This is a genomic window from Amycolatopsis sp. cmx-8-4 (assembly GCF_046548675.1).
Lineage (GTDB): Bacteria > Actinomycetota > Actinomycetes > Mycobacteriales > Pseudonocardiaceae > Amycolatopsis.
In genome coordinates this window covers 1-112,160 of the sequence record NZ_JAEBDZ010000011.1, presented here as the reverse complement: position 1 = coordinate 112,160, position 112,160 = coordinate 1, and the positions used below count along the sequence as shown (strand labels likewise).

Annotated in this window: 101 protein-coding genes, 2 tRNA genes, 4 pseudogenes and 2 riboswitches (1 of these 109 running past the window's edge); of the genes and pseudogenes, 50 read left to right on the top strand and 57 right to left on the bottom strand. The window is 71.5% G+C overall.

Translation table 11 applies throughout. From position 1 onward, the window contains the following. Positions 1 to 153, bottom strand: the start of a protein-coding gene (locus ACLJQZ_RS24195; protein ID WP_410622156.1) for an FMN-dependent NADH-azoreductase. The gene continues 477 nt to the left of window position 1, outside the view; the window shows 153 of its 630 coding nt (coding positions 1-153); it begins with the start codon at positions 151 to 153; its stop codon lies off the left edge, out of view. Positions 154 to 215: 62 nt separating this feature from the next. On the opposite strand from ACLJQZ_RS24195, the gene ACLJQZ_RS24190 reads away from it, so the two are divergent. Both ACLJQZ_RS24190 and ACLJQZ_RS24185 read left to right on the top strand, forming a co-directional pair. Then, positions 216 to 851, top strand: a complete 636-nt coding sequence (locus tag ACLJQZ_RS24190) for a TetR/AcrR family transcriptional regulator (protein WP_410622155.1) — start codon at positions 216 to 218, stop codon at positions 849 to 851. 59 nt (positions 852 to 910) lie between these two features. Then, positions 911 to 1,990 (top strand): GDSL-type esterase/lipase family protein, encoded by a 1,080-nt coding sequence (locus ACLJQZ_RS24185; protein ID WP_410622154.1) that lies wholly within the window; start codon positions 911 to 913, stop codon positions 1,988 to 1,990. 96 nt (positions 1,991 to 2,086) lie between these two features. Here the strand turns inward: ACLJQZ_RS24185 and ACLJQZ_RS24180 are convergent, their stop codons facing one another. From ACLJQZ_RS24180 to ACLJQZ_RS24165, 4 genes are read right to left on the bottom strand one after another with little or no spacing between them, the layout of a single operon-like run. Continuing rightward, positions 2,087 to 2,386 carry a hypothetical protein gene (locus tag ACLJQZ_RS24180; RefSeq protein ID WP_247051866.1) on the bottom strand — a complete coding sequence of 100 codons (300 nt, stop codon included), beginning with the start codon at positions 2,384 to 2,386 and terminating at the stop codon, positions 2,087 to 2,089. Further along, positions 2,373 to 2,597, bottom strand: coding sequence for a hypothetical protein (locus ACLJQZ_RS24175; protein WP_410622153.1), 225 nt, complete (start codon positions 2,595 to 2,597; stop codon positions 2,373 to 2,375). The genes ACLJQZ_RS24180 and ACLJQZ_RS24175 overlap by 14 nt, the downstream gene beginning before the upstream one ends. Before the next feature lie 46 nt (positions 2,598 to 2,643). After that, complete coding sequence (locus ACLJQZ_RS24170) at positions 2,644 to 3,099, bottom strand: Lrp/AsnC family transcriptional regulator (protein ID WP_247051868.1); 456 nt, start codon at positions 3,097 to 3,099, stop codon at positions 2,644 to 2,646. Further along, positions 3,096 to 4,238 carry a M24 family metallopeptidase gene (locus ACLJQZ_RS24165; RefSeq protein ID WP_410622152.1) on the bottom strand — a complete coding sequence of 381 codons (1,143 nt, stop codon included), beginning with the start codon at positions 4,236 to 4,238 and terminating at the stop codon, positions 3,096 to 3,098. Before ACLJQZ_RS24165 ends, ACLJQZ_RS24170 begins: the two co-directional genes overlap by 4 nt. 131 nt (positions 4,239 to 4,369) lie before the next feature. On the opposite strand from ACLJQZ_RS24165, the gene ACLJQZ_RS24160 reads away from it, so the two are divergent. Continuing rightward, positions 4,370 to 5,317: a 5'-3' exonuclease H3TH domain-containing protein gene (locus ACLJQZ_RS24160; protein WP_410622151.1), complete on the top strand. Its 948-nt coding sequence runs from the start codon at positions 4,370 to 4,372 to the stop codon at positions 5,315 to 5,317. On the opposite strand, the gene ACLJQZ_RS24155 is transcribed toward ACLJQZ_RS24160, so the two are convergent. From ACLJQZ_RS24155 to ACLJQZ_RS24135, 5 genes and pseudogenes are all read right to left on the bottom strand, one after another. Beyond that, positions 5,314 to 6,531 carry a GNAT family N-acetyltransferase gene (locus ACLJQZ_RS24155; RefSeq protein ID WP_410622150.1) on the bottom strand — a complete coding sequence of 406 codons (1,218 nt, stop codon included), beginning with the start codon at positions 6,529 to 6,531 and terminating at the stop codon, positions 5,314 to 5,316. The two genes, ACLJQZ_RS24160 and ACLJQZ_RS24155, sit on opposite strands and share 4 nt — an antisense overlap. Positions 6,532 to 6,587: 56 nt before the next feature. After that, positions 6,588 to 6,926 carry a DUF4333 domain-containing protein gene (locus ACLJQZ_RS24150; RefSeq protein WP_410622149.1) on the bottom strand — a complete coding sequence of 113 codons (339 nt, stop codon included), beginning with the start codon at positions 6,924 to 6,926 and terminating at the stop codon, positions 6,588 to 6,590. A 25-nt stretch (positions 6,927 to 6,951) separates the two neighbouring features. Beyond that, a pseudogene (locus ACLJQZ_RS24145) lies at positions 6,952 to 8,154 on the bottom strand (GNAT family N-acetyltransferase). Between the two features lie 78 nt (positions 8,155 to 8,232). After that, positions 8,233 to 9,027 (bottom strand): DUF4333 domain-containing protein, encoded by a 795-nt coding sequence (locus tag ACLJQZ_RS24140; protein WP_410622148.1) that lies wholly within the window; start codon positions 9,025 to 9,027, stop codon positions 8,233 to 8,235. Positions 9,028 to 9,185: 158 nt separating this feature from the next. After that, a complete protein-coding gene (locus ACLJQZ_RS24135) occupies positions 9,186 to 11,963 on the bottom strand; it encodes a DEAD/DEAH box helicase (protein WP_410622147.1) in 2,778 nt (925 codons plus the stop codon). A 224-nt stretch (positions 11,964 to 12,187) separates the two neighbouring features. Here ACLJQZ_RS24135 and ACLJQZ_RS24130 point away from each other — a divergent pair, with 224 nt between their 5' ends. After that, entirely contained in the window at positions 12,188 to 12,754 is a 567-nt protein-coding gene (locus ACLJQZ_RS24130) for a hypothetical protein (protein WP_410622146.1), read from the top strand. Between the two features lie 9 nt (positions 12,755 to 12,763). Here ACLJQZ_RS24130 and ACLJQZ_RS24125 read toward each other — a convergent pair whose 3' ends face one another. The 7 genes from ACLJQZ_RS24125 to ACLJQZ_RS24095 all read right to left on the bottom strand — a co-directional run bounded on the left by ACLJQZ_RS24125 (position 12,764) and on the right by ACLJQZ_RS24095 (position 17,700). Further along, positions 12,764 to 13,645: a diacylglycerol/lipid kinase family protein gene (locus ACLJQZ_RS24125; protein ID WP_410622145.1), complete on the bottom strand. Its 882-nt coding sequence runs from the start codon at positions 13,643 to 13,645 to the stop codon at positions 12,764 to 12,766. After that, the gene (tatC, locus tag ACLJQZ_RS24120; protein WP_410622144.1) at positions 13,645 to 14,619 is read right to left on the bottom strand and encodes a twin-arginine translocase subunit TatC; all 975 of its coding nucleotides are present in this window, start codon (positions 14,617 to 14,619) and stop codon (positions 13,645 to 13,647) included. The genes ACLJQZ_RS24125 and tatC overlap by 1 nt, the downstream gene beginning before the upstream one ends. A gap of 86 nt (positions 14,620 to 14,705) precedes the next feature. Then, positions 14,706 to 15,035 carry a Sec-independent protein translocase subunit TatA gene (gene tatA / locus ACLJQZ_RS24115; RefSeq protein ID WP_410622143.1) on the bottom strand — a complete coding sequence of 110 codons (330 nt, stop codon included), beginning with the start codon at positions 15,033 to 15,035 and terminating at the stop codon, positions 14,706 to 14,708. A gap of 31 nt (positions 15,036 to 15,066) precedes the next feature. Continuing rightward, on the bottom strand, positions 15,067 to 15,279 hold the full coding sequence (locus ACLJQZ_RS24110) for a bacteriophage holin (RefSeq protein ID WP_247051880.1): 213 nt from the start codon (positions 15,277 to 15,279) through the stop codon (positions 15,067 to 15,069). Positions 15,280 to 15,288: 9 nt separating this feature from the next. Then, positions 15,289 to 16,269, bottom strand: coding sequence for a helix-turn-helix transcriptional regulator (locus ACLJQZ_RS24105; RefSeq protein WP_247051881.1), 981 nt, complete (start codon positions 16,267 to 16,269; stop codon positions 15,289 to 15,291). Beyond that, positions 16,266 to 17,258, bottom strand: a complete 993-nt coding sequence (locus tag ACLJQZ_RS24100; protein WP_247051882.1) for a helix-turn-helix transcriptional regulator — start codon at positions 17,256 to 17,258, stop codon at positions 16,266 to 16,268. Before ACLJQZ_RS24100 ends, ACLJQZ_RS24105 begins: the two co-directional genes overlap by 4 nt. A 10-nt stretch (positions 17,259 to 17,268) precedes the next feature. Then, on the bottom strand, positions 17,269 to 17,700 hold the full coding sequence (locus ACLJQZ_RS24095) for a winged helix-turn-helix transcriptional regulator (RefSeq protein ID WP_410622142.1): 432 nt from the start codon (positions 17,698 to 17,700) through the stop codon (positions 17,269 to 17,271). A gap of 105 nt (positions 17,701 to 17,805) precedes the next feature. Between ACLJQZ_RS24095 and ACLJQZ_RS24090 the strand changes: the two genes are divergently transcribed. Together ACLJQZ_RS24090 and ACLJQZ_RS24085 are read left to right on the top strand one after the other, a co-directional pair. After that, complete coding sequence (locus ACLJQZ_RS24090) at positions 17,806 to 18,732, top strand: NADP-dependent oxidoreductase (protein WP_410622141.1); 927 nt, start codon at positions 17,806 to 17,808, stop codon at positions 18,730 to 18,732. 20 nt (positions 18,733 to 18,752) lie between these two features. After that, entirely contained in the window at positions 18,753 to 19,451 is a 699-nt protein-coding gene (locus ACLJQZ_RS24085) for an SDR family oxidoreductase (RefSeq protein WP_410622140.1), read from the top strand. On the opposite strand, the gene ACLJQZ_RS24080 is transcribed toward ACLJQZ_RS24085, so the two are convergent. Together ACLJQZ_RS24080 and pafA are read right to left on the bottom strand one after the other, a co-directional pair. Continuing rightward, entirely contained in the window at positions 19,448 to 20,473 is a 1,026-nt protein-coding gene (locus tag ACLJQZ_RS24080; protein WP_410622283.1) for a WD40/YVTN/BNR-like repeat-containing protein, read from the bottom strand. The genes ACLJQZ_RS24085 and ACLJQZ_RS24080 overlap by 4 nt on opposite strands. Positions 20,474 to 20,587: 114 nt before the next feature. Next, positions 20,588 to 21,946: a Pup--protein ligase gene (gene pafA, locus ACLJQZ_RS24075; RefSeq protein WP_247051886.1), complete on the bottom strand. Its 1,359-nt coding sequence runs from the start codon at positions 21,944 to 21,946 to the stop codon at positions 20,588 to 20,590. Positions 21,947 to 22,089: 143 nt separating this feature from the next. On the opposite strand from pafA, the gene ACLJQZ_RS24070 reads away from it, so the two are divergent. From ACLJQZ_RS24070 to ACLJQZ_RS24060, 3 genes are all read left to right on the top strand, one after another. After that, a complete protein-coding gene (locus ACLJQZ_RS24070; protein WP_410622139.1) occupies positions 22,090 to 23,571 on the top strand; it encodes a bifunctional phosphatase PAP2/diacylglycerol kinase family protein in 1,482 nt (493 codons plus the stop codon). 129 nt (positions 23,572 to 23,700) lie between these two features. Continuing rightward, positions 23,701 to 24,885 carry an alpha/beta hydrolase gene (locus ACLJQZ_RS24065; RefSeq protein WP_410622282.1) on the top strand — a complete coding sequence of 395 codons (1,185 nt, stop codon included), beginning with the start codon at positions 23,701 to 23,703 and terminating at the stop codon, positions 24,883 to 24,885. Positions 24,886 to 24,917: 32 nt separating this feature from the next. Beyond that, positions 24,918 to 25,694, top strand: coding sequence for a class I SAM-dependent methyltransferase (locus ACLJQZ_RS24060; protein ID WP_410622138.1), 777 nt, complete (start codon positions 24,918 to 24,920; stop codon positions 25,692 to 25,694). A gap of 53 nt (positions 25,695 to 25,747) precedes the next feature. On the opposite strand, the gene prcA is transcribed toward ACLJQZ_RS24060, so the two are convergent. The 4 genes from prcA to dop all read right to left on the bottom strand — a co-directional run bounded on the left by prcA (position 25,748) and on the right by dop (position 29,406). Next, positions 25,748 to 26,563, bottom strand: coding sequence for a proteasome subunit alpha (gene prcA, locus ACLJQZ_RS24055; protein WP_410622137.1), 816 nt, complete (start codon positions 26,561 to 26,563; stop codon positions 25,748 to 25,750). 58 nt (positions 26,564 to 26,621) lie between these two features. Continuing rightward, positions 26,622 to 27,476, bottom strand: coding sequence for a proteasome subunit beta (gene prcB, locus ACLJQZ_RS24050; RefSeq protein WP_247051889.1), 855 nt, complete (start codon positions 27,474 to 27,476; stop codon positions 26,622 to 26,624). A gap of 146 nt (positions 27,477 to 27,622) precedes the next feature. After that, on the bottom strand, positions 27,623 to 27,817 hold the full coding sequence (locus ACLJQZ_RS24045) for a ubiquitin-like protein Pup (RefSeq protein WP_013226725.1): 195 nt from the start codon (positions 27,815 to 27,817) through the stop codon (positions 27,623 to 27,625). An 86-nt stretch (positions 27,818 to 27,903) separates the two neighbouring features. After that, a complete protein-coding gene (gene dop, locus ACLJQZ_RS24040) occupies positions 27,904 to 29,406 on the bottom strand; it encodes a depupylase/deamidase Dop (RefSeq protein WP_326949704.1) in 1,503 nt (500 codons plus the stop codon). Positions 29,407 to 29,448: 42 nt separating this feature from the next. Between dop and ACLJQZ_RS24035 the strand changes: the two genes are divergently transcribed. Then, complete coding sequence (locus ACLJQZ_RS24035) at positions 29,449 to 29,967, top strand: NUDIX domain-containing protein (RefSeq protein WP_410622136.1); 519 nt, start codon at positions 29,449 to 29,451, stop codon at positions 29,965 to 29,967. Here ACLJQZ_RS24035 and ACLJQZ_RS24030 read toward each other — a convergent pair. The 3 genes from ACLJQZ_RS24030 to ACLJQZ_RS24020 form a co-directional block, all read right to left on the bottom strand. Beyond that, positions 29,958 to 30,566: a hypothetical protein gene (locus ACLJQZ_RS24030; protein ID WP_410622135.1), complete on the bottom strand. Its 609-nt coding sequence runs from the start codon at positions 30,564 to 30,566 to the stop codon at positions 29,958 to 29,960. The genes ACLJQZ_RS24035 and ACLJQZ_RS24030 overlap by 10 nt on opposite strands. 68 nt (positions 30,567 to 30,634) lie before the next feature. After that, a complete protein-coding gene (locus ACLJQZ_RS24025) occupies positions 30,635 to 31,585 on the bottom strand; it encodes an aldo/keto reductase (RefSeq protein ID WP_410622134.1) in 951 nt (316 codons plus the stop codon). Then, positions 31,582 to 31,920 (bottom strand): hypothetical protein, encoded by a 339-nt coding sequence (locus ACLJQZ_RS24020; RefSeq protein WP_247051894.1) that lies wholly within the window; start codon positions 31,918 to 31,920, stop codon positions 31,582 to 31,584. Before ACLJQZ_RS24020 ends, ACLJQZ_RS24025 begins: the two co-directional genes overlap by 4 nt. A 92-nt stretch (positions 31,921 to 32,012) precedes the next feature. Here ACLJQZ_RS24020 and ACLJQZ_RS24015 point away from each other — a divergent pair, with 92 nt between their 5' ends. Then, a complete protein-coding gene (locus ACLJQZ_RS24015; protein ID WP_410622133.1) occupies positions 32,013 to 32,348 on the top strand; it encodes an ArsR/SmtB family transcription factor in 336 nt (111 codons plus the stop codon). Positions 32,349 to 32,414: 66 nt separating this feature from the next. After that, on the top strand, positions 32,415 to 33,311 hold the full coding sequence (locus ACLJQZ_RS24010) for a TIGR03620 family F420-dependent LLM class oxidoreductase (RefSeq protein WP_410622132.1): 897 nt from the start codon (positions 32,415 to 32,417) through the stop codon (positions 33,309 to 33,311). On the opposite strand, the gene ACLJQZ_RS24005 is transcribed toward ACLJQZ_RS24010, so the two are convergent. Then, positions 33,288 to 34,142, bottom strand: coding sequence for a DUF3626 domain-containing protein (locus ACLJQZ_RS24005; protein WP_410622131.1), 855 nt, complete (start codon positions 34,140 to 34,142; stop codon positions 33,288 to 33,290). The genes ACLJQZ_RS24010 and ACLJQZ_RS24005 overlap by 24 nt on opposite strands. Positions 34,143 to 34,238: 96 nt before the next feature. Between ACLJQZ_RS24005 and ACLJQZ_RS24000 the strand changes: the two genes are divergently transcribed. Beyond that, entirely contained in the window at positions 34,239 to 35,147 is a 909-nt protein-coding gene (locus tag ACLJQZ_RS24000) for a DMT family transporter (RefSeq protein ID WP_410622130.1), read from the top strand. A 128-nt stretch (positions 35,148 to 35,275) separates the two neighbouring features. Here the strand turns inward: ACLJQZ_RS24000 and arc are convergent, their stop codons facing one another. After that, a complete protein-coding gene (gene arc, locus ACLJQZ_RS23995; RefSeq protein WP_410622129.1) occupies positions 35,276 to 37,078 on the bottom strand; it encodes a proteasome ATPase in 1,803 nt (600 codons plus the stop codon). 361 nt (positions 37,079 to 37,439) lie between these two features. On the opposite strand from arc, the gene ACLJQZ_RS23990 reads away from it, so the two are divergent. Both ACLJQZ_RS23990 and ACLJQZ_RS23985 read left to right on the top strand, forming a co-directional pair. Beyond that, the gene (locus ACLJQZ_RS23990; protein WP_410622128.1) at positions 37,440 to 38,309 is read left to right on the top strand and encodes a hypothetical protein; all 870 of its coding nucleotides are present in this window, start codon (positions 37,440 to 37,442) and stop codon (positions 38,307 to 38,309) included. A gap of 13 nt (positions 38,310 to 38,322) precedes the next feature. After that, positions 38,323 to 38,772, top strand: a complete 450-nt coding sequence (locus ACLJQZ_RS23985) for a hypothetical protein (RefSeq protein ID WP_410622127.1) — start codon at positions 38,323 to 38,325, stop codon at positions 38,770 to 38,772. A gap of 1 nt (position 38,773) precedes the next feature. Here ACLJQZ_RS23985 and ACLJQZ_RS23980 read toward each other — a convergent pair whose 3' ends face one another. Then, entirely contained in the window at positions 38,774 to 39,604 is an 831-nt protein-coding gene (locus ACLJQZ_RS23980) for a tRNA (adenine-N1)-methyltransferase (protein ID WP_326949713.1), read from the bottom strand. A 77-nt stretch (positions 39,605 to 39,681) separates the two neighbouring features. Next, entirely contained in the window at positions 39,682 to 40,836 is a 1,155-nt protein-coding gene (locus tag ACLJQZ_RS23975; protein ID WP_410622126.1) for a site-2 protease family protein, read from the bottom strand. 191 nt (positions 40,837 to 41,027) lie between these two features. Between ACLJQZ_RS23975 and ACLJQZ_RS23970 the strand changes: the two genes are divergently transcribed. From ACLJQZ_RS23970 to ACLJQZ_RS23960, 3 genes are all read left to right on the top strand, one after another. Beyond that, positions 41,028 to 41,945, top strand: coding sequence for a RecB family exonuclease (locus ACLJQZ_RS23970; RefSeq protein ID WP_410622125.1), 918 nt, complete (start codon positions 41,028 to 41,030; stop codon positions 41,943 to 41,945). Further along, positions 41,945 to 42,736, top strand: a complete 792-nt coding sequence (locus tag ACLJQZ_RS23965; protein WP_410622124.1) for a thioesterase family protein — start codon at positions 41,945 to 41,947, stop codon at positions 42,734 to 42,736. The genes ACLJQZ_RS23970 and ACLJQZ_RS23965 overlap by 1 nt, the downstream gene beginning before the upstream one ends. Positions 42,737 to 42,800: 64 nt before the next feature. Then, positions 42,801 to 43,736, top strand: a complete 936-nt coding sequence (locus tag ACLJQZ_RS23960; RefSeq protein WP_328455011.1) for a ParA family protein — start codon at positions 42,801 to 42,803, stop codon at positions 43,734 to 43,736. A gap of 67 nt (positions 43,737 to 43,803) precedes the next feature. On the opposite strand, the gene ACLJQZ_RS23955 is transcribed toward ACLJQZ_RS23960, so the two are convergent. Together ACLJQZ_RS23955 and ACLJQZ_RS23950 are read right to left on the bottom strand one after the other, a co-directional pair. Continuing rightward, on the bottom strand, positions 43,804 to 46,524 hold the full coding sequence (locus ACLJQZ_RS23955) for a GH92 family glycosyl hydrolase (protein ID WP_410622123.1): 2,721 nt from the start codon (positions 46,522 to 46,524) through the stop codon (positions 43,804 to 43,806). A gap of 283 nt (positions 46,525 to 46,807) precedes the next feature. Next, positions 46,808 to 47,440 carry a YigZ family protein gene (locus ACLJQZ_RS23950; RefSeq protein WP_410622122.1) on the bottom strand — a complete coding sequence of 211 codons (633 nt, stop codon included), beginning with the start codon at positions 47,438 to 47,440 and terminating at the stop codon, positions 46,808 to 46,810. Positions 47,441 to 47,986: 546 nt separating this feature from the next. Here ACLJQZ_RS23950 and gltB point away from each other — a divergent pair. Further along, on the top strand, positions 47,987 to 52,558 hold the full coding sequence (gltB, locus tag ACLJQZ_RS23945; RefSeq protein WP_410622121.1) for a glutamate synthase large subunit: 4,572 nt from the start codon (positions 47,987 to 47,989) through the stop codon (positions 52,556 to 52,558). A gap of 65 nt (positions 52,559 to 52,623) precedes the next feature. After that, complete coding sequence (locus ACLJQZ_RS23940) at positions 52,624 to 54,075, top strand: glutamate synthase subunit beta (protein WP_410622120.1); 1,452 nt, start codon at positions 52,624 to 52,626, stop codon at positions 54,073 to 54,075. 81 nt (positions 54,076 to 54,156) lie between these two features. Here the strand turns inward: ACLJQZ_RS23940 and ACLJQZ_RS23935 are convergent, their stop codons facing one another. Together ACLJQZ_RS23935 and ACLJQZ_RS23930 are read right to left on the bottom strand one after the other, a co-directional pair. Continuing rightward, positions 54,157 to 55,035: a hypothetical protein gene (locus ACLJQZ_RS23935; protein ID WP_410622119.1), complete on the bottom strand. Its 879-nt coding sequence runs from the start codon at positions 55,033 to 55,035 to the stop codon at positions 54,157 to 54,159. Positions 55,036 to 55,160: 125 nt separating this feature from the next. After that, a complete protein-coding gene (locus ACLJQZ_RS23930; RefSeq protein WP_410622118.1) occupies positions 55,161 to 56,147 on the bottom strand; it encodes an ArsR/SmtB family transcription factor in 987 nt (328 codons plus the stop codon). 274 nt (positions 56,148 to 56,421) lie between these two features. On the opposite strand from ACLJQZ_RS23930, the gene ACLJQZ_RS23925 reads away from it, so the two are divergent. The 3 genes from ACLJQZ_RS23925 to ACLJQZ_RS23915 all read left to right on the top strand — a co-directional run bounded on the left by ACLJQZ_RS23925 (position 56,422) and on the right by ACLJQZ_RS23915 (position 59,516). Beyond that, positions 56,422 to 57,057 (top strand): RICIN domain-containing protein, encoded by a 636-nt coding sequence (locus tag ACLJQZ_RS23925; RefSeq protein WP_328644341.1) that lies wholly within the window; start codon positions 56,422 to 56,424, stop codon positions 57,055 to 57,057. A gap of 227 nt (positions 57,058 to 57,284) precedes the next feature. Beyond that, positions 57,285 to 58,682 carry a Dyp-type peroxidase gene (locus ACLJQZ_RS23920; protein ID WP_410622117.1) on the top strand — a complete coding sequence of 466 codons (1,398 nt, stop codon included), beginning with the start codon at positions 57,285 to 57,287 and terminating at the stop codon, positions 58,680 to 58,682. 48 nt (positions 58,683 to 58,730) lie between these two features. Continuing rightward, entirely contained in the window at positions 58,731 to 59,516 is a 786-nt protein-coding gene (locus ACLJQZ_RS23915; protein WP_410622116.1) for a DeoR/GlpR family DNA-binding transcription regulator, read from the top strand. Between the two features lie 301 nt (positions 59,517 to 59,817). On the opposite strand, the gene ACLJQZ_RS23910 is transcribed toward ACLJQZ_RS23915, so the two are convergent. Further along, a complete protein-coding gene (locus tag ACLJQZ_RS23910) occupies positions 59,818 to 60,717 on the bottom strand; it encodes an ROK family protein (RefSeq protein ID WP_410622281.1) in 900 nt (299 codons plus the stop codon). Between the two features lie 11 nt (positions 60,718 to 60,728). Further along, a riboswitch (cobalamin riboswitch) is annotated at positions 60,729 to 60,880 on the top strand. 30 nt (positions 60,881 to 60,910) lie between these two features. Between ACLJQZ_RS23910 and ACLJQZ_RS23905 the strand changes: the two genes are divergently transcribed. From ACLJQZ_RS23905 to ACLJQZ_RS23895, 3 genes are all read left to right on the top strand, one after another. Then, positions 60,911 to 61,120 carry a CbtB domain-containing protein gene (locus ACLJQZ_RS23905; RefSeq protein ID WP_247055886.1) on the top strand — a complete coding sequence of 70 codons (210 nt, stop codon included), beginning with the start codon at positions 60,911 to 60,913 and terminating at the stop codon, positions 61,118 to 61,120. An 18-nt stretch (positions 61,121 to 61,138) separates the two neighbouring features. Next, positions 61,139 to 61,909, top strand: a complete 771-nt coding sequence (locus ACLJQZ_RS23900) for a CbtA family protein (RefSeq protein WP_410622115.1) — start codon at positions 61,139 to 61,141, stop codon at positions 61,907 to 61,909. A gap of 66 nt (positions 61,910 to 61,975) precedes the next feature. Beyond that, a complete protein-coding gene (locus ACLJQZ_RS23895; protein ID WP_410622114.1) occupies positions 61,976 to 62,617 on the top strand; it encodes a septum formation family protein in 642 nt (213 codons plus the stop codon). A 3-nt stretch (positions 62,618 to 62,620) separates the two neighbouring features. On the opposite strand, the gene ACLJQZ_RS23890 is transcribed toward ACLJQZ_RS23895, so the two are convergent. Together ACLJQZ_RS23890 and ACLJQZ_RS23885 are read right to left on the bottom strand one after the other, a co-directional pair. After that, the gene (locus ACLJQZ_RS23890; protein ID WP_410622113.1) at positions 62,621 to 64,102 is read right to left on the bottom strand and encodes a cobyric acid synthase; all 1,482 of its coding nucleotides are present in this window, start codon (positions 64,100 to 64,102) and stop codon (positions 62,621 to 62,623) included. Between the two features lie 343 nt (positions 64,103 to 64,445). Beyond that, a pseudogene (locus tag ACLJQZ_RS23885) lies at positions 64,446 to 65,363 on the bottom strand (cobalamin biosynthesis protein); the annotation flags it as partial. A gap of 36 nt (positions 65,364 to 65,399) precedes the next feature. Here ACLJQZ_RS23885 and ACLJQZ_RS23880 point away from each other — a divergent pair. The 3 genes from ACLJQZ_RS23880 (at position 65,400) to ACLJQZ_RS23870 (ending at position 67,945) form a co-directional block, all read left to right on the top strand. Then, positions 65,400 to 66,002: a bifunctional adenosylcobinamide kinase/adenosylcobinamide-phosphate guanylyltransferase gene (locus tag ACLJQZ_RS23880; RefSeq protein ID WP_247055896.1), complete on the top strand. Its 603-nt coding sequence runs from the start codon at positions 65,400 to 65,402 to the stop codon at positions 66,000 to 66,002. Positions 66,003 to 66,024: 22 nt separating this feature from the next. Continuing rightward, positions 66,025 to 67,038, top strand: a complete 1,014-nt coding sequence (gene cobT / locus ACLJQZ_RS23875; protein ID WP_410622112.1) for a nicotinate-nucleotide--dimethylbenzimidazole phosphoribosyltransferase — start codon at positions 66,025 to 66,027, stop codon at positions 67,036 to 67,038. A 184-nt stretch (positions 67,039 to 67,222) separates the two neighbouring features. Next, positions 67,223 to 67,945 (top strand): adenosylcobinamide-GDP ribazoletransferase, encoded by a 723-nt coding sequence (locus ACLJQZ_RS23870; RefSeq protein WP_410622280.1) that lies wholly within the window; start codon positions 67,223 to 67,225, stop codon positions 67,943 to 67,945. A 255-nt stretch (positions 67,946 to 68,200) separates the two neighbouring features. On the opposite strand, the gene cobC is transcribed toward ACLJQZ_RS23870, so the two are convergent. Genes cobC through ACLJQZ_RS23850 form a run of 4 tightly spaced genes read right to left on the bottom strand, consistent with a single transcriptional unit; the run spans position 68,201 to position 73,116 of the window. After that, positions 68,201 to 69,217 (bottom strand): Rv2231c family pyridoxal phosphate-dependent protein CobC, encoded by a 1,017-nt coding sequence (gene cobC / locus ACLJQZ_RS23865; protein ID WP_410622111.1) that lies wholly within the window; start codon positions 69,215 to 69,217, stop codon positions 68,201 to 68,203. Further along, a complete protein-coding gene (locus ACLJQZ_RS23860) occupies positions 69,210 to 70,547 on the bottom strand; it encodes a cobyrinate a,c-diamide synthase (protein WP_410622110.1) in 1,338 nt (445 codons plus the stop codon). Before ACLJQZ_RS23860 ends, cobC begins: the two co-directional genes overlap by 8 nt. Beyond that, positions 70,541 to 71,155 carry a cob(I)yrinic acid a,c-diamide adenosyltransferase gene (gene cobO / locus ACLJQZ_RS23855; RefSeq protein ID WP_410622109.1) on the bottom strand — a complete coding sequence of 205 codons (615 nt, stop codon included), beginning with the start codon at positions 71,153 to 71,155 and terminating at the stop codon, positions 70,541 to 70,543. Before cobO ends, ACLJQZ_RS23860 begins: the two co-directional genes overlap by 7 nt. Further along, a complete protein-coding gene (locus ACLJQZ_RS23850; RefSeq protein WP_410622108.1) occupies positions 71,155 to 73,116 on the bottom strand; it encodes a putative cobaltochelatase in 1,962 nt (653 codons plus the stop codon). The genes cobO and ACLJQZ_RS23850 overlap by 1 nt, the downstream gene beginning before the upstream one ends. 76 nt (positions 73,117 to 73,192) lie before the next feature. On the opposite strand from ACLJQZ_RS23850, the gene cbiE reads away from it, so the two are divergent. From cbiE to ACLJQZ_RS23820, 6 genes and pseudogenes are all read left to right on the top strand, one after another. Continuing rightward, entirely contained in the window at positions 73,193 to 74,401 is a 1,209-nt protein-coding gene (gene cbiE, locus ACLJQZ_RS23845; protein ID WP_410622107.1) for a precorrin-6y C5,15-methyltransferase (decarboxylating) subunit CbiE, read from the top strand. 85 nt (positions 74,402 to 74,486) lie between these two features. Continuing rightward, the gene (gene cobM, locus ACLJQZ_RS23840; protein WP_410622106.1) at positions 74,487 to 75,248 is read left to right on the top strand and encodes a precorrin-4 C(11)-methyltransferase; all 762 of its coding nucleotides are present in this window, start codon (positions 74,487 to 74,489) and stop codon (positions 75,246 to 75,248) included. Beyond that, positions 75,245 to 76,261, top strand: coding sequence for a Gfo/Idh/MocA family protein (locus ACLJQZ_RS23835; protein WP_410622105.1), 1,017 nt, complete (start codon positions 75,245 to 75,247; stop codon positions 76,259 to 76,261). The genes cobM and ACLJQZ_RS23835 overlap by 4 nt, the downstream gene beginning before the upstream one ends. Further along, positions 76,258 to 76,977 (top strand): cobalt-precorrin-6A reductase, encoded by a 720-nt coding sequence (locus ACLJQZ_RS23830; RefSeq protein ID WP_410622104.1) that lies wholly within the window; start codon positions 76,258 to 76,260, stop codon positions 76,975 to 76,977. The genes ACLJQZ_RS23835 and ACLJQZ_RS23830 overlap by 4 nt, the downstream gene beginning before the upstream one ends. Then, positions 76,974 to 77,506 (top strand): annotated as a pseudogene (locus ACLJQZ_RS23825) (nitroreductase family protein). Before ACLJQZ_RS23830 ends, ACLJQZ_RS23825 begins: the two are co-directional and overlap by 4 nt. A 33-nt stretch (positions 77,507 to 77,539) precedes the next feature. Beyond that, positions 77,540 to 80,635 carry an arabinosyltransferase domain-containing protein gene (locus ACLJQZ_RS23820; protein ID WP_410622103.1) on the top strand — a complete coding sequence of 1,032 codons (3,096 nt, stop codon included), beginning with the start codon at positions 77,540 to 77,542 and terminating at the stop codon, positions 80,633 to 80,635. A 60-nt stretch (positions 80,636 to 80,695) separates the two neighbouring features. Here the strand turns inward: ACLJQZ_RS23820 and ACLJQZ_RS23815 are convergent, their stop codons facing one another. From ACLJQZ_RS23815 to ACLJQZ_RS23800, 4 genes are read right to left on the bottom strand one after another with little or no spacing between them, the layout of a single operon-like run. Continuing rightward, positions 80,696 to 82,183, bottom strand: coding sequence for a precorrin-2 C(20)-methyltransferase (locus ACLJQZ_RS23815; RefSeq protein ID WP_410622102.1), 1,488 nt, complete (start codon positions 82,181 to 82,183; stop codon positions 80,696 to 80,698). Then, positions 82,180 to 82,803 (bottom strand): precorrin-8X methylmutase, encoded by a 624-nt coding sequence (locus ACLJQZ_RS23810; RefSeq protein ID WP_326943649.1) that lies wholly within the window; start codon positions 82,801 to 82,803, stop codon positions 82,180 to 82,182. The genes ACLJQZ_RS23815 and ACLJQZ_RS23810 overlap by 4 nt, the downstream gene beginning before the upstream one ends. Then, on the bottom strand, positions 82,800 to 83,864 hold the full coding sequence (locus ACLJQZ_RS23805) for a precorrin-3B synthase (protein ID WP_410622101.1): 1,065 nt from the start codon (positions 83,862 to 83,864) through the stop codon (positions 82,800 to 82,802). The genes ACLJQZ_RS23810 and ACLJQZ_RS23805 overlap by 4 nt, the downstream gene beginning before the upstream one ends. A gap of 4 nt (positions 83,865 to 83,868) precedes the next feature. Then, positions 83,869 to 84,183: a DUF6191 domain-containing protein gene (locus tag ACLJQZ_RS23800; protein WP_326943651.1), complete on the bottom strand. Its 315-nt coding sequence runs from the start codon at positions 84,181 to 84,183 to the stop codon at positions 83,869 to 83,871. 108 nt (positions 84,184 to 84,291) lie between these two features. On the opposite strand from ACLJQZ_RS23800, the gene ACLJQZ_RS23795 reads away from it, so the two are divergent. The 3 genes from ACLJQZ_RS23795 to ACLJQZ_RS23785 are packed head-to-tail and all read left to right on the top strand — an operon-like array spanning position 84,292 to position 86,303. Next, positions 84,292 to 85,218: an ABC transporter ATP-binding protein gene (locus ACLJQZ_RS23795; protein ID WP_410622100.1), complete on the top strand. Its 927-nt coding sequence runs from the start codon at positions 84,292 to 84,294 to the stop codon at positions 85,216 to 85,218. Next, the gene (locus ACLJQZ_RS23790) at positions 85,215 to 86,066 is read left to right on the top strand and encodes an ABC transporter permease (RefSeq protein WP_410622099.1); all 852 of its coding nucleotides are present in this window, start codon (positions 85,215 to 85,217) and stop codon (positions 86,064 to 86,066) included. Before ACLJQZ_RS23795 ends, ACLJQZ_RS23790 begins: the two co-directional genes overlap by 4 nt. 3 nt (positions 86,067 to 86,069) lie before the next feature. Further along, a complete protein-coding gene (locus ACLJQZ_RS23785) occupies positions 86,070 to 86,303 on the top strand; it encodes a helix-turn-helix transcriptional regulator (protein WP_410622098.1) in 234 nt (77 codons plus the stop codon). A gap of 48 nt (positions 86,304 to 86,351) precedes the next feature. On the opposite strand, the gene ACLJQZ_RS23780 is transcribed toward ACLJQZ_RS23785, so the two are convergent. After that, positions 86,352 to 87,080 carry a hypothetical protein gene (locus tag ACLJQZ_RS23780; RefSeq protein ID WP_328644362.1) on the bottom strand — a complete coding sequence of 243 codons (729 nt, stop codon included), beginning with the start codon at positions 87,078 to 87,080 and terminating at the stop codon, positions 86,352 to 86,354. Between the two features lie 124 nt (positions 87,081 to 87,204). Then, a riboswitch (cobalamin riboswitch) is annotated at positions 87,205 to 87,279 on the top strand. Between the two features lie 49 nt (positions 87,280 to 87,328). On the opposite strand from ACLJQZ_RS23780, the gene cobN reads away from it, so the two are divergent. The 3 genes from cobN (at position 87,329) to ACLJQZ_RS23765 (ending at position 93,158) form a co-directional block, all read left to right on the top strand. After that, a complete protein-coding gene (cobN, locus tag ACLJQZ_RS23775) occupies positions 87,329 to 90,919 on the top strand; it encodes a cobaltochelatase subunit CobN (protein ID WP_410622097.1) in 3,591 nt (1,196 codons plus the stop codon). Positions 90,920 to 91,027: 108 nt separating this feature from the next. Then, the gene (locus ACLJQZ_RS23770; protein ID WP_410622096.1) at positions 91,028 to 91,528 is read left to right on the top strand and encodes a transposase family protein; all 501 of its coding nucleotides are present in this window, start codon (positions 91,028 to 91,030) and stop codon (positions 91,526 to 91,528) included. A 418-nt stretch (positions 91,529 to 91,946) separates the two neighbouring features. Beyond that, positions 91,947 to 93,158 carry a chitinase gene (locus tag ACLJQZ_RS23765; RefSeq protein WP_410622095.1) on the top strand — a complete coding sequence of 404 codons (1,212 nt, stop codon included), beginning with the start codon at positions 91,947 to 91,949 and terminating at the stop codon, positions 93,156 to 93,158. A 50-nt stretch (positions 93,159 to 93,208) separates the two neighbouring features. On the opposite strand, the gene ACLJQZ_RS23760 is transcribed toward ACLJQZ_RS23765, so the two are convergent. After that, positions 93,209 to 94,300 (bottom strand): dihydrofolate reductase family protein, encoded by a 1,092-nt coding sequence (locus tag ACLJQZ_RS23760; RefSeq protein ID WP_410622094.1) that lies wholly within the window; start codon positions 94,298 to 94,300, stop codon positions 93,209 to 93,211. A gap of 83 nt (positions 94,301 to 94,383) precedes the next feature. Here ACLJQZ_RS23760 and ACLJQZ_RS23755 point away from each other — a divergent pair, with 83 nt between their 5' ends. Beyond that, positions 94,384 to 94,653: a hypothetical protein gene (locus ACLJQZ_RS23755; protein ID WP_247055940.1), complete on the top strand. Its 270-nt coding sequence runs from the start codon at positions 94,384 to 94,386 to the stop codon at positions 94,651 to 94,653. 318 nt (positions 94,654 to 94,971) lie between these two features. Here ACLJQZ_RS23755 and ACLJQZ_RS23750 read toward each other — a convergent pair whose 3' ends face one another. The 3 genes from ACLJQZ_RS23750 to ACLJQZ_RS23740 form a co-directional block, all read right to left on the bottom strand. After that, positions 94,972 to 96,204, bottom strand: a complete 1,233-nt coding sequence (locus tag ACLJQZ_RS23750) for an aldehyde dehydrogenase family protein (RefSeq protein WP_410622093.1) — start codon at positions 96,202 to 96,204, stop codon at positions 94,972 to 94,974. 160 nt (positions 96,205 to 96,364) lie between these two features. Continuing rightward, entirely contained in the window at positions 96,365 to 97,138 is a 774-nt protein-coding gene (locus ACLJQZ_RS23745; protein ID WP_410622092.1) for a M50 family metallopeptidase, read from the bottom strand. Between the two features lie 165 nt (positions 97,139 to 97,303). Further along, positions 97,304 to 98,221 carry a DNA-3-methyladenine glycosylase family protein gene (locus tag ACLJQZ_RS23740; RefSeq protein ID WP_410622091.1) on the bottom strand — a complete coding sequence of 306 codons (918 nt, stop codon included), beginning with the start codon at positions 98,219 to 98,221 and terminating at the stop codon, positions 97,304 to 97,306. A gap of 166 nt (positions 98,222 to 98,387) precedes the next feature. On the opposite strand from ACLJQZ_RS23740, the gene ACLJQZ_RS23735 reads away from it, so the two are divergent. The 3 genes from ACLJQZ_RS23735 to ACLJQZ_RS23725 all read left to right on the top strand — a co-directional run bounded on the left by ACLJQZ_RS23735 (position 98,388) and on the right by ACLJQZ_RS23725 (position 101,622). Then, positions 98,388 to 99,137, top strand: a complete 750-nt coding sequence (locus tag ACLJQZ_RS23735) for a class I SAM-dependent methyltransferase (protein ID WP_410622090.1) — start codon at positions 98,388 to 98,390, stop codon at positions 99,135 to 99,137. A gap of 39 nt (positions 99,138 to 99,176) precedes the next feature. Continuing rightward, positions 99,177 to 100,499: a M20 family metallopeptidase gene (locus ACLJQZ_RS23730; RefSeq protein WP_410622089.1), complete on the top strand. Its 1,323-nt coding sequence runs from the start codon at positions 99,177 to 99,179 to the stop codon at positions 100,497 to 100,499. A 109-nt stretch (positions 100,500 to 100,608) separates the two neighbouring features. After that, positions 100,609 to 101,622 (top strand): trypsin-like peptidase domain-containing protein, encoded by a 1,014-nt coding sequence (locus tag ACLJQZ_RS23725; RefSeq protein WP_410622088.1) that lies wholly within the window; start codon positions 100,609 to 100,611, stop codon positions 101,620 to 101,622. A 117-nt stretch (positions 101,623 to 101,739) separates the two neighbouring features. Here the strand turns inward: ACLJQZ_RS23725 and ACLJQZ_RS23720 are convergent, their stop codons facing one another. After that, positions 101,740 to 102,117 (bottom strand): DUF3224 domain-containing protein, encoded by a 378-nt coding sequence (locus ACLJQZ_RS23720; protein WP_410622087.1) that lies wholly within the window; start codon positions 102,115 to 102,117, stop codon positions 101,740 to 101,742. 74 nt (positions 102,118 to 102,191) lie between these two features. Continuing rightward, positions 102,192 to 103,721 carry a helicase HerA-like domain-containing protein gene (locus tag ACLJQZ_RS23715; RefSeq protein WP_410622086.1) on the bottom strand — a complete coding sequence of 510 codons (1,530 nt, stop codon included), beginning with the start codon at positions 103,719 to 103,721 and terminating at the stop codon, positions 102,192 to 102,194. A 114-nt stretch (positions 103,722 to 103,835) separates the two neighbouring features. On the opposite strand from ACLJQZ_RS23715, the gene orn reads away from it, so the two are divergent. Both orn and ACLJQZ_RS23705 read left to right on the top strand, forming a co-directional pair. Beyond that, positions 103,836 to 104,444, top strand: coding sequence for an oligoribonuclease (gene orn / locus ACLJQZ_RS23710; protein ID WP_247055958.1), 609 nt, complete (start codon positions 103,836 to 103,838; stop codon positions 104,442 to 104,444). 74 nt (positions 104,445 to 104,518) lie between these two features. Beyond that, positions 104,519 to 104,594, top strand: a tRNA-His gene (locus ACLJQZ_RS23705). A gap of 132 nt (positions 104,595 to 104,726) precedes the next feature. Here ACLJQZ_RS23705 and ACLJQZ_RS23700 read toward each other — a convergent pair. Further along, positions 104,727 to 106,004, bottom strand: coding sequence for a glycosyltransferase 87 family protein (locus ACLJQZ_RS23700; protein ID WP_410622085.1), 1,278 nt, complete (start codon positions 106,002 to 106,004; stop codon positions 104,727 to 104,729). Positions 106,005 to 106,150: 146 nt separating this feature from the next. Here ACLJQZ_RS23700 and proP point away from each other — a divergent pair, with 146 nt between their 5' ends. Next, positions 106,151 to 107,596, top strand: a complete 1,446-nt coding sequence (gene proP / locus ACLJQZ_RS23695) for a glycine betaine/L-proline transporter ProP (protein ID WP_410622084.1) — start codon at positions 106,151 to 106,153, stop codon at positions 107,594 to 107,596. On the opposite strand, the gene ACLJQZ_RS23690 is transcribed toward proP, so the two are convergent. Continuing rightward, positions 107,593 to 108,291, bottom strand: coding sequence for an alpha/beta fold hydrolase (locus ACLJQZ_RS23690; protein WP_410622083.1), 699 nt, complete (start codon positions 108,289 to 108,291; stop codon positions 107,593 to 107,595). The two genes, proP and ACLJQZ_RS23690, sit on opposite strands and share 4 nt — an antisense overlap. A 118-nt stretch (positions 108,292 to 108,409) precedes the next feature. Here ACLJQZ_RS23690 and ACLJQZ_RS23685 point away from each other — a divergent pair, with 118 nt between their 5' ends. Then, on the top strand, positions 108,410 to 108,748 hold the full coding sequence (locus ACLJQZ_RS23685; RefSeq protein ID WP_247055967.1) for a winged helix-turn-helix transcriptional regulator: 339 nt from the start codon (positions 108,410 to 108,412) through the stop codon (positions 108,746 to 108,748). On the opposite strand, the gene ACLJQZ_RS23680 is transcribed toward ACLJQZ_RS23685, so the two are convergent. Continuing rightward, positions 108,745 to 109,938, bottom strand: coding sequence for a L,D-transpeptidase (locus ACLJQZ_RS23680; protein WP_410622082.1), 1,194 nt, complete (start codon positions 109,936 to 109,938; stop codon positions 108,745 to 108,747). The genes ACLJQZ_RS23685 and ACLJQZ_RS23680 overlap by 4 nt on opposite strands. Before the next feature lie 165 nt (positions 109,939 to 110,103). Here ACLJQZ_RS23680 and ACLJQZ_RS23675 point away from each other — a divergent pair. After that, positions 110,104 to 110,176: transfer RNA gene (locus ACLJQZ_RS23675), tRNA-Lys, on the top strand. Positions 110,177 to 110,427: 251 nt separating this feature from the next. Here the strand turns inward: ACLJQZ_RS23675 and ACLJQZ_RS23670 are convergent. Both ACLJQZ_RS23670 and ACLJQZ_RS23665 read right to left on the bottom strand, forming a co-directional pair. After that, positions 110,428 to 110,925: pseudogene (locus ACLJQZ_RS23670) on the bottom strand (site-specific integrase); the annotation flags it as partial. A 924-nt stretch (positions 110,926 to 111,849) separates the two neighbouring features. Next, entirely contained in the window at positions 111,850 to 111,999 is a 150-nt protein-coding gene (locus tag ACLJQZ_RS23665) for a helix-turn-helix domain-containing protein (protein WP_410622279.1), read from the bottom strand. Positions 112,000 to 112,160: the final 161 nt, after the last annotated feature.

The following is a 112,160-nucleotide window of genomic DNA, read 5'->3' as shown; positions in this document are numbered from 1 at the left end:
GAACTCGGGCAGCGAGCCGTCCCAGAGGTCCCATTCGTCGATCTCGGCGCCCGGGTGGACCTCGCGGTAGGTGTCCAGGAAAGTAGCTGCCAGGCGCAACGACTGGGACTCTTCTCCACGTGGGGACGCGGAAATGTGCAGCAGATCAGGCATGAGGATGCTCCTCGAAGAGGTGTCGGCTTCCGCCGGACCAGAATTCGGACTAGAGTCCGCTTATGTCTTCGAACGTTAGCGGACCAGAGTCCGCTTCGTCAACGCCGACCGAACTCCCCGTCCTCGGCACACCCGTACGCGAACGCGCCGACGCCGCCCGCAACCGCATCCGGGCCCTCACCGCCGCCGAAACCCTCTTCGCCGAACACGGCGTCGACGCCGTCACCATGGACGACGTCGCCGCCGCCGCAGGCGTCGGCAAAGGCACCCTCTACCGCCGCTTCGGCGACAAAGCCGGCCTCGCCATGGCCCTGCTCGACGAACGCGAACGCGAACTCCAGCACCAAATCCTCACCGGAGGACCCCCACTCGGCCCCGACGCACCCCCCACCGACCGCCTCGCCGCGTTCATCGAGGCCTACCTCCAGCTCCTGAACCGCCAGCTCGACCTCGTCCTCCTCTCGGAGACCGCGACCACCGGCGCCCGCTTCCGCACCGGCGCCCACACCCTCTGGCGCGCCCACTGCCGCCACCTGCTCCACACCGGCGGCGCCCCCGACCCGGAAATCGCCGCCGACGTCCTCCTGGCCGCCCTCTCGGCCGAACAGGTCCGGCACTGGCTGCGAGACCGCCAACTCAGCCCGGAAGCCCTGACGAAGTCACTCGTCGGGCTGGTGCGGACCTGGCTGCCCGTGTGACCGGTCACGCACGGTGTCCTGATCCGGATCCGATCACCTGATCCGTAGAATCAGCCGTGATGCGACGACTTCGGTGGTACTGGGGGGCACTGGTCCTCGTCAGCGTGGCCCTCCTGGTGGGTTTCTTCGCCTTCTTCGGCTCCGAAAGCCAACCCGGACAACCCCAACCCCGCCAAGGCCCGCCCGGCACCGGCCCGCTCACCGTCGTCGCCATGGGCGACAGCACCGCCTCCGGCGAAGGCGCCGGCCAGTACACCCCTGCCACCAACGGCCAGGGCGGCGACTGGTGCCACCGCTCCCCCAACGCCTTCGTCGAAAAGATCGCCGTCCCCGGCATCACCGCCCACGTCAACCTCGCCTGCTCCGGCGCCCCCGCCGAACAGGTCGCCCTCGGCGATATCAAGCAGTGGACCGAAGGCTCGCAGGCACAACAGCTCGCGGCCCTGGTCAAGGACCACCGCGTCGCCGCCGTCGTGATCGCCGTCGGCGCCAACGACGACCCCAAGTTCTCCAACCAGGTCACCGACTGCTTCAAAGCGTGGTTCGACCCCGGCGGCCCGCCGTGCAGCACAGCACTCAAGCAGAGCTGGCAGTCCAAAGTGGACGCAATGGTCCCGAAGGTCGCCGCCGCCGTCTCCGACGTCAAGAAAGTACTGGCCCAAGCCGGTTACGTACCCGCGGACTACCAGCTGATCCTGCAGTCCTACGCCGCCCCGATCGGCCCCGACGTCCCCGAAGACCTGCGCAGCCTCAACGGCTGCCCGTTCCGGGTCGAGGACCTGCGCTGGATCTCCCAGACCGGCATCGGCGTCCTGTCCTCCGGCATCAAAACGGCCGCCCGGCAGACCGGCGCCCGGTTCCTGGACCTCGCCAAGGCCGGCGTGCAGCACGAAGCGTGCAGCGGCGGCGCCAATCCGGCGACGGAATGGTTCACCCGCCTGACCCTCCAGCTCGCCGACCTCGGCCAAGCCGACCGGGCGGGCCACGCGCTGCAGGAGTCGTTCCACCCCAACGCCGCCGGCCACACCGCGATCGCCAACTGCCTCACGGAGTTCATGACCACCCGCGAGGGCAACGCCTCCTGCCTCGCGGGCGCGGACGGCAAGCTCCACGCGGCCCCGGAAGTGGTCGCCCGCTGACCTCTCCTGCTCTTGAGCAGGTTTGAGTCGCGCCGTGTGTGCTTACTGGACCGTGTGGTTTTTCAACATCGCCCCGCCGTATAGGGCGTTATACACTTAAAGATCGAGGGCGGCTCGCAGTGCGATGTCGATGCGCTCTTGGACCTCCTGGTCGATCTCCGCGAGGCGCTCGTCGAACCACGGGCGGTAGAGCCGCGTGAGGTTGAGCGTCGAGACCCAGTAGCGGGCGTCGATCGCCACGCCGAGGATGTCCTGGGGGTCGCGGTCGAGCAGTTCGGTGCCGAGCAGCCAGGGGCGCTCGGACTCGTTCACCCCGTCCGAGGACAGCAGCACGACCGTGCGCTGCCGGGCCGGATCGGTCGGGGGGTGGTACGTCCAGACTTCACCCCTGCGCACGCAGATCCTTTTCCGCCGCGGTGCGCTCGGCCTCGTCGAACTCCGCGACGGCCGGTTCCGGCTTCTGCGGGGTGTAGCCCGTGCGTACCGCCTCGCGCCTGGCCGCCTTCGACAGCCAGGACGAGACCGAGATCCCGTGTGCTTTCGCGGCGCGTTCGGCGAAGTCCAAGGCGCCGCTGTCCAGCGAAAGAGTCACCTTACGTGTTGCCATACCTTTTACCGTACCAGTCCCCCGGTACCCGGCCACCCCGCCGGTGTCAGAACGTAGGCGAACGTCCCTCGAACGGCGTAGAGAGGACCACCGTGGTGCGAGTGGACACCTTGGCGGCCTCCCGGATCCGGCGCAGCAGGTCCTCCAGCGCCAGCGGCGACTGGACGCGCACCAGCAGGATGTAGGACTCGTCGCCGGCCACCGAGTAGCAGGACTCGATCTCCTTGATGTGCTGGATCCGCTGCGGGTAGTCGTCGGGCGCACCGGGGTCGTTGGGCGTCAGCGAGATCAGGGCCGTCAGCGGCAGCCCGATCTGCTCGCCGTCGAGCCGCGCGGTGTACCCGAGGATGACCCCGCGCTGCTCGAGGCGGCGCACCCGCTGGTGCACCGCCGACACGGACAGCCCGACGCGTTCGGCGAGGTCGGTGAAGCTGCGCCGCCCGTCGGCCGCGAGTTCCTCGACGATCGACTGGTCGAGCGGCTCCAGGCCACCGGTGGTCATGCGTCCAGCACGACGAGTTCGTGCGGCTGGTTGTTGACGGACTCGACGCCGTCCGCGGTGACGATCACGATGTCCTCGATGCGGGCGCCCCAGCGGCCCGCCTGGTAGATGCCCGGCTCGACGCTGAAGGCCATGCCCGGCTCCAGCGGCAGCGTGTTGCCCGCGATGATGTAGGGCTCCTCGTGCACGTCCAGGCCGATGCCGTGCCCGGTACGGTGGATGAAGTACTCGCCGAACCCGGCCTCGGTGATGACGTCGCGCGCGGCGGCGTCGACCGCCTCGGCCGTGACCCCCGGCTTCACCGCGGCGACCGAAGCGGCCTGGGCGCGCTGCAGCACGGCGTAGGTCTCGGCTACGTCGGCGTCGCGCGGCGCGCCGACCGAGTAGGTGCGGGTGGAGTCGGAGTTGTAGCCGGCCGGCAGCGGGCCGCCGATGTCGACGACCACGACGTCACCCTTGTCGATGACGCGGTCGGAGACGTCGTGGTGCGGGCTGGCGCCGTTCGGGCCGGAGCCGACGATTACGAAGTCCGCCCGGACGTGCCCCTCCTCGACGATCGCCGCGGTGATGTCCGCGCCGACTTCGGCCTCGGTGCGTCCGGCCCGCAGCCACTCGTGAACGCGGGCGTGCACGCGGTCGATGGCCGCGCCGGCGTCCCGCAGCGACGCGATCTCGGCGGCGTCCTTGCGCATCCGCAGCTCGCGCACGACCGGGCCGGCGAGGGTCTGCTCGGCCTCGCCGAGCGCCGCGCGCAGGGCCAGCACGTGCAGGGCCGGGGTGAAGTCGCTGACCGCGACGCGGCCGGCCTTGCCGAGCCGGTCGGCCACCAGCTTGTACGGGTCGTCACCGTCCACCCAGGTCAGCAGCTCGACACCGAGCTCGTCGGTCGGCACGTCGGCGTAGCCGGGCGCCTCCAGCTTCGGCACGACCAGCGCGGGCGTGCCGTCGGCGGGGACGACGAGGGTGGTGAGGCGCTCGAACGAGCCGCCGGCCTGGCCGATCAGGTAGCGCAGGTCGGAACCGGGCGCGATCAGCAGGGCGTCGGTGTCCGCGGCGGCCGCGGCGGTGCGGGCGCGGTCCAGGCGGGCGCGCAGGGCTGCGGCGTCGGGGGCGGGCGTGTGGAGGGAACGGCGCGACATGGGGCGAGCCTAGCCGGGCCGCCCGGGTGATCCATCCGCCCGGTGGTGCGACATGCCGCGGCCACCTCCGACCGTGCTGGGTGGCGCGTGGCCTGCCGGTCGGCGGCGCCGGGGCGTGGCAGGCTGTACGGGTGACCGGACCCCTTGCGCTGCTCGACTCCGCGAGCCTCTACTTCCGCTCGTTCTTCGCCCTGCCCGACTCGATGCGCGCCGCCGACGGCACCCAGGTCAACGCCGTGCGCGGGTTCACCGACACGATCGCGCGGATCCTCACCGACCGGCGCCCCTCGCGGCTGGTGTGCTGCATGGACGCGGACTGGCGGCCGAAGTTCCGGACCGACCTGCTGCCCAGCTACAAAGCCCACCGGGTGGCCCAGGAGACCACGGGCCAGGCGCCCGACGTCGAAGTGGTGCCCGACACCCTGACCCCGCAGGTACCGATCATCCTCGAGGTCCTCGAGGCGTTCGGCTTCGCCACCGCCGAGGCGGCCGGCTACGAGGCCGACGACGTCATCGGCGCGCTGGCCCACCGGGAGAAGAAGGACGCGGTCGAGGTCATCACCGGCGACCGCGACCTGTTCCAGCTGGTGCGCGACGAGCCGACCCGCACGTCGGTCATCTACGTCGGCAAGGGCTGGGCGAAGGCCGAGGAGCTCGGGCCCGACGAGATCGCCGAGCGCTACAGCGTCCCCCGCGAGAGCGCCGGCCCCGCCTACGCGGACATGTCCATGATGCGCGGCGACCCGTCGGACGGGCTGCCCGGCGTCGCCGGGATCGGCGAGAAGACCGCGGCGAAGCTGATCACCGAGTTCGGCTCCCTCGACGCGCTCCTGAAGGCCTCGGCCGCGAGCGACTCCCGCGTCCCGCTGAAGACGCGCCTGCGGCTGGCCGACGCCGCCGACTACCTGGCCGTCGCGCCGACGGTGGTCCGGGTCGCGGTCGACGCGCCCGTCGAGCAGTCCCGCCCGGACAAGGTCCCGGCCAAGCCGGCCGACCCGGACCGCGTCGCCGAGCTGGCCGAGCGCTGGAACCTCGGCAGGTCCGTCGACAGGCTCATCGAAGCCCTCCCCGGCGCCTAGAAGTACGTGCCGCACCACGGCGCGGTGACCGTGGTGAACAGCTCGTCCGCCCGGGCCGTCGCCGCCGGGTCGTGGACCGTGATCCGGCCCGCTTCGGCCAGCGCGGACGCACTCCACTCCCCCAGGTAGAGCATGGCCAGGGTGTCGACGTCCAGGCTCAGGTGCGCGGCGGCCTCGGTGCGGCGGGCACCGTCCGGGCCGACCTCGTAGTGCCCGGTGTTCGCCGTCAGCTGCCGGTCGGTCACGGCGAGGACCACCGGGGCGGCGTCGCGGTAGGTGCGGGCGTCCAGTGCGGTGCCGACGTCGATCAGGCGCAGCCACAGGTCGTCCTCGACCTCGGCCGTGCGGGCGTGCCGGTGGTCGGCCATCATCGCCGCCAGCGGCTCGTCGACCGGGCGGAACCGGGCGCGGACCCCGGAAACCAGGTCCACCGACAGCAGGAAGCGCCAGAGCGCGACGCGCGCGGCGGGGTCGGCCGCGTGCAGTTCGCGCACCTTCAGCACCGCGCCCTCGTCCGGTGACTCGAGGGTGCGGCGGTTGACGGTGCCGTACACGGCGAAGCCGTCGTCCCCGTCCGGTCCACTGTGGACGACCACGACGTGGTCCCCGTCCGGACCGACGAGCCGGTCGTGCGAGAACGCCCACCACCCCTCCGGGCGGGCCATCATCCCGGCCCGGTGCAGCCCGATCCGCTGGTACAGCGACGGAATCTGCTTGACGGCCTCGTCCGGGGTGAGCATCCGGACCCGCCCGGCGGCCGGGAGGCGTTCGTGCAGGCGCGCGGCGGGCCGGGCGATCCACGCCGTCTTGCCCAGCGTCGCGGAGCCGTAGCCGAACCGGCCGTAGATGGTGGGTTCGCTCGCGTGCAGCGCCGCCAGCGGCAGCCCGCGCGCGGCGACGTCGGCCAGCTGCGTGGCCATCATCGCGCTGAGCACCCCACGCCGCGTCCAGTCGGCGCGCACGCCCACGCCGTCGACCGCCGCGACACCGAGCGTGCGCCCGCCCGGCACGGCGATCTCCGTGTCGTAGGAACTCGTGATGCCGATCGGGGTCTCGCCGTCGAACGCGGCGAACTTGTGCACGGCCGGCCAGGACTCGCCGTAGCGGGACCAGTCTTCGTCGCCGATCCGGTTGCTGTGCAGCGAGCGGCCCAGCAGGTCGAACGTGCTGCGGCGCTCGTCTTCGGTGATGGGGCGGACGTCGAAGGCGGTCATGCGCCCGATCATGCCGGGACACCTGCGACGCGGCATCCCCTTTTTGCGGCCGGCAGTCAGCCCGGCGGGTCGACGCGGTAGCGGCCGTCCGCGTCGAGGACGGTGATCGGGACCCGTTTCGCCGTCCTCCCGATCTCGGCCGTGCAGGCGAACGCGCGGCCGGTGCTGACGGGCTGGCCGACCGGGCAGGTCACCCCGCCGACGTCGGCGATGTGGAAGCTCTCGACGAGGATCTTCCGGACGCCGTCGCGGACCGCGGCCGGGTCGAGCACCTTCACCGGCGCACTCGTGGGAACCGGGGTGCCGCGGCTCGGCAGCACCGGCGCCGATACCGACGCGGTGCAGCCCGCGAGCACGCAGCACAGCCCGACGAACGCGAGGAAACGCCTGGTCACGGTGCTCACCCCCGGCGGTGCGGACTCAGAAGAAGCTACCGCACCACGACTGGACGCGCGTGCTGAACAGGACGTCGGCGGCCGCGGGGGCGGCCGGGTCGCGGACCTCGATCCGGCCGGCGTCGGCGAGCGCCGAGGCCCGCCAGGTGCCGAGGTAGAGCATCGCGAGCGTGGTGACGTCGAGAGCGAGCGCCGCCGGTCCCCCGGTGCGCTCGGCGCCGTCCGGCGTGATCCGGTAGGTGCCGGAGTTGGCCGGCAGCAACGGATCGGCGACCTCGACGACGACCGGCGCGGCGTGGCCGTACTCGCGAGCGGCCAGGGCCTTCGGCACGTCGACGAGCCGCAGCCAGTGCTCGTCCTCGACGCGGTCGACGTTGCCGCGGCGGTGATCGGCCAGGATCAGCTCGACCGGCTCGTCCAGCGGCCGTTGCTCGGCGACGATCCGGTCCACCAGGTCGATGCCGAGCAGGAACCGCCACAACCCGGCCAGCGCGGCCGGCGTACCGGCGAACATGTCGGACACTTCCAGGGTCTTGGTCCACGGGTGGGCGTGCAGGCCGCCGACGACGTAGAGGGCGTAACCATCGGGTCCGTCCGGGCCGTGGTGCACGAGGGCCTTCACCGGATCGGTGCTGCGGCGGGCGTGGTTCTCGTAGAGCCGCCACAGCACCTCCGGGCGGGTCATCATCCCGGGCCGGTGCTCGACGCGCTCGTAGACGCCGGGCAGGGCCGCGACGGCGTCATCCAGCTCCAGCAGTTCGACCTCCCCGGTGGCGGGCGCGTCCGGCCGCAACCGCGCGCGGTGCCGGTCGACGCTGTAGGTCCGGCTGCGCGTCGCCAAGCCGTAGCCGTACCGGCCGTAGATGAGCGCCTCGGAAGCGAGCAGGTTCGCGAACACCACCCCGCGCGCGGCGAAGTCCGCCAGCTGAGCGGACATCATGGCCCGCAGCACGCCGCGACGCGTCCGGTCGGCGCGGACACCGACGCCCGTCACGCCGGCCATGGGCAGCCGGGCGCCACCCGGCACCGTCAGCTCGGCGTCGAAAGCCCGGGCGGTGCCGATGAAATCCGGATCGAACACCCCGATCGTGCCGCCGGACTGGTAGGCCCGCGCGGCACGTTACCAGTCCTTGTCGTCGGACGGCGGCACGTGCAGGGTGGCGCGGAAGAGGGTGCTCGCGGCGCGGTGCTCGTCGTCGCGCAGCGTCCGGATCTCGAAGTCGGTCATCCCCGGATCATCTCCGGAGACGGCGAGGTCCGGCCACCGCAATTCGCGGCGACCGGACCTCGGCCGAACCGGGTGACGCTACTTGGTGGCGGGCGGGGACACCTCGTAGTTGCCGCCGTCGCCCTTCACCGTGATCGGGATCTGCTGCGGCTTGCCGGCGATCGTGGCGGTGCACTCGAACTTCGCACCGTCCTCGACCTTCTGCTCGGCCGGGCAGGTGACGCCGGTGACGCCGTCGATCTTGTAGGTGTCGGAGAGCAGCTTCTGCACGTCCGTCTGCATCTGGGTGTTGTTGAAGACCTGCGTCTTGAAGAACCCGGGCGCGACGAAACCGAGGATGCCGACCACCGCGACGACCACGACCAGCACCACGATGCCGATCAGCAGGCCCTTCTTCGACTTCGCCGGCTTCTCCCCCTCGGGAGCGGCGGACGCGCCGGGATACTGGCCCTGCTGGCCGTAGTCGTACTGGCCCTGCCCCCCGGGCGGCTGCTGCCCGTACTGCGGCTGGGCCTGCGGCCCGCTCGGCGGGTACTGCCCACCGGGTGGCTGCTGGCCGTACCCGGGCTGCGCCTGCGGGCCGCTCTGCGGATACCCGCCACCGGGCTGCTGCCCGTACGGCGGCGGCTGCTGACCCCACTGCGGCTGCTGCGGCGGGGTGTACCCACCGGGCTGCTGACCCCACTGCTGCGGCTGCTGGGGTTGCTGCGGCTGACCCCACGGCTGCTGCTGGTTGGGGTCGTACGGCGGCTGCTGCGGCTGCTGCTGGCCCCACTGGGGCTGTTCCTGCGGGCCGCTCGGCGGGTACGCGCCGCCCGGCTGCTGCCCGTACTGGGGCTGCTGTGGGTCGTTGCCGCCATACGGCGTGCTCATCGTCTGCCTCCGCCTGCTTCGTTCATCTCATGCCCAGCCCGATATCGCCGCCGAGCCGCGTACGCACGGTTCGTGGCCGATCCAACCACAGGTCCGGGCCCAGCACACGCGACCACGCTCTCCTGCCGCACCGAGGCGGACCACGCCTCACACCAAGCTCACGCCGCACCCGCGGCGACCACACCGCGCCGCAGCGCCTTGACCGCCTCGGCCGCCGTCGCCCCCACCGGATCCGCCCGGCCCAGCACGTCCCGGATCTGGTCGAGCAGATCGATCACCTGACGCGACCAGCGCACGAAGTCACCCGCCGACAGCTCCTGCCCGTTCGCCTCGGCCGCCGTGAGCACCTTCTCCAGCGACTCGCCGCGCGCCCACCGGTAGACCGGCCACGCGAACCCGGCGTCGGGCTCCCGCGTGCGGTCGAGCCGGTGCCGCCGCTCGTCCTCGGTCAGCTCCACCCACAGCCGCGCGGTCTCCTCCCACGCCTCGGGCACCGCGCCACCGGGCAGCCGCGGCTCCCCCGCCGTGTCACGCCGGGCCTCGAACACCAGCGTCGAGACGACGGCGGCGAGCTCGGCCGGGCCGAGCTTCTCCCACACGCCGTTGCGGATGCACTCCGCGGCCAGCAGATCCGACTCGCTGTAGAGCCGGGTCAGCCGGCGGCCGTGCTCGGTGACGCGGTCCTCGCCGTCACCGGCGGACTCCGGCCCCAGATAGCCGCGCTCCCCCAGCAGCGCGAGGATCCGGTCGAACGCGCGGGCCAGCGAGTGCGTCGTCGCCGCGACCTTCCGCTCCAGCTGCTCGGTTTCCCCGGTCAGCCGCTGGTACCGCTCCACCCAGCGCAGGTTCGCTTCCCGCTCGGCCAGCCCGTGGCACGGGTGCGCCCGCAACGCCCGCCGCAGCGCCGCCAGCTCACCGTCCTCATTGGCCCCCGCGCGCCGCTTCTGCCTGCCGGGCAAGGAAATCCCGGCACCTCGCAACGTCGTGGCGATGTCCCGGCGGGTCTTGGGCGAGCGCAGCTCGATGTGCTTGGGCAGCTTGATCCGGCCCAGCGCCTCGACCGGCGCCGGGAAATCCGCCACCGACAACGGCCCCGACCACCGGTCCTCGGTCACCACGACCGGCCGCGGCTCACGGATCGGGTCGAGCCCGGGATCCACGACCACGGCGAGCCCGGCACGCCGGCCCGCGGGCACCGCGATGACGTCACCCTTGCGCAGCTTCTCCAGCGAATCCGCCGTGTCGGCGCGCCGCACGGTCGTGTTCTGCCGCGACAGGGCCTTCTCCCGCGCCGACATCTTCGCGCGCAGCTCGACGTACTCGAGCATCTCGTCGAAGTCGCCGGTCACCGCGTTGGTGTAGCCCTTGAGGGCTTCCTTGTTCCGCTCGATCCGGCGGGCCAGGCCGACCACCGACCGGTCGGCCTGGAACTGCGCGAACGACTGCTCCAGCAGGTCACGCGCCTGCGCCGCACCGACCTGGGCGACCAGGTTCACCGCCATGTTGTAACCCGGCCGGAACGACGACCGCAGCGGGTAGGTCCGCGTCGACGCGAGCCCGGCGACCTGCTTCGGGTCGACCCCCGGCTGCCACGAGACCACGGCGTGGCCCTCGACGTCGATCCCCCGGCGCCCGGCCCGGCCGGTGAGCTGGGTGTACTCCCCCGGCGTCAGCTCGACGTGCGCCTCGCCGTTGTACTTCACCAGCCGTTCGAGCACGACAGTACGAGCGGGCATGTTGATGCCGAGCGCCAGCGTCTCGGTGGCGAACACCGCCTTCACCAGACCGCGGACGAACAACTCCTCCACCGTCTCCTTGAACGCCGGCAGCAACCCGGCATGGTGCCCGGCGATCCCCCGCTCGAGCGCCTCCCGCCACTCCCAGTAACCGAGCACCCCGAGATCTCCCTCGGGCAGCCCGGACGTGCGCTCGTCGATGATCCGGCGGATCTCCTCGACCTCGTCGGGCCCGTTGAGCCGCAACCCCGCCCGGACGCACTGCGTGACCGCGGCCTCGCAGCCCGCCCGGGAGAAGATGAACACGATCGCCGGCAGCAGCCCGGCCCGATCCAGCTGCTCCACGACCTCGACGCGCGACGGCGGCCGGAACCGCGGCATCCGCGGCCCACCCCGCCGCGCCCCCCGCGGACCGTGGAACCCCGCCGGCGCGTACTGACGGCCGATCTCCTCGGTGCGGCGCAGCAGGGTCGGGTTGATGCGCAGCTCGGCGTTCGGGCTGTGGACGTCTTCCCCGGCGAACAGGTCCAGCAGCCGGTTGCCGACCAGCATGTGCTGCCACAGCGGCACCGGCCGGTGCTCGTCCACCACGACGGTGGTGTCCCCGCGGACCTCGACCAGCCACTCGCCGAACTCCTCGGCGTTGCTCACGGTCGCCGACAACCCGACCACCCGGACGTGCTCGGGCAGGTGCAGGATCACCTCTTCCCACACCGCGCCCCGGAACCGGTCGGCGAGGTAGTGGACCTCGTCCATCACGACGTACCCGAGGTCGGTGATCGTCGAGGACCCGGCGTAGAGCATGTTCCGCAGCACCTCGGTGGTCATCACGACCACCTGCGCGTTGCCGTTGATCGAGGTGTCCCCGGTCAGCAGGCCCACCGCGTCCGACCCGTACCGGGCCACCAGATCGCCGTACTTCTGGTTCGACAACGCCTTGATCGGCGTGGTGTAGAAGCACTTGCGCCCCTCGGCCAGGGCCAGGTGCACGGCGAACTCGCCGACGACCGTCTTCCCGGCCCCGGTGGGCGCGCAGACGAGCACACCGTGGCCGCCCTCGAGGGCCTCGCACCCACGGATCTGGAAGTCGTCGAACTCGAAGGAGGATTCCGCCGCGAAGCGGGTCAGCTGAGGGTGCTTCCCCCGGCGCGCGGAGGCCGCATAGGCCTCGGCCGGGGAAGGAGAAGGGCTACTGGCCACTCCGTCAGGGTTCCACACACCACCGACAGTTTGCACGCGGCGTGACCAACGGCGTGGCGTGACGTGGTCATCGGGTCTTCCGTCGTCGCTGGTTTGGTTCTTCGTGCGCGAGCCGGAGGCTCGCAACTAGCCCGGCCGTATATGTCGTTATACACTCAAGTCTGCTGGTCCCGAGGGAACCGGTCCGGTGGTTTCGCCGTCGGAGCGGCGATGAGGAGGACGTCGTGACCGCACCCTGTCCGAGCTGTGGGCAGCTGGACCAGGTCCAGCACGTGCCCGCGGTCTACTACGGCGGGCACTCCTACTACCGCGGCCAAGGCCCCACGGTCGCCGTGCCGGCCGGTGATGGCGTGATCTACACCAGCAGCCAGGTCTCCGGGGTGACCGTCACCGGGGTCGCGCGGGCGCTTGATCCGTTCCCGCCCCGGCGTCGCGGTGGCGGGCTCGTCGCGGGCGTGGTGCTGCTCCTGATGGTCGGCAGCTGCTTCCTGTGGCTGCCGTTCTCCGCGGTCGACGACCCTCCCCCGGGCGGCACCGGCGGGCTGGTGCTGGGGTTCGCGCTGCTCGCGTTGCCGTCGGTGTGCGTGTTCGGGGGCGCCGGGACGCTGATCTGGCTCTACGTGCGGCGGGTGCGGGAGTACCGGCGACGGCGGGCCGGGATCCCGGCCGCGCAGGCGCTGTGGGAACAGGGGTGGTTCTGCCACCGCTGTGGCGGCGTCTACCTGGCGCAGGGGCCACTGATGGCGCCCGCGCGGTTCCGGGAGCTCGTCTGCGAGGCCGGGGGCTACTGAGTTAGTTCACTAAGCCAGGACCGTCAGCGCGCCGGGGACGCAGGTGACCGTCACCGGGACCGTGCCCTGGGGCTCACCGTCGGCGTAGGCGGGCCAGGTGTTGCCCGTCAGGGTCACCGAGCGGGCCCGGAGCGTGCGGACCGCCGGGTGGGTGACGTGGTTGCCCGTGCGCAGGCCGGGCAGCATCCGGATGAGGCCGCGGCGGGTCGCGTGACCGATGACCGTGACGTCGAAGACGCCGTCCTCGGGGTCGGCCGTCGGGCAGATCGGGACACCGCCGCCGTAGAAGCGGGTGTTGCCGATGGCCACCAGGGTCGCGTCGAGCTCCAGGCGTTCGGTGCCGGTGTCGACGACCACCGGGCGGGACCGGAACGCGGCCAGCTCGGCGAGGATCGCCACGTCGTAGCGGCGCGGGCCGGACGGCCAGCGCATCCGGTTGGCGCGTTCGTTGACGCTCGCGTCGAACCCCGCGCAGAGCACCGTCGCGAACCAGGTTTCGCCGACGCGGCCCAGGTCGATCCGCCGGCGCGCGCCGGACTTCAGGGCCGCCACCAGGGCGTCGACCGCGGCCATGGCCTCACCGGGGACGCCGAGGGCGCGGGCGAAGTCGTTGCCGGTGCCCGCCGGGACGAGGCCGAGCGCGACGTCGTGGCTCGCGCAGAACTGGACGCCCTGGTGGGCCGCGCCGTCACCGCCGAGGACGATCAGGACGTCGAGACCCGCGGCGTGGGACGTCCGCATCAGCTCACGGGACTCCTCGACGGAGTTGGCCACGAGGACGTCGAGGCGGTCGACGACGGTGCGGAGCCGTTGGGCGACCGTGTCCGCGATCCGGGCGGCGGCGCCGTGCCCCGAGGCCGGGTGCACGGCGAGCGCGGCGTGGATCCCCACTACGTGATGTCGTCGGTGCCGGAGGACCGGCCACCGGAGGCGGTCGGCGTGGAGGGCTCGTCGTCGACCTTGCTCGGCGTGTAGTCGAACGGCGCGGCTTCGTCGTCGGCCAGCTTGTCCCAGCCCTCTTCGGACCGGAGCTGATCCTTCTTGCGGTCGTGGAAGCGCGACATCTGGATCGAGATCTCGAACAGCACGGTCAGCGCGGCGGCCAGCCCGAGCATCGAGAACGGGTCCGAGCCGGGAGTGGCGAAGGCGGCGAAGACGAACAGCGCGAATACGATGCCGCGGCGCCACTTCTTGAGCTGGACGTACTTGACCACGCCGACGCGGTTGAGCATGACCACCAGCAGCGGCAGCTCGAAGCTGATGCCGAAGATGACCAGCAGCGACAGCATGAACGAGATGTACTTGTCCGCGGTCAGCGCCGTGATGAACTCGCCCTGGCCGAAGCCCATCAGCAGCTGCAGCGCGTGCGGGAACAGGATGTAGGCGAGCACCGCGCCGGAGGCGAACAGCACCGAAGCGAACGACACGAACGTCAGCGCGTACTTGCGTTCCTTGGAGTACAGGCCCGGCGCGATGAACGCCCAGATCTGGTAGAGCCAGGCCGGGGCCAGCACGACCGCACCGGCGGCGACGCCGACCTTGATCTGGATCATGAACGCTTCGAACGGCACCGTCTGCAGCAGCTGGCAGCCCTGGGCGCCGTTGAGCCGCCGGTCCGCCGGGATCGCGCAGTACGGCGCCTTCATGATCTCGCCGAGCGACGGGACCGGCCCCAGCCTGGTGCTGAACCAGATGAACCCGAAGATGCCGCCGATGACGACGGCGAGCAGGGCGAAGCCGAGCCGGCGGCGGAACTCGTAGATGTGCTCGATGAGCGTCATCGTGCCGTCGGGGTTGGCGCGGCGGCTGCGCTTGCGCCGCTTCGTGCCGCGGTTCTCCCCGTTCCCGGAGGCGGGTTCCGCCACTGGAGTTTCCGTTCTCGTCGGTGTCCTTCGGAGCGCGCCGGGCTCGGCGCGCTCCGTGGACCAGGGACCGGTGGTGGACTACCCGCTCAGCTGGCGTTCTTCTGCTCGGCGGCGGGCGCCTGCTGCTGCTTCTTCAGCTCGTCGAGCTGCCGCTGCAGGTCGGCGACCTGCTGGTCGGTGGCCGACGGGGCGGCGGGCACGACGGGCGTGACCGGGATCTGCCGGGTCTCGACCGGCTCGGCGTCTTCGTGCGCCGCCGCCTTGTGCTCGCCGGTGAGGTCCTTGGTCTCGGCCTTGAAGATCTTCATGGACTTGCCGATGGACCGGGCCGCGTCGGGAAGCCTCTTGGCCCCGAACAACAGCACGACGACGAGCACCAGGATGATCAAATGCCACGGCTGCAATCCGTTCAGCATGGTGGCCTCCTATCTGCGTCTGGTAGGGATGTTACTGGTTTTCCGGCTTGCGGCGGCGCTGCGCGAAAGCGACGCGCAGCGCCGCCGACCGAGCGCGGACGAGTCCGGCCCGGTCCTGGGTGTTCGTAGCCACCATGCTCGCGGTCTGCTTGAACCCACGCAAGACCCGCGCGGTGCGCACCAGCAGGAGCACGAGCAGCAGGAGGCCGACGGCGGCGAGCACGATGGTGGGCAGGTACGGCACGCGATCAGCCTAGTGGTCGCAGGTTGACGGAAGGTGACGGGCTCGGGCCACCGCGTCGGCGGCGCGGCGGCCAACATCGGAGGCCAGGTCGGCCGGGCTCTCGACCAGCGCTTCCCCGCTCAGGCCCAGCACCAGGCGCACCATCCAGGACTGGTCGGCGTAGCGCATCCGGATCCGCAGGCGGCCGCCGTCGAGCTCGTCGAGCTCTTCGCAGGGGTAGTACTCGGCTACCCAGCGTGCGTCCGGGTCGAGGACCAGGACGGCCTCCCGCTGATCGGGACGCTCGCGGAAGACACCGTCGGAGATGTCGGTCGGGTGGGCGTGCGCGGGCGGGCGCGACGGCTCGTCGAGCACGGTCAGCTCGTCGATCCGGTCCAGCCGGAACAGCCGGACGCCCTCGGCGCGGCGGCACCACGCCTCCAGGTACCCGACGGCCTGGACGATGAGCACCCGCATCGGGTCGACCGTGCGCTCGGTGACCTGGTCCTTCGACGCGGTGTAGTAGCGGATCCGCATCGCCTTGCCGGCCTGCAGCGCCCGGGCGACCTCCTCGCGGGTCCGCGCGGTCTTCTTGCCCTCGCGCACGCCGCCGCCGACGACCACCCCGGCCGGCTGGGCCTGCCCGGCGGCGGACTCGATCTTGGCGATGGCGCGGCGGACGGCGTCGCCGTCGACCACGCCCGGGGTCTCCCCCAGCGCCCGCAGCGCGACCAGCAGGGCGGTCGCCTCGCCGCCGGTGAGCCGCAGCGGGCGGTTCATCCCGGCGTCGTGGGTGACGACGATCGTGTCACCCTCGAACGACAGGTCGATCAGGTCGCCGGGGCCGTAGCCGGGCAGCCCGCACATCCAGAGCAGCTCGAGGTCCTTGCGCAGCTGCTTCGGCGTGACGTCGAAGTCCTGCGCCGCTTCGTCCACGCGGATGCCGGGCCGGGCCAGCAGGTAGGGCACGAGCGCCAGGAGCCGGGGCATCCGGTCGCCGGAGCCGCTCATCGGACACTCCCCTGCTGCTGCCGGGCGACGACGGCTTCCAGCCGGTCCTGGACGGTCTTGGCGAGGACGTCGGGCTCCAGCACGACGACGTCCGGGCCCTGCGCGGTGATCCAGTCGGCGGCCGACTCCGGGAAGTAGAGGCCGATCTCGACGAGGTCGCCCTCCTGGCCGTCGACGCTGGAGCGCCCGATGACGGTGCCGCGGCGGCGGACCCCGGCGGCGCGGCCGTCGGCGACCCACAGGCGCGCGGTGGTGACCGGGGCGGGCTCGGACGCGCCGCTGGTGGCCGACACCAGCTGCAGCAGGTTGACGCCTTCGGGCCGCTGCACGGCCCCGGGCTTCCCGACGGGCCGGACCTGGCCGGTGACGCGGGAGAGCCGGAAGCAGCGGGTGGCGCCGCGGTCGCGGTCGTGCCCGACGACGTACCAGCGGGCCTTCCACGACACCACGCCCCACGGTTCGAGGGTGCGCATGATGCGTTCGGGCGAGCCGCTGCGGCGGTATTCGAAGCGCACGGCCTGGCCGTTCTGGACCGCCGCGAGCAGCGGCCCGAACGCCGGTTCGGCGCGCACGCGGGGCTCGACGACGGTCGGGGCCTGGTCGTCGACCTCCAGGCCGGCGGCGCGCAGCTTCACCAGTGCGCCCTGGGCCTGCCCGGTGAGCTCCGGCGAGTCCCACAGCCGGGACGCCAGCGCGACCGCGGCGGCTTCGTCGGGGGCGAGGTCGATCTCGCCGAGCTCGTAGTCGCGGCGGGCGATGCGGTAGCCCTCGATGGCGTCGAAGGCGGAGTTGCGGCCGGTTTCCAGCGGGATGCCGAGCTCGCGCAGCTCGGTCTTGTCCCGCTCGAACATCCGGAAGTAGGCGTCGTCGCTGGCCGCGTCGCCGTATCCGGGCACGATGCCGCGAATCCGCTCGGCGGTGAGGAACTGCCGGGTGGACAGGAGGGCCAGCACCAGATTGACCAGCCGTTCGGCGCGTGCGGTGGACACCCGGTAGAGACTAGCCCGCGCCGCCCGGCCCGATCGTGAGGTCCGGTGTACGCGCGTCGTAACCGGCGCGGGCGGTGCTGACCTCGTCGAAGTTGGCCTCGGCCCAGTCCTTGAACGCCGACATCAGCGCGCGGAGGCTTTCGCCAAGCGGCGTAAGGGAATAGTCGACGCGGACGGGCACCGACGGGGTCACCTCGCGGTGCAGCAGGCCGTCGCGTTCGAGCACCCGCAGGGTCTGGGTGAGCATCTTCTGGCTCACCCCGGCGATGCGCCGCGAAAGGTCGCTGTAGCGCATCGGGCCGTCACCGAGCGCCACCAGGACGAGGCTGACCCACTTGCCGGCGATCTCGTCGAGCAGCTTCCGGGTCGGGCAGGCGGCGAGATAGGCGTCGTAGGCGGCCTTTTCGGCCTGCCGCTTCTGTTCCGCCGTGCGCGTGGGCACCGGGCGAACCTCCTGGTACGGGGGGAACCTGCGGGTACGTACTTCCCGATGGAGAGTAGCTCCCCATACGTTCGTGGGGAAGATCCGACCCGCGAAGGAGCGAAGATGCGTGCGATGGTGGTCCGCCGGTTCGGCGGTCCCGAAGTACTGGAGCCCGTCGACGTCCCGGCGCCGTTGCCGGGCCCCGGCCAGGTGCGGATCCGGGTGGCGGCGGCCGCGGTCAACCCGGTCGACGCCGCGACCCGGTCCGGGCTGCTCACCGAGGCCGGGATCATCCCGCCGCGGGACGTGCTCGGCCTGGGCTGGGACGTCGCCGGCGAGGTCGACGCCGTCGGCGCGGGCGCCGGCTTCCGGGTGGGCGAGGCGGTGATCGGGCTGCGCGACCGGCTCGCGACCCCGCTCGGCGCCTACGCCGAGCAGATCGTGCTCGACGCGGCCGCCGTCGCCCCCGCGCCGGCCGGCGTCTCCCCCGCCGAGGCGGCGACGCTGCCGCTCAACGCGCTGACCGCGGCGCAGGCCCTGGACCTCGTCGCCACCACCGGGACGCTGCTGGTCACCGGCGCGGCGGGCGCGGTCGGCGGCTACGCGGTCGCCCTGGCCCACGCCCGGAAGCTGCGGGTGGTCGCGGTGGCCGGAGCCGCCGACGAAGCACAGGTGAAGGCGTTCGGCGCGGACGAGTTCGTGCCGCGCGGGCCGGCGCTGGGCGACCGCGTGCGCGCGCTGGTGCCCGGCGGGGTGGACGCCGTCCTCGACACCGCGCTGCTCGGGCTGGACGCGCTGGACGCGGTCCGCGGCGGCGGCGAGTTCGTCGCCTTCGCCGCGGGCACCGCGCCGATCCCGCTGCGCGGTGTCCGGGTCCGCGGCGTCTGGATCCGGGCGGACGGCGCCCGCTTGGCCGAGCTGGCGCGGCTGGCCGCCGAGGGCGTCCTCCCCCTGCGCGTCGCGGACGTCCTGCCGCTGGCGGACGCGCGGTCCGCCCACGAACGGCTGGCCGCGGGCGGGCTGCACGGCCGTCTCGTGCTGACGCCGTGAATCCTCCCTAGCCTGGGGACATGGATGATCGTGTTCTCCTCGTCACCGGCGCTTCCCGCGGGCTGGGCGCCGCGACCGCGCGGCTGGCCGCCGCGGCCGGCTTCAAGGTCGCGCTCGTGGCGCGCGAGGCGGAGTCCGTCGCGGCCCTCGCGGCCGAGCTCGGCGAAGACCGGGCGCTGGCGCTGGGCGCCGACGTCGCGGACTGGCCGGCCATCTCCGGGGCCGTCGCCGAGACCGTGCGGAAGTTCGGCCGGCTCGACGCGGCCTTCGCCAACGCCGGGATCGGCGTCGGGACGTCGTTCTTCGGCACCGCCGACCCCGACCCGACGGCGTGGGAGGAGATGGTCCGCGTCAACGTGCTCGGCGCGGCCTACACCGCCCGCGCCGCGCTGCCCGCCCTGGCGGAATCGACCGGGCACCTGCTGATCACCGGCTCGGTCGCGGGCCGCTACATCCGCAACGCGAGCCTGTACTCGGTGACGAAGTGGGCGGTGACGGGGATGGCCGGGGCGATCCGCGAGGAGGCCGTCGGCACCGGCGTGCGCGTCACGCTGGTCCAGCCGGGCATCACCGACACCGGCATCCTCAGCGACGAGCAGCGCAAGAAGCCGAAGCTGGAGCCGGACGACATCGCCCGGGCCGTGCTCTACGCGCTGCAGCAGCCGCCGCACGTGGACGTCAACGAGATCATGGTCCGGCCGACCGGGCAGGTGCGCTAGCCGAGCCGGGCGACGCGGCCCTTGGTGCCGGACGCCCAGCAGCTGCCGAACGCGGTGCAGTCCACGCTGTCGAAGCTGCCGGTGTCGAACGACGTCCAGTGCCGCCCGCCGTCGGGGCTGAGGTCGCTGCCGCCGGGGCCGACGGCCAGGACCGTGCCGCCGCGCCAGGCCAGCCCGGAGCGGTACCCGGCGGGGTACTGCGCCGGGGTGCGCCAGGTGCGGCCGCGGTCGTTCGACAGCGCGACGGCGGGACCGGGTGCGGTCGGCGCGGCGAAGTCGCCGCCGATGGCGACGCCCTGCCACGGCGTGCGGAAAGCGAGGGCGAACACGCCGGCCGACGGGCTGCTCGGCAACGGCGTGTCCGACGCCGTCCAGTGGCGGCCGCCGTCACCGGAGTGCAGGACGCGGGCCGTGGCGCCGCCGCCGGTGGCCAGCCAGGCGTCGAACGGGCCCGCGGTGGTGACGCACTGGCCGCTGGCGGCGAACCCGGCCTCGCCGGGCAGCGCGGGCGGGAAGCCGCTGTCGGTGACCTGGCGCCAGCTGCGGCCGCCGTCGAAGGTGGCCTGCATCCGGAACCTGCCGTCCACCGGGTCGCTCATCGCGAGCCCGCGCCACGGGTCGAAGAACGCGAGGCAGTCGTAGAACGCGGCGGCGTCGGTGTTCTGGAACGTCTGACGCCAGTGCGCGCCGGCGTCGTCGGTCCGGTAGACGCGGGAGTCGGTGCCGGGGCCGATCGACAGGATCACGGCGTGGTCGGCGTCGAAGGCCTCGATGTCACGGAACTCGAGGGTGCCGGTGCCGGGCGGGCCGACGGACTTCCAGCTGCGGCCGCTGTCGACGGTGCGCAGGACCGTGCCCTGGGTGCCGCTGACCCACGCGACGCGGGCGCTGACCGCGGACAGACCGCGGAACTGGGCGGTGACGCCGGTGGCGCTCAGCTCCCACTTCGGCAGGTGCCCTGTGGCCGACGCGGGCACAGCCAACGCCACCAGGAGACCGAGGACGAGAAGCACCGCACGCAGCACACGCATGGGCAGATCCTGCCGCACCCGCCCGCCGACTTTCGTAGGGTCAAAAGCCGTGAAGGCCTCCTTACCGGCCATAAGAGCCGGTAAGGAGGCCTTCACGGCTTTGGGCTAGAGCGAGCTGATCAGGCGTTCGACGCGCTCGTCGACCGAGCGGAACGGGTCCTTGCACAGCACCGTGCGCTGGGCCTGGTCGTTCAGCTTCAGGTGCACCCAGTCGACGGTGAAGTCGCGCCCGGCGGCCTGGGCGGCGGCGATGAAGTCGCCGCGCAGCTTGGCCCGGGTGGTCTGCGGCGGGGTGTCCTTGGCGGCCTCGATCTCGCCGTCGTCGGTGACCCGGCGGACCAGGCCCTTGCGCTGGAGCAGGTCGAAGATGCCCCGGCCACGGCGAATGTCGTGGTAGGCCAGGTCGAGCTGGGCGATGCGCGGGCTGGACAGGTCCATGTCGTGCTTGTGCCGGTAGCGCTCGACCAGCCGGTGCTTGATCGCCCAGTCGATCTCGGTGTCGATCTTGCCGAAGTCCTGCTGCTCGACCGCGTCCAGCGCCCGGCCCCACAGCTCGATGACCCGGTCGTTCGCCGGGCTGGAGCCGTTGTCCTGGAGGTGCTGCACGGCGCGGGCGTAGTACTCGCGCTGGATGTCCAGCGCCGAGGCCTCACGACCGCCGGCGAGGCGCACCTGGCGGCGGCCGGTGAGGTCGTGGCTGATCTCGCGGATCGCCCGGATCGGGTTGTCCAGCGTGAAGTCGCGGAATTGGACGCCGGCCTCGATCATCTCGAGCACCAGGTTCGCCGACCCGACCTTGAGCATCGTCGTCGGCTCGGCCATGTTCGAGTCGCCCACGATGACGTGCAGGCGCCGGTAGCGCTCGGCGTCGGCGTGCGGCTCGTCGCGGGTGTTGATGATCGGGCGCGACCGGGTCGTCGCGCTCGAGACGCCTTCCCAGATGTGCTCCGCACGCTGGGAGAGGCAGTAGACCGCGCCGCGCGGGGTCTGCAGCACCTTGCCGGCGCCGCAGATGAGCTGCCGGGTCACCAGGAACGGGAGCAGGACGTCCGCGATCCGGGAGAACTCACCCGCGCGGGTCACCAGGTAGTTCTCGTGACAGCCGTACGAGTTGCCCGCCGAGTCGGTGTTGTTCTTGAACAGGAAGATGTCGCCGCCGATGCCCTCGTCCGCCAGCCGCCGTTCGGCGTCGACCAGCAGGTCCTCGAGGATCCGCTCGCCGGCCTTGTCGTGCGTGACGAGCTGGACCAGGTCGTCGCACTCCGCCGTCGCGTACTCGGGGTGCGAGCCGACGTCGAGGTAGAGCCGGGAGCCGTTCGACAGGAAAACGTTCGAAGAACGGCCCCACGAGACGACCCGCCGGAAGAGGTAGCGTGCCACCTCGTCGGGCGAGAGCCTGCGCTGGCCGTGGAATGTGCACGTGACCCCGAACTCGGTCTCGATGCCAAAGATCCGCCGCTGCATTCCACCAGAGTAAGCGCTGCACCCCCCTCGACGGTGGGCCGTTCGGGCGTCGACACGCCCCCAGTAGGCCACAGACGGTGAAAAGTCCCCGAATCAGGCACGATTGGAGCACATCCCTTGACGTCGCGCGGAAGGCGGACCTCTTGTCACACCAGCTCATCCGGGCGTTCCGGCGGGTCGGCCGGACCGACCGCGCCCTGATGCGCCGCAGCGCCCGCTTGCCGGCCACGAAGGCCGACGACGCGCTGATGGCGCTGACCCGGTCGGCGAACAAGTCCCGCCTCTGGTGGGTGGTCGCCGGGGGGCTGGCGGTCCGCGCGGGCGCGACCCGCCGCGGCGCGCTGCGCGGCGTGGTCGCCATCGCCGGCGCGAGCGCCGCCGCGAACCTGATCGGCAAGCCGCTCTTCCCCCGCCGCCGCCCGGCCGAAGAAGAGATGCCGATGCACCGCCGCCTGCGGAAACGCCCGACGTCGTCGTCGTTCCCCTCCGGCCACTCCGCCTCCGCGGCGGCCTTCGCGACGGCGGTGGCCATGGAGTCCCCGCGCGCCGGGCTCGTCGTCGCGCCGCTCGCGCTCGCGGTCGCCTACTCGCGCGTCCACACCGGCGTGCACTGGCCCTCCGACGTCGGCGTCGGCCTCGCCATCGGCACCGGCGTGGGCCTGGCGACCCGGCACTGGTGGCCGCTGCACGACGACATCCCTGGCCGCTCCGCCCACGACGCCCACGCCCCGGAGATGGTCGACGGCGACGACATGCTCGTGCTGGTCAACCCCCATTCCGGGGTGAACGGGCAGGATCCGACCGCCGACGTCCGCTTCGCCTGGCCGAAGGCCGAAATCCTCTACCCCGACTTCGAGCAGGACCTGCGGGGTCAGCTGGAGGCCGAGATCGACGCCCGCGGCACCATCCGCGCCCTCGGCGTCGCGGGTGGTGACGGGACCGTAGCGGCGGTCGCCTCGGTCGCCGCCGAGCGGGACCTGCCGCTCGCCCTGATCCCGGCCGGCACGCTGAACCACTTCGCCCGCGACATCGGCGTCCGCTCGATGCCCGACGCCGACGCGGCCACCGAGGTCGGCAACGCCGTCGGCATCGACCTCGGCGAGGTCGGGGTCGAAGGGCCCGACGGCCCGGCGCACCGCTGGTTCGTCAACACCGCGAGCCTCGGCGGTTACCCGGAGATGGTCCGGCTGCGCGAGAAGCTGCAGGAAAAGCACCCGAAGTGGCCCTCGGCCGCGATCGCGCTGACCCGGACGCTGCGCAACGCCAAGCCGCTGACCGTCCGGCTCAACGGCAAGCTCACCCAGGTCTGGCTGCTGTTCGTGGGCAACGGCACGTACGCGCCGAAGGGGTTCGCCCCCAGCAGGCGGCCCGCCCTCGACACCGGCCTGCTCGACGTCCGGTACCTGCGCGCCGACCTGCCGTACTCCCGCGCCCGGTTCCTGCTGGCCATGGTCACCCGCAGCCTCGCGGCCAGCCACGTCTACCAGGAGCTCGACGTCGCCGAGCTGGACGTCGAGCTGCTCGACGGCCACCGCCGCGTCGCCACCGACGGCGAGGTCGGCCCGCTCGGCAACCGGTTCCGCTTCAAGTCCCGCCCCAGCGCGCTCACCATCTACCGTCTTTAATCTTCGTTTACTTTCTCTCAACGAACCCACAGCGTCCCCTGGCTAGCGTCAAGATCGAGATGCGGGCCCTCCTGCCCGCAGCCAGGGGACGAGTGGGGTTTCGATGCGGTGGCACCCGGCGTGGCGCGGATGACGCCGCAGGTCGCCGTGGATCCGGTGCTGCCGGGCGACATCACCGCCCGCGCCCGCGACCTCGGGCCGTTCGAATCCCCGTTCATCTGGCTCGCCTTCGCCACCGCCGCGGTCGCGGTGCTCGCCGCCGTGATCGCGCTCGCGCACCGGCGCCGCGTCCGCCGCTGGGGGTTCACCGCGTTCGGCGTCCTCCTGCTGCTGGCGGCGGTCACGGCGGTGAACAGCTACGTCGGGTACGTGCGCACCTCCGACGACCTCGCCCGCCTGCTCCAGCGCGGCCCCGGCGTCGTCAACCTGGCCGGCCGCCTGCTCGACGACGACCGCGAAGCCCCGGAATCCGAATCCGAGTCGGCGCCCCACGGCGGCAGCGGCGTCGCGGCCGCCGGCCAGAAGATCGACGTCGTCCCGCTCCCCGACCCCGCGCACGGCGTTCCGTCGGGCAGCAACTACGTCATCCTGCCGGCCGGGTACGGCGACCCGGCCAACGCCGCCCGCCGCTACCCCGTCGTCTACCTGATCCACGGCTACCCGTTCGGCGGCCCGCGCGACTGGCTGACCTCCGGCGACGCTCCCGGCACCCTCCAGGCCCTGCAGCAGGCCAACGTCATCGCGCCGATGATCGTGGTCAGCGTGGACATGACCGCCGGCGTCCCCAGCACCGACTGGGAGTGCCTCGACGTCCCGGGCGGCCCGCAGCTGGAGACCTACCTCGCCCGCACCGTCGTCCCGGCGATCGACAGCCGCTACCGGACGCTGGCCGACCGCGCCCACCGCGCCCTGGGCGGCATGTCCGGCGGCGGCTTCGGCGCGCTCAACATCGGGCTGCACCACGTCGACGAGTTCGCCACCCTGATCATCGCCCTGCCCTACGACGACCTCAACGACTCCGTCGGCGTCCTCGGCGGCGACCAGGCCGCCATCGCCGCCAACACCCCGCGCCGCTACCTGCCGACGATGAAGTTCCCCGCCCCGATCTCGGTGATGCTGGCCGTCGGCACCGGCGCGCCCACCGACGTCACGACGGCCCGCCGCATCGCCGACGCCCTGCACGCCCGCGGCCAGGAGGCGGTCGTCCACGCCGAACGCGGCTTCAACCACACGTGGCACACCGCCCGGGCCACGCTGCCGTACCTGCTGGCCTTCGCCGACCAGACCTTCCGGCAGCCGTCCGCCGCGTCCTGAAACCCGCTTGCCCGCGGCTGGGACCATCGATCATGGACCTCGAGACGCACTACACGGCCGGCCCGGCCGAAACGTCCCGGCTCGCCCGCACGCCCCACGGCAGGCTCGAATACCTGCGCACCCAGGAACTGCTGCGGCGTTTCCTGCCCGGTCAAGCCCGGATCCTCGACGTCGGTGGCGGCACCGGCGTCCACGCGGCCTGGCTCGCCGGCGAAGGCCACACCGTGCACCTGATCGACGTCGTGCGGTCCCACGTGGACACCGCGGCGGCCCTTCCTGGTGTCACGGCCCGGATCGGCGATGCCCGGCACCTCCCGGCGGCCGACGGGACCTACGACGTGGTCCTGCTCCTCGGCCCGCTCTACCACCTGGTCGACGCCCCGGACCGCGCTCGCGCGCTCACCGAAGCCCGGCGGGTCATGCGCCCGGGCGGCCTGCTCGCGGCCGCGGGGATCAGCCGCTACCTGTCCCTGCTCGAAACCGGCGCCGCGGGCACCCTCTCCGCCGATCGGGTGGCACCGATCCACGACGTGGTCACCACCGGCGCCTACGACGGCCACGCCGGCTTCGTGCCGACCCACTGGCACACGGCCGCCGAACTCCACGACGAGCTCGCCGCGGCGGGATTCACCGGCACCGGCGTCTACGGCGTCGAAGGCCCGGCCTGGCCCGCGCTGGACGAAGCCGGGCTCGCCGCATTCGACGGCCGCTTCGAAGCCGCCTTGCGCGCCGCGCGGCTCGCCGAGCGGGATCCGCACCTCGTCCACGCCAGCGCGCACCTACTCGCGCTCGCCCACCGCCCGGCCTGACCGCGGACGCGAAAACGGGGCGTGGTCACCGACCACGCCCCGTTTCGCACGGACTATTCGCCTTCGGGCTTCTCCGGCTCGTCACGCTGGGGGTCCGGCACCGGCAGCAGCGCGTCCAGCGCCGTTCCCGTCAGGCGGCGGAACGCGCGCCGCGGGCGGTCGCGGTCCAGGACCGCGACCTCCAGCTTGATCGGCGGGTCCGTCTCGCCGTTGCCGTTGGCCGACGCACTCGCCGCCGCCGAGGACGAAGAGGACGAGGACGACGAACCGGCCGACGACGACGTCGCCGCGGCGGGCTGGATCGGCGTGCGCAACGCCGTCACCGCCACGCCGAGCGCCGCCTGCAGGTCCAGGCCGTCTTCGAACGTCTCCTTCAGCTTCGTGACGATCTTGTCGGCCTGGCCGCCCATCACGATGAACTGCGGCTCGTCGAAGATCGAGCCGTCGTAGGTCAGCCGGTACAGCTGGTCCTCCGCCGCGCTCGCGCCGACCTCCGCCACGCAGACCTCGACCTCGAACGGCTTGAGCTGCTCGGTGAAGATGCTGCCCAGCGTCGCCGCGTACGCGTTCGCCAGCGCCCGCGCGCTCACGTCACGCCGGTCGTACTGGTAGCCCTTGAGGTCCGCGTGCCGGATACCGGCGACCCGCAGGTTCTCGAACTCGCTGTAGCGCCCGACGGCGGCGAAGCCGATCCGGTCGTAGATCTCGGACACCTTGTGCAGCGTCGCCGACGGGTTCTCCGCCACGAACAGCACGCCGCCCGCGTACTTCAGCACCACCACGCTCCGGCCGCGCGCGATGCCCTTGCGCGCCAGCTCGGAACGCTCCCGCATCAGCTGCTCGGGAGAGGCATACAACGGCATCGTCACGGTGTGCGCTCCAGGTCTTTCGGTGTTCCATCGTTCACTGGTTCAGCTCCGGCCCGCGTCAGGACAGCCGACGCTGCTGGCGCTCGATCCGCCCGGCGATCACGGCCTCCGCCACGGCGGCGGTCTCCGACTCCGGCAGCTGCACGGCGCCGTGCTCGGCGGTGATCGTCACGACGGACGGGAAGATCCGGCGCACCAGGTCCGGCAGGCCCGAAGCGGTGTCGTCGTCCGCCGCGTCGTACAGCGCCTCGACAGCCACTCGCGTGGCGTTCTCGACGTCGGCGTCCGGGTCGTGCAGCTTCTTGAGCGCGGATTTCGCGAACAGCGAACCCGAGCCGATCCCGGCGTACCCGCCGTTCTCCTCGTAGCGCCCGCCCGCGGCGTCGTACGAGACGATCCGGCCGGCGTGCCGCGCGTCCTCGGCCTCCAGGTCGTACCCGACGAAGAGCGGGATCGCGGCCAGCCCGGCCATCGCCATCTCGAGGTTCGCCTTGACCATCCCGGCCAGCTTGTTCGTCTTGCCGTCCAGCGACAGCGAAACGCCCTCGATCTTCTCGTAGTGCGCGAGCTCCACGGCGTACAGCCGCACCATTTCGACGGCCAGCCCGGCCGTGCCCGCGATGCCCACCGCCGAGTACTCGTCGGTGACGTGCACCTTCTCCATGTCGCGGCTCGCGATCAGGTTCCCCGACGTCGCCCGCCGGTCACCCGCGATCAGCACTCCGCTCGCGAAGGTCAGCGCGACGATCGTCGTCCCGTGCGGCACGCCCAGGTCGCCCGCACCACCGGACATCCGGCGCTCCGGAAGCAGTTCCGGCGCCTGCACCCGCAGGAAGTCCGAAAACGACGACGTCGCCGACGAGAAGTACGCCCCCGGCAGAGCGGGACCCGAGATGCCCCTGGTGTTGTCCATACGTGCTCAAAAATCCCATCTGTGCGGGCCTTGGCGGCCGTGGCCCCGCGTTCGGATAACCCCGGCCCGCACGGACCACGGTCACCACCACGCGGAACCCCCGGCCGCCGGCTGAACGGTCGGCAAGGGCGCGAACGCCCGAGCGGCTACTCGCCGCCCTTCTGGACGTAGGCCCGGACGAAGTCCTCGGCGTTCTCCTCCAGCACGTCGTCGATCTCGTCGAGGATCGTGTCGACGTCCTCGCCGAGCTTCTCGCGCCGTTCCTGACCCGCCGCGCCGGTGTCGTCGAACTCCTCGTCGGAGTCGCCGCCGCCGTGCTTTTCGATCTTTTCCTGGGCCATCTCGCCTCCCGGTGTGGCTGATGTTTCCTAGCCTACCCAGCGGCCCCGACATTCGGGGTCACCGCCGCGATCCGCGTGCGTACCGCCTAGTCCGAACCGGTGAGTGCCTCCACCAGCTCCTCCGCCGTCGCCGCGTTGTCCAGCAGCTTGCCGACGTGCGCCTTGGTCCCGCGCAACGGCTCCAGCGTCGGGATCCGCACCAGCGACTCCTTGCCGACGTCGAAGATGACCGAGTCCCAGGACGCCGCCGCGATCGAGCTCGCGTACTTCTCCAGCGCCCGGCCACGGAAGTAGGCCCGCGTGTCCGACGGCGGCGTCGTGACGGCGGCCAGCACCTCTTCCTCGGTCACCAGCCGCTTCATCGAGCCCCGCGTGACCAGCCGGTTGTACAGGCCCTTCGCCAGCCGCACGTCCGAGTACTGCAGGTCCACCAGGCGCAGCCGCGGCGCGCCCCAGGCGAGACTGTCCCGCTGGCGGTACCCCTCCAGCAGCCGCAGCTTCGCCGGCCAGTCCAGCCGGTCCGCGCACTCCTGCGGGTCCCGGGCCAGCGCGTCCAGGATCTCGCCCCAGACCCGCAGCACCTCCTTGGCGGCCTCGTCCGCGCCCGTGCGCTCCAGGTTCTGCGAAGCGATCTCGTGGTAGGCGAACTGCAGGTCCAGGCCGGTGTACTTCTTGCCGTTGGCCAGCGACACCTGCGCCTTGAGCGTCGGGTCGTGGCTGATCTGGTGCACGGCCTTGACCGGCTCGTCCAGCTTCAGGTCGTCGAACCGGATGCCGGACTCGATCAGGTCGAGCACCAGGGCCGTCGTGCCGACCTTGAGGTAGGTCGAGTACTCGGACATGTTCGCGTCACCGATGATGACGTGCAGCCGCCGGTACTTGTCCGCGTCCGCGTGCGGCTCGTCCCGGGTGTTGATGATCCCGCGCTTCAGCGTCGTCTCCAGGCCGACCTCGACCTCGATGTAGTCCGCACGCTGGGAGAGCTGGAACCCGGCCTCTTCGCTCTGCTGCCCGATCCCGACCCGGCCCGACCCGGTGAAGACCTGCCGCGACACGAAGAACGGCGTCAGCCCGGCGATGATCGCGGTGAACGGCGTCGAGCGCGCGCACAGGTAGTTCTCGTGCGTGCCGTAGCTGGCGCCCTTGCCGTCGACGTTGTTCTTGTACAGCTGGAGCGGGGGCTGCCCGGGCACGGACGCCGCCTTCAGCGCCGCCTCCTCCATCACCCGTTCGCCGGCCTTGTCCCAGATGACCGCGTCACGCGCGTTCGTCACCTCGGGCGCCGAGTACTCCGGGTGCGCGTGGTCGACGTACAACCGCGCGCCGTTGGTCAGGATGACGTTCGCCGCACCCAGATCCTCGACGTCCGGGTCGTGCCCCGGCCCGCCCGGGCCGGTCAGGTCGAACCCGCGCGCGTCCCGCAACGGGGACTCCACCTCGTAGTCCCACCGGGCCCGCCGCGCTCGCGGGATGTCGGCCGCGGCCGCGTAGGCCAGCACGACCTGGGTCGAGGTGAGTACCGGGTTCGCCGTCGCGTCGCCCGGCACCGAGATGCCGTACTCGACTTCGGTTCCCATGATCCGCCGCATGTCCACCACCCTACGGGGTAGGCCTAGTGGAACGATGCACCCATGCCAGGCAGTGACGAACTCGTTGCGCTCTATGACCAGGCCGGCTCCGTCGTCGGCTCGACGCTCCGGAGCCGCCTCCGGAGCGAGGGCCTGTGGCACGCCGCCGGCGTCGTGCTGGTCCGTTCGAGTGACGGAGAGGCGGTCTACGTGCACCTCCGCACCCCCACGAAGGACGTGTTCCCGTCCACCTGGGACTGCTGGGCCGGCGGCGTCGTCGCCGCCGGCGAGTCACCGGCCGAGTGCGCCCGCCGTGAACTGGCCGAAGAGCTCGGCATCCAAGGGGTGGAACCCGTTCCGCTGTTCACGAAGGTGTACGACGACGGCCGCAACCGCTGCCACAACTTCGCCTTCGAGGTCCGCTGGGACGGCCCGATCCACCACCAGGCCGAAGAGATCGTCGTAGGCCGCTGGCTCCCCCTCGACGAGCTGCGCGCCTGGGTCGACGACCCGGCACCGGCACTCCCGTTCATCCCCGACGGCCGCGAAGGCGTCCAGGAGTGGTTCCGCCGCTACGGCTGAGCCGCCGGCGCCGTCAGCTTCGCCGCCATCGCGGGCAGCAGCCGCTTCGCCGCGTCGATCGCCCGCGACTCCGTGCTCGCCGAGACGGTCAGCCCGGACACGAGCGTGCCCCGAGCCAGCAGCACGGTGCACGTCTTGCCGTCGCACCAGGCCCGCTGACGCTCGACGCCCGCCTGGGCCGGGACGTCCACGGTGTGACCGGTGCACTGCGCGTTCGCCACGATGTCGCCGGCCGAGCCGTCCGGGTAGGCGGCCACCCGGTGCCGCAGCACCGAACCGCTCGGGTACCGCCAGCTCGCGGTCCGGCTGGTCGCCGACGCCTCGTCCGTCAGGCATCCGGAAGCCGCACCCGAGCCGGGCTGCACACCCTCTTCGGCGACGTCCTGATCGGACAGCAGCGCCCGCTCCGCGAGCAGTCCGGGGTCCGGCGCCGCCTGGGGGACCGGAGCCGCCTTCGGGGCCGGTACCCGGGCTTCCGGCGTGGGCGCCGTCAGCGTGGCCGACGGGACCGGATCGTCGTAGTACGTCTCGAGGTTGTTCGGGTCGGGGCCGTCGCAGCCCGTGAGGCCGACCAACGCGACCGCGGCCAACGCAACCACCTGGCGATGACGCACCTGCTCCGGCCCTCCCGTAGTCCGTCTGTGCTTGCGCAGAGTAGTGCAGCCGGTCAGTCCCAGCCCAAAGAGGACCGGTGTCGCCAGTAGTCCCCTGCATCCTCCGCCAGCCCGGCCAGCGCGGCTTCCTCGTGGGTGCTCAGGGAAAGCATGGTGGCGCGCAGGTTCGCCTCGAGCTGCGGCGCGCTCGCCGGGCCGATGACCGCCGCGCCGGCCCAGTCGTTCGCCAGCACCGCCGCCACGGCGACCGCGTCCGGGCCGGTCCCGTGCGCCGCGGCGATGTCGAGCAGCACCCGCGGCGCCTCGACCGCCAGCCGGCCGTTGGCCAGGGTTTCCTTGACCAGCACCCGCTTCCCGGCCGCGTGCGCCGCGGCCAGCGCGGGCCCCGCCGACGGCTCCAGGAGGTTCCACGTCGACTGCACCGCGGAGAACACCGGCCGCCCGGCCACTTCCAGCGCGAACGCCCGCTCGATCGCGGCCGCCTGCGCCGGCCCCGACGTCGAGAACCCGACCGCGACGTCGTTCGCCGCCAGCTCCGCCAGTGCCTCGATCAGCGGCTCGTCGGTGAACAGCGGACTGTCCACAGTGAGCGAATGGACCTGGTAGAGGCCGACCCGGTCTCCCAGCAGCGCCCGGGTTTCCGCCCACTGCGCGGCGAACCGCGTCGCCGAGTGCTCCTTCACCTCGTGCACCTCGGCGTCGAGCCGCCAGCCGCCGACGTAGGCGTAGCCCCACTTGCTGGAGACGACGACGTCGAGGTGCCCGCGCTCGTCGAGCCAGCCGGTGAGGAACTCCTCCGAGCGCCCGTAGGACCGGGCGACGTCGACGTTGCGGATCCCCGCGGCGTAGGCGTCGTCGAGCACCGTGAACGTCGCGGTCCGCATCGACGCGACGTCCCGCACGGCCGGCAGCGCCCCATCGCGCCCCAGGTTGATGTACGCGGGCCGGCCCAGCGCCGCCAGGCCGAGCGCGATGCGATCCACGCGATCCATGGGCGTACTCATCCGTTCTGCTTGTGCCGGAGGATGGCAAGCCACTGGCCGGCGGTCTGGGCCTGGCGGTGGAGCTTCTCGAGGCGGGCGGCCGGGGCCCGGACGTAGCCCTTGCCGAAGACCGGCGCGATCTGACGCAGGCTGGCGCCGCCTTCGCGGGCGGCGAGCAGGGCCCAGTCGGAGGCGTCGGCGCAGGCCGCGGAGGCGCGTCGCAGCTCGCCGAGGATGTCGATGAGCTCCTGGGGGCCCACCTCCCCCGCTTCGACGGTGGCGGCGGTCGTCTCCAGCCAGGCCATGACGTCGGCTTCGGTGATGGGCGCGCGCGGCCGCCCGGTTTCTTCGCTCACAGCCGTGAAGTATAGGTCGTTATACGCCAACGTCCGGGGACCACGCGCCGGAGTCGCATCGGAGTGTCGCGATGTGATCTACCATCGGAGAGGTGACGACGCGCGCCGAGGCCCCGCCGGAGGTCGAGCAGCTGCTCGACGTGTTCAAGGCGCTCGCGAACCCGGTGCGGCTGCGGATCCTCGGGTGGCTGCGGGATCCGGAGAAGAACTTCCTCGAGCAGCGCGGGGCGATGGTGGTCGAAGAAGGGGTGTGCGTGACGCACATCCAGGAGAAGGCCGGCCTGGCCCAGTCGACCGTCTCGGCCTACATGGCGTCGCTGCAGCGCGCCGGTCTCGTCCGCGCGACACGGCTCGGGAAGTGGACGCACTACCGGCGTGACGAAGAGCGGATCGCCCGGATCGTCGAGATCCTCGGCCACTCGCTCTGACCGCTCCCCTCCCCCGGTGAGTTCCCGGCGGTTGACTCATATCGAAGTTCTGCGATACTTCGATGCATGAGCGCGATCGACAACATGCCCTTGGGCCGCTACGGGATCTGGACGTTCGACTTCGAGGACCAGCCGGCGAGCCTGGCCCGCGACACCGCGCAGGAGCTGGAGGACCTCGGCTGGCGGGCGGTCTGGATCCCCGAGCGCGACGGCCGGGAAGCCCTCACCCACGCCGGTTTCCTGCTCGCCTCGACCCGGCGCCTGGCCGTCGTCAACGGGATCGCCCAGATCTGGTCCCGTGAACCGCGGTGGACGCGCGGCGCGGCCCTGCTGCTGGCCGACGCCTACCCGGACCGCCACCTGCTCGGCCTCGGCTTCGGCGCCGGGCGCCCCGGCACGACCAGCCCGCTGCGGGCGATGAACGACTACCTCGACGCCCTGGACGCGGCCACGAACGCCAATCCCGCGCCCGCCGCGCCGATGCGGCGCGTCCTGGCCGCGTACGGCCCGAAGATGCTCGAACTGGCCCGCGACCGCTCGGCCGGCGCGCACACCTACCACGTGACGCCGCGGCACACGGCGCAGGCGCGCGAGATCCTGGGCGAGCGCCCGTTCCTCGGCGTCGAGCACGCCGTCCTCTTCGAGACCGATCCGGCCCGGGCGCGCGAGATCGCCCGGGAGCACCTGCACCCGTACCTGACGCAGCGGTACAACGTGGCCAAGTTCCTGCGGCTCGGGTACACCGAAGCCGACATCGACGGCGGCCGCGGCAGTGACCGGATCGTCGACGACCTGGTGTTCTGGGGCGACCTCGACACGATCGCCGCCCGGCTCGAGGAACACCTCGACGCGGGCGCCGACCACGTCGGCGTCCAGGTCGTCGGGATCGAGCCCGGGCAGTCCGCGTTGCCGCACTGGCGGCGGCTGGCCGAGGCGCTGCTACCCGTCGGCGTCGTCGCGTAGCCCGAACCGCGCGGTGCAGTGCCAGACGCGCTTGAGGGTCTGCGGATCGTGCGTGCCGGCACGGACGGCGTCGCCGATGACGCGGGCGTCGAGCCACCCGTCCTCGGCGATTTCCTTGCCGGCCCGCACGACGTCCTCGCCGCGGAAGTCCGCGTGCTCGGCGAGCACCGCCACGGGGAGCCGGAAGCCGTGGTGCCACGACGTCGGGAACGGCAGCGCGGCGGCGGCCGCCTCGACGTCGCTCCCCCGGAACGCCGGGTCCAGCACCAAGGCTTCGACGTCGGTGTCCAGCCGGAGCGGGCCGTGCACGTGGGCCTCGACATAGTCGTCGAGGACGTCCGCCGGCGCCGCGTCGGCGAGGGCCACCAGTGACATGTGGGCGGCCGTGCCGAAGTCGGCGGGCTCGCTGAAGCTGTCCGGGTAACAGAAAGTCGTCCGCCGCAGCACGTCGCGCTTCAGCCGCAAGTGGGCCGAGCCGAACCGGACCGAGCCACCGGCCGGGCGGCGGCGGTGGTTCAACGCGCCGTACTTGGGTCGCCCCGACGGCGGCCCGTCATCGTAGGCGCCGCCGAAGATCCGGTGCTCCCAGCGCCAGCGGTCACCGCCCGGATGGGCGGTCAAGCCGCCGTTGCTCGTGCCGGTCTCGAACTGCGAGCGGTAGACGCCGTCGGCGGCCAGGTGCCGTAGCAACGGCACGTCCCCCACCAGCCGGTCCGGGTGGAAGTGCACGGTGACGTCCAGGTCCGCGGCCAGCGGCGGCCCCGACACCAGGCCGGCGACGTGCGCGATCGCCCGCTTCCACGGCGTTTCTTCGTCGTTTCCGGCCCCCATACGCCCGATTTTAACCCGGCGGTATAGGTCGTTATACGCACGACGAGTCCGAAAACCGCTGGCTCCGGCGGTAGTCTCCCGGCTTGACTGCGCGTCATGGGTTTCGGTGTCACGGTGCGGTTCGGCTTGCTCGCGGCCGTGTGGGGTGCGAGCTTCCTGTTCATCAAGGTGGGCCTCGACGGCCTCTCCCCCGCGCAGGTCGCGCTGGCCCGGGTTTCACTGGGCGCCCTGGCGCTCGCCGCGGTGCTGCTGGTCCGCCGCCGGGCACTCCCCCGCGATCTCGCGCTGTGGGGTCACCTCGTCGTCGTGTCGGTGCTGCTGTGCGTGGTGCCGTTCCTGCTGTTCTCATGGGCGGAACAGTACATTTCGTCCGGTTTGGCCAGCATCTTCAACGCGACGACGCCGTTGATCACGATGCTGCTGGCCGCGGCCGCCCTGCCCGAGGAGCGGTTCACGCCGCCGCGGGTGCTCGGGCTGCTGCTCGGGTTCCTGGGCGTGCTGACGATCGTCGGGGTGTGGCACGGCGTCGACGTGTCGCACCAGCTGACCGCGCAGCTCGCCTGTCTCGGCGCCACCACGTGTTACGGCGCGTGCTTCGTCTACGTGCGCCGGTTCGTCTCGCCGCGCGGGGCGGACCCGGTCGTCGTCGCGTTCGGGCAGACGGCGTCGGCGACGGTCATCCTCGGACTGCTGGCGCCGGCGATCGCGGTGACGCCGATCCATCCGACGTTGCCGGTCGTGCTCAGCATGGTGGCGCTCGGCGTCTTCGGCACGGGCCTGGCTTATGTCTGGAACGTCCGGATCATCGCGGCCTGGGGCGCGGCGAACGCGTCGGCGGTGACCTACCTCACACCGGTCGTCGGCGTGCTGCTGGGCGTGGCGGTGCTGGACGAACCGGTGAGCTGGAACCAGCCCGCCGGCGCGATCCTGGTGGTGCTGGGCATTCTCGCCGCGCACGGTCGGTTGCGCCGAGCAGCGACGCCGGAGATCGCCCGCACAAGGTGAGCGCAGCGGAAGTCCGGGGGCTCGCCCCCGGGCGGGGTTTGGGGGTTGCACCCCCAAAAAACACGTCGGGTGGGGTCTGCTTGCGCTTTCCGCAAGCAGACCCCACCCGCCGCAACCGACTTCGTTTCTTACAGGTACTGACCGGTGTTCGTGGCGGTGTCGATCGCCCGCCCCGAGTCCGTGTTCTTTCCGGTGACGAGCGTGCGGATGTACACGATCCGCTCGCCCTTCTTGCCGGAGATCCGGGCCCAGTCGTCCGGGTTGGTGGTGTTCGGCAGGTCCTCGTTCTCCGCGAACTCGTCGACGATCGCGTCCAGCAGGTGCTGCACGCGCAGGCCGGGCTGGTTGGTCTCCAGCACGGACTTGATCGCCGACTTCTTCGCCCGGTCCACGATGTTCTGGATCATCGCGCCCGAGTTGAAGTCGCGGAAGTACAGGACTTCCTTGTCCCCGTTGGCGTAGGTCACCTCGAGGAACCGGTTCTCGTCGCTCTCCTCGTACATCCGCTCGACGGTGTGCTGGATCATCGCGTCGAACGTCGCCTTGGCGTCGCCGCCGAATTCGGCGAGGTCGTCCGCGTGGATCGGCAGGCCTTCGGCCAGGTACTTGGAGAAGATGTCCTTCGCGCCTTCGGCGTCCGGACGCTCGATCTTGATCTTGACGTCGAGCCGGCCCGGCCGCAGGATCGCCGGGTCGATCATGTCCTCACGGTTCGAGGCACCGATGACGATGACGTTTTCCAAGCCTTCGACACCGTCGATCTCGGAGAGCAGCTGCGGGACGATCGTGGTCTCCACATCGGACGAAACGCCCGATCCACGGGTCCGGAAGATCGAGTCCATCTCGTCGAAGAACACGATCACCGGGGTGCCCTCGGAGGCCTTCTCCCGCGCCCGCTGGAAGATCAAGCGGATGTGCCGCTCGGTCTCCCCGACGAACTTGTTGAGCAGCTCGGGACCCTTGATGTTCAGGAAGTAGGACTTCCCGTCCTCGTTGTCGCCCCGCGCCGCCGCCACCTTCTTGGCCAGCGAGTTCGCGACCGCCTTGGCGATGAGCGTCTTGCCGCAGCCCGGCGGGCCGTAGAGCAGGACGCCCTTCGGCGGGCGCAGCTGGTACTCCTGGTAGAGGTCGGCGTGCAGGAACGGCAGTTCGACCGCGTCCCTGATCTGCTCGATCTGCCGGGTGAGGCCACCGATGTCCTCGTAGCGGACGTCGGGCACCTCCTCCAGCACCAGGTCTTCGACCTCCGCCTTCGGCACGCGCTCGTACGCGTAACCGGCCTTGGAGTCGACCAGAAGCGAGTCGCCGGGCTTCAGCGGCTGCTCCGCCAGCAGATCGGAGAGCAGGACAACCCGCTCCTCGTCCGCGTGCCCGACCACGAGCGCACGAGGGCTGGCGCCCTCGACGTCCGGTGCGAGCACCTCGCGCAACGCGCACACCTCGCCGGTGCGCTCGAAGTCGCCGCCCTCGACCACGGTCAGGGCTTCGTTGAGGCGCAGCGCCTGGCCGCGTCGCAACGACGAAATCTCCACCGCGGGCGAAACCGACACCCGCATCTTCCGGCCGGCCGTGAACACGTCCACCGTGTTGTCCTCGTACGCCGTGACGAACACGCCGTACCCGGACGGTGGCTGGGCCAGCCGGTCGACCTCTTCACGGAGAGCGAGGAGCTGTCCTCGCGCTTCGCGCAGGGTTTCGACCAGTTTGGTGTTCCGCTCGGTGAGCTGGCTCACCCTTTCCGACGCCTCGGCGAGCCGCTGTTCGAGAACGCGGTTCTGCCTCGGCGAGTCGGTCAGCTTGCGGCGCAGCAGCGCCACTTCCTCTTCGAGAAAGCGGATCTGCCTTGCCTGCTCGTCCGCCGTCGTCCCAGCTCCGGATGTTGCTGAAGGGTCGGCCTCCTCGCGCCGACCTCCGGGAAGGTCATGATGCATCGGGCACCTCCTCGGAGTGCTTTTCATTCCACGGTACCGGCGATCACCGACAAGAAAAGGCCTTTCCGCATCACAAGATCGGCGCGTCGCGGTTTCTTCACCTGGTCCAGCACGGACATTCCTGCAGCACAAGGGGCCATTTGTGTGCCGTGACACGGGGTCGGAACGAGGTTTTCCGGAGCTGGACGAACCAAGCACGCAGGGAGTACCCCGTCCACGGGAGGCCCAATCGTGCCGAAGCCGGGCATTTCCGGCCAGTTGCGCCCTAACCGCGCGGCGAGCACGCGCGGTGACTAGCATCGGGCCGACGCGGCCACCGGATGGCCGAATCTCGTCGTGGGAACGCTAGGGGGCATCACACATGACCTACCCGCCGCAGCAACCGGGCGGCTACGGCCAGCAGCCCGGCGGCTACGGGCAGCAGCCCGGGCCCTACGGTCAGCAGCCGGGCGGCTACCCCCAGAGCGGACCCCAGTCCCAGCCGGGCTACGGCGGCACGCAGCAGTTCGGCCAGCCGGATCCCTACGGCCAGCAGCCGCAGCAGGGCGGTTACCCGCCCCAGCCGGGCGCTCAGCCCCCGTACGGCGGGCAGCAGGACCAGTGGGGCCAGCAGCAGCCGGGCGGGTACGACCCGAACCAGCAGAACTACGGCGGCTACGACCCGTACGGCGGCGGTGGTGGCGGCTTCGGTGACGCGCCGCCGCCCAAGAAGAAGAAAACCGGGCTCATCATCGGCATCGCCGTGGGCGCGGTCATCGTCGTCGGCGGTGGCGTGACCGCGCTGGTGCTGGCCCTCAACGGGGACGACAGCACCACGGCCGCGCCGCCGGCGAGCAGCAGCTCCCCGGCGCCGACGTCGGCGCCGAAGACCACCCCGAAGAAGAGCACCACGCCGAGCAGCCCGTCGACGAAGACCACGAAGCCGGTCGGCGGCCCCGCCCCCGGCGGCAAGCCCAGCTCGCAGGAGCTGTTCGCCTCGACGATCGACGCGTACAACGCGGGTGACGAGAAGGCGCTCGGCGACGTCATCTGCCGCAGCGTCTACGAAGGCACGACCGGCCAGATCCCCAAGGTGACGGTGAAGCTCACCGAAGACCCGAAGGACGTCGGCGACAAGTCCACGGTCCGCTACTCGGCCACCGACGGCGCGGCGACCAAGGTCGGCACGATGTCGGCGGCCAAGGAGTCCGGTCTCTGGTGCCTGTCCAACGTCAAGGCGGACGGCTCGTGAGGCCGCGCCGGCGGTGAACCGCGCGCTCACCGCCGGGCTCGTCCTGGCCGGCGTGGCGGTCGTAGGCGTCGTGCTGGGACTGCTGCTCGTGGCGCCGTCCGGCAGCACGCCCCCGCCGTCGGTCACGCCGCCCCCGCCGGCCCGCACATCCGCGGCCGCGCCCCCGGACGCCGTCGACGCGGCGGCGGTGAAGGTGCTGGCCGACGCGATCGTCGCCGCGATCTCCCGGCACGACTCGGCGGCGTTCGGCGAGCTCACCTGCCGCCCGCAGACCAGCGCGGCCCTGGCCGGGCTGCAGCGGACGTGGGACGCGGCGGGCGAGGTGAAGGCGAGCCTGCCGAAGCCCCCGGAACTGCGCGGCGAGTCGGCGACGGCGGTGGTGCACGTCGAGGCCGCGGGCGGCACGAAGGACACCCCGTTCCCGCTGCACAAGGAGAGCGGGAAGTGGTGCGTGCCGGGCTAGCTCAGCCCTTGCCCTTGGCCGGTCGCCGCGACACGCGCGGGGAGACCGTGCCGTCCGCCAGCCGGCGTGCCGTCAGCAGGAACGCCGTGTGCGCCACCATGCGGTGGTCGGGGCGGACCGCCAGGCCGACCACGTGCCACGGGCGCATCAGCGTCTCCCACGACTCCGGCTCGGTCCAGCACTGCTGCTCGCGCAACGACTCCGTGACGCGCGAAAGCTGCGTGACCGTCGCGACGTAGACCGTCAGCACGCCGCCGGGGACGAGGTGCGCGGCGACGTTCGGGAGCTGGTCCCACGGGGCCAGCATGTCCAGCACGACCCGGTCGACCTCGCCCTCGTGCGTGGCCAGGTCCGCGACCGTCAGCGTCCAGTTCGCCGGCTTCTCGCCGAAGAACTTCACGACGTTGTGCTCGGCGTGCACCGCGTGGTCGTCGCGGATCTCGTACGAGCTCACCTGCCCGGCCGGACCGACCGCGCGCAGCAGCGAGCACGTCAGCGCGCCGGAACCGGCGCCCGCCTCGAGCACCCGCGCGCCCGGGAAGATGTCGCCCCACATGACGATCTGGGCGGCGTCCTTCGGGTAGATCACCTGCGCGCCGCGGGGCATCGAGAGCACGTAGTCCGGCAGCAGCGGGCGCAGCGCCAGGTACGTCGAGCCGCCCACCGAAGTCACGACCGAGCCTTCGGGACGGCCGATGAGGTCGTCGTGGGCGAGGCCGCCACGGTGGGTGTGGTACTCACCGCCGTCGGCCAGGGTCAGGGTGTAGTGCCGCCCCTTCGAGTCGGTCAACTGCACCCGATCACCCGCACGAAACGGTCCGCTGACCGACAACACTTCCTCCAGTACCCCGAATGGCCTCTTGCCGTTTGACCGACGACAGATCTTCGCAGGCCGCCCGGGCCGCGGGGTCAGCGGGTACGGCGGTTCAGCGCGGCGCGCAGGTCGTCCCGGCGCAACACACCCGCCGGCCGGCCTTCGTCGTCGACCACGAGGAACTGCCACGCCGGGGTCTCGCGGACCCGCTCGACGATCTCCTCCCCCGGCTCGGAGGCCAGCAGGACGGTCTCGGCGCGGATCGGCTCGGCCGCCAGCTCGGCCGGCGCGTGCGGCGACGTGCTCGCCAGCCGCTCCGCCGCGCCCTCGTCCAGCAGCCCGGCCGCGACGCCGTCCGCGCGGACCAGCACCACACCCCGGCCCGCCGACGCGGCCAGCGCGTCCGACACCGGGCTCTCCGCCGGCAGCTGCAGCACGGGCCGGACCAGCTCGCCCAGCACCAGGCCCTCGGGCCAGCCGCGCCGCCGTTCGGCGGCCAGCTCGGACCGCGCGCCGAGGATGACGAACCACGCCGTGACGACGCAGACACCGAGCCGCAGCCAGCGGTCGGGGCTGGCCGTCGCGAGGCCCCACAGGGCCCACACGAGCAGTCCCGCCGCCACGACCGCGCCGCCGCCCACCGCGGCGCGGGTGCCCTTGGCGCGGATGCCGGTGGCCGCCCAGACGCCGGCGCGGACCAGCCGCCCGCCGTCGAGCGGGAGGCCGGGCAGGAGGTTGAAGACGCCGACGGCGAGGTTCGCCACGGAGCATTCGGCGACCAGCAGCCAGACCGCGCCGCCGGGCGGCACGGCGAACATCAGCAGCCCGCAGAACCCGCCCAGCACCAGCGACACCGCCGGGCCGGCCGCGGCCACCAGGCCTTCGTCGCTCGGCCGTTTCGGCGTGCGGGCGACCTCGGACAGGCCGCCGAGGAGGAACAATCGCAGGCGGCGGACCGGGATGCCCAGCCGCAGCGCGACCAGGCAGTGGCCGAGCTCGTGGGCGAGCACCGACAACCCCAGCAGCAGCGCGAACGCCGCGGCCAGCAGCCACGACATCAGCGTCGAGACGTCCGGGAGCAGCCGCCCCACCAGCGGCGCGTACAGGACGACCACGATCAGCGAGCCGATCCACCAGGACGGCGCCAGCAGCACCGGGACACCGGCGACGCGGAACAGCACGAGGCCGCCGCCGTCCCCGAGGACGGCCTGCCGGGAGCCCCCGGTGCCCTGCTCACTGGTCGCGGCCATGCCGCAGAGCCTAGAGCCCCCGGTGTCAGGAGCGGGTGATCCGGCCCCGCCCGCGACCGGGTCGTGTAACCGGCGACCCGACCCTCCAGGTACGCGAACCGACCGTCCGGGTACGCGAGTTCGCCGTACGGGTACCGGTACCGGGCGTTGCGGTCGCCGGAACTGTCGGACCCCGGCGTTACGCTCTGCCCATGCCCGACGCCGACACTGTCACCACGGACCCGCTCACCCCCATGGACGCCGCGGACTCCGCCGTCGCCACGCGGGTGCGGCGGCGGCCCGCGTTGTCGCCGTCCCGGGCCAGTGACTTCAAGCAGTGCCCGTTGCTCTACCGGTTCCGCGCGGTCGACCGCCTGCCGGAGGTCCCGACGAAGGCCCAGCTGCGCGGCACGCTCGTCCACTCGGTACTGGAACGGCTCTTCGCGCTGCCCGCCGGCGAACGGGTGCCGCCGAAGGCCCGCGAACTGCTGGGCCCGGCGTGGACCGAGCTGTCCGAAGACCGTCCGGAGTGGACCGAGCTGTTCGACGCCGGGAAGCCGGACGACCACGCCGACTGGCTGCGGTCGGCCGAGAAGCTCCTGGACGCCTACTTCGGCCTCGAAGACCCGCGGCGGCTCGAACCCGAGGCCTGCGAGCTGCACGTCGAGATCGAGCTCGGCTCGGGTGTGCTGCTGCGCGGCTACATCGACCGCGTCGACGTCGCGCCCACCGGCGAGATCCGGGTCGTCGACTACAAGACCGGGGCCGCGCCGCGGGAAATCGGCGAAGCCAAGGCGATGTTCCAGATGAAGTTCTACGCCGTGGTGCTGTGGCGGTTGCGCGGGATCGTGCCGCGCCAGCTGAAGCTGATGTACCTGACCGACGGCCAGTCGCTGGCCTACACCCCGGACGAGGCCGAGCTGATCCGCTTCGAGCGGACCCTGGAAGCCATCTGGCAGGCCATCCTCAAGGCGGGCAAGACCGGCGACTTCCGGCCGAACAAGAGCAAGCTGTGCAACTGGTGCGACCACCAGGCGCACTGCCCCGAGTACGGCGGCACGCCACCGGCGTACCCCGGCTGGCCGGAACCTGACGCGGGCGAAGAGACGCCGCTGGACCGGGCCGACTGATGGCCGACGCGTTCTACGTCCCCCACGGCGAGGGCCGGTTCACCGCGACCGCGCACACAGCCGGGCCGTGGACCCCGGACTCGCAGCACTTCGGGCCGCCGTCGGCGCTGCTGGTCCGGGCGCTCGAAAACGTCGAACCGCACCACCCGGCGGAGCTCGCGCGGGTGACCGTCGAGATCCTCGGGCCGGCACCGGTGACCGAGCTGCTGGTGCGCGCCCGGGTGGAGCGGCCCGGCCGGTCGGTGGAACTGCTGCAGGCGGAGCTGGCGACGAGCGAGCGGGTCGTCGCGCGCGCGTCGGCGTGGCGCATCGCGACGTCCGACACCGCGGCGGTGAGCACCGACGGCGGCCCGCTGCTGCCGGCGCCGGACACCGTGACGGAGTCGGCCTGGCCGGAAGGCTGGAACGGCGGCTACCTCGACGCGCTGGAGTGGCGCGCGGTCCGCGGCGGCATGGACGTGCCCGGCTCGGCCGCGGTGTGGGCCCGCCAGCGCGTCCCGCTGGTCGACGGCGAGGAGCCGAGCGGGCTGCAGCGGCTGTTCGCGGTCGCCGACTCCGGCAACGGCGTGTCCAACTACCTCGACCCGCGGCAGTGGTGGTTCATCAACTCCGAGCTCACCGTGCACCTGCGCCGGCCGCCTGCGGGCGAGTGGATCGGCCTCGACGCCGTCACGCTGGTCGGCAAGCACGGCGTCGGCACGGCGACGAGCATCCTGCACGACGGTGACGGTCCGGTGGCCACCGGCGCGCAGGCGCTGATGGTGCGTCCGCGACAGGCCGGAGGCGGATAGCCAACCACAACGGGCCCGCATCCAATAACCTTCGCGGAACGACCGACATGAGGAGCGCTCCGGCATGCAGATCACCTCGGTGGTCAACCAGAAGGGCGGGGTCGGCAAGACCTCGCTGAGCGTCGGCACCGCGGCGGCCTTGGCCGAGCGCGGCCGGCGGGTGCTGCTGGTCGACCTCGACCCGCAGGGCCACGCGACGACCGAGATGCTCGGCCTGGCCGAGGTCCGCGGGGACGCGCCGACCCTGGCGAAAGCCCTGGCCAAGAAGTGGAAGGGGCCGATCGAAGACCTCGTCGTGCCGCATCCGCGCAGCAACCTCGGCCGCGGCGGCGCGCTCGACGTCATCCCGACGTCGCCGGGGATGTTCGACCTGATCCGGCGGCTCGACTCGTTCCGCGTGCCCGGCTGGCAGCTGGCCCGGGTCATCCAGTTCGCCAACTACGACCACTGCATCATCGACTGCCCGCCGGCGCTCGACGTGCTGACGAACAACGCGCTGGCGGCGTCGCACGGGATACTGGTCCCGGTGCAGCCGGACAAGACGAGCATCCGCGCCCTGCGGCTGCTGGCGGATCAGGTGCGCTACGTCGAGCAGACCGTCGGCCGGCAGCCGCTGTCGTGGTTCGGGCTGGTGCCGAGCCTCTACCGGCGGCCGATCTCGCACTACGCGGCCGCGGCGCTGCAGGAGATGTACGAGTTCGGCATCCCGATGCTGTCGCACCTGCCGCTGGGCGTGGTGATGAACGAGGCCGCCGCCCACGGCGTCCCGGTGACGACGTACGCCCCGGAAACGCTGCAGGCGCTGTCGTTCCGCGAGATCGCGGGCACGCTCGACACCTACCTGGAGCAGAACTCGGCGCCCGCGGTGATCCCGGCCGACGAGGAGTTCGTCTTCGAGGACTTCATCTCCGAGGTCTCGGTGGCGCGCAACGCCAACGACAACGGCGTCCGCAAGGGCCTCTACGACCTGCTGCCGAAGAAACCGCACCGCCCCCGCTGACCCCGTCGTGAGTGTTCAGGGCGGTTAGAACCGCCCTGAACACTCACGACGAGCTGCGGCAGAAGGCTCAGCCGTGGACCTCGAACTCGTAGATCCGCGCCGCGCCGTTGCCGTCGTTGGCCGCGGTGGTGATGTTCAGCTTCACGTACCGGGCCGACCTGGCGGTGATCGGGTGGTACGTGCGGCTGGCCCGGGAGCCGGTCACGGACGCGACCGTCGTCCAGTTCGCGCCGTCGGTCGACGTCTGGATCGTGAACGCCCCGGTGTTCCAGGCCGTGGTCTCACCGCCGAGGCCGGCGTGCTCGACCACGAACGACGACACGTTCTGCGCCGACCCCAGGTCCACCTGGAGGAACTTCGTGGCGGCCGTGGTGCAGAACTTGCTGTTGTTCATCAGGCTGCCGTCGACGGCGTTGCCCGCGCCCTCGGCCGAGTTGCACGCCGCCGAGCCCGTGGCGGCCTTGCCCTGCGCCAGGTTCGCGCCGAGGTTCGGCGCGGCGGCCGGCGGCGTGAAGCCGTCGTTGTACGACGGCGGGACGTCCGCCGCGTTCGTGCCCCACGCGCTCGGCGACGAGCCCATCGTGTAGTTCAGCGTCGACGCGCCCGCGATGTCGCCGTAGCGGATCCACGACTTCGTCGTCGCGGTCCCGTTGACGCTCAGGCTCTGCACGTACTGCGAGCCCTGGCCGGCGCCACTGCCGTTGATCTGGATCGTCCCGCTCGGGCGGATGATCGAGACCGCCGGGAACAGCGGGCCGTGCAGGGCCAGGACGTCCGCGCCCGGCGTCGCCGGGTACATCCCCAGCGCGGCGAAGACGTACCACGCCGAGGTCGCGCCGAGGTCGTCGTTGCCGGGCTCGCCGCCGGCGCCGGTGGTGAACGACTCGTTCATCACGCGCCGCACCGCCGAGCTGGTGCCCTGCGGGTGAGCGGCGTAGTTGTACGCCCACGGCACGCCGTGCTCGGGCTCGTTGCCGATGTAGAAGTACGGCTGGGTCAGGCCGCCGTTGAGCTGCGTGAAGTGGTGGTCCAGCCGCTGGACGGCGGTCTTCGCGCCGCCCATCAGGTTGATCAGGCCCTGGTAGTTGTAGGGCACCATCCAGGTGTACTGCGACGGGTTGCCTTCGGTGTAGCCGCTGTTGCTCGACGGCACGACCGGCCAGGCGAACGTGCCGGTGCTGCCCCGCGGCTGGATGTAGCCGGAGTCGGTGCCGTACACGTTCTGCCACCACTGGGCGCGCTGCATGTAGGTGGCGTACTTCGTGGTGTCACCGACGGCTTTCGCGAACTGCGCCACCGCGAAGTCCGACGCCGAGTACTCGAGCGAGTCCGACGGGTCCTCGGTGACGTAGTGCCGGCTGACGTACCCGGACTGGCGCCCGCGGATCGCCTGCCCCTGCGCGGTGCCGCCGTTGGAGCTCTTGTCCATCAGCGTCAGCGCCGCCGCCGTGTCGAAACCGCGGACGCCGAAGGCGTACATGCTGCCGACGACGATCGGCCCGGGGTCACCGGTCATCACGAAGTGCTCGTTGTTGTTGTGCGACCACTTGGGCAGCAGCCCGCCCTGCTGGCCGTCCAGCACCATCGACTTCGCGATGTCGCTGGCTTCGTTGGGCGCGACCAGCCCGATCAACGCCGCCCACGACCGGTAGATGTCCCAGCCCGAGTAGTTCTGGTACACGGTGTGCGTCGCGGTGTGGATCGCCTGGTCGAACCCGCGGTACTGGCCGTTGGTGTCGCTGGCGATGTTCGGGTTCTGGAACACGTGGTACAGCGCCGTGTAGAACTTCTGCAGGTCCGCGGCCGCGCCCCCGGTCACCTGGACGCGGTTGAGGACGGTGTTCCAGCTCGTGTCGGCCGCGGCGCGAACCCCGGCGAAGTCGAACCCGGGGTTCTCGGCCGCGAGGTTCGCCTGCGCGTTGGCCAGGCTGACGAACGAGATGCCGACCTTCGCCTGCACGGTCGTGTTGCTCGAGGTGTCGAAGGTGACGTAGCCGCCGGAGTTCGTGCCGCTGGTGCTCGCGGACCCGGCGCTCACCGTGCCACCGAGCCAGGTGCCGAAGCCGCTGGGCGCGCGGTCGAACTGGACCACGTAGAAGATCTGGTAGGTCTTCGACGACCCGCAGAAGCCGCCGCCGGTCACCGAGCCGGTGAGCTGGCTGCCGCTGATGGCGATCGACCCGGTGCGGTTGCCGGTCGCGCTGCGGCCGGTGTTGACGAGCAGCCGCGCGGTCGTCGTGTTCGGGTAGGTCAGCTTCATGGAGCCGGACCGCTGGGTGGCGGACAGCTCGACGGTGGTGTTGTAGTTGTCGAGCTTGTTCTTGTAGTAGCCGGGCGCGGCCGACTCGTTCGCCTTCGTGTAGCGCCCGGCGTACCCGGTCCAGCCGGTGCCCGGCGACGTCCCGATCGCGCCGGTGATCGGCAGCAGGCCGAGGTCCTCGTTGTTGGGGCAGCCGGCGCCGTTGAAGTGGGTGAGGCTGAACTCTTCGATGCTCGTGTCGCTGTAGCGGTAGCCGGACGGCGACCCGGTCGGGGTGTCCGGGCTGAACTGCGTCATCCCGAACGGCACGACGGCGCCCGGGTACGTGCTGCCGCCGGCGCCGCCGGGCACCGGGTTGGGCGAGTTGCTGTTGTCCGTGCCGATGAAGGGATTCACGTACTGCGTAAGGGCGAGCGTCGCGGCGCCGGCGGCCGGAGCGGGCAGCGCGGCGAGCCCCGCGCCCACGAGGACCGCGGCGAGCGCCGCTCCCCGGAGCCGTCTCCTGAACCTTGACAGTGGTCCGGACATGGAACCTTCCTTTCCTCGGCACGCAGTGGCTGACAACGTTGTCAATCGGCCCGAAAGCTGCACTTTCCCTAGGAAAGTGCAGCTTTTTGAGGCTCGTGAGGCTGATGTGGTGATCGAGGGTGGTGCGCGGCCCGGTTCGGGGCGGGCCGGGTGATCCGGTGGTCGGGGGAAGGACATGGTGCCACGGGCGAATACCTCCGCGGTAGCACCGAAAGTCCGAATCCCCCTTGTGCGCCAACCGAATGCGCGTGTTGTCAGCCCACTACCCGGTGGTGGTCCGCACTCACGCGCCCCCGGTGACCCACTGTTCGCCCGCTTCCGTCGCGGTCGCCTCGCCACCGGTGAGGTCGGCCAGCCAGCCCGCGAACACTTCGGACTCGCCGGGCGCCAGGCCGATCTCGAAGTGGGCCAGCTCGTCGAAGCGCGTCGCGCGCAGGACGTACCGCGACGCGCGCAGGTCGTTCTCCAGCCGGCCCGCGCGGTCGTAGCTCACGGCGACCTCAACCACTTGGAGTCGACGGTGTTCTAGTACGCCTACTACGTCGATCGCTTGTGCCACAGCCTGTCCGTACGCGCGGATGAGCCCGCCCGCGCCGAGCAGTACCCCGCCGAAGTAGCGCGTCACGACCGCGACCGTGTCCGTCAACTCCCGGCGGCGCAGCACTTCCAGCATCGGCGTGCCCGCGGTGCCCGACGGTTCCCCGTCGTCACTGAAACGCCGGGTCCGTCCATCCGGGCCGAGAACGAAGGCGTGACAGTGGTGCCGGGCGCCCGGTTCGGCTCGCCGCCGGCCCGCGATGAACGCGCGCGCGGCCTCCTCCGACACCACCGGAGCGAGCGCGCAGAGGAAGCGGGAGCGCTTGATCTCGACCTCGTGGCTGCCCTCCCGAGCCACGGAGAGATAACGATCAGTCATCGGCCGGGTTCACCATGTACCCAGCTTCTCACCCCGGAGCCGGGCACCGGCACTCGCATCGGACCACTTGAGACAGACGTTTCCGCAGGTCAAGGCGATATCTCGGCCAACAGCGGATGATGCGGCCTGGCATATGGGACGACCCCCGTGCCCGTCAACGCAAGCGTGGCATTTCCCACCCGGGGGCGACGACGTATGTCGATAACAGCGAATTCACACTATCGTCATAAGACCCGGCGAACCCGGGAGTAACACCGCGCGCTCCGACTGACCCCCACCACAGTGGTCTGCCTCTGCGCGCACGCAGTACCGACACGTTCGGCTGCCCAGTGTTGTGCGGCCTCCCAGATGACCCGCGTCCGGTTTCCGGGCTCCTTCGGTGACGCCGACCAGCCCGGCCGATACCTCGCGGCATCTTGCACCTCGACAACAGCAACTGTTCTCGACTGACCATCGCGGTACCGGACCACTTCGTTAACCGGTTCAGTTCGAACCACTCGATGAGGTGAGTACCGGTCACGCCAACGCCTTGGGAGGCGGCCAGCCGTGACCCACCGTGCCAGTGCCCTCCCCCCGTCGGGGGAGCAGTTCAGCAACGCCGAGGCCCATGGCCTCTACCGGAGCGAATACGAACACGACGCCTGCGGTGTCGCGTTCGTCGCCGATCTCACCGGACGCCGGGATCATGCCATCGTCGCGAAGGCCCTGGTCGCGTTGCGCAACCTGGAACACCGCGGGGCGCGGGGCGCCGAACCGGATACCGGGGACGGCGCCGGGCTCCTGATCCAGATCCCGGACGAGTTCTACCGCGAAGTCGCCGGCTTCGCCCTGCCCGAACCGGGCACCTACGCCGTGGGCACCGCTTTCCTGCCCCAGGACGAAAAACGCCGCGGCCGGGCCATGACGACCATCGAGCGCATCGCGGCCGAAGAGGACATGCGCGTGCTCGGCTGGCGCGAGCTGCCGGTCAACCCCGAGCACTGCGGGCCGACCGCGGCCGAGACGATGCCGCACTTCACGCAGCTGTTCCTGGCCGCGCGCCGCCCGAAGCCGGAGCACGCCGACCCGCTGTCGATCGAGCGCAGCGCATTCTGCGTCCGCAAGCGCGTGGAGCACGAGCTGGCCGCGGAAGACGTCTACTTCCCCAGCCTGTCCTCGCGCACGATCGTCTACAAAGGAATGCTCACCGAGCCCCAGGTCGAGCGGTTCTTCGCCGACCTGACCGACGAGCGCGTCACCAGCGCCATCGGCCTGGTGCACTCCCGCTTCTCCACCAACACGTTCCCGTCGTGGCCGCTGGCGCACCCGTACCGGTACGTCGCGCACAACGGCGAGATCAACACCCTGCGCGGCAACCGCAACTGGATGGACGCCCGCGAGGCGCTGCTCGAGACCGACCTGATCCCGGGCGACCTCAAGCGCATCTACCCGGTGATCACCCGCGGCGCCAGCGACTCGGCGAGCTTCGACGAGGTCCTGGAGCTGCTCCACCTCGGCGGCCGGTCGCTCCCGCACGCGGTGCTGATGATGATCCCCGAGGCCTGGGAGAACCACCAGGAGATGGACCCGGCGCGCCGCGCCTTCTACGAGTTCCACTCGACGCTGATGGAGCCGTGGGACGGCCCGGCGCTGGTCGCCTTCACCGACGGCAGCCAGATCGGCGCGGTGCTCGACCGCAACGGCCTGCGCCCCGGCCGCTACTGGGTGACCGACGACGGCCTCGTCGTGCTCGCCTCCGAGGTCGGCGTGCTCGACATCGACCCGGCGACGATCGTCCGCAAGGGACGGCTCGAGCCCGGCCGGATGTTCCTGGTGGACACCGAGGCCGGCCGGATCGTCGAGGACGAGGAGATCAAGGGCGAGCTGGCCACCGCGCACCCGTACGACGAGTGGGTCGAGGCTGGGCTGCTGCACCTCGACGAGCTGCCCGAGCGCGACCGCGAGGTCCCGCTGCACGCCACGCTCGTGCGCCGGCAGCAGGCGTTCGGCTACACCGAGGAAGACCTCGAAACCATCCTCGAACCGATGGCCCGCACCGCCGCGGAGCCGATCGGGTCGATGGGCAACGACTCGCCGCTGGCGTCACTCTCCAGCCGGTCGCGGCTCATCTTCGACTACTTCATCCAGCTGTTCGCCCAGGTCACGAACCCGCCGCTGGACGCGATCCGCGAAGAGCTGGTGACGGCGCTGGGCGCGCAGATCGGCGCCGAGCCGAACCTGCTCGTCGGCAACTCGGCGTCGTGCCGCCGGATCGCGCTGCCGTTCCCGGTGCTCGACAACGACCAGCTCGCCAAGCTGGTGCACGTCAACGACGACGGTGACCTGCCCGAGTTCCAGGCCGTCACGGTGCTCGGCCGGTACAACGTGCACGGCGGTGGCGAGGCCCTGGTCAAGCGGCTCGACGAGATCCGCACCGAGGTGTCGGAGGCGATCGAGGACGGCGCGCGGGTGATCGTGCTGTCCGACCGCGGGACCGACGAGGACCACGCGCCGATCCCGTCGCTGCTGCTGACCGGCGCGGTGCACCACCACCTCGTCCGCGAGAAGACGCGCACGCAGGTCGGCCTCGTCGTCGAGGCCGGGGACGCGCGCGAGGTGCACCACATCGCGCTGCTCGTCGGCTACGGCGTCGCCGCGGTCAACCCGTACCTCGCGATGGCGACCGTCGAGGAGATGGCCCACCAGGGCCTGATCCCGGGCGTGACGCCGAAGGAGGCGACCCGGAACCTGATCAAGGCGCTGGGCAAGGGCGTCCGCAAGACGATGTCCAAGATGGGCGTCTCGACCGTCGCGTCCTACACCGGCGCGCAGATCTTCGAGGCGATCGGGCTCGGCGAAGAGGTCATCGAGAACTGCTTCACCGGCACGACCTCGCGCCTCGGCGGCGTCGGCTTCGACACCCTGGCCGAAGAGGTCGCGAAGCGGCACCAGTACGCGTTCCCGGCCGACGGCGTCCGCGCCGCCCACCGCCAGCTGGAAACCGGCGCGGACTACCAGTGGCGCCGCGAGGGCGAACCGCACCTGTTCAACCCGCAGACCGTGTTCAAGCTCCAGCACTCCACCCGGTCCGGCAAGTACGACGTCTTCAAGGAGTACACGAAGGCCGTCGACGACCAGGCCGAGAAGCTGCTGACGCTGCGCGGGCTGTTCGGCTTCAAGTACGGCGAGCGGCCGCCGGTCCCGATCGACGAGGTCGAACCGGTCTCCTCGATCGTCAAGCGGTTCGCCACCGGCGCGATCTCCTACGGCTCGATCTCCATGGAGATGCACCAGACCCTCGCCATCGCGATGAACCGCCTCGGCGGGAAGTCCAACACCGGCGAAGGCGGCGAAGACGCGGAGCGGCTGTACGACCCGGAGCGGCGAAGCGCCGTGAAGCAGGTCGCCAGCGGCCGGTTCGGCGTCACGAGCGAGTACCTCGTCAACGCCGACGACATCCAGATCAAGATGGCGCAGGGCGCGAAGCCCGGTGAAGGCGGGCAGCTGCCCGGCGCGAAGGTGTACCCGTGGATCGCGAAGACGCGGTACTCGACGCCGGGTGTCGGGCTCATTTCGCCGCCGCCGCACCACGACATCTACTCGATCGAGGACCTCGCCCAGCTGATCCACGACCTCAAGAACGCCAACCCGGCCGCGCGCATCCACGTGAAGCTCGTGTCCGAGGTCGGCGTCGGCACGGTCGCGGCGGGCGTCTCGAAGGCGCACGCCGACGTCGTGCTCATCTCGGGCCACGACGGCGGGACCGGCGCGTCACCGCTGTCGTCGATCAAGCACGCCGGCGGCCCGTGGGAGCTGGGGCTGGCCGAGACGCAGCAGACGCTGCTGGCCAACCGGCTGCGCGACCGGATCGTCGTGCAGACCGACGGCCAGCTCAAGACCGGCCGTGACGTCGTCATCGCGGCGCTGCTCGGCGCCGAGGAGTTCGGCTTCGCGACCGCGCCGCTGGTGGTGTCGGGCTGCATCATGATGCGCGTCTGCCACCTCGACACCTGCCCGGTGGGCGTCGCGACGCAGAACCCGAAGCTGCGCGAGAAGTTCAGCGGCAAGGCCGAGTACGTCGTCAACTTCTTCGAGTTCATCGCCCAGGAGGTGCGGGAGTACCTGGCGGAGCTGGGCTTCCGGACGATCGCCGAGGCCGTCGGGCACGCGGAGTTCCTCGACAAGCGCAAGGCGGTCGACCACTGGAAGGCGGCCGGGCTGGACCTGTCGCCGATCTTCCACGTGCCGGACATGGCCCCGGCCGGCCTGCGGCTGCAGCAGACGCAGCAGGACCACGGGCTGGAGAAGGCGCTCGACAACACGCTGATCCAGCTCGCCGAAGGCGCCCTGAACTCGGGTGACAAGGTGCGGCTGGAACTGCCGGTGCGCAACGTGAACCGGACCGTCGGCACCATGCTCGGCTCGGAGCTGACCAAGCGGTGGGGCGGTGAGGGGCTGCCGGACGACACCATCGACGTCACCTTCACCGGGACCGCGGGCCAGTCGTTCGGCGCGTTCGTGCCGAAGGGCATCACGCTGCGGCTCTACGGCGACGGCAACGACTACGTCGGCAAGGGCCTCTCCGGCGGCCGGCTGATCGTGCGCCCGTCCAAGGAGGCGCGCTACGCCGCGGAAGAGCACATCATCGCCGGCAACGTGATCGGCTACGGCGCGACCAGCGGCGAGATCTTCATCCGCGGCAAGGTCGGCGAGCGGTTCTGCGTGCGCAACTCGGGCGCGCTGGCCGTCGTCGAAGGCGTCGGCGACCACGGCGCGGAGTACATGACCGGCGGCCGGGTGGTCGTGCTCGGGCCGATCGGCCGCAACTTCGCGGCCGGCATGTCCGGCGGCGTCGCGTACGTGCTGGACCTGCCCGCGCACCGCGTCAACCCGGAGATGGTCGACCTCGACCCGCTCGACTCCGACGACGCGGACTTCCTGCGCGAGGCCCTCGAAAAGCACTACGACGAAACGGAGTCCGCGGTCGCGCGCGCCCTGCTCGCCGACTGGGACGCCGGCGTCGACCGGTTCGGCAAGGTCATGCCGAAGGACTACAAGCGCGTGCTCGCCGCCCAGGTGCAGGCGGAGCGGGACGGGCGCGACGTGAACGAGGCGATCATGGAGGCAGCTCATGGCTGAAAATCGCGCAGCCAGCCATGAGTGCCGACCGGGTGCGGGTGTCCCGCAAGAAACGGAGGCCGCACATGGCTGACCCCAAGGGCTTTCTGACCACCACGCGCGAAGAGCCGACGCGCCGTCCGGTCGACCTGCGGCTGATGGACTGGCGCGAGGTGTACGAGGACTTCGCGTCCACGAAGCTGGAGAAGCAGGCCGGCCGCTGCATGGACTGCGGCATCCCGTTCTGCCACCAGGGCTGCCCGCTCGGGAACCTCATCCCGGAGTGGAACACGCTGGTGTGGCGGGAGGACTGGCAGCAGGCGGCCGACCGGCTGCACGCGACCAACAACTTCCCGGAGTTCACCGGCACACTGTGCCCGGCGCCCTGCGAAACCGCGTGCGTGCTGGGGATCAACGACGATCCGGTGACCATCAAGCGCGTCGAGATCTCGATCATCGACCGCGCCTTCGCCGAAGGCTGGGTGACGCCGGAGGTGCCGGCCGCGCGCACCGGCAAGAAGGTCGCGGTGGTCGGGTCCGGCCCGTCGGGTCTTGCCGCGGCGCAGCAGCTCACGCGCGCGGGCCACAGCGTCGTGGTCCTCGAGCGGGCCGACAAGATCGGCGGGCTGCTGCGCTACGGCATTCCCGAGTTCAAGATGGAGAAGCACCGCCTGGACCGCCGGCTCGCGCAGATGGAAGCCGAGGGCACGGAGTTCCGGACGTCGGTGAACGTCGGCGTGGACCTGTCCGTCGCCGAGCTGCAGTCGTCGTACGACGCGGTGGTGCTGGCCGGCGGCGCCACCGACTGGCGTGACCTGCCGATCCCCGGCCGCGAGCTCGACGGCATCCACCAGGCGATGGAGTTCCTCCCGCCGGCCAACCGGGTGGCGTCGGGTGATCTCGAGTCGTCGCCCTTCGACGCTTCGGGCCTCGACGTCGTCGTCATCGGCGGCGGCGACACGGGCGCGGACTGCGTCGGGACGTCCCACCGCCAGGGCGCGCGTTCGGTGACGCAGCTGGAGATCATGCCGCGGCCGCCGGAGGCCCGCTCGGACGCCCACCCGTGGCCGACCTACCCGATGATCTACCGGGTGTCCTCGGCGCACGAAGAGGGCGGCGAGCGGCTGTACTCGGTGAACACGCAGGAGTTCGCGGCCGACGCCGACGGCCGGGTGCGCGCGCTGAAGCTGGTCGAGGTGCGCAACGAGGGCGGCAGGTTCGTCCCGGTCCCCGGTTCCGAACGCGAACTGCCGGCGCAGCTGGTGCTGCTCGCGATGGGCTTCCTCGGGCCGCAGAAGAAGGGCCTGATCGAGGACCTGGGCGTCGAGCTGGACGCGCGCGGCAACGTCGCACGCGACAAGACGTTCAAGACGAGCCTGGACAACGTGTTCGTAGCGGGCGACATGGGCCGAGGCCAGTCGCTGATCGTCTGGGCGATCGCGGAAGGCCGATCCGCGGCGGCGGGCGTCGACGCGTTCCTGACGGGCCGCGGAATCCTGCCGGCCCCGATCGCCCCGACGGACCGCCCGCTGACGTAAGACCCGGCGCCGGCGGGGTGCCAGAGTCGTCACCCCGCCGGCGCTGTCCCACCCTTCGGCTCCCCCTTGCGCGTTCCGAAGTCAGCGGGGCAGGGTGCTGCCCTTCGGGCCGTGGGTGTGGGAGACGAGCTTGGCGAAGCAGTGGTCGGCGTCGAGGTTTTCCGCGGCGCACCAGGCGTTCGCCGCGGCACCGGTGGTGAACGGCGTGTTCACCACGGTGATCCAGAAGTCGCCCTTGGTGAAGCTGGTGTAGTCGCCGGACCAGAGCAGCAGCGCCGAGGGGTAGGTCTGGCGGGTCGTGGTGAAGTCGGCCCAGATCGCCCGCTGGTCGTACGTGGTGCCGTCCGCGACGAGGCCGTCGTTCTTCGACGACAGCTGCGGGACCCACCGGTCCGCCAGGGCTTCGGCCGACGTCCGGTCGGTGGCGACCTGCTGCTGAAGCGTGGTCTGCGCGGCCGCTTCGTCGGACGGCGCGTTGTCGGCCGCGGAGGTGGGCTCGGCCGAGGTGTACGGCTGGGTGTACGGCTGGGTGTACGGCGTCACCGAAGTCGTGGGCGCCGGGTAGCCACCGCCGTAACTCCCGGAACCGCCGTAGCCGCTGCCGGTGTCCGCGTAGCTCGTCGTCCCCAGGCCGAGCGGGTGGCCGCAGACCGTCGCGGTCTGCCTCGTGGCGCCCTGCAGTTCCATCCCCGACGTTTCGTCGGAATCGGCGATCTTTCCCAACGCGGCGGCGTCGGCGCTCAAATCGGTGCCGGAATACCGATCGGCCAGATCGGAAAGGTCGTCGGCGCTGGAGAAAACGGCGTTGTCGAAGATTCCGCCGACCGCGGTCATCAGGGTCCGGCCCAGCTCGTCGAACCCGGTGCACAGCGCCCGCCGGTCGACGGGACCGCTGGCACAGCCCGAAAGCCCGGCCAGCGCGATCGCCACGACGGCGGCCTGAGCAACGGCTCGTTTCATCTTCGCCTCCCGCGTTCGCAGTTCACGGACAGAGGTCGGCGGGCGCACGGAATCCGCTACGGAATCCGGGAGACTGTCGGGGAAATGACCGGTATCGAGATTCCTGGTGCCGGGCGGAGCCGTTATCAGCTGTCGAGCAGCGCGCTGCCCAGCGGGGTCAGCGAGTGCAGCACCGTGTTGCGCTCCCGGTGCGTGATGATCAGCCCCGCGCGGCGCAGGACCGTCGCGTGCTTGCTGACCGCCGACGGGGTGACGCCCAGCCGCGCCGCCAGTTCGGACGTGCTGCAGCCGACCGCCAGCACCGTCAGCGCCGCCGCGCGGGTCGGGCCGAGCAGGTCCGCCAGCGCGTTGCCGCGCACGGGCCGGGCCGCGCGGTCGGGCCCCGACCCGTAGAAGGCCTGGCGGACGCACGGGTAGAGCAGCCGCGGGATCCCGCCCGGGGCGGGCGTGACGAGCGCCGGACAGACCGCGAAGTACGTCGGCACCAGCAGCAGCCCGGTGCCCTCCGAAACGGGGCCGCCGGCGGTGCGGTCGTCGGTCTCCAGCACCGGGGGCGCCCAGCGGACCATCGGGCGCAGCCCCGTCAGCAACGCGTCGACGCCGCCGTGGAGCAGCACCTGCGTGCGCATCCCGAGGTCCGCGTCCACCTGGGCGCCGACGAAGTCCCAGCTCGGCGCGAGGGCCAGTTCGTGGTAGTCCTGCATGGCCTGGACCAATCGCGGCAGGCCCGCGGTGTCGCCGTCGGCGAGCGCCGTCGCCCAGCCCGGGAGCTCGTGGTCGGCCGGCGCGGTACGCAGCCCGATCTTCAGCGCCGTCGGGTCCGTCTTCAGCACCGCCGCGAGCCCCGACTCCAGGTCGTAGCGGCCCGCGGCCGGCAGCAGGAACTCCGGGAGCGGCGCGTCCGGGCGGCAGAGCCACATCAGCACGGCCGCCGAGTCCGGCAGGCCCTGCCACACCCGGTGCCGCCAGCGGTTGAACGCCGACGACGCAGCGTTGCGCCCGCCGTCACGCCGTTGCAGGACCTGCAGGCTCGCGGCGAGCTCCGCCATCGGGTCGGCCGCGGCGGCGAGCCCGACACGGATCAGGTCCTGCAACGTCAGCTCGATGCGCACCGATGGCCCCCCGGGTGTCTGTCACCCTCTATCGGCCGCCGTACCGTTCCGTTACACCGCTGACCAGCGTCTTTGCCGCTCCGGGAAATCTACTCGACGAGGCAGGAACTCCCCTGAATGATGGCTTTCAGAGGCCCGCTTTCGGGGGTTTGAGGGTCTCGACGAGGGGGATTCGCCGGTTTTGCTGTGCGCCGGGTCCGTTGTGGCCCGGGGCTGGGTGGCGCCTGCCTTCTCCCCGTCATCAGGTGCCATCCAGATGCCGAAAAGGGGAACGATGACGAAGATCAAGCGACTGATGGTGACGGTCGCCGCGGCGGCGGGCCTGCTGGGCCTGGTCGCCGTACCGCAGGCCGGCGCGGCGCCGGCCGACGGCAAGGGGGATGTGAAGGTCTCTTCGCTGGCCGGGGTCACGCTCCGGCACTCGAAGGTGGCCGACGCGGCGAAGCAGCAGCGGTCCACCAACCGCGCGGCGGCCGACGTCGACCCGGGGCCGTGGCTGATCGTCTCCGCTCAGTCCGGTCGTTGCTGGGACGCGGATCTGAACACGATCGGCGCGAACGGCACGAAGGTGCAGCTCTGGGACTGCAACGACACGGCGCCGAACCAGGCGTTCTGGCTGACCCAGAACCCGGAAGGCTTCTACCGCTTCCAGAACTACCAGAGCAACCGGTACCTCGACGCCGACCTGAACTCGATCGGCAAGAACGGCACCAAGGTCCAGCTCTGGGACTTCATCGCCGGTGGCAAGAACCAGTGGTGGGCGGGCACCGTCAACCCGGAGGGCTACCTGCGGCTGCAGAGCGGCGCGAGCACGCGCTACCTGACCGCCGAGGGGTCGGCCGGGACGAACGGCACGCGCCTGCAGCTGTGGGACTTCATCTCGGGCGGCACGTCCCAGTGGTGGTCCTGACCAGTTGACCGGTTAGCCGTCTGACGGAAACGCGGGTCCCGGCCGGGGCCCGCGTTTCCGTTTCCGCGGCGATTACGCGTTCAACTTAATCTTTCGTGTGAAACCGCCGAGCGGGTGGCGCGAAGCCGCCCGTTCGTTGCATTCTGTGTTCAGGGGACCCGGCCGGCCGCAGGGGAGGAGCCGGCCGGGTACCGCCGCTAGGCGGTTTACTTGGGGAGGGGACCCTGATGTCTGTCGATCTGTCCACCACACTGTCCTGGACCACGGCGAGCGGTGACGCCGCCACGATGCTCGGCGAGTTGCAGCCGAACATCCTCAAAGCGCACGTGCGCGACCACCTTTCCGCGCTGTTCCTGACGTTCGGCGAGCCGGCGGCGGCGCGGGCGTTCCTCGTCTCGGTCACCGGGAAGATGAAGTCCGCCAAGGAACACCTCACCGAGCTCGGCGGGTTCAAGGGCGGCGGCGCCCCCGGGACGCCGTACGTCGGCGCCGGGCTCACCGCGGCGGGCTACCGCGCGCTCGGCGTCGAGAACTTCCCGCGGGACGAGGCGTTCCTGCGGGGGATGGCGGCGCCGGACACGCGGCGGAAGCTGAGCGATCCGCCGCGCTCGACGTTCGATCCGGGCTACCACGGGGAAATCCACGCCGTCGTGCTCGTCGGGGACGCCACCGACAAGGCGATGACCGCGCGGCGCAACGAGATCCTCGACCTGCTGCCGGACTCCGTCGCCGTCGTGGCGGAGGAAACCGGGCTCGGCCGGGTCAACGCGCGCGGCGAAGGCATCGAGCACTTCGGCTACGTCGACGGCCGCAGCCAGCCGTTGTTCCTCACCGAAGACGTCGACGCGGAAAAGAACAACACCGACGGCATCAACGTCTGGAATCCGGCAGCGCCGCTTTCCCAGGTATTGGTGCCCGACACCGCGGCGCCGGATCCCGGCGTGCATTTCGGCAGTTACTTCGTTTTCCGCAAACTGGAGCAGAACGTGCGCCGGTTCAAGCAGGCGGAAGCGGACCTGGCCGACACGCTGGGCCTCACCGGCAACGACCGCGAGCGCGCCGGCGCGATGATCATCGGCCGGTTCGAGGACGGCACGCCGCTGACCACCCAGCGGGAGGACGGCGCCGAGAGCCCGGTGTCGAACAACTTCACCTTCGACAGCGACCGCGACGCGCTCAAGTGCCCGTTCCAGGCGCACATCCGCAAGACGAACCCGCGCGGTTCCGGCGGCGCGGAAGACCCCGCGGGCGAGCGGCTGCACCTGATGGCCCGCCGCGGCGTCACCTACGGCGAACGCCCGGACGACCCGAACGCGGACCTGCCGCCGGGGGCTCGCCCGAGCGGCGGGGTCGGGCTGCTGTTCATGGCCTTCAACTCCGTGCTGGGCAACCAGTTCGAGTTCACCCAGGCGATCTGGGCGGACAACCCGGGCTTCCCGATCGTCGACGGCGTCACGCCGGGCCTGGACCCGGTGATCGGCCAGGGCGCGCGCGGGCCGTCGGACTACACGGTCGGCTGGGGCGGCTCGGCGCAGCGCGCGGCGGAGCCGGTGCCGCAGTCGGTGACGCTCAAGGGCGGCGAATACTTCTTCATGCCGTCGCTCGCCTTCCTACGTTCACTCTGATTACCCGGTACCTTTACCGCTCCTGGCGAAGCGGCGAAAGGGACGGGCTTGGACCGGCACGAACGGCTCAGCGCACTGCTGGACATGGTGGGGCAGCGGGACAAGATCGACGTCGAGGCCTCCGCGGAGGAGCTCGACGTCTCCCCCGCCACGATCCGGCGGGATCTGGACCACCTGGCCGGTCGCCAGCTGCTGACCCGCACGCGGGGCGGCGCGGTGGCGAGCAACGTCGCGTACGACCTGCCGTTGCGGCACAAGGCCGCGCGCAATGCGCCGGAGAAGCAGCGCATCAGCGCGGCCGCCGCACGGCTGGTCGAGCGCGGCATGGTGCTCGGCCTCAACGGCGGCACGACGAGCACGGAGGTCGCCCGCGCGCTGGCGCTGCGCCCGGAGCTGGCCGAGCGCGACGGCTCGCCGGCGCTGACGGTGGTGACGAACGCGCTCAACATCGCCCACGAGCTGGCGGTCCGCCCCAACATCAAGATCGTCGTGACGGGCGGCGTGGCCCGCCAGCACTCGTTCGAGCTGACGGGCCCGCTGGCCAGCCTGTTCCTCGACCAGATCACCCTGGACCTGGTGTTCCTGGGCGTGGACGCGTTCGACCCCGAGCGCGGCGCGTACGCGCACCACGAAGGCGAGGCGAGCATCAACCGCCTGCTGGCCTCCCGAGCGCGTCAGGTGGTGGTGATAGCGGACAGCGGCAAACTGGGCGGCCACGCATTCGCCCGCATCTGCGACACCACGGCGGTCCACCAGCTGATCACGGACTCGGGAGCGGACCCGGAACAGATAGCGGCCTTCGTAGCGGCGGGAGTCGAGGTCGTCACGGCCTGACCGGCTGTTTGAGCGGGCTCGCGAAGAGGTGTCCGGGGTGACTCGGTGCCAGCCGGTGGGCCAACGCTCCGTTCGGCGTCGCACCCATTTCCAGCCGGTGCGGACACCCCCAGACCACCAGACCAGCCCCCACCACTCCCTGGGGGGCGTCCCACGTCCAGTCTACCGCCCCTGACCTGCAAAAACGGGTTCCGGCAAATCTGTGGACAACTGCCCGGCTGTGGACAAGCGACTTGACACAGCCGGGCAGATCCGTCAGAGACACAGCCGGGGCGGATCCGAAAGAGGCACAGCAGATCCGTCAGTGCGCCGCCAGCCGGTCCAAGGCCAGCAACCCCGCCCCCAGCCGCCCGGCCTCGTCGCCCAGTTTCGCGATCCGCAGCTCCGGCATCCGCTGGAAAGTCAGGTGCGACGCCAGCCAGTCGCGCACCGGCTCGAGCACGTAGTCCGCCGCCGTGAAGAGCCCGCCGCCCAGGACGATCACCTCCGGGCCCAGCAACGTCAGCAGCGTCCGGATGCCGTGGCCGAGGCCGTCCAACGCGTCCTGGACCACCGCCACCGCGACCTCGTCGCCGTGGCGGGCCAGGTCGACGACCTCCCGCGCGCCGTCGGCGGGGCGGCCGGTGCGTTCGGTGTAGCGGCGGGCGATCGCCGCCGCCGAGGAGATCGCCTCCAGACAGCCGGTCGCGCCGCAGCCGCACTTCAGCGAGTGGCCGACGTCGATGTGGCCGACCTCGCCCGCCTGTCCGCCCGCGCGGTGGATGCGGCCGTCGAGCAGCAGCGCGGCCGCGATCCCGGTGCCGACCGGGATGAACGCCGCGTTCCGCGCGCCCTGGCCGGCGCCGACGCGGAACTCGGCGACGCCGCCCGCGGTGACGTCGTGGCCGAACGCCACCGGCAGCCCCAGCCGGTCCTCCAGCAGCTCGCCGAAGTGGACCTCGCGCCAGTCGAGGTTGGCGGAGAAGTGGCAGATCCGGGTCTCCTCGTCGACGATCCCCGGCACCACCACGCCGACTGCGGCCGGTGTCACTGTGCCGGCCTGCCCGGCCAGCATGTCGACGATCTCCGCCACCTGCTCGGCCAGCGCCGTGCCGTCCGCGCTGCGCGCCGTCTCGGCCCGCAGCGTCGCCTTCGGCTGCAGCTGCTCGTCGAGCAGCGCCGCCTTGATCGTCGTACCGCCCACGTCGAGGGCCGCCACCATTCGAGTCACCGGCGCATTGTCACATTGACGGGCCCGGAAGTGCGGACCTACGCTCAACCGGCAAGACGACGGAATCCGGAACGCGGTGCAAGTCCGCGCGGTCGCGCCACTGTGACCCCCGCCAGGGGGAAGCCAGACCCGGACCGTCGTATGAACCCCGATGAGGCCGCGAAAGCCCGAGGAGGCCCCCACCATGTCGCAAGCGGCAGTTCCCGCCGTCCCGCTCCCGGTCCGGATCCCGATCCGTGAGATCGTCCCGTGGGCGGTGTTCGTGGTGCTCCTCGCCCTGATCGCGGTGTACTTCGTCAGCGCCGAGCAGGGCGCCACCTCGATCTTCGCGAACATGTACGTCCACGAGTTCGTGCACGACGGCCGGCACCTGCTGGCCTTCCCCTGCCACTGATCGGCGGCACGTACTCCCATGATGAAGTCCCTGCTGGTCCGCGGCATGCTCGCGGGCCTGATCGCCGGTGTGCTCGCGTTCGGTTTCGCCTACGCCTTCGGTGAGCCGCCGGTCGACACGTCCATCGGGCTCGAAGAGACCCTTTCCCACGACCATGCCCACGGAACGGACGCGGACGCCGGCGCAGGCCAGGCCGCCGAAGCGCCCGAAGAGGAGCTCGTCCCGCGCGACATCCAGAGCACCGTCGGGCTGCTGGCCGGCGTGCTGGTCTACGCCGTCGCGATCGGCGGGCTGCTTTCGCTCGCCTTCGCGTTCGCCCAGGGCCGCCTCGGCAGCCTCCGACCGCGGGTGACGGCGTTGCTGCTCACCGGTGGCGCGTTCGCCGTGGTGTTCCTGATCCCGTTCCTCAAGTACCCGGCCAACCCGCCCGCGGTGGGCCAGCCGGGCACGATCGGCTCGCGCACCGAGCTGTACTTCGGGTTCGTCGCCGTCTCCCTGCTCGCGGGCATCCTCGCGACGGTGTTCGGCCGCAAGCTCGCGGACCGTTTCGGCGCGCTGAACGGCTTCCTCCTCGCCGCGGCGGGCTACCTGGTGGTGGTCGCCCTGGTGGCGTGGCTGATGCCGGTGGTCGACGAGATCCCCGCGGCGTTCCCGGCGTCGACGCTCTGGCGTTTCCGGACGGCGTCGATCGGCACCCAGGCCACGCTCTGGCTCGCCCTGGGCCTGTCTTTCGGGGCCCTCGTGGAGAAGTCGCTGACCAAGAAGGCCCCGGCCGCCGCCATTTCGTGATCAAGAACAAGGCGTCGCTCCTCTAGGATTTCCTCCGCCGGGTCGGGGGATTCCGGAGGGGGACCCTTGTTCGACGAAACACGCTCCACGCTGTCCAGCCACGACCAGACGACCGTCCGCGGGCTCGTCGATCCCTCCGGGACCGACGGGTTCGCGATCGCGTCGCTCGTCTGCGGGCTGCTCGGCCTGGTTCCGCTCGGTGTCGGGCTCGGCATCCGCGCGCTCATCCGAACCGGCCGCAGTGGCCGGCCCGGGCGTGGGCTCGCGATCGCCGGGCTGACGCTCAGCGTGATCTGGCTGGGCTTGGGCATCGGCCTGGCGACGGCCGGGTCGAAGCTCCTCACACACTCCGCGTCCGGCCGGGACTACATCCACGTGATGGCGCCCGGTGACTGCTTCGACGCGGGTGCGGACGGCGAGCACGTCACCCGCATCTCGTGCGATGCGCCACACGACGAGCAGATCTTCGACCGGGTCGACGTGGGCTTGGGCTCGGACGCCTACCCGGGTGCCGCGGCGCTGCGCGACTCGGCGCTGGAGTCGTGCCGAGGCGAGGCGGTCGCGTACTTCGTCGAGGGCACCCCGCCGCCCAGCCTCCAGTTCCTCGTGCACTTCCCGTCCCAAGGGTCCTGGGTCGGCGGGATCCGCACCGCCACCTGCACCTTCGGGCAGATCGGCGGGAAGCTGACGGCGTTCGTGCAGCCCTGAGCGCTAGGGCGCACCCGGCGGCACGAACGGCAGGCCCGCCGGCGCGCCCAGCTCCAGCAGCGTCAGCAGTGCCGCCGTGTCCAGGTGCTCGTCGATGGCGTCGGCCAGCCGGTCCAGCATGTCTTCGCGCAGGTCGGCGAAGCCCGGCGCGTCCGGGGACGGCGTCCACGAAACGCCCGCCTGCGCCGCCGCCTCGGTGAGCCAGGCCCGGCGGAAGGCGTCGTTCTCGAAGGCGCCGTGCCACAGCGTGCCCCAGACCGCGCCGGCGCGGTGACCGTCCAGAAAGGACTCCAGGGGCGCGGACGCCGTCACCGAGCCGTGGTGGATCTCGTAGGCGTCCACGCGGGTGCCGCGCCACGCGCCCGACGGGCGGGCGAGCACCTTCGCCTCGGCGAACGTCACGCGTGCCGGCAGCAGGCCCAGGCCGGGCACCTCGCCGGCGCCGGACTCGACGTCGTCCACAATGGAGTCCGCGAGCATCTGGTAGCCGCCGCAGATGCCGAGGACCGGCTTCCCGGCCGCGGCGCGGGCCGCCAGCGCCGTGTCGAGACCACGGGCGCGCAGCCAGGCCAGGTCGTCGACCGTGGCGCGGGAACCGGGCAGCACGACGACGTCCGCCGCCGCGACCGTGTCCGGGTCGGCGGTCAGCGACACCGTGACGCCGGGTTCGGCGGCGAGGGCGTCGACGTCGGTGGCGTTGGACGCGCGCGGGAACCGGACCACCGCGACACTCAAGCCGCCGCGGTGGGCCTCCCGGCGCCAGCCGGCCGCGGCCAGGGCGTCCTCCGAGTCGATCCACACCCGGTGGAGCCAGGGCAGCACGCCCAGCACCGGCCGGCCGGTGACCTTCTCGATGCTGTCCAGGCCCGGGCGCAGCAGCCCGACGTCACCGCGGAACTTGTTGACGACCCAGCCCGCGACCAGCGCCTGGTCCTCGGCCGAGAGCAGCGCGAGGGTGCCGAACATCGCGGCGAGCACGCCACCGCGGTCGATGTCGCCGACGACGAGCACCGGCAGCCCGAACCGCCGCGCCAGCCCCAGGTTGACGTAGTCGCCGCCGCGCAGGTTGATCTCGGCGGGGCTGCCCGCGCCTTCGCAGACGACGACGTCATAGCGCGCGCTGAGGTCTTCATAGGCGGCGAAAGCGATCTCGGCGAGCCCGGCGCGGCCGGTCGCGTACTCCCCCGCTTCGAGGGTCCCGAACGGCTTCCCGAGCGCGACGACGTGACTGCGCCGGTCACTCCCGGGCTTGAGCAGCACGGGATTCATCGCGGCTTCGGGCTCGGCGCGCGCCGCCCGCGCCTGCAGCCACTGGGCGCGCCCGATCTCGGCGCCGTCGGCGCAGACCATCGAGTTGTTGGACATGTTCTGGGCCTTGAAGGGTGCGACGCGCACCCCGCGCCGGGCGAGCCACCGGCAGATCCCGGCGGTGACCAGGCTCTTCCCGGCATCGGACGTCGTCCCGGCGACGAGCAGGCCGCTCATAGTTGCTCCTTTCCACAGATCGCGCGGTAGCCACGGTTTTGTCCGCAGCTCGCGCACTAGTCGCGGAGTCGTCCACTTATCGCCCAGTATCCGCAGAGTTGCCAATGGATCGCGTGACACCCGCGGAGTTGTCCACAGATCGCGCGGCACCCACCGAGTTGTCCACAGATCGCCGAACGGGCCTTCGCCCCCACCGCCGGCCGATAGACTGGACAGGGGCCGCCCCCCAGGGAGTGGTGGGGGCTGCCATCGCGAGCCCGGTGCCGATCCCGGCGCCGATCCCGGGCGTGACAGCCGCCGCGCGGCGACCAGCGCGGCCACGGCCGATCCCGGCGCCGGCCACCACAGCCACGGTCAGCGCGGCCACACCCACCAGCCGGGACAACCGCACCGCCCGCCGCAGATCGACCGGCTCCGGGTCGCGGCCTTCTCCCAGCCGAGCCCGGCTCTCGACCTCGCCGCCGTAGCTGTTCGTGCCGCCCAGCCGGATGCCCAGCGCGCCCGCGAACGCCGCCTCCACCTGGCCCGCGTTGGGGCTCGGGTGGTGCCCGCCGTCGCGGCGCCAGATCCGCCAGGCCGCGCGCGCCCGGCCGCCGGCGAGGGGCGCGCACGCAACCGTCAGCGCGGCTCCGAGGCGGGACGGGGCCAGGTTCACCAGGTCGTCGGCGCGGGCCGCGGCCCAGCCGAACTCCTGGTAGCGCGGTGACCGGTAGCCGACCATCGCGTCGAGTGTGTTGAGCGCGCGGTAGCCGAGCAGGCCCGGCAGCCCGGCGACAGCGCCCCAGAACAGCGGCGCGACCACGGCGTCCGACGTGTTCTCGGCGATCGACTCGGTGGCCGCGCGGGTCAGTTCGGCGGAGTCGAGCGTCGTCGCGTCGCGCGCGCAGAGGTGCGAAAGCCGAACACGCGCCGAAGGGACTTCGCCCACTTCGAGCAGCTTCGCCATCTCCGTACCTTCGGCGGCGAGACCACGTCCGCCGAGCACCACCCACGTACAGACGGCAGTCGCCGCGAAGCGCGCGAAGGGACTTCGCCGCGTTGCAGTCTGAAGCGCGGCACCGAGGCCGACAGCCACGAAGGCGCACAACCCCGCGTACGCGGCTCCGCGCCGCTTCGAGTCGGCCCACACGCGGCGTTCGAGAGCCGCCGCGGCGGTACCGAAGATCGCTACCGGATGCCCCCGACGGGGGTCGCCGAACAGGGTGTCGGCGACATATCCGGTAACGAGTCCGGCCGCGGTTGTCCCTAGACGGAGTGGCACGTGGCGCACGTTAGCGCGTGCACCACAATGCCCGGTATGACCAAGCTGACGCACCGGCTAGCCGGGTATCTCGAAAACCTGGCCCGCGCCCTCCGCCGGTACGGACGCGACGAAGGAAAGGTGCTCGTCCTCGGCGGGGTCCGCTCGGGGAAGTCGCGGCACGCCGAGCGGCTCGTCGCCCGCCACCCGCACCTCGTCTACGTCGCGCCCGGCCTGCTCCCGAGCGACGACGACCCCGAATGGGCCGCGCGGGTGGCCGCGCACCAGGCGCGGCGGCCGTCGAACTGGAAGACCGTCGAGACCACGGACCTCGCGGGCACGCTCAGGAAGGCGACCGAGCCGCTCCTCATCGACTGCCTCGGCACCTGGCTCTCGCGGGTGCTCGACGAGGTCGGCGCGTGGGAGCAGGAGCGAGGCTGGGAGCACCGGCTCGACGACCGGCTCGAGGACTTCCTGGCCGCGTGGGCCGCGGCGCGGGTGCCGGTGGTCGCGGTCAGCAACGAGGTCGGCAGCGGTGTGGTGCCCGCAACGTCGTCCGGACGGCTGTTCCGTGATGTGCTGGGTGCACTCAACAACCGGGTGTCCGCCGACGCCGACCGGGTCCAGCTGGTCGTCGCGGGGCGGGTGCTCGACCTGTAGGACCCGTACCCCGGAGGCGCTCGTGTTCGACGTACCCGTGCCTGATGCCACTGCCCGCGCCGCCGCGCAGGAGCGGCTCGACGGCCTGGTCAAGCCGCTCGGCTCGCTCGGCAGGCTCGAGGAGATCGCCGCCTGGCTGGCCGCGGCGCACGGCAGCGTGCCGCCGCGCCCCCTGGACGACGTCCGCGTCGTCGTCTTCGCGGGCGACCACGGCGTGTCCGCGCTGTCGGCGTACCCGCGCGAGGTGACCGCGGCGATGGTGCGGGTGTTCCTGGCCGGCAAGAGCGGCGTGAACGTGCTGGCCGCGCAGGTCGGCGCGCGGGTCCGGGTCGCCGACCTCGGCGTCGACTGGGACGGTGCGAACGTCCCGGCGGACGTGACGGCCCACAAGATCCGCCGCGGCTCGGGCTCGATCGACGTCGAGGACGCCCTGGAGCCGGGCGAAGCGCGAGCGGCTTTCGAGGCGGGCCGCGCGATCGCGGACGAAGAGCGCGAAGCGGACGTGCTCATCCCGGGCGACATGGGCATCGGCAACACGGCGATGTGCGCGGCGCTGGTCGCGGCGTCGCTGGGGTTGCCGGCGTCCGAAGTCGTCGGCACCGGAACCGGCGTCGACGCGGCCGGCCTGGAGCGCAAGACGGCGGCGGTCTCGGCGGCGTTGACGCGGACCGCGGGCCGGGTGGATGACCCGTTCGAGCGGCTGACGGCCCTGGGCAGCGCCTGCGTCGCGGCGACGGCGGGCTTCCTGGTCCAGGCGGCGGTCCGCGGCATCCCGGTGGTCTTGGACGGCGTGTTCTCGGGCGCGGCGGCCCTGGTGGCGCGGGACATCGCGCCGGGGGCGGAGCAGTGGTGGCTGGCCGGGCACCGCTCGACGGAACCGTCGCAGGCCTTCGCGCTGAAGGCGCTGGGCTTGGAGCCGATCCTGGACTTCGGGCTACGCCTGGGCGAAGGCAGCGGCGCGGTGCAGGCGATCCCGACGCTGCGCGCGGCCCGCGCGATCATCGCGGACATGGGCCTGCTGGCGGACTTGGCGTGAACGCAGCCCCCACCACTCCCTGGGGGGCGTCCCCTGTCCAGTCTATCGGCGGGTGGCCGGTCGGAAGCCCCGCTCGGCGATCTGTGGACAACTCCACCGGCGCCGACGCGGCTGTGGACAACTCCACGGGCCGCGGCCGAACCGCGGGCGAGCCGACGTGAGCCGCTGGGGTGATGCCGCGCGGATGGCCGTCGGGACGCTGACCACCGTGCCCGTCCCGGCGCCGCGCGTCATCGACCGGCGCGTGGCCGGGGGCGCCATGGTGCTCGCGCCGCTGGCCGCCGTCCCGCTGGCCGCCGCCGCCGGGCTGATCGTGTGGGCCGGGCACGCGCTCCCCGCGGTCGCCGTCGCGGCTCTCGCGCTCGGGGCGGTCGCGCTCGGCAGCCGTGGCCTGCACCTGGACGGGCTCGCCGACACCGCCGACGGCCTCGGCGCCTCCTACGACCGCGCCAAGGCCCTCGACGTCATGCGCCGAGGCGACTCGGGGCCGACCGGGGTCGCGACGCTGGTCTTCGTCCTGCTGGTCCAGGTCGGCGCGCTGGCCGGGGCGATCGCGGCGAACCACGGCATCGCCGCCTGCGCCGCGATCGTGATCGGCCGTTGCACGCTGTCGATGTCCTGCGCGAAAGGCGTCCCGCCGGCGCGACCGGAGGGCTTGGGCGCGACGGTCGCGGGCTCGGTGCCGCGGTCGGCGGCGGCAGCCTTGGCCGCAGCAGCGGCCGCCGGCACCGCGTTCCTTCCCGGCTTGCCGTGGTGGCGCGGACCGCTGGCCGTCCTGCTGGCCTACGCCGTCGCCGCGGCACTGCTCCGGCGCTGCACCACCCGGCTCGGCGGCGTCACCGGCGACGTCCTCGGCGCGGGTGTCGAAGCCGGGGTCGCGGCCGCGTTGCTCGCGCTGTCAACCTGAGGCCTCCGCCCGGTGTGTACCAGGTGAACGCCAAGGCGGACGCCCTGAGCACCGACACCGCCGTGGACCTGGCGGACCTCTTCCATGCCCACCGCCCCGGCCTCGTCCGGTTCGCCGTGCTGCTGCTCGGCGAACCGCGGGCTCGACGACCCCGCCGGCGCCGGCGGCTACCTGCCGAACTTCGCGCTCCGGGGACACGATCTTCCGCGACGACCAGGGCCACGAGGTGCGGTTCCTGGTCCGGCGCGGCGGCGTTCAAGCACATCGGCGAACAGCCGTCAGGAACGCGTCCGTCGTGCCACGATCCCGCACCGCCAGGCGCAGATGATCCGGCCCCAGCCCGGGGAACGTGTCACCGCGGCGGACCGCGTAGCCCGCTTCGCGCAGCCGCAGGCGGACGTCGGCGCCGCCGGGGACGCGGATCAGCACGAACGGGCCACGCGGCTCGCCGAGCACGCGAACGCCCGCCGCGGTCAGGCCCGACACCAGGTACTCGCGGTCCGATTCTGCCGCCACCGCAAGCTTTTCGGCTTCCTCCACAGCGGACGGACGGCAGCACGCCACCGTCGCCACACCGGCCAAAGTGGACACCGACCACGGCACCTGGACCGCACGCAGCCGCTCGATCACGTCCGGCTCGGCGAGCACGTACCCGGCCCGCAACCCGGCCAGACCCCACGTCTTCGTCAGGCTGCGCAGCACCACCACGCCCGGAACACCCTCGGCCAAGCTCTCGGCCTCCCCCGGAACCGCGTCCAGGAAGGCCTCGTCGACGACCAGCAGCCGCCCGGGCCGGGCCAACGCACGCAGAGACGCGGCCGGGTGCAGGACCGACGTCGGATTCGTCGGGTTGCCGACGAACACCAGATCCGCGTCGCCGGGCACCGCGGCCGGATCGAGCACGAATCCGTCCACTTCGGACAGGATCACGCGCGAAACCCCGTGACCCGCCGCTCGCAGCGCGGCCTCCGGCTCGGTGAACTGCGGGTGCACGACCACCGCACGCCGCGGCCGCAGGGCCGACGCCAGGAGCGTGAACGCCTCCGCGGCGCCGGCCGTGACCAGCACTTCCGCAGGAGAACGGCCGTGCCGCGCCGCGACGGCAGCAGTTGCCTCAACGGCGGAAGGATAAGCCGCGAGAGTGTCCAAAGCGGACACCAGCTCGGCCCGCAGCCACGCCGGTGGTCGCGGCAACCGGACGTTCACCGCGAGGTCCATCAGCCCCGGCCCGACTTCGCGGTCGCCGTGGTGGTGCAGGTCGTACTCACCCATGGGCGAAGGCCCGGATGCGGCCGGCGAACCGCTGCGCCAGCTCGGGATACCCGGCCCAGTGGACGTGCAGGTAGGACGCGTGCAGCGTCGGCGACGCGAAGCCGTCCAGCTGCCGGTCCCAGCCCCAGGCCGCCGACGCGCCGTACGAGGGCGTGACCTCCGTGCGGTGGAACTCGTGCCCGGTGACGCGCTGACCGGCCGCGGCCAGCACGTTGTCCTCGACGGCGACCGCGCGCCGGTAGCCGAGCTTGCCCCGCGCGGTCATCTTGGCGTCCGCCGGCACCGCGCCGACCATCGGCACGCCGTCCAGCGACTGGCACAGGTACAGCAGCCCGGCGCATTCCGCGCTGACCGGCATCCCGCGGTCGACCGCCTTCGCCACTTCGGCGCGCAACGCCGTGTTCGCCGACAGCTCGGCCGCGTGCACCTCGGGGAACCCGCCGCCGAAGTACAACCCGGCGCACCCGTCGGGCAACGTCTTGTCCCGCAACGGATCGACGTCCACGACGTCGATCCCGCACGCCGCGAGCAGCTCGATGTTCTCGGTGTAGCGGAAGGTGAACGCCGGGCCGCCCGCCGCCGCGATCGTCGCACGTGGACCGTCCACACCGGACGGTGTCCACATCGGAGCCGAAAGCCGGGACGCCCCCGAAGCGATCCGGACGATCGCCTCCAGGTCGACGCCGTCGGTGACCCACGCGGCGAGCGAAGGCAGCACGCGCTCGGCTTCCGCGGACCGCTCCGCGGCGGGCACCAGGCCGAGGTGCCGGCTCGGCGCGTGGATCTCTTCGTTGCGGTACAACGCACCCAGCAGCGGAACGCCGGTCGCTTCCAGCGCGGACGCGATCTCGTCGAGGTGCCGTTGTGAGCCCAGCTTGTTCAGGATGACGCCGGCGAGCCGCACCCGCGTGTCGTAGGAAGCGAACCCGAGCACCGTCGCCGCGACGCTGCGCGAGGCCGCCGACGCGTCGACCACCAGGACCACCGGCGCGTCCAGCAGCCGGGCGACGTGCGCGGTCGAGGCGTAACCCTCGGTGCCCAACGCGCCGTCGAACAGGCCCATCACGCCCTCGATCACGGCGATGTCCGCATCGCGAGAACCGTGGCGCAGCAACGGGATCAGCGTGTCCTCACCCTGCAGGAACGGGTCGAGGTTGCGGGCCGGCCGGCCGGTCGCCAGCGCGTGGTAACTCGGGTCGATGAAGTCCGGGCCGATCTTGTGCCCCGACACCCGGTGCCCGGCCGTGCGCAGGGCCGCCATCAGCCCGGCGGCGATGGTCGTCTTGCCGTGCCCGGAGCCGGGCGCGGCGATGACCACGCGCGCTACCACTCGATCCCCCGCTGGCCCTTCTGGCCGGCGTCCATCGGGTGCTTGACCTTGGTCATCTCGGCGACGAGGTCGGCGGCTTCGAGCAGTTCCGGCGGCGCGTACCGGCCGGTGATGACGACGTGCTGGTGTCCCGGCCGGTCGACCAAAGCGGACACGACGTTGTCGACTTCGAGCCAGCCCCACTTGAGCAGGTAGGAGAACTCGTCGAGGACGTAGAAGTCGTGCGTCTCGGCGGCGAGCCGTCGCTTGATCTCCGCCCAGCCCTCACGGGCGTTCGACGCGTGGTCCTCATCGGTGCCGGACTTGCGCGCCCAGCTCCAGCCTTCGCCCATCTTGTGCCACTCGACGGGCCCGCCCTCGCCGGTGTCGTCGTGCAGCTTGCCCAGCGCGCGGAACGCGGCTTCCTCGCCGACGCGCCACTTCGCCGACTTGACGAACTGGAACACCCCGATCGACCAGCCCTGGTTCCAGGCGCGCAGCGCCATCCCGAAGGCCGCGGTCGACTTGCCCTTCATCTCGCCGGTGTGCACGGCGAGCAGCGGCCGGTTGCGGCGCTGGCGCGTGGTCAGCCCGTCCTTCGGGACGACTTCCGGTTTCCCCTGCGGCATCAGGCGGCCCTTCCCGCGGTGCGCGCGCGGACGGCGTCGGCGAGCGACTCCGCGGCGACGTCGGACAGCGGCACGTGCTCGCCGCCGAGGCGTCCGGCCAGATCCGCGGCGAGACCGAGCCGCATCCGGCCGCTCTCGCAGTCCATCACCACGGTCGTGACGCCGGTGAGCAGCCCGGCCGCGGCCTGGGCGCGCGCGACGGCGTTCGCGCCGCTGGTGGCGCGGCCGTCGGTGACGACGACCAGCAGCGGACGACGTCGCGGATCGCGGATCTCTTCGACGCGCAGGACTCGCGCGGCTTCCAGGAGGCCTTCGGCCAGCGGCGTCCGGCCACCGGTCGGCAGGCCTTCGAGGCGGGACGCGGCCGCGTCGACGCTGATCGTCGGCGGCAGCGCGAGTTCCGCGCTGTCACCGCGAAAAGTGACGAGCCCGACCTTGTCGCGGCGCTGGTAGGCGTCGAGCAGCAGCGACAGCACCGCGGACTTGACCTCGCGCATGCGGGCCTTCGCGCCCATCGAGCCCGACGCGTCGACGCAGAACAGCACGAGATTGCCCTCACGGCCTTCGCGCAGCGCGAACCGCAGGTCCTGGCGCCGCATCTTCAGCCCGGCGCCCTCGCGGCCGCGGGCTTTCTGGTGCGGCGCCGCGGCTTTGACGGTCGCGACCAGGTGCGGCCGCCCGTCCCGGACGCTCGGGGGCTGGACGCCGATGGTTCGTCCGCTGTCGGTGATCGCACGTGACCGGCGGCCCCGCTCGCCCTCACCCATCCCCTTGACGCGGAACACGCGGGCCTTGAACGTCTCGCCGGCGCCGACGGTCTTCTGCTGCCCGCCCTGCTGCTGGGACTGGCCCTGCGGCGCGTCTCCCCGCGGGACTTCCGGCGGAACGTCTTGCGGCGCGTCCTCCGGCGTCGCACCGCTGCCCGGGCCGTCGTCCTCGGGGCCCGGCTCCGGCGGCTGGGCGTCCTGAAGGGCCTGCTCCAGCTGCTCTTCCGAGATCCCCGGTGCATCGAACGGGTTGCGGCGGCGCCGGTGCGGCAACGCGAGCCGCGCGGCGACGCGGACGTCCTCGGTGGTCACCTCGTCGCGCCCGGCCCAGGCCGCGTGCGCGACCGCGGCGCGCGCGGTGACGATGTCCGCGCGCATGCCGTCGACCTCGAAGGACGCGCAGATCTCGGCGATCTGCCGCAGCGCGTCGTCGGGCAGCTTGACCGCGGGCAGAAGCCGTTGCGCCGACTCGATCTCCTCGGCGAGGCGGGTGTCTTCGTCGGCATACCCGGCGGCGAAGGCGTCGGGATCGGCTTCGTAGGCCAGGCGACGGCGGACGACCTCGACGCGCTGCTCGGGATCGCGGCTGGAGGCGACCTCGACGGTCAGGCCGAACCGGTCCAGCAGCTGCGGGCGCAGCTCGCCTTCCTCGGGGTTCATGGTGCCGATCAGCACGAACCGCGCCGCGTGCGACACGGAGACGCCCTCGCGCTCGACGGTCGCGCGGCCCATCGCGGCGGCGTCGAGCAGGGTGTCGACGAGGTGGTCGTGCAGCAGGTTGACCTCGTCGACGTACAGCAGCCCGCGGTGCGCGGCGGCGAGCAGGCCGGGCTGGTAGTCCGTGACGCCCTCGGCGAGCGCACGTTCCAGGTTCAGCGAGCCGACGACGCGGTCCTCGGCCGCGCCGACGGGCAGCTCGACCAGCCGCGCGGGCCGCCGGTGGCCGCTCGCGCCGGTGTGGGGGCCGTCCGGGCAAACCGGGTCGGGAGCCGCCGGATCGCACGAAAAGCGGCAGCCGTCGACGACGTCCACGCCGGGCAGCAGGCCCGCCAGCGCGCGGACCATGGTCGACTTCGCGGTGCCCTTCTCACCCCGCACCAGCACCCCGCCCACGGCGGGCGAGATCGAGGACAGGATCAGCGCCAGGCGCAGGTCCGGCATCCCGACGACGGCGGTGAACGGGTACGGCTTCAACAGCACTCCTTCAGCGGCGGAGGTCGGCGACCGGCCGATCATCGCACAGCGCCCGCCTCGCTTAGGGTGGGAAATCGTGCGCGAAAAATCACGTCGACCTGCAACGGGACCCGGGGATTCCGACGATGTCCCGCCGCGGAGCCCACGACGCCTGACGGTGGTCGGGATCGGTGCCGACGGCTGGCCCGGGCTCTCGGAACAAGCCCAGGCCCTCGTCCTCGGCTCCGACGTCGTCATCGGCGCGCCGCGGCAGCTGGGGTACCTGCCCACCGGCGTGCCCGCGGTGCCGTGGCCTTCGCCGTTGCTGCCCGGTCTGGACGCGCTGCTCGCCGAGCACGAAGGCCACCGCGTGTGCGTCCTGGCCAGCGGAGATCCGTTTTTGTCGGGGGTGGGTTCTACTCTGGTGGCTCATGGATACGAGGTCGAGGCGCTGCCCGCGCTCTCGTCGGTGACACTGGCCCGGGCCCGGCTGGGCTGGTCCGCCGAGGAGACCGAGGTGGTGACCCTCGTCGGCCGATCGTCGGCGCGCGCGGCCCGGGTGCTCGCGCCGCGCCGGCGGGTGCTCGTCCTGGGTGCCGACGCGGCGGCTCTGCGCTCCCTGCTCACCGTGCGGGGTTATGGCGAGAGCGAGCTGTTCGCGCTGGAGAACCTGGGCGGGCCCGAAGAGCGCATCTCCGACGGCTGGACCGGCGATCCCGGTCCGCTGACGGTGTTCGCGCTGGAGTGCACCGGCCCGGCGCTGCCCCTGATCGGCATCCCGGACGACGTGTACGCCCACGACGGCCAGCTGACGAAGCGCGACCTGCGGGTCTCGGCGCTGGCCCGCCTCGCCCCGAGCCCCGGCGACCTGCTGTGGGACGTCGGGGCGGGCGCGGGCAGCGTCGGCATCGAATGGTCGCGGATGCACGCGATGAACCGCTCGATCGCGATCGAGCGTGATCCCGAACGCGCCGAGCGGATCGGCCGCAACGCGGTCGACCTGGGAGTACCGGAACTGGAGGTGGTGACCGGAGAAGCACCCGACGCGCTGAGCGCGCTGCCCGCGCCGGACGCCGTCTTCATCGGAGGCGGCGTCACGGTGCCGGGTGTACTGGACGCGTGCCTGGCCACGGGCGCGCGAGTGGTGGCGCACGGAGTCACCCTGGAAGCCGAGCAGGTCCTGGCCCGGGCGTACGAGCAGCACGGTGGTGAGCTGCTGCGGATCGCGGTCGAGCGGGCCGCCCCGCTGGGCGGGTTCACCGGCTGGACGCCGGCGCGGACCGTGACGCAGTGGAGCAGCCGATGACCGGCCACGCCACCGCGGTCCGTTCCCATGGCGCACGGCCAACGTCCGGCCGCCCCACCGCGGCCCGCACCCTGGGGAGCAGCCGATGACCGTGTACTTCGTCGGTGCCGGCCCCGGGGCCGCGGACCTGATCACCGTGCGCGGGCGTGACCTGCTGGCTCGCTGCGGCGGCTGCCTCTACCCCGGCAGCATGACGCCCACCGACCTGCTCGCGTACTGCCCGCCGTCCGCGGAGCTGGTGGACACGGCGAACCTCAGCCTGGCGGAGATCGTCGAGAAGCTGGTCCAAGGGCACCGGGCCGGGCACGATGTCGTCCGGTTGTGCTCTGGCGACCCGTCGCTCTACAGCGCCGTCGCCGAGCAAGCACGGCGCCTCGACGCCGCCGGCGTGCCGTACGAGGTCGTGCCCGGCGTACCCGCCTTCGCGGCTTCGGCCGCGGTGCTCGGGCGGGAGCTGACCGTGCCGGAGGTCGGGCAAAGCCTGATCATCACGCGCGTGCAGGCCCGCTCGACCGCGATGCCGCCGGGCGAGACGCTGGCCGCGTTCGCCGCCACCGGAGCGACCCTCGCGCTGCACCTGGCGATCAACCACGTCGAACGGGTGGCCGGCGAACTCGCCCCGCATTACGGCGCGGACTGCCCGGTCGCCGTCGTGGCGCTCGCGAGCCAGCCCGGCGAAACCGTCGTGCGCGGGGTACTCGGCGAACTCCCGCAGCTGGTCCGCGAGGCCGGGATGACGCGGGCGGCGACCATCTTCGTCGGCCGGGTGCTCGCCGCGGCCGGGTTTCCGGACAGCTTCCTCTATTCCAGTGCCCGCGACCGGGCGAACCAACCGGAGTCGTTGTGACGCACCTGCGCTGGGGCCTGCTGGCCGCCGGGACCATCGCCGCCGAGTTCGCCGCGGGCGTCGACGAGAGCAAGCACGGCGTGCTGACCGCCGTCGCCGCGCGGTCCGCCGACCGGGCGCGCGAGTTCGCGACCCGCTTCGAGATCCCGAAGGCCTACGGCAGCTACCAAGACCTCCTCGCCGACCCGGAGGTCGACGCGGTGTACGTCTCGACGCCACATCCGATGCACCAGGAATGGGCGATCGCGGCGGCCGAAGCGGGCAAGCACGTGCTGTGCGAGAAGCCGCTGACCGTCACCGCCGCCGACGCCGAGGAGGTCATCGCCGCGGCCCGCAGGCAGGACGTCTTCCTGATGGAGGCGTTCATGTACCGGCTGCACCCGCAGACGCGGCGGCTGGCCGAGCTGATCTCGTCCGGCGCGATCGGCGAGGTGCGCGCGGTCGACGTCACCTTCAGCTATGCCAGTGAAGACGGCGAAGCAGCCCGGCTCGGCGACCTCGCGCTCGGCGGCGGCGGGATCCTCGACGTCGGCTGTTACTGCACGTCGCTGGCGCGGCTGGTCGCGCAAGCGGCGCTCGGCGTCGACGTCGTGGAACCGGAAGCGGTGACGGGGATGGCGAAGCTGTCCGCCTCCGGCGTCGACGAGTACGCGACCGGCCTGCTGCGGCTGCCCGGCGACATCCTCGCGCGGCTCTCGTGCGGGTTCCGGCTCGCGCAGGAGGACGGCATCCACGTCTACGGCAGCCGAGGACAGCTGCACGTGCCGCGGCCGGCGTGGATCCACGCGCTGCGCAAGCCCGTGACGTCGCAGATCGTCCTCACGCCGCTCGACGGGCAGGCCGAGGTCATCGAGATCGAAGCGAGCCAGGGACTCTTCGCGCGCGAAGCGGATCACGTCGCCGCGCACGTCGGCGACCGGCAGGCGCCCGAGCTGACCTGGGCGGAGACGCTGGCCAACATGCGGACGCTCGACCGCTGGCGGGAAGCCGTCGGCTACGGACGTCCTTCGTGATCCTCATCCTCGGCGGGACGGGCGAAGCGCGGAAGCTCGCTTCGGACCTGACAGACCGCGGAGTGCGCGTCGTGTCTTCCCTGGCGGGACGCGTCGCGCGGCCACGGCTCCCGGTCGGCGAAGTGCGCGTAGGCGGCTTCGGCGGCGCGGACGGCCTCGCGGCCTGGCTGCGCGAGAACGACGTACACGCTGTCGTGGACGCGACGCACCCTTTCGCCGAGCGCATCGGCGCCAACGCGGCGAAGGCGGCCGAACTCACGAAGATCCCGCTGCTGCGGCTCGCCCGGCCCGGCTGGGAAGCCGGTGAAAGCGACGTCTGGCACTGGGCGGACGACCTCCCCGACGCCGCCAGGAAACTCCCCGGCCTGGGGAAACGCGTCTTCCTCACCAGCGGCCGCCAAGGGCTGCCCGCCTTCGCGCACCTCGACGACCTCTGGTTCCTGATCCGTTGCGTCGACCCGCCCGAACCGCCGCTGCCCCGGCACCACGAACTGCTCCTCGCGCGCGGACCGTACGAAGTGGACAGCGAGCGCGAACTGCTCGCCCGGGTTGACGTCCTCGTCACGAAGGATTCCGGTGGCGACCTGACCAGTGCCAAACTCACAGCCGCCCGCGAGCTGGGCGTGCCCGTGCTGCTGGTCCGGCGACCGCCGAGGCCGGTGACCGAGACCGCCGAGACCGCGCCCGAGGCCGTCGAATGGGTGCTGAACCGATGATCGAAGAGTTCTACGAAGTCCTGCGCAAGCGCCGCGACGTCCGCGGCGAGTTCACCGGCGAGCCGATCCCCGAGGCGACGCTGACGAGGATCCTCGAAGCCGCGCACGCCGCGCCGAGCGTCGGGCTCAGCCAGCCGTGGGACTTCGTGCTGGTCGACGACCACGCGACCCGCGAGCGGTTCGCGAAGCACGTCCACGAGGAGCGGGACGTCTTCGCCGGACAGCTCAGCGAAGAGCGAGCCGGCACCTTCGCGAACATCAAGATCGAGGGCATCCTCAGAACCTCTGGCTGGCCGCGACCGCCGAAGGCCTCGGCGTCGGCTGGGTGAGCTTCTACCGTGAGCCGTTCCTGCGCGAACTGCTCGGCATCCCGGACGGCGTGCGGCCCGTCGCGTGGCTGTGCATCGGCCCGGTCAGCCGGCTCGAAACCGTGCCCGACCTGGAACGCCACGGGTGGCGCAGCCGCCGTCCCCTGGCCGGGGCGGTACACCACGGGCGGTTCACGCCGCGTGACCCGGGGTCTGGGTGAACCGCCTCGGTCTGACCCGTTAGCGTTGCGCCGATGCGTCTGATTGCCGTAGCGCTGGGGTTGCTCTCGGCCCTGTGCGCGCTGGCTTTCCCCTTCCTGCCGGTGGTGCAGGACACGGCGGAGGTCGTCTGGCCGACCGGCAGCGACACCCGCTCCGTCAACGCGCCCTTGACCGGGTACTGGGCCCAGGACCTGCGCGCCGAACTGCCGTGCGCGGCCGTCCGTTCGGTCGACGCCCGCACGAACGGCCCCGGCCTCCTGTTCGCCACCGTGCCCGACGGCCGCACCGACCCGAAGTCCGGCAAGGGCGTCGGGATGCAGCTGCGCGTCGACAACGGCGTGCTGATCGCCTCCAGCCAGGGCCAGCAGATCGCCCAGCAGCCGCTGCCGGCCGAGAAGTGCGACGTCGAGCTGGACGTCGACGCGAAGCAGATGACCCTGGCCGTGGCCGGGACGCCGGTGTTCCACGCCGACGGCGACGTCCGCCCGCGCGTGGTGGGCATCTACTCCTCGATCAACTCGAGCAAGGACCCGATCGCCGGGCTGCACGTCTCGGTCGTGCCGGACACCCGGTACCAGACGTCGCCGACCGCGCTGAAGATCACCGTCGGCGTGCTGGCCGTGCTGTCGCTGATCGGCTGCATGATCGCGGTCTGGCGCCGCGACTCCGGCTTCGCCCGCCGCGCCCCGCGCTGGGCGCCGGTCGGCTGGTGGCGGCTGACGATGCGGGACGCCACGGTGATCGCCGCGCTCGGCGCGTGGGTCTTCATCGGGCCGGTGACCTCGGACGACGGCTACATCCTGACCATGGCCCGGGTCACCGAGCAGACCGGGTTCCTGACGAACTACCACCGCTGGTTCGGCGTCGCCGAGGCGCCGTTCGGCTGGTTCTACCACGTGTTCGAGCTGATGGCGCACGTCAGCGTGGTGCCGCCGTGGATCCGGCTGCCGTCGTTCCTGCTCGGCGTCCTGTGCTGGCTGCTGATCAGCCGCGAGGTCATGCCGCGCCTGGGTGCCCAGGTCCGCACCAGCCGCCCGGCCAGCTGGGCCGCGGCGACGGTGTTCCTGGTCTGGTGGATGCCCTACAACAACGGCGTCCGGCCCGAACCGGTCGCCGCGCTCGGCTCGCTGCTGGCGATCTGCGCCGTCGAACGCACCCTGGTGACGCGGCGGCTGCTGCCGCTGTGCCTCGGCCTGACCGCGGCCGGGTTCACCCTGGCCGCGACGCCGACCGGGCTGATCGCGGTGGCGCCGTACCTGGTCGCGGCGCGGCCGCTGTTCAAGCTGATCCGCCAGCGCGCCAACGAGAACGGCTGGCTGCCGGTGCTCGCGCCGGTCGCCGCGGCCGGGCTGCTGGTGCTGGTCGTGGTGTTCGCCGACCAGACGTTCGCGACGGTCCAGGAGGCGACCCGGATCCGCACCCAGGTCGGCCCGAACCTGTCGTGGTTCCAGGAGCTCGCGCGCTACCAATTGCTGTTCGCCGACCTGCCGGACGGCTCGGCGCCACGCCGGTTCCCGGTGCTGCTGATCGTGCTGTGCACCGCCACCTGCCTGGTGATGCTGCTGCGCCGCGGCCGCATCCAGGGCGCGTCGCTCGGCCCCGCGCGCCGCCTGATCGGCACGACGGCGCTGTTCTTCCTGCTCCTGGCCCTGACGCCGACGAAGTGGACCCACCACTTCGGCGCGTTCGCGGCGGTCGGGGCGTCGATGGCGGCGTTGACGGCCCTCGCGACCAGTTCGACGGTGCTGCGGTCCAAACGCAACCGCGCCGCGTTCCTGGCCGGCCTGCTGGTCGTGGGCGCGCTGGCCGCGACCGGGCCGAACACGTACTGGTTCGTCTCACGCCTCGGCGTCCAGTGGACGAACGTGGCGCCGTCGATCGGCGGCATCCCGCTGTCCACGATCCTGCTGGTGGCGGCCGCGATCGCGGGGGTGTACGCGTTCGTCGAGAACGTCCGCGCGCACCGGCCCACCGCCGCGCCTCCGGTGCAGGAAGGCCGGCTGCGCGCGCTGCGGCTCGGCTCGCTGTCGCTGGTCGTGGTCTGCGGCCTGGTGGCGGGCGGCGAGTTCATCACGATGGCGTGGGCGATCCACAACCAGGCCGGCAGCTACAGCCTGGGCGCGGCGAACGTCGGGCACCTGTTCGGCAAGAGCTGCAACCTCTCCGACCACGTCATGGTGGAGCGCGACGCGGCGACGAGCATCCTGCACCCGCAGTCCGAGCAGCGGACGGTCCCCGACGAGACCAAGCCGCCGGAGAACTCGCCGCTGCCCAACCCCGACCGCGACAACGGCCGCGTCCAGACCGGCTTCCACACCCGCTCGGTCGACGACAAGGACCCCCTAGCGGAACCGCCGCACGGGTTCACGCCGGAGAACGTGCCGATGTGGTCGAGCTACCTCGACCCCGAGACGCGCGCGGGCCGCCTGCGCAGCGACTGGTACGCGCTGACGGAGAAGCCCGCGGACGGCCAGGTCGTGGTGGCGACGGCGGGCGCGTCCCGCCGGCCGACGTCGGTCAGCCTCGACTACGGCGTCGACACCCCCGAGGGCGTGAAGATCCTGCGCAGCCAGTTCGTGCTCCCGCCGGGCGGGGGCACGGGTGGCTGGAACGACACCCGCATCAACCTGCGCGACCTCCCCCCGGAGACGAACGCGCTGCGCATCAACATCGTCGACAACGACCTCACGGAGGACGGCTGGATCGCGGCGTCGGCCCCGCGCGTGCCGACGTTCACGACGTTGACGGACAAGATCGGCTCGAAGCCGGTGTACATCGACTGGCCGGCGTCGTTCGTGTACCCGTGCGCCCAGCCGGTGATGTCCCACGACGGGATCTCGCAGGTCCCGGAGTACCGCATCACCGCGGGCGGCCTGGCGGACGAGGCGGAGTGGGCGTCCTCGACCAACGGCGGCCCGATCGGCTGGCTCGAGGAGCTGGCCGAGGAGCCGGAGGTCCCGAGCTACCTGATCGGCCAGCCGAGCCAGTCGTGGGGCCAGCTGCTGCAGATCGAGCCGTTCACCGAAGGCATCGCCCCGACCGTGATCCACGGCGAGAAGACGGTCCCAGGCTGGTGGTCACCAGGCCCGGGCCCGAGCCAGCCGAACGGCAAGGACCCCACCCGCTGACGTTGTCCGTGAAGGCCTCCTTACCGGCTCTTATGGCCGGGAAGGAGGCCTTCACGGCTTTCAGTAGCTGCGGGGCGTCCAGACGATGCCGTTCTCCGCGCGGGTGCGGGAGGAGCCGACGATCAGCAGGCAGCGCATGTCCACAGTGGACGGGTCCAGGTCGCCCAGCGTCGTGATCCGGACGTCCTCCTCCGGGCCGCCGACGTCTCGCGCCACCACGACCGGAGTCGACGGCGAGCGGTGCCGCAGCAAGACAGAGCGGGCGTCCGCGAGCTGAGTCGTGCGGGTGCGCGAAGCCGGGTTGTACAGCGCCAGCACCAAGTCCGCCGCGCCGGCCGCGTCGAGACGGCGTTCGATGATCTCCCACGGCTTGAGCCGGTCGGACAGCGAGAGGACGCAGTAGTCGTGCCCCAGCGGTGCGCCGACCCGGGACGCCGCCGCCTGGGCCGCCGTCACACCCGGGACGATCCGGACCCGGACGCCCGCGCCGTGGCCCGCCGACACCTGCTCCAGCACCGCCGACGCCATCGCGAACACCCCCGGATCGCCCGAGGAAACCACGGCCACGCGCGCGCCGGAAGCGGCCAGCGACAACGCCTCGACCGCCCGGTCCGCCTCGACCCGATTGCCGGAAGCGTGACGCTGCTGCCCGGCCTTCTGCGGCACCCGCGCGACGTACGGGCCGTACCCGACGATGTGCTCCGCAGCTTCCAACTCCGCCAAGGCTTCCGGCGTCAGCCACTCCGGACCGGCGGGCCCCAGACCGACCACGACGACTTCACCGGTGGCCGTCGAAGGGACCGGCGAAACCGCAGGTGACTGCCGAGACGCGTAAGCCGGCGAAGGCAGCAACGCCAGCGAGAAGTACGGCACCGTCGAAGGATCAACGTCCGCCAACGGCGAAATCCGCTGCTCCCCCCACGTCGCGCGCTCGATGTAGAACGCGTCGTCGAGCTTCCCGGCCTCCGCCAGCGCCTCCCGCACCGAACCGAACGTGCGTCCCAGCTTCACCACCGCCGCCGCATCGGTGTCCGCGAGACGCCGCGCCAGTTCCGGCGCGGGTAGCGTGCCCGGCAGGATCGTCAGGACCTCGTCGCGCTGGACCAGCGGGCGGCCGAGCACCGCCGACGCCGCGCTCACCGACGTCACCCCCGGCACGACCACGGCGGCGAACCGGCCGGAAAGCCGTTCGTGCATGTACATGTACGAGCCGTAGAAGAACGGATCGCCTTCGCACAGCACCACGACGTCGCGGCCCGCGTCCAGGTGCTCGGCCAGCCGCTTCGCGCTCAGCTCGTAGAAGTCCGCGATCGCGCCTTCGTAACCGCCGGGGTGGTCCGTCGTCTCGGTCGTGACCGGGTAGACGAGCTTCTCCTCGATCTGCCCCGCACGCAGGTACGGCTCGGCCACCGACCGCGCGATGCTCCGGCCGTGCCGCGCGCTGTGGTAAGCGATGACCGGCGCTTCCGAGATCAGCCGCGCGGCCTTGACCGTCATCAGTTCCGGGTCGCCGGGACCGAGCCCGACGCCGTACAGCGTGCCGGTCATTCTTCGGTGCTCGCCAACGCGTTGATCGCGGCGACGGCCATCGCGCTGCCGCCACGACGTCCGTGCACCACCAGGTACGGCGCGGGTGCCCGCTTCGCCAGCTCCACTTTGGACTCCGCCGCGCCGACGAACCCGACCGGCACGCCGATGATCGCCGCCGGCGCACCGACGCCTTCGTCGAGGATCTCCAGCAGGCGGAACAGCGCGGTCGGCGCGTTGCCGATCGCCACGACCGAGCCGGGCAGCTTGTCGCGCCACAGTTCCAGCGCCGCGGCCGAACGCGTCGTGCCCATCCGCTCGGCGAGGCCGGGCACGCTGGGGTCCGACAGCGTGCAGACGACTTCGTTGCCCGCGGGCAGGCGACGCCGGGTGACGCCGCTGGCGATCATCTGCGCGTCGCACAGGATCGGCGCGCCCGCCTCCAGCGCGGCGCGGCCGGACTCGACGACGTCGAGGGTGTACCGCACGTCGTCGACCAGATCGACCATGCCGCAGGCGTGGATCATCCGGACCGCCAGGCCGGCCACGTCGTCGGGCAGGATCGCCAGGTCCGCTTCCTCGCGGATCGTGGCGAACGAGTGCCGGTAGATCTCGGCACCGTCCCGCAGGTAGTCGATCACAGCGTTCCTTTCAGCTCTTCGAACGGCACCCACCGGCCGTCGACCCGGTAGCCACCCGCTTCGGCGACAACGTCCACAGTGGACTGCGACGGCTTCCCGCACCGCCGCTCACAGCCCGAGAAGTGCGCGCGCAGCCCGGGCCGGAACACGGCGTCGGCGCGGACGTCGGCGCGCGACTTCGCGCAGCCCGGACGGCCGATGCACGCGCTGGTGCCGAGCGGCTCGCCGCCGAAGCCGAGCCGTTCGAAGACGTCGGCGGGCGCGTCCGGCAGCACCACCGACTTCCACGGCGTGACCAGTGCCGGCCCGCAGGAGGCCAGCACGCGGGCCTGCGCGGCCGAGAGCTGCCCGAACCGCGGGACCACCCCCGCGGCGGACCCGGAGATCAGCCCGGCCGGCACCGGGACGTCGACCCGCGGCACCGGCGTCCCGCGCCACGCCGGGTCGTCGAGCTCGGCGACCCGCCAGGCGGATCCGCGCACCCGGAGGAACTCCAGCGCGACGTCGATCAGCGCCGAGACGGCGTCGCCCAGAGCCACCCGACGGCCGGTGTCGCCGCCCGCGAGCAGCAGGGTTCCTTCGGCGGGGCCGGTCGCGCGCCAGCAGACGTCGGCGCCTTCGCCGGCGACGTCACCACGTCCGTCGTCGAAAGCGAAGAGGAACCGCCCGGGCAGCGACGCCAGCTCCGGCGTCGCGCACAGGACGGCGTCGAGCGCGGCCGCCAGCCCGCGGACGTCGGCGAGCCCGCCGGTCAGGCCGCTCAGCGGCGAGGCCAGGACGTTCCGGACCCGCTCGTGCGACGGCGACGGCAGCAGGCCCGCGCCGGCCAGCCGGCCCGCGAGGCCGGGCCGGGTCACCCCGCGCAGCTGGACATTGCCGCGCGAGGTGAGGTGGAGGTCGCCGTCGCCGCACGCTTCGGCACAGTCGGCCAGCGCCCGCAGCTGCACGGCGGAAACCGCACCCCCGGGCAGCCGGACCCGCGCCAACGGGCCGTCCGCGGCGTCGCGGGTGGCGAAAACACCGGGGCACGCGTCGGCTCGCACACGCGCGGGGGTCGGCATGGGGTCACTGTAACTCGCGGTTCCCGGGCTCCTTCGCGGCCGGACGCGGGCGCAGCACGGCCGTTCCGGCGTCCAGGTCCACGTCACGCCGGGGAGGCGCGCCGTCGGCGTCCTGCTCGACGAGCATGGACATCGTTTCCCGGTGTTCCAGCTCACGCCGCTTGGTGCCGTAGAGGAACGCGGTGGTCTCTTCGACGTAGGTCGCGGACAGCCGCGCCTTGAACCGCGAGCCGTTCTTGCGCGGCCGCAGCTCGATCGCGGCCATGACCAGCAGGATCACCACGCCGCCCGGAAGGGCCAGCCCCAGCCAAGTTCCCATGCACCGCGAACCGGATGACCGCCGGTCAAGTTCCGGGTGCACCACAAGTCCGATCGAATGTAGCAGGTGTGCTACATTCGATCGCATCAGTCGGATGGGGGTCAGGTCATGAGAGATCCAGCGGATCCCGTGGTCCGCGTGAGCGGGCTGCGGATGCGTTACGGCGCGAACGACGTCCTGCACGGCGTCGGGTTCGAGGCGTACCGGGGCGAGGTCGTGTGCCTGCTCGGGCCGAACGGCGCGGGCAAGACCACGACGATCGAGATCCTCGAGGGCTTCCGGATGCGGTCGGCCGGCGAGGTGAGCGTGCTGGGCGTCGACCCGGCCCACGGCGGCGAGGACTGGCGGGCACGCCTGGGGGTCGTGCTCCAATCCTGGCGCGACCACGGGAAGTGGCGCGTCCGCGAACTGCTCGCCCACCTCGGCCGGTACTACGCGCCGTACTCGACACCGGCGAGCACGCGGCCGTGGGACGCCGACGAGCTGATCGCGGCGGTCGGGCTCACCGACCACGCGCACAAGAAGATCAAGAGCCTCTCCGGTGGCCAGCGGCGGCGGCTCGACGTCGCGATCGGCATCGTCGGCCGTCCGGAGCTGCTGTTCCTCGACGAGCCCACCGCGGGCTTCGACCCGGAGGCCCGGCGCGAGTTCCACGACCTGGTGCACCGCCTGTCCGACGAGCTCGACACCACGATCCTGCTGACCACGCACGACCTCGACGAAGCCGAGAAGCTGGCCGACCGGATTCTCATCCTCAACGGCGGCCGGATCATCGCCGACGGCTCGGCCGACGCGCTGAGCCGGCAGATCGCCGGCGAGGCCGAGGTCCGCTGGACGATCGACGGCCGGCACTTCGTCCACTCGACGACCGAGGCCACGAAGTACGTCCACGACCTGTTCAAGCAGCACGGCGAGGCGGTGGCGGACCTCGAAGTCCGCCGCGCGTCGCTGGAGGACACCTACATGACACTCGTCCACCGCGCCGAAACCGACGGCGAGACGGAACTCGGCCTCCAGGAAGCGGGTGCGCGATGACCGCCAAGACCGCCGCGCTGCGCTCCGGGCTCGCGCGCGGCCTCATCGAGTTCAAGCAGACCTGGACCAACCGCGAGGACCTGGTCGGCCAGATCGTCTTCGCCGCGCTCTTCCTCGGCGTGGTGTTCTTCATGCGCGACGCGACGGTGCCCGGCACCGGGTTCTCCCTCGGCGCGGCGACCGTGCCCGGCGTGCTCGGCGCCGGGATCGTGTTCACCGGGCTCACCGGCGCGGCGAGCTACCTGGTCATCGACCGCGAGGACGGCACGCTGCTGCGGGCGAAGGCGACGCCGAACGGCATGCTCGGCTACCTCATCGGGAAGACCACGACGCTGTCGCTCGGGCAGGTGGCGTCACTGCTGGTGGTCCTGATCCCGTGTCTGTTCCTGTACCCCTCGCTCGCGCCCGACGGCCTCTGGTCCTACCTGCACCTGCTGGGCGTGCTGGTGCTCGGGCTGTTCGCGACCTTGCCGATCGGGGCCGCGCTGGGTTCGCTGATCAGCAGCCCGCGGTCGACGGGGCTGATCGTGCTGCCGGTCATGGGGCTGGGTGCGATCTCCGGGATCTTCTACCCGGTGATCGCGCTGCCGGCGTGGGTACAGGGCATCGCGCAGGTGTTCCCGATGTACTGGCTGGGCCTCGGTATGCGCTCGGCGTTGCTGCCGGACAGCGCGGTCGTCGCCGAGATCGGCCATTCGTGGCGGCCGCTGCCGACCCTCGCCGTGCTCGTCGCGTGGTCCGTGATCGGATTGGCCCTGGCCCCGGTCCTGCTCCGCCGCATGGCGCGGCGCGAGTCGGGTTCGTCGGTGGCCGAACGGCGGGAGAAGGCCATGCAGCGTGTGGGGTGAGTCATGAGCGAGGTCGTCTACAACCGGATCGCCATGCTGCGCGCGGAGCGGTCGATCTCGCGCCGCCAGCTCGCGGACGCACTGGGCGTGCACTACCAGACGATCGGCTACCTCGAGCGCGGCGAGTACAGCCCAAGCCTCTACCTGGCCCTGCGGATCGCGGACTTCTTCGAGGTCACGGTGGAGGTCCTGTTCTCGACGAAGCCGTTCCCGCGGCTGGGAGAGCGGTCGGCCTAAGCGCTGCCGGCGTGAGTCTGCTCGACCGCGTGACTGCTCCGGCAGGGCCTACGGCTTGCGGAGGTCGGCGTCCACCAGCGCGCGGACGACGTCGGCGCGGCGGGTCTCGCGGACCGTGCGGCTGAGCTCGACGTGCAGGAACGGCGTGCCCGCGGCGGCCTGGCTCTGCACGTTCGTGGTGCCGGCCAGGCCCCGGCAGGGCTCGGCCCAGGCCCGGCAGACACGGAAGCCGTCGGCGGTGAGCCGGTCCGCCGCCCGGCGGGCCGCGTCTCCGGCCTCGGCCGCGCCGGCCGAGAGCACGACGTCGGCCGAGGTCAGGGTGGCGTCGCCGAAGCCGTGGAGCTGCACCTGCGGCAGGCCGCGCCGGGCGAGCAACGTCGTCACGACGTGGAAGACGCTGCGGGTCTCGTGTGCGGGGTCCTCCCGCCGGCGGTGCGCGCCCCCGACCACGAGGACGGCCCCGGGCGTCTCGCGGAAGAGGGCCAGGCCGAGCCGTTCGGTCCGCAGGTCGGAGGAGGCGTGCGGCACCTCGACGACCAGCGAGGGCGGCGCGGAACGGTCGACGACGTAGAGCCCCCAGGCGCGTTCGGTGCCGGGCTCCTGCACGACCAGGGTGTCGTCCTCGACGGAAAACCCCAGCTCGGCGAGGTTGTGCGGCCGCCGATCGAGAAACGCGGCGAACCCCGTTTCGGCGGTCCGGAGTTCCGCCGCGGTCGGCACGCGGTACGGGTGGCGGCTCGACTGCGCGTCGGTGAAGTCGTGGAGGAAGGAATCCACCCTGGCCCTACCCCGATCCTGTAGCCCGGCCACCAGGCTACCGACCCGGAAGCCGTGCACGTCACCTTGACGCCACGCCCGGGCGCACCGGAGAGTGAGTCCGATACCCACGCGTCGGCAGGTGGAGGAACCCGGTGAGAGTCCGGGGCGGTCCCGCCACTGTCACCGGAGAGCCCGCTCTCCGGGAAGCCAGGAACTCCGGCCGGCGCGCCCGTCTACCCGGGGCGCGGACCCCGAGGAGGAACCTCGTGATCCTGCTTCTGTCCACTTCGGACACCGACCTGCTCAGCGCGCGTTCGTGCGACGGCGAGTTCCGGCTGGCGAACCCCTCACGGCTCGACGTCGCCGAGCTGCCGGGCCTGCTCGACGGCGTGCGCATCGTGGTCGTCCGCATCCTCGGCACCCCGCGGAGCTGGCAGGAGGGCCTCGACACGCTGCTCGCGTCGGGCGCGCACGTCGTCGTCCTGGGCGGCGAGCAGACGCCGGACGCCGAGCTGATGAAGCTCTCGACCGTCCCGGCGGGCATCGCCGCCGAGGCCCACGCCTACCTCGCGCAGGGCGGCCCGGCGAACCTCACGCAGCTGCACCGGTTCCTCTCCGACACGCTCCTGCTGACCGGCGACGGCTTCGAGCCGCCCGCCGTGCAGCCCGGCTGGGGCATCCTCGAGCGGCCTCCTTCGCACACGGACGGCCCGGTCATCGGGATCCTCTACTACCGCGCGCACCACCTGTCCGGGAACACGGCGTTCGTGCACACCCTCGCCGACCGGATCGAGGCCGCGGGCGGGCGCGCGCTGCCGGTCTACACGGCGTCGCTGCGGACGCGCGAGCCGGAGATGATGGCCGAGCTGGGCAAGGTCGACGCGCTGCTGGTCACGGTGCTCGCGGCGGGCGGCACGAAGCCGTCCGAGGTGGGCGCAGGGGGCGACGACGAGGCGTGGGACGTCGCCGAGATGGCCGCGCTGGACGTCCCGATCCTGCAGGCGCTGTGCCTGACCAGCGACCGCGAGACGTGGGCGGCGAGCGACGAAGGCCTCTCCCCGCTGGACGCGGGCAACCAGATGGCCGTCCCGGAGTTCGACGGGCGGCTCATCACCGTGCCGTTCTCGTTCAAGGAGCTCGACCAAGACGGGCTGCCGCGGTACATCCCGGACGCCGAGCGCGCGTCCCGCGTCGCGAAGATCGCCCTGGCGCACGCGCGTCTCCGGCACACACCCGCTTCGGAGCGGCGCGTCGCGCTGATGCTGTCCGCGTACCCGACGAAGCACTCCCGCGTCGGCAACGCGGTCGGGCTGGACACGCCCGCGTCGGTGATCGAGCTGCTGCGGCGGATGCGGGATCTGGGCTACGACCTGGGTGCGGACGCGTTCCCCGGCGTCGAGCCGACCGGCACCGACCAGCCCGACGGTGACGTCCTGATCCACGCGCTGATCGCCGCCGGCGGCCAGGACCCGGAGTGGCTCACCGAGGAGCAGCTGGCCGGCAACCCGATCCGGGTGCCCGCCGCGCGCTACCAGGAGTGGTTCGACGCGCTGCCCGCGGAGCTGCGCAAAGGTGTCGAAGGGCACTGGGGTCCGGCGCCGGGCGAGCTGTACGTCGACAACGGCGACATCGTGCTGGCGTCGCTGCAGAGCGGCAACGTCATCATCATGATCCAGCCGCCGCGCGGGTTCGGTGAGAACCCCGTCGCGATCTACCACAACCCGGACCTGCCGCCGAGCCACCACTACCTGGCCGCCTACCGCTGGCTGGAGGAGGAGTTCGGCGCGCACGCCGTCGTCCACCTGGGCAAGCACGGGTCCCTCGAATGGCTGCCGGGCAAGACGGCCGGGCTTTCGGCGTCGTGCGCGCCCGACGCCGTGCTCGGGAACCTGCCGCTGATCTACCCGTTCCTGATCAACGACCCGGGCGAGGGCGCGCAGGCGAAACGGCGGGCGCACGCGACGATCGTCGACCACCTGATCCCGCCGATGGCGCGCGCCGAGTCGTACGGCGACATGGCGCGGCTGGAGCAGCTGCTCGACGAGCACGCGAACATCGCGGCGATGGACCCGGCCAAGCTGCCCGCCGTGCGCGCGCAGATCTGGACGCTCATCCAGGCCGCGAAGCTGGACCACGACCTCGGCGTCGAGCAGCGCCCGCACGACGCGGAGTTCGACGACTTCCTGCTGCACATCGACGGCTGGCTGTGCGAGGTGAAGGACGCCCAGATCCGCGACGGCCTGCACATCCTCGGCGCGGCGCCCATCGGTGAGGCGCGCGTCAACCTGGTGCTGGCGATGCTGCGTGCCCAGCAGATCTGGGGCGGCAAGCAGGGCGCGATCCCCGGGCTGCGGTCGGCGTTGGGGCTCAAGGAGAACTCCGACGCGCCGACGTCCGAAGTGGACAAGATCGAGAAGACGGCGCGCTCGCTGATCGAGGCGATGGAATGGCGCTCCTGGGACGTCACGGCGGTGCGCGGCATCATCGACGACAAGCTGGGCGGCCCGGACGAGCAGGTCCAGCTGATCCTGGAGTTCGCGGCGAACGAGATCGTCCCGCGGCTGGCCGCGACCGCGGGCGAGCTGGACGCGATCCTGCACGCGCTGGACGGCGGCTACATCCCGGCCGGGCCGAGCGGATCGCCGTTGCGCGGGCTGGTCAACGTGCTGCCGACCGGCCGGAACTTCTACACGGTCGACCCGAAGGCCATCCCGAGCCGGCTGGCCTGGGAGACCGGCCAGGCGCTGGCCGACTCGCTGCTGCGCCGCTACCGCGAGGACACCGGCGACTGGCCGCGTTCGGTCGGGCTGTCGGTGTGGGGCACGTCGGCGATGCGGACGTCCGGCGACGACGCCGCGGAGGTCCTGGCGCTGCTGGGCGTCCAGCCGGTGTGGGACGAGGCGTCACGGCGCGTCACCGGCATCGAGGCGATTCCGCTGGCCGAGCTGGGCCGCCCGCGCATCGACGTCACGATCCGCATCAGCGGCTTCTTCCGCGACGCGTTCCCGCACGTCATCACGATGATGGACGACGCGGTACGGCTAGTGGCCGGCCTGGACGAACCGTCGTCCGAGAACTTCGTGCGGGCGCACGTCGACGCCGACGTGGCTACGCACGGCGATACGCGGCGCGCGACGACCCGGATCTTCGGCTCGAAGCCGGGCGCGTACGGCGCCGGGCTGCTGCCGCTGATGGAGTCCGGCAACTGGCGCGACGACAAGGACCTGGCCGAGGTGTACGCGGTGTGGGGCGGCTTCGCGTACGGCCGCGACCTGGACGGCCGGCCGGCACGCGAGGACATGGAGAGCTCGTACAAGCGGATCGTGGTGGCGGCCAAGAACACCGACACCCGCGAGCACGACATCGCCGACTCGGACGACTACTTCCAGTACCACGGCGGCATGATCGCCACGGTCCGGGCGCTGACGGGCACCGCCCCGGCGTCGTACGTGGGCGACAGCACCACGCCGGACGCGGTCCGCACCCGCACCCTGGGCGAGGAGACCGCGCGCGTGTTCCGCGCCCGCGTGGTGAACCCCCGCTGGCTCACGGCGATGAGGCGTCATGGCTACAAGGGCGCATTCGAGCTGGCGGCCACGGTCGACTACCTCTTCGGCTTCGACGCGACGGCGGGCGTGGTCGGCGACTGGATGTACGAGAAGCTGACCGAGACGTACGTCCTGGACGAAACGAACCAGGAGTTCCTGCGCAAGGCGAACCCGTGGGCGCTGCGCGGAATCGTGGAGCGCTTGAACGAAGCGGCGGACCGCGGCCTGTGGGAGGAGCCGGACCCCGAGCTGCTGGCCCAAATGCGCGAGGTCTACCTGTCCTTGGAGGGCGACCTCGAGTCGGAGTGACGCAGTTGTCCCCACCCGATCAGGGTGTGGACAACCCTCGTGTTCCCGCCTGGATCACGGCTTCCCGTCGACCACCGTCGATAGACTGGAGCAGGGCACGCCCCAGGGATGGGCGTGGTCCCGGCAAAACCTTTGGCCTGGTTGCAAGGCGGGCACGACCCTCTTCGAGCATGGATTGTCCAGGTCCCAGGCTGGGCCACTGACCTGCGCAAACATCTCGCCGACATACCTGACCCGCGAAACCGACGAGGTATACGACATCCGGTCGAGTCGATCTTGGCGCTCGCCGCCGCAGCCGTAGTCGCAGGAGCCCAGTCGTTCACCTCGATCGGCGAATGGGCCTTCGACGCGCCACAGTCGGGGCCGGCCGCGCTGGGCACCCGATTCGATCCCCGCCAAGCCCGGTATGCGGCACCCGATGAGGCGACCGCGCGGCGTGAGGCCGCCCAGGTCGACGGCGACATCCTCGACGACGTGATCACCAGCCGGCTCACCGAACACGACACCGGCAACACCGACCGAACCGAGACCGCGCCGGCAGCGATCGCGGTAGACGGCAATCCCTGCGCGGCACCTTTACCAGCTCCGGAGGCGCCGGAGTGCACCTGAGAGGACAAACGGTGCTTGGCCACGCTGGTTCCCACCTGGGAGAGACGAAATCACCTGGTTCCCACCGTTGCCGGACACGATCGACTTGGCCGGGGCGGGTGGTCACCGCCGGTACCCTCCACATCGCCAAGGCACTGCGCCACACCGCCCGCAACGCCACCCGAGCCCTCACCCTGCTCGGAAGACCCACCTAAACCACAAAGACTTTGCCGGAACCCGGCCGTGGAAGCCCGCCTTCTGGCGCCCGGCGCTGAGCGACTTTGGCCGGAGGCGGTTGCGTCGGCGGCGCAACCGCCTTTCGTCGTCTTCGGAATGCGACATTTCTCGGGTTTCGCCCGTAACCCCGCCTTCGTCTTGACTTTGAAATGGTCTAGTCCAATGATCTGACCACCCTCGAACCCCACCGGGAGGACAGATCATGCGCAGAAGCAGACTGGCCGCCGTCGGGCTCGCCGCCGCCACCTTCATCGGTACAGCAGTGAGTCTCGTGATCGGCGCGCCCTCCGCGACAGCGGCGCTGGGCAACAACTGGTACGCCGCGGCGCCGTATCTGATGCCCGTGAGCAACAATCCTCCCGACCCGGTCACCGTGATGAACGCGACCGGGCTCAAGGCGTTCCAGCTGGCGTTCATCCTGGCGCCCAACGGCGGCGGCTGCAGCCCGACCTGGGACGGCACGGCCGCGGTCTCCTCGGACACGAACGTCGCCGGCGTGATCTCCCGGATCCGCGGCGCGGGCGGTGACGTCTCGGTGTCCGTCGGCGGTTACGGCGGCACGAAGCTCGGCCAGACCTGCGGGACCGTGGCCGCCACCGCCGCCGCGTACCAGCAGGTCATCTCGAAGTACTCGCTCAAGGCGATCGACTTCGACCTCGAAGAGCCGGAGTACGAGAACACCGCGGCCATCGCGAACGAGCTCGGCGCGGCGAAGACGTTGCAGGCCAACAACCCCGGCCTGTTCGTGTCGGTGACCATGCCGGGCACCGCGGCCGGCACCGGCTGGTTCGGCACGCAGCTGCTCGACCAGGCGAAGTCGATCGGCTTCTCCCCCAACAACTTCTCGATCATGCCGTTCGACGGCGGCTTCAACGGCGGCTCGTCGCAGGTGTCCGCGCTCGAGGCCCTGCACGGCCTGCTGATGTCGCACATGGGCTGGGACAGCGCGACGGCGTACTCGCACGAAGGCTTCTCCGGCATGAACGGCAAGTCGGACGCGGCGGAGATGTTCTACACCGCGGACTTCCAGACCGTGTACGACTACGCGACCAGCCACGGCCTGGGCCGCTTCACGTTCTGGTCGGTCAACCGCGACCGCGCCTGCGTCGGCACGACCGACAACGGCGTCTGCAGCAACGTGCCGCAGAACGACTGGGACTTCACGAAGTTCAGCGTCCGCTTCGCCGGCGCGACCCCGCCCCAGACGACGCCGACCCCGCCGACGACCACCACCCCGACCACCCCGGGCGGCGGCTCCTGCACCGCGGCGGCGTGGGACAAGGCGAAGGTCTACGTCAAGGACGACACCGTCTCGCACAACAGCCACAAGTTCACCGCGAAGTGGTGGACGCAGGGCGAAGAGCCGGGCACGACCGGCGAATGGGGCGTCTGGACCGACAACGGCGCCTGCTGATCTGTTCCGCCGAAGGCCGTCCCGGGTTCGCCCGGGGCGGCCTTCGCTCGTCAGAAGGCCAGGTGGGTGTTCTCGCGCTGGACCTCCGGGGTCAGCGCGGGCACCTCGACGACGTGCCGCCCGGCCTGCCGCAGCAGCTCGGTGCCCTGGGCGTCGACGAAGACCGGCGGCTCGCGCCAGGCGAACACGACCCGCGGGATCCCGGCGTCGAGGATCAGCTGGGTGCAGCTGCGCGGGTGCGAGCTGCGGTTGCTGCAGGGTTCGAGCGAGCTGTACACGGTCGCGCCGGCCAGCCGTGGGTCGCCTTCGCACTTGGCGAGGGCCGCTTCCTCGGCGTGGTTGAGCGGATCGCCCTCCCCGGAGTGCCCGGTCGCGATGACCTCCCCGTCGGCGTCGGTGACGACGGCCCCGACCCGGAAGGTGTGGCTCGGCGGGCATTCGGCGGCGAGCGCGATGGCCTCCCGGAGCCGCTGGACGTCCCGGCCGGTCGGCTCGTCGGCCGCGCGGTACTCGAGGATCGCCATGCCGGTCAGCTCGCGGGCGGCGGTGAGACGCAGCGGCCGGGGGTAGAGCCCGGGCCCGACGAACGGGGGAGCGTCCGGCTGCCCGACGAAGAACGGCGCGATCGCCAGCCGCAGCTCGTCGGCGAGCCCTTCGGCGAGGAACCGCGTGTGGATCCCGCCACCGCCCTCGACCAGCAGGTTCTTGATGCCGCGCGCGCCGAGGTCGTCGAGGACGCGGCCGAAGTCGGGCGGATCGCCGGCGTCGACGACGGTGGCGACGTGCTTGAGCCGGTCCGCGGCACCGGGCGGCGCGTAGACGATCTTCTCGGTGTCCCCGACGGTGAAGAACTGCGCGCCGGGATCGAGGCCGCGGGTGGTCAGGGTGACCTTGACCGGCTGTTCGGGCTTCCCCTGCTCCAGCCGTCGCCGCCGCAGGTCGGGCGACCGGACGAGCAGCCGCGGGTTGTCGGCCCGCACGGTCCCGGCCCCCACGAGGATGGCGTCGGCCTCGGCTCGCAACCGGTCGACGACGGCGAGGTCGTCCTCAGTGGACAGCACGAGCCGTTCGGGCGAGGTGTCGTCGAGGAAGCCGTCGAGGGACTGCGCGGCGGAAAGCAGGACGTGCGGCCGGTCGATCACCCGATCCAGTATGCCGGGCCGTAACACCGCGGGCGATCGGGACGTCTACGACGTGTCACCACCCGAACTCGGAGCAGGGGAACATGACCACGCGAGGCTGGCAGAAAGAGCGGACGCTCACCACGCTCGACACGGTCGGCCGCGAGATAGCGGTGACGACCGGCCTCACCCGCGACCCGGAGGGCCGCCTGGTGGCGGTCATCGCGGTCGGCGACGGCCCCACGGCGATCTTCCGCCACCTGCACGACCTGGAAGACCGCCCGGAGCTGGTGGCCAACGCGGCCGACACAGCGGACGACCTGCACACGCTGACCGGCATAGCCCCGGTGCGGCAGCTGCGCCGCCGCCGCTAGCGCGACAGGTTCCGCACCGCGGGGGTCGATGCGCGAGCCGCGCCGCAGGTGTCGGCACGCGGGTGCCCAGCCGCGCGGAATCATCCCCGCGGGCTTCGGCGCCGAAGGATTCCGGCTCCGGGAGCTGCCTCGGCGCGGACAGCCCGACGCGCTGCGCGACGGCCGCGAAATCTTGGCTGCGGTCAAGGGCACGGCGATCAGCCTGCGGTCCCAGAGACCTGCCAGTTCCGCTCCGCGTGCCGTCCCCCGGCGAGATTCGGACGAGATCCTGCTCGGCCGTCCATGGCGGCCGAGCAGGTCCTTCGCCGCGGGTCGTGGTCAGGCGGGCAGCACGGCGTACTGGCGGACGTAGAGGTCCGTGTACGTCACCGGGCCCCGGGGGCCGGGGACCTTGTCCAGGTTGATGCCCGTTTCCGGGACCGCGAGGAGCTTGAAGCCGTCCAGGAGGCGGGTCGGCGCGTTCCAGAACACGCCCGTGCCGGTGTAGCCGTCGAAGAACGCGTCGGCGGCGGCCTCGTCCTCGGTCGCGATGCCCGCGGCCAGGCCCGACGTCTGCTCGTTCGCGATCTCGACGGCGTCGGCGAGAGCGCCGACCGTGGCGACCGTGACCGTCGCCTCGCGGTCGGAGTCCAGGGCCCACTCGTAGCCGATCGCGTGCTCGTGCGGGGCCAGCGAAGGCGTCACTCCGCGCTCGGCCAGCGCGTCGGCGATGCCCGGCCAGACGTCGTCGTGGATGTTCTCGTGGATCAGCAGCAGGTTGAGCCGGTTGCAGACGCCCAGCCGGTCGAGGCTGGCGAAGACCAGGTCGCGCGCCTTGGTGACGTCCGCGCCGCGGTCGACGTACAGGACGCCGCCGCCGTCGGCGTGGGCGAGCGTGCGCACGCCGTGGACCGCGGCCTCGGTGGCGAGGGCACGGGTGCTGTCCCCGCTGCCGCGCAGGATGACCAGCGGCACCAGGTTCGGCAGCCGCACCAGCGCGGACGCGGCTTCGCGCTCCACGCGCGGCACCAGCTGGACGCAGTCGGCGTCGATGCCGGCCTCCGTCAACGCCGGCGCGATGACCACCTCACGCAGCCGCTGCGCCGAGCCGAGCGCGGCCGAACCCGTGCGCAGCACACCGGCGTTGCGCGACTTGACCAGCTGCGACGCCACGTCGACGGTGACGTTCGGGCGCGCTTCGTAGTTCGCGCCGATCACGCCCACCGGACGGCGCCGTTCGACCAGCCGCAGCCCGCCGTCCAGCGTGGACACCTCGACCGAGCGTTCCTGGTGCGGCGCGCCGGCGAGCAGCCGCAGCTGCTCCGCCATGCCGGTCAGCCGCTCCGGGGTGATGGTGAGCCGGTCGAGCAGACCGGCGCTCATCCCCTCGGCCTTCGAGCGCTCGACGTCGGCCCGGTTCGCCTCGAGGATCTCGTCGCGGTGCGTGAGCAGGCGTTCGGCCATCCCGGCGAGGGCGGCGTCGACGGCCTCCGCACTGGCGGCGGCAAGCGACGGCGCGGCCAGCTTCGCAGCCCGTGCGCATTCCTCCACGGCCTTGGCGACCTCGTCCATCGTTCGGCTCCCTCCGGCTGACCAGCGAGAGTCCAGTTTGCCGCATGGGCCAGGCCCGGCGGCCAGGGGGCGCCACGGGTCGAGTGCACCACGGCTCGCGCGGTGCCGGAGCACGGCAGAACCGGCCACAGCCGTACCGCCGCACCGTGCCGGGCCGTGGTTACTTGGCCACGGGCTCCAGCAGCCACAGACCGCCGGCGATGAGGCAGCTGACCGTGGCCACCGCGAACACCAGGACCCAGAGGATCGGCGGGACCGCCGTGAGGCGGCCGAGCTGGTCGGCGTCGGAGTCGCGAGCCTGGCCCCGGCGGCGCTTGGTCTGCAGCTCGATCACCGGCCGCACGCCGCCGAAGAGCAGGAACCACGTCAGCAGGTAGCCGAACGGGGCCTGGACCTCGACCGGCGCGACGAAGGCGACCAGCGCCAGCACCACCGCGCTGGCCACGACCGTGAACACCCCGTAGGCGTTGCGCACCATCACCAGCACGCCGAGCAGCAGCAGCGCGATCAGCACGAGGACCGTGCCGACCAGGTCGTTGCCCAGCAGGCTGGCGAACAGCAGCCCCAGCACCGACGGCGCCAGGTACCCGGCCATCGCGGTGAACGCCATCCCCGGCCCCTCGGGCTTGCCGCGCGAGACGGTGACGCCCGAGGTGTCCGAGTGCAGCTTGATGCCCTGCAGGCGCCGGCCGACCAGCACGGCGGCCAGCCCGTGGCCGGCCTCGTGCACGATGGTGACGACGTTGCGCGCCCGCCGCCACGGCGTGCCGCCGACGAGCACCACCAGCAGCGCCACACCCCCGGCGACCAGGGTGATCACGGCGGGCGTCTGGGCCTGTTCCAGCAGGGTCGCGGCCGGGTCGGCGGCGGCCTGGAGGGCTGCCGGGACGTCACGGGCCGTGCTGTCGAGCGCGAGTTGTACGGGCGAGCTCACCCGAACACCTCACCACAGGCGACATCTGGCTACGGTGAGTCCCCACCGGACCGGGGTCCACGGCTTCCGGTATGGGAGTTCGGCTCGTTGGGGTACCTCCTTTTCCTCGGCTTGGGCAGGAAGGGTGCCGCGGCCGGGCGGAGCGCCCGGCGGCCGCGGCTCGGCTCAGCGCGACTCCCGCATCCGGGCCTCGCCTTCCACCCGGAACAGGAACGACGCCCAGCTGCGGAACGGCGCCCAGCCCTCGGCGATCTCCGCCAGCTCCGCCACTCCCGCGTCCGGGAGGTGGTACGCCTCGCGCATGATCTCGTGCAGGCGGCTCTCCCCACGCGGGAAGACGTCCGGGTGCCCGGCGCCGCGGATCAGGATCAGCTCGGCGCTGAACCGGCCCACTCCCGGCAGCAGCTGCAGGTGTTTGAGGGCCTCGTCGGCCGGCATCGCCCGCAACGTCGCCGCGTCGAGCATGCCTTCGGAGGCGGCACCGGCGATCGCTCGCAGGCGGTGCAGCTTCTGCCCCGGTGCGCCCGGCAGGTACTCCAGCTTCGCCAGTTCTCCGGGCGCGGGGAACGACCAGAGCTTCGCCCCGCCGACCTCGACTTGGACGCCGTGGCGCTCGGTGAGGCCACGGCGCAGGCGCACCGCCTGCGACATCCAGATCCGGTGGCTCAGCACCGCCCAGCACGCGGCCTCGTACGGCGAGGCGAACAGGACCGGCCGCAGCCCCGGGTGCAGGCCCTGCAGCATCGAGACGACCGGATCGCGGTCGCCGGCTTCCGGGAACCCCGTGGCGTCGACGTCCAGCGAACACATCCGCGTGACCTGCGCCAGGACGGCTTCCGTGTGCTCCTCGGGGGCGTGGACCTCCACTTCGACGACGCCCGGCGATCTCTGTCTCAGTACCGCTCCCACCGGCGTCCACGCGCCGTCGACCGGGAACGCCACACGGAGCGCTCCGGGCTCCGTGTCCGCTTCCGGCCGCCCGGCGGGTGCGAACCCGGTCAGGAACTTCGCCGCCGCGGCCAGGTCGAACGGGCCGCGGACCGGGATCTCCCCGCTCAGCGCGGAAATCTTGGAAACCGCCATGGCTCCTCCTCGGAGTCGGTGATCGGTGGATCGTTACCTCGCCGACGACGTTAGGAAGGGGCACCGACAATTTCCGGGCCTCGAACGCCTGAGCCCGGAGTTGTTCACTCGGTCGAGTGACCTCGACTTGGGCATACTGCCGGTATCCGAAACGACGGGAGCGCTTGTGCCGACCACCGCCCTCGACCGGCTCGAGAAGCTGCTGGAAACCCCGGCGGAAACCCGCGCGGGCTTCCTCGACCTGCTGGGCACGGCGGACCAGGCCGGCCCGTCCACCGGCATCACGCAGCGCCTGATGCGCACCACCCTGCTCCCGCGGGTCTACGAGCGGTACTGGCGCCCCGCGCTCGGCCGTGCGCTCAAGGGCCCGGCCGGGCCCAGCATGGCGGGCGAGGTCCGGCTCGCCGCGAAGCTCCTCGACCTGAAGCCGGGCCTGACCGCACTGGACGTCGCCTGCGGCACCGGCCGGTTCACCCGCGCCTTCGGCGACGCCGTCGGCCCGGACGGGCTCGCGATCGGCCTCGACGGCGCGCGCACGATGCTCACCAAGGCCGTGGCCGAAGGCGGCCCGGACAGCGTCGCCTACCTGCGCGCGGACGCGGTGCGCGTCCCCCTGCGAGAGTCCACTGTGGACGCCGTCTGCTGCTTCGCCGCGCTCCACATGTTCGCCGAGCCGGAGACCGCGTTGGACTCCTTCACGCGCGTGCTCAAGCCCGGCGGCCGGATCGTGCTGCTCACCAGCGCGCGCCGCGGCCGGCAACCCGCGCGGCTGCTGGAGTCCGTCGGCGGGATCGTCAGCGGGCAGAAGATGTTCGACCGCGGCGAAATCGCGGCGAGCCTGCGCGCCCGCGGCTTCACGGAGGTCACCGAGCGGTACGCCGGGGTCACGCAGATCGTGGCGGCCCGGCTGGGCTGAGCGCCGCGGACTGTCGGGGGTGGCGGTTAGCATCGCCCCATGACCCACGCCGAACCTGTCCCGCCCGACGACAGCTACCTCCGTTCCCTGGTCGAAGCCACGGCCGGCGCGGTGGCGGCGGCCGAGCCGCTGTTCTCGCCACACACCGGCGCGGACGAGGCGACCCGGGCCGAGGTGACCTCAGCGGTCGAGCGCAGTTCACCCGATCTGGTGGCGTTGAGCCAAGATCTGCACGCCCACCCCGAAGAAGGGTTCGGGGAACACCGCTCGGTCGGCGCGCTGGCGGACCTCCTGGCGCGCCATGGCCACGACGCGACCGTCGGCGTGGGCGGCCTCGACACCGCGCTGCGCGTGAGCACGCCCGAGCGGGACGGCCCGCACATCGCCGTCCTCGCCGAGTACGACGCGCTGCCCGGTCTCGGCCACGCGTGCGGCCACAACGTCATCTGCACCACCGCCGCGGGCGGCTTCCTCGGCGCCGCGACGGTCGCCGAGCGGCTCGGCGGGCGCGTCAGCCTCATCGGCACGCCGGCCGAGGAAGGCGGTGGCGGCAAGGAGATCCTGGCGCGCACGGGTGTCTTCGACGACGTCGACGCGGTGATCATGCTGCACCCGTTCAGCCACGACGTCGCGCTGCACCCGTTCCTGGGCCGCCGTCAGCTGGAGATGGTCTTCCACGGCGTCGGTGCGCACGCCTCGGCCCAGCCGTTCATGGGCCGCAACGCGCTGGACGCGGCGGTCGCGGCCTACCAGGGCGTCTCGGCGCTGCGGCAGCAGCTTCCGCAGAGCGACCGCGTGCACGGCGTGTTCAGCGACGGCGGTGCGCGGCCGAACGTCATCCCGGCCCGCGCCGCACTGCTGTTCTACCTGCGCTCCCAGAACCCCGAGACCCTGCGGGACCTGGCCACCCGCATGACGTCGATCGCGGAGGGCGCGGCGGCGATGACCGGCTGCGGCGTCGAGCTGATCTGGGACGCCCAGGCCGCATACCTGCCGATCCGGTTCAACACCACGCTCGCCGGGCGCTGGTCGGTCAACCAGGCCGGCACCGGCCGCAAGCCGCTGCCGCCCGGCATCGTCCCGGAGTCGCTCACCGGGTCCACCGACCTCGGCAACCTCTCCTACCGGATGCCGGCGCTGCACCCGATGCTCGGGATCGCGGGGTCGACGGTCGCGTTGCACACCAAGGAGTTCGCGATCGCCGCCGGTTCGGAGACGGGTGACGCGGGCGTCCGCGACGGCGCGCTCGGGCTGGCCCTGACCGCCGCGGACTACCTCGGCGACGCCGAGCTGCGGAAAGCCGTCCACGACGAGTTCGAAGCGGCGGGAGGCGCACTGGACGTTCCGGCGTTCTTCGACTGAGGCGCGCGGAAAGCCTGAGAACCGCCTGAGTTTTCTCAGCTGATTCTTCTCAGCAAAGCCTGAGGGATTTCCACAGGTTGTTCACAAGCACAGGCGCGAATCTTGGTTCATGACCGAGAACGAGAGTCGGCCCGGCCCCGCCTCACCCGGTGGGCACCAGCCGCACCAGCACACCCAGCAGTACGGGCCGTACGCGCAGTACGCCTACCCCCAGCAGGCCGCGCCGAATCCGCTCTTCACCCCGCAGCCGCCGCCGGCACCGCAGTCCCTCAAGAAGCCGCGCCGGGGCGGCCGGGTCGCGATGCTGGTCGGCGCGACCGCGCTCGGCGCCGCGCTGGTCGGGGGCGTCGGCGGCGCCGCGATCGTCGGGCTGACCGCGACCTCGGCGGACGGCACGACGTCGGTGAGCGCACCGGCGGCGACGGGGCAGACGGTCGCCAACAGCACTTCCGGCGACGTCAGCGGCGTCGCGGCGAAGGTGACGCCGAGCGTCGTCCAGATCAACGTCACCACCGACCAGGGCGAGGCGATCGGCTCCGGCGTCATCCTCACCGCAGACGGCCGGATCCTGACCAACGCGCACGTCGTCGACGGTGCCCAGAGCGTCGTCATCACGACGTCCGACGGCACGAAGTACCAGGCCGGCGTGGTCGGCGCGGACACCAAGGCGGACATCGCGGTGGTCCAGGCGAAGAACGCCAGTGGCCTGACCGCGGCCGGCCTCGGGGACTCGAGCAAGCTCGCCGTCGGCCAGGAGGTCATCGCGATCGGCTCGCCGGGCGGGCTGCAGAACACCGTCACGACCGGCATCGTCAGCGCGCTGAACCGGAACCTGTCCGACATCGGCCAGGGCGAACAACAGCAGCAGCAGTCGCCGTTCAACCGCACCTCGAACCAGACCAGCGACTCGCCCAGCTACACCGCGATCCAGACGGACGCCTCGATCAACCAGGGCAACTCCGGCGGCGCGCTGGTCGACGCGAGCGGCAACGTGATCGGGATCAACTCGGCGCTCTACAGCCCGACGGCGTCGGCGAACGGCTCCGCGGGCAGCGTCGGGATCGGCTTCGCCATCCCGATCAACGACGCCAAGAAGATCGTCGACCAGATCGTGAACAACTGAAAGACGTGGACGGGCCGTATTCGGGGCGGCCCGTCCCTCCCGCTTCGGGGAGCGGGGAACACGGCGAAGGCCGTTTCGAGAGTCAATCGGGGGCTCTCGAAACGGCCTTCGCGCTGTCTACAGCTCGTAGGTGAGCGTGAAGGTGTGGTTCTTCTCCTCGTCGATCTCGATGCTCGCCGTGCCGGAGATCCCGGCCAGCTCACCCGAGCCGGAGCCGGTGAGGATCGTCAGCGTCAGGCCGGTGTCGTCGGCCGTGTGGTGCAGGACGAACGCACCCTTGCGGCCGTCGACCGAGACGGCGAGACGCTCGAAGGCGACGTACGCGCGCGAAGTCGCGTTGGACGCCGTCAGCATCTCGACCGTGCTGGTCCCCTCGACCGCGCCGGTGAACGTCTTGGCGATCGCCACCCGGGCGAACTCCGTGCCCGCGGCCTCGTCGGTCGCCTGCGGCTCCCACTTGTCTAGGACGAACGACGCGGTGGCGGTGCTGGTCATGGCTGGTTTCCCCTGTTCGTCGGTGATGGGCGCCAGCTTGGCAGCGATACCTGACAGGTCGCGTCAGGTTTTTCTCAGCGCTTCCGGTTGCCGAACAGCCCGCGGGTGATCTCCCGGCCCAGCGCACTGGCGGCGGACCGCATGAACGACTTCACGGCCGGGTTCTTCATCGCCGACTCGATCATTCCCGGCTCTTCCTTCTCCTTCTTGGGAGCGGGCGCAGGCGCGGGGGCATCGGGAGCGGGCGCAGGCGCGGCCACCTTCGCGGCCAGCTTCTCGTAGGCCGACTCCCGGTCGATCGTCTCCGCGTACTTCGCGTGCAGATCCGACGAAGCGACCGAAGCGGCGACGGCCTCCGCGCCGATCGAGCCCATCTTCGACCGCGGCGCCCGCAGCCGCGTCCACGCCACCGGCGTCGGCGCGCCCCGCTCCGACAGCACCGTGACGATCGCCTCGCCGATGCCCAGCGACGTCAACGCCGTGTCGAGCTCGTAGAACTTCGTCTTCGGGTAGGTCTTGACCGTCTTGGCCAGCGCTGCCTGGTCGTCCGGCGTGAACGCCCGCAGCGCGTGCTGGATCCGCGCGCCCAGCTGGGAGAGGACGTTGTTCGGGATGTCCGTGGGCAGCTGCGTGCAGAAGAACACGCCGACGCCCTTCGACCGGATCAGCTTCACGGTCTGCTCGATGCGCTCCAGGAACGCCTTCGACGCGTCGTTGAACAGCAGGTGCGCCTCGTCGAAGAAGAACACCAGCTTCGGCTGGTCCAGATCGCCCTCCTCCGGCAGCTCCTCGAACAACTCGGCCAGCAGCCACATCAGGAACGTCGAGAACAACGCCGGCTTCGCCTGCAGGTTGTCCAGCTCCAGCAGCGTGACGACGCCCTTGCCGTCGCGTGCGCGCATCAGGTCGTGGACGTCCAGCTCCGGCTCGCCGAAGAAGTCCTCCCCGCCTTGGGCCTCCAGGTTGGACAGCGCCCGCAGGATCACCCCGGCCGTCGCGGCCGACACCCCGCCGATGCCCTTGAGGTCCGCCTTGCCCTCGTCGCTGGTCAGGTGCGTGATCACCGACCGGAGGTCCTTCGTGTCCAGCAACGCCAGCCCACGCTGGTCGGCCCAGTGGAAGATCAGGCCGAGCGTCGACTCCTGCGTCTCGTTCAGCCCCAGCACCTTCGACAGCAGCACCGGCCCGAAACTCGTGATCGTCGCCCGGATCGGCGCGCCCTTCCCGCCCGTCCCCAGCGACAGGAACTGCACCGGGAACGCCGTCCCCGCCCAGTCGTCACCCAGCTCCTGCGAGCGCTTCGACACCTTGTCGTTCGCCTCGCCGGCCGCCGCGAGACCCGACAGGTCACCCTTCACGTCCGCGAGCACCACCGGCACCCCGGCCGCCGACAACTGCTCCGCCACCAGCTGCAACGTCTTCGTCTTGCCCGTCCCGGTCGCCCCCGCGACCAGCCCGTGCCGGTTCAGCGTCGCCAACGGCAGGCGCACGGCGGCACCCGCGTCCACCTGCCCGTCGATCACCACCGCACCCAGCTCCAGCGCGGCACCCTCACTCGCATAACCGGCGGCGATCTCGCCCGCCGGCGTCCCCTGCTCCGTCACTCGCGACTCCCCGATCTGTGTCCTGCACCACACCGGTGGCGGCCCCGCGAGCGTAAACGCGCCGTACGTGCAGGTAACGCACCTCTTGTCCCCGTGTCGGGTTAGGGTCACCAGGTGACCGACCGCCTAGTCTGGATCGACTGCGAGATGACGGGGCTCGACCTCGGCAAGGACGCGTTGATCGAAATCGCCGCCCTCGTGACCGACGCGGAGCTCAACGTGCTCGGCGAGGGAGTGGACATCGTCATCCACGCCGACGAGGAAAAACTCGCCGGCATGCCCGAGATCGTCCGCGAGATGCACGCCCACTCCGGCCTCACCGAAGAAGTGCGCCGCTCCACGGTGACCCTCGAAGAAGCCGAGCGCCGCGTCCTCGAGTACATCCGCGAGTACATCCCCGAACCCGGCACCGCACCGCTCGCCGGCAACTCCATCGCCACCGACCGCGGCTACATCACCCGCGACATGCCGGCCCTCGACGCGCACCTCCACTACCGCCTCGTCGACGTCTCCTCCATCAAGGAACTCGTCCGCCGCTGGTACCCGCGCATCTACTACGCCAAGCCGGAAAAGGGCCTCGCCCACCGCGCCCTCGCCGACATCAAGGAATCCATCGGCGAACTCGACTACTACCGGCGCGTCGCCTTCGTCGCCCAACCCGGCCCCAGCAGCGACGAAGCCAAAGCCGCCGCCGCTGAAGTGCGCGAACAGCACCAGGGGTAACCCCCCGGAAAACCACGCGCGGGCACCCGCTACGATTACAGCATCGAGGTGATCGCACGCGGTTGCCTCAGATGGTGGGCGTAGCTCAGCTGGTAGAGCACCTGGTTGTGGTCCAGGAGGTCGCGGGTTCGAAACCCGTCGCTCACCCCATCGCCCCGGTTTGGTCGGTCCCTTGCGGGACCTCCCCGAGCCGGGGTTTTGCCTTTTCTTGTGGGGGTCGAACCCCCACACCCCCGCCGGGGGATGCCCCCGGACCCCCATCCCGTGTGGTCGGTCTGGGGGTCAGCTCGTGGCTAGGAAGTCTTCCTTTGACGGGTTCAGCCAGGCTGGGCGTGCTGCCGCCAAGGCCAGTAGGGCTAGGGCCAGGAGGACGTAGAGGGTGTGGGCTAGCGCCTGGGCTGCTGTCGGGTAGTTGTCTGGGAGGATTACCAGGCCTACCAACGGGACGTTTGAGCGTCCTGCTCCTACCTTCCAGGCGAATGTCAGCAGGTATGTTGCTGTGAGGATTGCTGCTGGCCACCAGGTGCGGGAGCGGAGGGCGCCGCAGGCGGCCATGGCGAAGAACGGGATGAACCAGACCCAGTAGTGCGTCCAGGTCCAGGGGGTTACCAGGACCATTGTTGCGCCTATGACGCTCACTGCCAGCAGCTCTCGGCCTTCGCGGTGGGCTCGGACTGCTATCCAGAGGGCCGCCAGGGCGACTACTCCTGCTACTGGGATCCAGATGGGGCCTGGGACGTCCGCTATGCCCAGCAGGCGTGCTAGTGCGCCTCGGATCGACTGGTTTTCCGGGGACATTGCGTCGCTGTCGCCGGTGATCCTTGACGGGTCGGCCAGGTTGGCTGCCCAGAATGCTTTTGAGTCGCCTGGTAGGGCTACGAAGCCTGCTAGGGCCGTTACGGCGAATGCGCCTACTGCTACTGCCGCCGCGCGGAAGCGGCGGGTGGCCAGTAGGTAGATGACGAAGATGCCTGGGATCAGTTTGATGCCCGCCGCGACTCCTACGCCGACGCCTGTCCACCAGCGGTTGCGGCCCGTCAGGTCCGCCAGCACCAGCACCAGCAGGACCAGGTTCACCTGGCCCGCCGTGAAGTTCATCAGCACCGGCTGCAGGGGCAGCGCCAACGCCGTCAACGCCGCCGTCGCCGCGACCCGGCCGTGGTCGCGGGCGTAACCCTGCTGCCCCAGCGAGATCCAGACGACCGCCAGCAGCGAGAACAGGTTCACCAGCAGGGCCAGCATCGGCAGGAGCAGCTTCGGCACCAGCGTCAGGGCGACGAACACCCCGGCCGCGAACGGCGTGTACTTGAACGTGCCGCCGATCGTCGGCAGGTGGGACACGCCCGGCTCGTACAGCGGCACACCCGCCCGCACCGCCTGGCCGGTGGCCACATAGGACTTGAAGTCCTCCAGGTAGATGCCGGTCGACGTCCAGATCCCGGCCCACACCGTGTAGCCCGCGAACACCACCAGCAGCAACAGGCCGGAGAGCACGGACCACCAGAGCGGCGCCGGCAACCTGCGCTCGACCGCTGCATCCGGAACGACGACCGTCGACATCGGGTAACCCCCTCGGGGCACCACGAGCAGCAGCACACCCCTCGAAAACCTGGCAAAACGCCCTGCGGCGAGAGGCGCGCGGCCAGTGTAGCGATCCGGGTTCACCCGGATGGCCTTCGCCTGCCAGTGGTAACCCTCACGACCGGATGGCTCAACGTGCGGGAGTCTCGACCGGGGTGCACCGTGATCTCGTGGAACGTTCACGGGTGACGCTGCGCAAGAAGAAACTGCGGTACGAGGACATCACCGTGGTCGACCAATCGCTGCTCAAGCGGGCCGTTGCGGCCGCCGCGCTGGGCAACGCGATGGAGTGGTTCGACTTCGGTGTCTACGCCTACATCGCCGACACCATCTCCGAGGTGTTCTTCCCGGCGAGCGTGGCGCCCGGGGTGCGGCTGATCGGGACGTTCGGGGCCTTCACCGCCGCGTTCCTGATGCGGCCGCTCGGCGGGCTCGTGTTCGGGCCCCTCGGCGACCGGATCGGGCGGCAGAAGGTCCTCGCCGTCACCATGATCATGATGGCGATCGGCACCCTCTGCATCGGGCTGATCCCGTCGTACACCTCCATCGGCGTCTGGTCGCCGATCCTGCTGGTGCTCGCCCGGATGGTCCAGGGCTTCTCCACCGGCGGCGAATACGGCGGCGCGACGACGTTCATCGCCGAGTACTCCCCCGACAAACGCCGCGGCTTCATGGGCTCCTGGCTCGAGTTCGGCACGCTCTCCGGCTACGTGCTCGGCGCGACCGTCGTCACCGGCATGAAGACCTGGGTCCCGCACGAGACGCTGCTCGACTGGGGCTGGCGAATCCCGTTCCTGGTCGCCGGCCCGCTCGGCATCATCGGCCTCTACATGCGCCTCAAGCTCGAAGAGACCCCGGCGTTCCAGAAGCACGCCGCGGAGTCCGAGAAGCGCGGCCGCTCCGGCGAGCCGTTCTGGAAGATGTTCACCGACTACTGGCCCTCGCTGCTGATCTGCATCGGCCTGGTGCTCGTGTTCAACGTCACCGACTACATGCTCCTGTCGTACATGCCGACGTACCTCTCCGAGCAGCTGCACCTCGACGCGACGCACGGCCTGCTGCTGATCATCGTCGTGATGGTCGTGATGATGCTGATCATCCTGGTCGGCGGCCGGATCACCGACAAGATCGGCCGCAAGCCCGTGATGATGGCCGGCTGCCTCGGCTTCCTCGTGCTCTCCTGGCCGCTGATGCTGCTGGTGCACGACGGTGGTCTCGTCGTCACCTTCCTCGGCCTGATGGGGCTCGGCCTGCTGCTGCTCTGCTTCGAGGTCTCGATGCCCGCGACACTGCCCGCGCTGTTCCCGACCGCGATCCGCTACGGCGCGCTGTCCATCGCGTTCAACATCTCCGTGTCGCTCTTCGGCGGCACGACGCCGCTGGTCATGCAGGCGCTGATCTCGTCCACCGGCCACGACTTCTGGCCGGCCTGGTACATGATGGCGGCCGGTGCGATCGGCGCCGTCGCGGTGTACTTCAGCCGCGAGACGGCGAACAAGCCGCTGTGGGGCTCGGGCCCCGCGGTCGACACCGAAGCCGAGGCGCGGAAGCTCGTCCGGGAGTCGGGCTAGCTCGCTTCGAGCAGCAGGCCGGCCAGCTCGGCGGGCATGGTGATCATGCAGTCGTGGCCGGTCTGCAGTTCCCGCACCCGCTCGCCCGCCGGGACGGGACGCCGGGTGATGCCTTCCGGCCGGCCGGCGACGCAGTGGATGTGCGTGCGCGGGATCGCCCGCACGGCCGGGTCGTCCAGCCGCACCGGCTCCGTCAGGCACCGCACCGGCTGGTCCGAGAGCATCGAACGCAGCCAGGCGACGTCGTCAGGATCGGTGACCCCGAACAGGCCGAGCGGCGGCGGCAGTTCCGGCAGCGGCGGCACACGCCAGCCGTCGACGGCCGCGTCGACGAGCTGCTTGCTGATCGGCATCACGTCGATCGCGGTTTCGCCGTCTTCCGGCACCATCGCGTCGAGGTAGACCAGGTGCGCGATCCGCTCCGGGACGCGGTTGGCCACCCCCGAGACGACCATGCCGGCGTAGCTGTGGCCGACGAGCACGACGTCGTCGAGACGCTCGTCCTCGATCAGGCCGGCGATGTCGTCGACGTGGGTGCCGAGCCCGACGTCGGGAGCCAGCAGGTGCGCCTTGTCGCCGTAACCGGTCAGGGACGGCGCGAACGCCCGGTGCCCGGCGGCCTCCAGCAGCGGGACCACGCGGTCCCAGCTGCGTCCGCTGTGCCAAGCGCCGTGTACCAGCAGAAAAGTCGTCATGGTCGAGTGGTTCCTCCTCGTGCCTCGGTACCATTCGGTAACCGAGACCATCGTGATCCACTCGACGCGCACCGGGCAATACGGCACTAAATGGTGCCCCGGTTCTCAGGAGGTAACCATGGAGGACCCGTGCAAGGCCCGGCAAGTCCTCGGCATCGTCGGGGACAAGTGGGCACTGCTGGTCGTGCGCATGCTCAAGGACGGGCCGCGGCGCTTCACCGAGCTCAAGCGGTCCGTCGAGGGCATCAGCCAGCGGATGCTCACCGTGACCCTGCGCGACCTCGAGCGCGACGGCATCCTGACCCGCACGGTCGTCGCCGTCATGCCCCCGCACGTCAGCTACGAACTGACGCCGATGGGCCGGACCCTGCGCGAGGCCACCGCGCCGCTGCTGGCGTGGAGCATCGAGCACCTGCCGCACATCGACGCGGCCCGCGAGGAGTACGACAACCGCTAGTTCGCGGCGGTCCGCCACTCGTCCCAGGACAGCTGCCAGACGCTCCAGCCGTCAGTCGGCTCGAGCTTCGGGCCGCCGCTGTTCTGCACGGTGACGACGTCGCCCTTCTTGGACGTGTCCATCAGCCACTTCGTGTTCTCGGTGGACAGGTTCAGGCAGCCGTGGCTGACGTTGCTGTGCCCCTGCTGCCGGACCGACCACGGCGCGGAGTGGTAGAAGATGCCGCTGTAGGACAGGCGGACGGCGTACTGGACGAAGGTGCGATAGCCGCCGGGGGTGTCCTCAGGGACGCCGTAGGTGCCGGAATCCATGGTGTAGCCGGTGTGCTCGCTCATCACGGTGTAGGTCCCGGCCGGCGTGGTGTGGCCCGGCTTGCCCATGGAGGTCGGCATGGTCTTGACCTCCTTGTCGTTGACGGTGACCGTCATCTGGTGGGTACCGCCGTCGGCGACCGCGACGAGCTTGTCGCCGACGGCGCCGGTGATCGTCTTGTCCTCGCGGCCGTAGCTGCCGTTGCCGAGCGGCTTGCCGTAGACGGCGGCGTCGACCTTGATCCTGGTGCCGCTCTTCCAGTAGTCCTTCGGCCGCCAGGTCACCTGCTTGTCGCCGGACCAGCGGAACGCGCCCTCGGTGGCCGGCTCGGCGGTGATCTTGAGCGCCTTCTCGGCCGCGGCCTTGTCGGCGACGTTGCCGGTGAAGGTGAAGATCAGCGGCAGCCCGACGCCGACGGTCTCGCCCTCGGCGAGGTTCACCGAGACACCGAGCTGGCGGGCGGGCTTGACGGTCGTGAAGTTCGACTCCGCCGTGACCGGCTTCCCGTCGGTCCCGGTCGCCGTCGCGGTCAGCTTGTAGGTCTTGCCGTACCCGAGCGGCTCGGCGGAGTCCCACCCGGCGCCGTCCGCCCGCGGCTTCCCGCCGACGGCCTTCCCGTCGGCCCCGGTCAGCTTCACGTCCCCGACCTTCCCATCGGCGACGGCGACGCTCACGGGCTCACCGGGCGCGACGTCCTTGGCGTCCTTGGCCGGGGTGAGCGTGAGCGCGGCGGCCTTCAGCACCGGTTTCGGCACGGGCGCGGACGTCGTCACCTGCGGCGGCTCATCCGAAGGACTGCCGCTGCACCCGGCCACCGTGAGGCCGATCACCCCCGCGGCCACCAGCAACCGCGCCCACCTGCCGCTCGAACGCCTCATGCCACCCGCCTGTTTAGTCGTCCATGTCCGGCTCCAGTGTGCCCGACCAGCCCGGACACCGGGGCGGGAACGCCCGAACCCGCACAAGGGGACCCCCCTGAAACAGGCTCGGCGGCTGGTGCTAATCTTTTCCACGTCGCCGAGGGAAACCTCCGGCAGACACCGGCGCCATTAGCTCAATTGGCAGAGCAGCTGGCTCTTAACCAGCGGGTTCGGGGTTCGAGTCCCTGATGGCGCACCCTCACTCCCCAGGTCGAAGATCTCTTCGGCCTGGGGATTTGCGATTTCCGGAAACTTCTCGTCCACTTCTGAACTGTCCACTGTGGTCGGTCGGGAGCCCGAGGGGAGCCCGAGAGCGCAAGCCGGGTGCAACGCCCTCCGCGGGATCACCCCAGCCAGCTTCCGAGCCGCATCGTCAGCCACTTCCTTGCCGACGTTCGTGTAGAGGTCCATCGTCACCTTGATCGACGAGTGCCGGAGCATGTGCTGGATCACCTTGATGTCCACCCCGGCCTCCAACGCCAGGGTCGCTGCCCCGTGGCGAAGGCCGTGCAACGTGATCGGGGGCAAGCCTGCAAGCTTGATCAGCTGCGCGAACTCGTCCGCGACGTCGGCGGGGTGCAGCGGACTACCGTCCGGCCGCGTGAACACCAGGTCGTTCTCGATCCAGTCCTCGCCCATGCGCGCCTTGGCCTCGTCCTGGCGAGCCAGCTGCACCCGCAACACCAAGACCGTGTTCGGGTCGATGGCGACCATGCCCTCCGACGACGGTGTCTTCGGCTTGCTCTGACCGGTCTCCCACCCGTACTGCACGATCTGGTTTGTCACCTCGATCGCACCCGCATCCAGATGAGTATCCGAGCGCCGCTGGCCACAGCCCTCGCCCCGCCGCAGGCCGGTGTGGGCGATCAGATGGAACAGCGGGTAGAGCGGGTGGCTGACGGCGAAGTCGAGGAACGCTCCGGTCTGCTCCTTCGTCCACACCATCACCGGATACGGCACGACGCCGGTCCGCTGCCACAGGACCACCCGCTCCGGCGTCCACAACTTCGGCTTCGGCCGCTCCGCCGCAGGCAGCTTGACCAGCTTCGCGACGTTGTGGGTCAGCAAGCCCTCATCCACCGCCGGCCGCAAGATCGCCCGCAGCGTCTCTTTGATCCGATTCAGCGACGCCGGCCCGACCGGACGCTGCCACTTCACCGCCGCGATCTTGCGCGGGTCGCCACTGGCCCGATACTCGGCGATCACCTCGTTACGCTCCACGATCGCCTCGAACATCGCATCCAGATGCCCCACCCGCAACCGATCACGCCGAACCCGGCCCAGATGCGGCCGCGAGTAGAGACGAACGTGGGACTCGTACGAGCGATACATGTTCCGGCTCACGGTGCGCTTCTTCAACGCCAGGAACGCGTCGAACACGTCGTCCATCCATGGATGCTCCAGCACCGGAGTGCCGGCCTTGACGAGACGGCGTACCGCCTCGATCTCGGGCAGTGGCCCCTGGTTCGAGATCAGTCTCGCCAGCAGGTCTCCGATCTTCCGCGAGGTCTCGTCGTCGTCCGCCTCGGCGATCCCGAGCAGGTCGTTGACTCGGTCGAGACCCTTCTGCGCCTTTGTCGCCGACTCATACCCACCACGCCGCCGCGGCCGCCGATTGCCTTGGTCGTCTTTGGGCAGTTCAATACGGAAGTACCACTGACCGTGCCGCTTGTTCGACAGCTTCGGACACCCGTCGCCGAGCGACTTCCTGTTCTCGTCCCGGCACGAACACCGCGGAACACCGAGCCATTGGCCACCGACGACACCTCACCTCTCGTTCGTCAAGCACCCACCAAGGGCTTTCCCAGCCCGAATGCTCGCGCTGCGGCCACCATTCGGGGAAGCCCGAGCCCGGGAAAGATCACCTGATCAGGTGGCAAGACCCAGCAACCGCAACAACCCCGACGTCGGCACCCGATACGACCCGCCCGCCCGGAAGACAGGGCAAGGAAAAGAGCCACCACGAGCCAGGGCGTACGCCGTGGTACGGCGGATCCCCAACGCCCGCGCCGCCGTCATGAGGTCCACCACTGCCGGCAACGCGGCGACCTCTCCTAGATGATTGATTCCGTGAAGATCATGTGAGCTGACCCGGTTCAGGACGTGAGAGGAGGGTGTCCAAGATCAATGTGTGAGCAAAGAACTAGACACCCTCCTGACAGCACTCTACGTGCTCGTGG

Bases quoted from the DNA above. Each gene is read 5' to 3' on its own strand.
- ACLJQZ_RS24190 (WP_410622155.1), top strand. From the start codon at position 216: ATGTCTTCGAACGTTAGCGGACCAGAGTCCGCTTCGTCAACGCCGACC.
- ACLJQZ_RS24185 (WP_410622154.1), top strand. From the start codon at position 911: ATGCGACGACTTCGGTGGTACTGGGGGGCACTGGTCCTCGTCAGCGTG.
- ACLJQZ_RS24175 (WP_410622153.1), bottom strand. From the start codon at position 2,597: ATGGCAACACGTAAGGTGACTCTTTCGCTGGACAGCGGCGCCTTGGAC.
- ACLJQZ_RS24170 (WP_247051868.1), bottom strand. From the start codon at position 3,099: ATGACCACCGGTGGCCTGGAGCCGCTCGACCAGTCGATCGTCGAGGAA.
- ACLJQZ_RS24165 (WP_410622152.1), bottom strand. From the start codon at position 4,238: ATGTCGCGCCGTTCCCTCCACACGCCCGCCCCCGACGCCGCAGCCCTG.
- ACLJQZ_RS24155 (WP_410622150.1), bottom strand. From the start codon at position 6,531: ATGACCGCCTTCGACGTCCGCCCCATCACCGAAGACGAGCGCCGCAGC.
- ACLJQZ_RS24140 (WP_410622148.1), bottom strand. From the start codon at position 9,027: ATGAGCACGCCGTATGGCGGCAACGACCCACAGCAGCCCCAGTACGGG.
- tatA (WP_410622143.1), bottom strand. From the start codon at position 15,035: ATGCTGAACGGATTGCAGCCGTGGCATTTGATCATCCTGGTGCTCGTC.
- ACLJQZ_RS24105 (WP_247051881.1), bottom strand. From the start codon at position 16,269: ATGAGCGGCTCCGGCGACCGGATGCCCCGGCTCCTGGCGCTCGTGCCC.
- ACLJQZ_RS24090 (WP_410622141.1), top strand. From the start codon at position 17,806: ATGCGTGCGATGGTGGTCCGCCGGTTCGGCGGTCCCGAAGTACTGGAG.
- ACLJQZ_RS24085 (WP_410622140.1), top strand. From the start codon at position 18,753: ATGGATGATCGTGTTCTCCTCGTCACCGGCGCTTCCCGCGGGCTGGGC.
- pafA (WP_247051886.1), bottom strand. From the start codon at position 21,946: ATGCAGCGGCGGATCTTTGGCATCGAGACCGAGTTCGGGGTCACGTGC.
- ACLJQZ_RS24065 (WP_410622282.1), top strand. From the start codon at position 23,701: ATGACGCCGCAGGTCGCCGTGGATCCGGTGCTGCCGGGCGACATCACC.
- ACLJQZ_RS24060 (WP_410622138.1), top strand. From the start codon at position 24,918: ATGGACCTCGAGACGCACTACACGGCCGGCCCGGCCGAAACGTCCCGG.
- prcB (WP_247051889.1), bottom strand. From the start codon at position 27,476: ATGGACAACACCAGGGGCATCTCGGGTCCCGCTCTGCCGGGGGCGTAC.
- ACLJQZ_RS24045 (WP_013226725.1), bottom strand. From the start codon at position 27,817: ATGGCCCAGGAAAAGATCGAAAAGCACGGCGGCGGCGACTCCGACGAG.
- dop (WP_326949704.1), bottom strand. From the start codon at position 29,406: ATGCGGCGGATCATGGGAACCGAAGTCGAGTACGGCATCTCGGTGCCG.
- ACLJQZ_RS24035 (WP_410622136.1), top strand. From the start codon at position 29,449: ATGCCAGGCAGTGACGAACTCGTTGCGCTCTATGACCAGGCCGGCTCC.
- ACLJQZ_RS24025 (WP_410622134.1), bottom strand. From the start codon at position 31,585: ATGAGTACGCCCATGGATCGCGTGGATCGCATCGCGCTCGGCCTGGCG.
- ACLJQZ_RS24010 (WP_410622132.1), top strand. From the start codon at position 32,415: ATGAGCGCGATCGACAACATGCCCTTGGGCCGCTACGGGATCTGGACG.
- ACLJQZ_RS24005 (WP_410622131.1), bottom strand. From the start codon at position 34,142: ATGGGGGCCGGAAACGACGAAGAAACGCCGTGGAAGCGGGCGATCGCG.
- ACLJQZ_RS24000 (WP_410622130.1), top strand. From the start codon at position 34,239: ATGGGTTTCGGTGTCACGGTGCGGTTCGGCTTGCTCGCGGCCGTGTGG.
- arc (WP_410622129.1), bottom strand. From the start codon at position 37,078: ATGCATCATGACCTTCCCGGAGGTCGGCGCGAGGAGGCCGACCCTTCA.
- ACLJQZ_RS23990 (WP_410622128.1), top strand. From the start codon at position 37,440: ATGACCTACCCGCCGCAGCAACCGGGCGGCTACGGCCAGCAGCCCGGC.
- ACLJQZ_RS23975 (WP_410622126.1), bottom strand. From the start codon at position 40,836: ATGGCCGCGACCAGTGAGCAGGGCACCGGGGGCTCCCGGCAGGCCGTC.
- ACLJQZ_RS23970 (WP_410622125.1), top strand. From the start codon at position 41,028: ATGCCCGACGCCGACACTGTCACCACGGACCCGCTCACCCCCATGGAC.
- ACLJQZ_RS23965 (WP_410622124.1), top strand. From the start codon at position 41,945: ATGGCCGACGCGTTCTACGTCCCCCACGGCGAGGGCCGGTTCACCGCG.
- ACLJQZ_RS23960 (WP_328455011.1), top strand. From the start codon at position 42,801: ATGCAGATCACCTCGGTGGTCAACCAGAAGGGCGGGGTCGGCAAGACC.
- ACLJQZ_RS23955 (WP_410622123.1), bottom strand. From the start codon at position 46,524: ATGTCCGGACCACTGTCAAGGTTCAGGAGACGGCTCCGGGGAGCGGCG.
- ACLJQZ_RS23950 (WP_410622122.1), bottom strand. From the start codon at position 47,440: ATGACTGATCGTTATCTCTCCGTGGCTCGGGAGGGCAGCCACGAGGTC.
- ACLJQZ_RS23940 (WP_410622120.1), top strand. From the start codon at position 52,624: ATGGCTGACCCCAAGGGCTTTCTGACCACCACGCGCGAAGAGCCGACG.
- ACLJQZ_RS23935 (WP_410622119.1), bottom strand. From the start codon at position 55,035: ATGAAACGAGCCGTTGCTCAGGCCGCCGTCGTGGCGATCGCGCTGGCC.
- ACLJQZ_RS23925 (WP_328644341.1), top strand. From the start codon at position 56,422: ATGACGAAGATCAAGCGACTGATGGTGACGGTCGCCGCGGCGGCGGGC.
- ACLJQZ_RS23920 (WP_410622117.1), top strand. From the start codon at position 57,285: ATGTCTGTCGATCTGTCCACCACACTGTCCTGGACCACGGCGAGCGGT.
- ACLJQZ_RS23910 (WP_410622281.1), bottom strand. From the start codon at position 60,717: ATGGTGGCGGCCCTCGACGTGGGCGGTACGACGATCAAGGCGGCGCTG.
- ACLJQZ_RS23905 (WP_247055886.1), top strand. From the start codon at position 60,911: ATGTCGCAAGCGGCAGTTCCCGCCGTCCCGCTCCCGGTCCGGATCCCG.
- ACLJQZ_RS23900 (WP_410622115.1), top strand. From the start codon at position 61,139: ATGATGAAGTCCCTGCTGGTCCGCGGCATGCTCGCGGGCCTGATCGCC.
- ACLJQZ_RS23890 (WP_410622113.1), bottom strand. From the start codon at position 64,102: ATGAGCGGCCTGCTCGTCGCCGGGACGACGTCCGATGCCGGGAAGAGC.
- ACLJQZ_RS23880 (WP_247055896.1), top strand. From the start codon at position 65,400: ATGACCAAGCTGACGCACCGGCTAGCCGGGTATCTCGAAAACCTGGCC.
- ACLJQZ_RS23870 (WP_410622280.1), top strand. From the start codon at position 67,223: ATGGCCGTCGGGACGCTGACCACCGTGCCCGTCCCGGCGCCGCGCGTC.
- cobC (WP_410622111.1), bottom strand. From the start codon at position 69,217: ATGGGTGAGTACGACCTGCACCACCACGGCGACCGCGAAGTCGGGCCG.
- cobO (WP_410622109.1), bottom strand. From the start codon at position 71,155: ATGCCGCAGGGGAAACCGGAAGTCGTCCCGAAGGACGGGCTGACCACG.
- cobM (WP_410622106.1), top strand. From the start codon at position 74,487: ATGACCGTGTACTTCGTCGGTGCCGGCCCCGGGGCCGCGGACCTGATC.
- ACLJQZ_RS23820 (WP_410622103.1), top strand. From the start codon at position 77,540: ATGCGTCTGATTGCCGTAGCGCTGGGGTTGCTCTCGGCCCTGTGCGCG.
- ACLJQZ_RS23815 (WP_410622102.1), bottom strand. From the start codon at position 82,183: ATGACCGGCACGCTGTACGGCGTCGGGCTCGGTCCCGGCGACCCGGAA.
- ACLJQZ_RS23805 (WP_410622101.1), bottom strand. From the start codon at position 83,864: ATGCCGACCCCCGCGCGTGTGCGAGCCGACGCGTGCCCCGGTGTTTTC.
- ACLJQZ_RS23800 (WP_326943651.1), bottom strand. From the start codon at position 84,183: ATGGGAACTTGGCTGGGGCTGGCCCTTCCGGGCGGCGTGGTGATCCTG.
- ACLJQZ_RS23795 (WP_410622100.1), top strand. From the start codon at position 84,292: ATGAGAGATCCAGCGGATCCCGTGGTCCGCGTGAGCGGGCTGCGGATG.
- ACLJQZ_RS23790 (WP_410622099.1), top strand. From the start codon at position 85,215: ATGACCGCCAAGACCGCCGCGCTGCGCTCCGGGCTCGCGCGCGGCCTC.
- ACLJQZ_RS23785 (WP_410622098.1), top strand. From the start codon at position 86,070: ATGAGCGAGGTCGTCTACAACCGGATCGCCATGCTGCGCGCGGAGCGG.
- ACLJQZ_RS23770 (WP_410622096.1), top strand. From the start codon at position 91,028: ATGGGCGTGGTCCCGGCAAAACCTTTGGCCTGGTTGCAAGGCGGGCAC.
- ACLJQZ_RS23765 (WP_410622095.1), top strand. From the start codon at position 91,947: ATGCGCAGAAGCAGACTGGCCGCCGTCGGGCTCGCCGCCGCCACCTTC.
- ACLJQZ_RS23755 (WP_247055940.1), top strand. From the start codon at position 94,384: ATGACCACGCGAGGCTGGCAGAAAGAGCGGACGCTCACCACGCTCGAC.
- ACLJQZ_RS23750 (WP_410622093.1), bottom strand. From the start codon at position 96,204: ATGGACGAGGTCGCCAAGGCCGTGGAGGAATGCGCACGGGCTGCGAAG.
- ACLJQZ_RS23740 (WP_410622091.1), bottom strand. From the start codon at position 98,221: ATGGCGGTTTCCAAGATTTCCGCGCTGAGCGGGGAGATCCCGGTCCGC.
- ACLJQZ_RS23730 (WP_410622089.1), top strand. From the start codon at position 99,177: ATGACCCACGCCGAACCTGTCCCGCCCGACGACAGCTACCTCCGTTCC.
- ACLJQZ_RS23725 (WP_410622088.1), top strand. From the start codon at position 100,609: ATGACCGAGAACGAGAGTCGGCCCGGCCCCGCCTCACCCGGTGGGCAC.
- ACLJQZ_RS23720 (WP_410622087.1), bottom strand. From the start codon at position 102,117: ATGACCAGCACCGCCACCGCGTCGTTCGTCCTAGACAAGTGGGAGCCG.
- ACLJQZ_RS23700 (WP_410622085.1), bottom strand. From the start codon at position 106,004: ATGTCGACGGTCGTCGTTCCGGATGCAGCGGTCGAGCGCAGGTTGCCG.
- proP (WP_410622084.1), top strand. From the start codon at position 106,151: ATGGCTCAACGTGCGGGAGTCTCGACCGGGGTGCACCGTGATCTCGTG.
- ACLJQZ_RS23690 (WP_410622083.1), bottom strand. From the start codon at position 108,291: ATGACGACTTTTCTGCTGGTACACGGCGCTTGGCACAGCGGACGCAGC.
- ACLJQZ_RS23685 (WP_247055967.1), top strand. From the start codon at position 108,410: ATGGAGGACCCGTGCAAGGCCCGGCAAGTCCTCGGCATCGTCGGGGAC.
- ACLJQZ_RS23680 (WP_410622082.1), bottom strand. From the start codon at position 109,938: ATGAGGCGTTCGAGCGGCAGGTGGGCGCGGTTGCTGGTGGCCGCGGGG.
- ACLJQZ_RS23665 (WP_410622279.1), bottom strand. From the start codon at position 111,999: ATGACGGCGGCGCGGGCGTTGGGGATCCGCCGTACCACGGCGTACGCC.